Here is a 115343-nt window from a genome sequence, read left to right as displayed (position 1 = left end):
GGTATCGGAAATTGGACGTGCGGTGCGCAATGCCGTGGATGGCGCGGTGCCCTCGTATTTCCGTGATGGTCAGTACGAATACGATGTGCGGGTGCGCTTGCCACGGCACCAGGTCGCTGATGAAGAAACCTTAGGGAACCTCATTCTGGATCGTATCGACGGGGAGCCTGTATTGCTGCGTGATGTTGCAGAATTTTCCTTGGGTGAAGGCCCGGCTCACATCGAGCGGGAAAACCAAAACCGCGTGGTGCGGGTGAACGGTGATATCAATACAGCGGTTGCGGATGTCGGCCAAATCATGGCGGAAGTGGAAGCCCGTATGGCTGACTTTGAGTTACCAGATCAGTACAGTTTGATTTTCTCGGGGCAGTGGGAAACTATTCAGGAAACCAACCGCGAGTTGCGTGTTGTGGTGATTTTAGCGTTGTTCTTGGTCTTTGTGGTGATGGCCGTTCAATATGAGCGCTTAACCAACCCATTGGTGATTCTAACCGCCGCTCCATTGGCACTCTTTGGTGTGGTATCGCTCTTGGCACTCACACAAACGTCGTTGTCGGCCCCCGTGCTTATTGGTGTGGTGCTTCTAATTGGAATCGTAGTGAACAACGCGATCTTACTGGTGGAATACATCGAAATTGCGCGAAGGGATGTCAAGATGGACATGATCGATGCCATACTTGAAGCTGCGCGTGTGCGTCTCAGACCCATTTTAATGACCACCCTCACCACGGTGTTAGGCATGTTACCGTTAGCCATCGGCGTGGGCGAGGGTGCAGAGATTATGCATCCGTTAGCGCTGACGGTGGTAGGTGGCTTGCTAAGTGCGATGCTGCTAACGCTTTTCGTGGTTCCAGCCTTCTATATGATCATCAATCAAGCGGCAGAGCGGATGGTGGGGTGGATGACCGGCGGTACAGCACAAAACACAAAATAAAATGGCCAGCGTTGGGCTGGCCATTGAAATTTATGTGTGACTCAGGGAATCCCTTAGTCTACCGCTGTGACGTTCTCAGCTTGTGGGCCTTTCTGGCCTTGGGTGATGGTGAACTGTACCTTCTGACCTTCAGTCAGAGTACGGAAACCAGAACCTGTGATGGCGCTGAAATGAACAAATACATCCGGGCCGCCTTCGCGCTCTAGAAACCCAAAACCTTTTGATTCATTGAACCACTTCACGGTACCCGTAACGATATCAGACATAGTCTTTCCTAACTTTATTACAATGTGAAACAGCTAACCTTAGTTAGCGAACTAAATGTGCTTCGAATCAAGGGTGTTTTGAGGCAGGGACGAGCGCTTCCAAGGAGGGTATCGTTCAAGCAGCAAAATACACATGATACTTAAGCAAAGTCAGTATACATGGGCGATTTTATGCTTGCGAATATTTTTAATCATTCTTTGATATAGCGATTGATTATCAGCAATTGCCACTGAGATTGGGTATAGTGGCGTGAGAGCTAACTAATGGATGTTGCAGATGGATAAAACTGACTATGGTCGAGTTGCTGCACGCCAATCAGAGCTGATTGGTCGCACCGACTTGCTAAAAATTGAATCGTTATCGGCTTTAACGGGCTCCGCTATTTATGTGAAATGCGAGCACCAGAACCCCGGCGGCTCAATTAAAGATCGCGCTGCTTTGCAGCTGGTTGAAGATGCCATAGCGCGCGGTGACCTCAAGCCGGGAATGACCATTGTCGAAGGTACTGCGGGTAACACCGGCATCGGCCTGGCTATTGTGGCGAAATCTCTTGGCTTTGATTTGCTGGTGGTAATGCCGAACGATCAAACCCCAGAAAAAACCCGCATGATTGAAATGCATGGAGCACAACTAAAAGCCGTGCCCCCCGTGCCCTTCAAAGATCCAAATCATTTTTATCATACGGCCCGGCGCATCGCCGAAGAGAATCCAAATTACTGGTGGGCGAATCAGTTTGAAAACACCAGTAACCTGAAAGCCCATTATCTGCACACGGGGCCAGAAATATGGCAACAAACCCAAGGCAGGGTGGATATTTTGGTGTCGGTATCTGGTACCGGCGGGACCATTGGCGGAAACTCGCGGTATCTTAAAGAGCAAAATCCAGAGATTGAAGTGTGGTTAGCGGATCCGGATGGGTCTGGCAGTTATGAATTTTTGCGCACGGGAGAATTTGTGTCGTCGGGAAGCTCCATGACCGAAGGCATCGGCATTATGCGATTGGTGGAGAACTTCAAACAAGCCAAGATCGATTATGCGATTAACCTGCCGGATCAGGATCTGATTGCCATTTCACGCTATGTGCGTGAACAAGACGGTATTGTCTTGGGAAGTAGCTCTGCACTCAATGTCGCTGCGGCGTTTTTTGCAGCCTTGCACCGAGCACCGGGAAAAACCATTGTGACTTTTGCTTGTGATCTTGGCGAGCGCAGTGCATCGAAACTCTACAATGCAAACTATTTGCAGGAGCGAGGATTGGATCCAACGCCGGAACCGATCACCGATGTAATGGCGCGCTACCGCAAGAGCGGGGATCGCATCTTGCAGGTAACGCGTTCGTAACAGTTAGATTAACGCAAAGCGGTTTCAAGAATCTTGCGGCTCACCTCGGGGGTCACATCGCGATGTTCACCGAGTTTAACCATGCCGTGAGATTCGAGCTGCTTAATGATCACGTCAATCACATCGGCGCTGAGATCGTAATCTTCAATGCGGGTGCCAGCGCCGAGGTTTCTGAAGAATTCCTCGGTGCGGGTAATAGCTGCTTCCGCACGCTCTTCATCGCTCCCTTCGGTAATACCCCACACACGTTCTGCGTATTGCACTAACTTAGGTAGCTTATCGGCTTTGCGTACCCGCAAGTTTGCGGGCAGCACAACCGCGAGGGTTTGCGCATGATCCAACCCATACAATGCAGTGAGCTCGTGACCAATCATGTGGGTCGACCAATCCTGTGGCACTCCTGAACCAATCAAACCATTGAGGGCCATAGTGGCACACCACATCACATTGGCGCGTACTTCATAGTTTTTCGGTTGCGCGAGGGTTTCGGGCCCGAGTTCAATCAGGGTTTTTAAGATCGCTTCGGCAAGGCGATCTTGCAGGTGTGCACCCACCGGGTAGGTCAGGTACTGCTCCATTACATGAGTAAAGGGATCGATCACGCCGTTAATCACCTGACGAATCGGCAAGCTATAGGTGGTAACAGGATCCAACACAGAAAACTGTGGATATACATGGGGGCTCCCAAAGGGAAGTTTCGCTTTCATTGCAGAGCGCGTCACTACGGAGCCTGAGTTCATTTCAGAACCCGTGGCAGGGAGCGTAAGCACGCTGCCAAAAGGCACCGCGGATTGAATCACTTTGCCGCCTTTGGTGAGAATATCCCAGCGGTCACCGTTGTATTGCGCAGCGGCGGCAATAAATTTTACCCCGTCAATCACAGAGCCACCGCCAACGGCGAGAATAAAGGTGATGCGGTGTTCATTCACTGCATCAGCAGCACGACACAGGGTGTCGAATTCGGGGTTGGCTTCAATTCCGGAGAACTCACAGACAATGCGCTCGCCTAAGGCATCAATTACTTGATCGTACACGCCATTATTTTTGATACTTCCGCCCCCGTAGGCAAGCATCACCCGGGCTTCCACGGGAATCTCTTTAGCAATGCTAGCGATTTGGCCTTCGCCAAAAATAATCTTGGTGGGATTGTAGAAACTAAAATTGTTCATCGGTACTCCACAAATTGCTGATGAAATCAGGATTAGGGTAGAGGATACGGAAGGCGAACGCCAACTGATCAGTGCTTTCTAAAGATGAGGATTGAGGGTTCGCTGCAAGCGATAGCCGTCGCTGCCGTCGTCGTAGTATTCAGGCAGCAGGTCGATCACTTCAAAATCCAGCTTGCGATATAAATCAATTGCCGCTTGGTTGTCGGTTTTCACTTCTAAACGAATGAGCGCCGCCCGGTCGATCACCGCTTGGGTTTCTACTGCTTCCATCAGTGCTCTTGCCACGCCTTTACCGCGTGCTTCCGGTGCCGTAGCAAGGGAGTATAAACGCCACTTACGGCTATTTTTGCGCTTTAGAACAATGCAATAGCCAACAATGTGAACGCCATCGAAGGCGACCCACACAAAACAGCGGGCTTGTTTTAATAAATGACGAAATGAGCGCAGCCCGATTTGGTCATAGCTAAAGCAGCGCTGTTCAAGCGTTGCAAGTGTTTTGGCATCTTCAGGGCGCCCACGCCGAACCATAATTCCCATGTTAGTCATCAATGCGGCGCACAAAGTCCGCCATAATAATGCGATACAGTTCGTCGCCTAAGTATTCATCTTCGACACCGCTATCAATGGATGGATTGTCGTTGATTTCGATAATCACCGGGCCATTTTTAGTTTCTTTAATATCCACGCCATAGAGGCCATCACCCACTAATCGCGTCGCCTGTAAGGCAACTTTCACGATTTCTTTTGGAATCTGATGCACCCCGTAACAGGCATAGGAGCCGCTCTTGCCGCGACTGGTTTCACTGCTGTGGTTGTAAATCTGCCAATGGTTGCGGGCCATAAAGTATTTACAAGCATAAATGGCGCGGTTATTCAGAACACCGATGCGCCAATCGAAATCCGTGGGTAAGAACTCTTGCACAAGCAATATGGTGGACGTTTTGAATAGCTCATTGGCGACCCGTTCAAACTCTTCCGGGTTTTTTGCTTTCTCAACACCAATCGAGAAGGAGCCATCAGGGATCTTCAATACCACTGGATAACCGAAGCGCTCGCCAATCGCCGTATAATCGATGGAGTCGCCCATCACGAGAAGTTCAGTGCGGGGGCGTGGTATTTTGTTTTTCTCCAGCATTTCATTGAGAAACACTTTGTTGGCACAGCGTAAAATGGAGTCGGGGTGGTCAATCACCACTAATCCGTTCGCTTCCGCCTTTTTGGCAAAGTGATAGGTATAATGGTTGATCCGTGTAGTTTCCCGAATAAACAATGCGTCAAACTCGAGCAAGCGGTTAAAATCAGCTTTCGTGATTAGCTCCGCGTCCATATCGTTTTCACGGGCGGCGCGAATAAACTTTTGCAGTGCTTTTTTATCGCTGGTGGGAATTTTCTCATCAGGGTCATGCAAAATCGCCAGATCGTAGCTGTATTCTTTACGACTACGAGCCTTGCGCCACACTCGTTTGCTGAAATATTCCAAGGATTCGCCAAACAAGGTTTGTTCGTCGTCGTTGAGATCTGAAAGCGCTCGATTACGTATTGCATTCAAGTGCCAACGACCTTCGTGAATAAACTCAACGTCTAATATCGGACAGGGATAAGCTTCAAACAGGCGACGGGCAAGTTCTTCGAGTTCAGTATGCAAGGTGCGCCCAAAGCAGATAAGCAAGCGCACGCGTTTGCTGTCACCGGTTTGATGATGGGATACAAATCGATTTAACAGTTTACTGTGATCGTTGAGAAACAGTTGATAATGGGACAGATTCGCGAGATCGTTGATCGCTGACACCGATGGCAAGGCCCGTTGCTTTCGGGCTTCCGCGAGCAAGGATACATAGTAGCCAGTGGATAAATAGGAAAGATCGCCACATAGATTGATAATAGGCCCACGATGCTTGCTGATATTTTGAATATAATCAGCGGCACTCACGATAGCTTGGCTAGGGTGATAGGGCTGCCAATCGCTCAGATCGTCGAGGATAATAACCGGTGTGTTGTGCATAGATAGCCTTGTGGTCGATAGCCCATTGAACGGGGCCGGATGCGCCGAATTTATCGCTTAATTTATGTTAATAAGCAAGCGTTTCTACAGGAATATATAGTATGAAATATCAAGGATCTCCAAAGTTTACGCATAGTCAGGTTGCAAAAGTGGGTGTTCTTCTCACCAACTTAGGAACACCGGATGCTGCAACGCCGAAGGCATTGCGAAAATACTTAGCAGAGTTCTTATCGGATCCCCGGGTCGTCGAAGTGCCAAAAATCCTGTGGAAAGTCATTTTACATGGCGTGATTTTGCGAATTCGTCCGAGTCGCTCAGCTAAAGCCTATCAGACAGTGTGGACAGATCAAGGTTCGCCCCTGCTAATCTACACCCAGCAGCAAACCGAAGCGGTGCGCACCGAACTACAAAAAACTTGGGGCGACGACGTGGTTGTTGAGTTTGGCATGCGTTATGGCAATCCGTCCATCGCCAGTGCGCTTGAGAAGCTTATGCAGCAGGGCGTTACCAAACTCGTTGTGCTGCCTTTATATCCGCAGTATTCCGGTTCCACTACGGGGTCCACCTTTGATGCAATTGCCGCGGACTTTACTAAGCGACGTTGGCTTCCAGATCTACGCTTTAAAACGAGTTACCATGATGAGCCTGAGTTTATTCAGGCGGTGGCGAATAAAATCAAAGCCCATTGGGAGTCACATGGGCGTGCCGATAAACTCGTTTTCTCATATCACGGTGTACCCAAGCGCTATTTACTCAACGGTGACCCGTACCACTGCCAATGCTATAAAACATCACGATTGGTGGCAGAACAGCTCGGTTTATCCAGTGATGAATACATCACCACCTTTCAATCGCGATTTGGTCGCGAAGAATGGTTAAAGCCTTATACTGATGAAACCTTTAAGGCCTTTCCTGGCCAAGGCGTGAAAGCCATTCAGGTGGTGTGCCCTGGGTTTTCATCCGATTGCCTAGAAACCATTGAAGAAATCGGTGAAGAAAACCGCGAGTATTTTATGGAGGCGGGGGGAGAGCGTTACGAATATATTCCTTGCTTAAATGCCGATGCAGAACATATTCAGGTGATTGCACGCATGGTTCAGAATCAATTACATGGTTGGCAAGCAGGAAACCTTGAAAAAAGTGCGCAAACAGCAGCGCGAGCGAAGGCGCTCGGTGCTAAGCTGTAAATCATAGAATAATGTTCGGCGCACCAAAAAGGAGAGTGCAATGTTGACCATGCTCGCGCGCTTGTTAAAAGCATTGAACGCTGAATCTAGCCCATGGGCCCTCGCTTGGGCCTTTGTGTTAGGGATGTTTATGGGGTTAACCCCTTTGTTTAGCCTGCATAATATTTTTATTCTCTTTTTCGCTCTGTCGTTCCGAATTAACCTGACCGGATTTATTTTGGCATTCGCAGTGTTCTCCGGTATTGCCTATCTGCTCGACCCCATGTTTAATTTTATTGGCGAAAGCCTGCTAGCAGCCTCCTCGCTGGAAGGGTTATGGGTCACTTTGTATGAAATTCCGTTGGCTCGCTTGTTCCAATACAACCAAACCATCACCCTCGGTAGCTTTGTTTTTTGTGTGTTGTTTGCCCCCATTTGGTTGCTGCTATCTCATCGTCTTATTCTGATGTATCGGGGTCGGGTGATGGTGTGGTTTGGTAAACTGCGCCTTGTTCAGATTGTGAAGAGCACAAAATTTTTCGCTGCCTACGAGAGAGTGAGCGGATTACGGGGAGGCTACTAATGAAGAATATTATTCGTTGGCCCGGCCTCATTGCGTTTCTCGTTATTGTGGTGGGTGTTGCGGTTGTTATTCGTATGTTTGCTGGGCCCTTACTGAAGGGCGGTCTTGAGTATGGACTCACCTATGCAAATGGTGCCGAAGTAAACATTGAACAAGCGGTAGTCCGTTGGAGTCCATTTAGTTTAACTCTACAGGGGATTGAAGTAACGGATCCCGACCAACCTGAACTGAATCGGGTACAAGCCATGCGGGCCCATGCTGAATTTAATCCTTGGGATGCCTTGATCGGGCGGGTTCATATCCATGAGCTGGAACTCTCTGGTGTGGCCATGGGCGTGGAGCGGGCGAGCCCCGGCCGTGTCCGTGCGGATTATCAGCGCGAGAGCGATCCGATCGATTGGCAGCAAATCCTAGCCGACCTAAATATTGATATTCCGTCGTTGGATGAGGTGCTGGCGCGCAGTGAAATACGCACGCCAGAATTGGTCACTCGCATCGAGCAAGATTTCGAACAGCATCGCACCCAGATTGAAACTGCCCGAGAAAACCTGCCATCACGGGAGCGTATCGACGGTTACCGTGAACGCATGGCCGAAATTACCGAAACGCGCCCGCGTACGCCGCAAGAATTAGTGGCACTCCGTGAGCGACTAGACGAGTTGAAATCGGATATTCGGGCTGACCGCAATCATGTACAAACCTTCGTCAGCACCAGCGAACAAGCAGTGCAGGTGATGCGAGAAGATTTAACCGCGCTGCGAGAAGCGCCAAGCCGTGATTTGGCTCGAATTCGTCAGCTGCTGAGCTTTGACCAAGACAGTATGTCGGAATTGAGTGGCGTGCTGTTTGGCCCTCGAGTAGAGCAATGGAGCCGATATGCGTTTATGGCGTTTGACGTGATTGGCCCGATGTTGCAACGGGCTGAAGATCAGGAACAGCGCCCTAATCGCTGGCATGGTCGCTATATCGATTTTGACCGCCAGAGCCGACCTACATTTCTCGTCGATCGCGCGGGGATTAGTATTCGGATCCAAGACGTGGATGTTATGACGAGTTGGCAGAATATTACCTGGCAACATGATCGTATTGATGGCGCTCCGACTACTTTTGAAGCAAGCTCATCGGCGACGCAGTGGTGGAATGAATTACGTTTCGACGGTGAATTTGCCCTATCGGAATTGCGCGGCTTTAGTGGTCATCAAAACTGGCGCGTTCGAGGGGTCAACCTGATGGAACAGTCGCTGTTAGATCAAGAAGGGGTAAGCGCTCGCTTACTGGGTGCTGTGCTGAATTCCGAAGGTCGTTTGGGGGTTCGTGAAGGGCGCCTAGATGGTAGCGGTTTGATTCGCATGCAAGATGTGGATATGCGTTTGGATGGCGAAGCACGGTGGGCTCGTATTCTAAGTGATGTGATTTCACAGGTGAACGCCTTTGATATGAATCTGAGCGTGGATGGTCCTATGGGGCAACCGGCATTACGCTTACGTTCAGATTTAGATAACCAATTGCAGCAGTTGTTAACCAGTGCGTTGCGCCAAGAAGCGGATGCGCAATTGAGCAGCGTGCGCGCGGATTTGGAGCAACAAGTTGCGGGCATTACCAGTACTTGGGAACCACGCTTGCAGCAGTTTGTTGGTTTGCGAGATCAAGCGCGAGAGCAGAACGGGTTGTTAGAAGAGTTGCTGTCGGTTGATGGTAGTGAGCTTAGTATTGGTGAACAGCTTGAAGATCGGCTAAGGGATAGTCTCCGCCGACGCATAGGCGGCTAGCTCTCTGGCTTGTCAGAAAGCTCCGATAGCTGCGTTATAATCAGGCCTCAATCGGTCACATACCATCAAGGTATGCTCCCTCAATCGGCCTGATTATGCCTTGCTCTCGAAGTTTCTGCCTGCGCTTCTAGTTTGGTGGGGCTGGCTTGTCCGGCATCACCACTAGCTGCGCTTTCGGTTCAGCAATGACTGTACCCAACGCACCGCGTTGGCCCAGGGTCGCTAAAGGCCCAGAGGAAGAGTTGGCCCCGTGAGGGGCGCCGTGAATATGTCCCTATAGGCTTGGCTGCAGCATCCCTGCGGCAGACACCCTCACGTAGCCAATCTCTCCCCCGGGACAATCGTACCCAACGCACCGCGTTGGCCTGGGGCCGCTAAAGGTCCAGAGGAAGAGTTGGCCCCGTGAGGGACGCCGTGAATATGTCCCTATAGGCTTGGCTGCCGCATCCCTGCGGCAGACACCCTCACGTAGCCAATCTCTCCCCCGGGACAATCGTACCCAACGCACCGCGTTAGCCCGAGCCGATATCAGACAAACCCGAAGCGCAGGCAGAAACCTCTAGGGCAAGGCATAATTGAAGCGATTGAGGGAGCATACCTTAATGGTATGTGACCGATTGAGCTTTAATTATAACGCCGCCATAGAGGCTTTCTGACAAGCCAGAACTCGGTTAGCGGTGTTCTTTAAAGACGGTTAGGGACCAGTGGTAGCGGATGGCTCCGAGGCGCAATGCGAGGGTGGTGATCATCGCGGCGGCCATGCCGATGTTGGGGCTATAGGGTTGAATTATTACGAATACAATGGCACCGGCAATACACGTGGTGGCATATAGCTCACTTTTTAGCACCAAGGGGATATCGCGCGCCAATACATCCCGTAACATCCCCCCAAATACTGCGGTCATGGTGCCCATAATCACGGCGATTACTGGGCTCATGCCTGCATTTAAAGCCTTCTCCGCGCCGAGTACGGTAAAGAATGCAATGCCTAAAGCATCGGCAATCAGCAAACGATTTAATGGTATGTAGGCTTTAAAGCGCAGCCACATAATAGTGCCCATGGCGGCAATTAATATCACCAGAAAGTAAGTGGGGTCATGCAACCAAAACACCGGCACATCGAGAATTAAATCTCGGGTAGTGCCGCCGCCAATAGCCGTGACCGAGGCGAGCACAACTACACCAAATCCATCCATTTGCTTACGGAACGCGAGCAGGGTTCCGGCAATTGCGAATACAGCAACACCTGCAAGATCAGCGATATAGAACCATTGCGTCATGGGTTCACCTTGTTTCCCTTTCAATTCTGACAGTGTGGCACTTCGTTTCACAAAAAAGAAGTGTGGCTCCCTTGCATTTGTAATTTTGGGGCCGCATATCACAAGTTCTGCGATATGATTCGGCATCGATGCGATGCCCTGCTGTTGCAAGCATTTCGCTTCGCGCTCGGTTCGGTTACAATACGGCGTTTATTTCATCGAAGTGATTCAAATTTCAAGCCTGCGGGCTGATGTATTTAAAGGGGAAGTGTAATGGAATTCTTTATTGCTAATGCGTATGCACAACAAGGCGGACAGGAAGGTGGTACAGCATCTTTGATTATCATGCTGGCCCTGTTTGGTCTTATTTTCTATTTCTTGATTTACCGTCCGCAAGCCAAGCGCGTAAAAGAGCATAAAACATTGGTTTCTAGCTTGCAGAAAGGCGATGAAGTATTGGTACAAGGTGGTTTGGTAGGCCGCATCAGCAAAGTTGGTGAAGACAGCGATTTTATGGTTATCGCGCTTACCGATACTGTTGAAGTAACCGTGCAAAAAGCCGCTGTTGCAGCTGTGTTGCCGAAGGGTAGTATCAAAACTCTTTAATACTTCGCAAAGCGTTTGAAGTATTCATTTTAGCGAATAACGAAAGGACGGACTTGTGTTAAACAAATTTCCGTTATGGAAAAATTTGTTAGTGCTATTCATTGTGTTTTTTGGCGCATTGTATGCACTTCCAAATTTATATGGTGAAGACCACGCGGTTCAGATTTCTGGAACCCGCGGTGGTGAAGTCACCATGGATACCCTCTCTCAAGTAGAGCGGACACTCGGGCAAGCGGGTATAGCCACACGTGGTATGACGTACGAAAACGGCCAAGTGCTGGTACGTCTTGAGTCTGACGATGATCAACTGGCCGCTCGGGAACTCTTAGTGAGTGAATTGGGCAGCCAGTACATCGTGGCACTGAACCTCGCTCCGGCAACGCCGAACTGGTTATCATCCATTGGTGGTGAACCATTAAAGCTAGGTCTCGACTTGCGTGGCGGTGTTCACTTCCTGATGGAAGTGGATATGGAAGAAGCCCTGAGCAAGATGCGTGAAAGTATGCTCGATAGCGTACGTGATCGTTTACGCGATGCGCGAATCCGTTATACCGCTGGTGGTGTGCGAGCGGAAGGCAACAATATCGTGGTTACCTTGCGCAGCGCTGAGGACTACCAGAGTGCGATTTCTGAACTGCGTAATCAGTTCGAAGGCTACGAAACACGTACCGATTCGAGCACCAACTCGATTACCTTAGTGATGACCGACCAATTCCTGCAGGAAACCCGCGCGAATGCCATCGATCAGAACATCACTATCTTGCGTAACCGGGTCGACGAACTGGGTGTGGCTGAGCCACTGATTCAGCGTCAGGGTCAAGATCGTATCGTGGTTGAGTTACCGGGTGTTCAAGACACGGCCCGCGCCAAAGAAATTTTGGGTGCGACCGCAACCTTAGAATTCCGCTTTGTGGATACCGATAACGACTTACAAGATGCGATTGCAGGGCGTGTTCCCTTTGGCAGCCGCTTGTTTAATGTGCGTGGTGGTGGGCAACAGTTACTTGAAAACCGCGTCATCCTCACGGGTGATCACATTGTGAATGCCAACGTGGGCTACGATGAAAGTAATCGTCCGCAAGTGAATATCACCCTCGACTCTGCCGGTGGTCGCTTGATGACCCAGGCCACTCGCGGCAATGTCGGTCGCCCTATGGCGACGGTATTTATCGAATTCCTTGCCACCGGTGAAATCACAGACGAAGGGCGTATTGCCTTTGAACGGGTTGAAGAAGTGGTGAGTGTTGCCACCATTCAGGCCGTGTTAGGTAGTAACTTCCGAATTACCGGTGTGGGCTCAATTCAAGATGCTCAGAACTTAGCACTATTACTTCGGGCCGGTGCCTTGATTGCACCGATTCAGATCGTTGAAGAGCGGACCGTTGGTCCAAGCTTGGGTGCTGAGAACGTACGCGCAGGGATGACCGCCATCATGGCTGGCTTTATTCTCGTGCTGTTCTTTATGGGCATCTACTATCGCAAATTCGGCATGGTCGCGAACATTGCGTTGTTAACCAACTTGGTATTGATTGTTGGTGTGATGTCGATGATTCCAGGTGCAACGCTCACCATGCCTGGTATGGCAGGTATCCTCCTTACCGTGGGTATGGCTGTTGACGCCAACGTGATTATCTTCGAGCGAATACGGGAAGAACTGTTAGCCGGGCGAAGTCCGCAGCAGGCTATTTCCCGAGGCTACGAGAATGCGTTCTCAACCATTGCTGATGCCAACATCACCACGCTGATCACCGCACTGATATTGTTTGCGGTGGGTACAGGGTCGATTAAAGGCTTTGCGGTTACACTCGCGATCGGTATTGTCACCTCGATGTTTACAGCCATCGTGGGTACTCGAGCCATAGTAAATCTCGCTTGGGGACGTCAGAAGCGTCTCACCAAGTTGTCGATTTAAGGGGTGCATCAGAATGTTTTTAATTACTAAAGTCGATGAAAACAATCCGTTGCGCTTTATGTCCATTAACAAATGGACAACCGCACTGAGTATTATTTTGATCGTGGCGTCACTGGCAACAGTGGCAATCAACAAGCTGAATTGGGGCCTAGATTTCACCGGCGGTACTTTGGTGGAAGTAGGCTTTAGCCAACCGGCGGATCTGGCTGAACTACGGCAGGTGCTGGAAGCGAACGACTACGGCGATGCGGTGGTGCAAAACTACGGCACTCAGCGCGATGTGCTCGTTCGTGTACCGCCTCGCGGTGAAGCCAATGCAGAATCAATAGGCGATAGCTTGTTAGGCATTTTGCAAACCAACGTGGATCCGGATCTGCAGATTCGCCGTGTTGAGTTTGTAGGCCCACAAGTCGGGGAAGAACTTGCCGAAGCGGGTGGCTTAGCACTGATTGTGGCCGTGATCTGTATCTTGATCTACGTATCTTTCCGGTTTGAGTGGCGTTTAGCACTCTCAGCGGTTGCCGGTTTGGTGCAAGATGTAATCTTGATTCTCGGGATATTTGCGTTGTTTCAAATGCAGATCGACCTGACCATCTTGGCTGCATTGCTTGCTACCATAGGTTACTCCTTGAACGATAGTATCGTGGTCGCGGATAGGATCCGGGAAAACTTCAGGATTATGCGTAAGGCAACCCCGGTTGATGTCATTGATATTTCCTTGAGTCAAACCTTAAGCCGTACCATGGTCACGTCATTAACCACCTTAATGGTTCTTGTGGTTCTGATGCTTTTTGGTGGCCAAATGATCTTTGGCTTCGCGGTCGCGATGTCGATTGGTGTGGTCGTGGGTACGTACTCTTCGATCTTCACCCGCAGCACTTTGGTGCTTGCGCTTGGCATCTCACGGGAAGATTTGATGCCGCCTGAAGTAGAGAAAGAAGGCGAGGATCAAGATCCTGTGATGTAACACAAGATCCGATTGCACTAATCGAGCCCCTGTCCGCGAGGTCAGGGGCTTTTTTATAGCATCTGTGGTAGTCTTTTTAGAGTAAAACGAGGTATGTACTTGTTGAACGGTCACAAAACCGACAGATCGTGCAGAGTTGTTTTTCAATCTCCCGATAAAGCGAGGTAAAACAAACCATGTTATTTGTAGTGTCTCCAGCAAAGAATTTGGATTATGAATCTCCTGTACCCACGGATGATTTCAGTCAACCTGAATTGCTCGACGAAGCAGCATCCTTGGTAAAAGTCTGCAAACAACTCTCTCCCCAAGATTTATCGTCGCTGATGAACATTAGCGATAAACTTGCAGGCTTAAACGCCGCGCGCTTTACCGAATGGAAAACGCCGTTTACGACGGGGAACGCAAAGCAAGCTGTATTTGCCTTTAATGGCGATGTGTATACGGGGTTAGATGCCAAGAGCCTTCCTGCGAAAGATTGGAAATGGGGGCAACAACACATGCGCATACTTTCTGGTCTCTACGGTGTGTTAAAGCCTCTTGATTTGATGCAGCCATATCGCCTAGAAATGGGCACCAAGCTGAAAAACCCACGTGGTAAAGACTTGTACGAATTCTGGGGCGATGGCATTACCGAAAAACTGAATGTGGCGGCGCAAGAAAGCAAGAGCGATGTATTGATCAACTTGGCTTCGAACGAGTATTTTAAATCAGTGCGTCCACGCAAACTGAAGGTCCCGGTTATTACACCGGTGTTTAAAGACACCAAAAATGGCCAGTTAAAGGTGATAAGTTTTTACGCAAAGAAGGCACGCGGCCTCATGGCACGCTATATTATTGAAAAGAAGCCGAACTCTATTGAAGAATTGAAGTCTTTTAATGCAGAGGGTTACCAATTCTCAAGTAAGCTTTCGAGCGACAAAGAGTTGGTATTCACGCGGGCAGAACTTGGTTAGTTAATTTTAGGAGCGGCTATGGCTGATCATCCAGATCACGATCCGGCAACGGAGCAAACTAACAAAAAAGTAAACCCCTTGGTGATTGGGGGCATCGTCGTTGTGTTAATTATCGCGATTGTACTTTGGTTTACACGCGATACCACGCCAGAGCCGGAGCCGCAGCCGGTCCCTATTGAGTTGCCTGAACCCGAGCCAGAGCCGGAGCCTGAACCCGAACCGGAGCCAGAGCCCGAGCCTGAACCTGAACCCATTCCTGAGCCAGAGCCGGAGCCTGAACCTGAGCGTCCACTACCGGAGCTAGACAGCGCCAGTGCCGTATTGATCGATGAAGCCCAAGAGAAATCATTGAACACTGCGTTACTAGATGGTGAAAACCTTGTGCGTAAGCTCGTGGTGCTTACCGATAATATTGCGAACGGCGTGGTGGTGCGTGAGGCGGCTGTTATCGACGGGCCAGAATCGCGTTTCTTGGTGCAAGAAATAGACCACCAACTGTACATCGATGAGCGCAGCTATCAGCGCTACGACGATATGGTGAACTGGTTTATTAGCATGGACACGGATGCGATAGTCGCGTTGTATCAGCGTTTTGAGCCACTATTTGAACAGGCCTATGCAGAGTTTGGGGATCCTAATTTACGCTTCCGCGATCGCGTACTCAGTGCCATTCAGGTGGTCTTAGATACGCCAGAGCCTACCGGATTATTGGCCCTATCCGATGAGCAAGTGATGTATACCTTTGCGGATCCTGAGCTCGAAAGCTTGCCAGGTGCGCAGAAACAAATGCTTCGTATTGGACCAGACAACCGCGTTCTGGTAAAAACGAAATTACGTGAGATTCGTACGAGGTTACGACGTTTGTGATTCCAAATTCTAATTCGTTGCAACGGTTGCCCACTCGTGGCAACCGTTTTAGTCGTTGGGTAGGGCGTGTTGGTATGACAGCCCTCGGCGGCTGGACCATTCAAGGCTCATTACCGGATATCCCGAAAGCAATAATTCCAGTTGCGCCGCATACGTCGAACTGGGATTTTTTTGTTGGGGTCTTTGTAAAGCTAGCCCTCGGCTTACGTTTAAGTTTCTTAGGGAAGTATTCCATTTTTGTATTTCCGGTGCGCGGCATTTTGTTGTGGCTCGGCGGCATTCCGATCCGACGCGACAGTGCCCATGGCATGGTAGCGCAAATGGTGGATGAATTTCATCGCCGTGATCAACTGGTATTGTGTTTGGCCCCGGAAGGAACACGCAGCAAGGTGACAGAATGGCGCAAAGGCTTTTTACACATTGCCCGGGATGCGCATATTCCGGTGGTGCCGGTGTCGTTTTGCTTTAAAACACGTACCATTAATATTTCCGAGCCGATGACGGTTACCGACGATATCGACGGTGCACTGGATCGAATCAAAGCGTTTACAGGAAAAGCCGTAGGTAAGCACCCGGAATTGCAGTAGCCCGGCGTGTTATACTTCTCGATCTAACGGAAAATGTGCTATTCTTCGCGGCTATTATATATCGGCCGCTGGTGCCACTGAAAAGCTCTGAGGATTTTGCATGAAGGTTATCGAAGCAGGTGTTGCAGCACCGGGTAAAAAAGTTGCGATTGTGGTGTCACGCTTTAACAGCTTTATCGTTGAGAAGCTGCTTGAAGGTGCTATCGATGCTTTGGTTCGGATTGGTCAAATCAAAGACTCAGATATCACGGTAGTACGGGTGCCAGGCGCCTACGAATTACCAATTACAGCCAAAAAAGCGGCGAGCTCAGGTGATTACGATGCGGTGATCGCAATCGGAGCTGTTATCCGTGGTGGTACACCGCACTTTGATTTTGTCGCCGGCCAAGCCAATTCAGGCCTCGCGCAAGTCGCACTGGATACTGGTGTACCTGTGGCCTTTGGTGTGATTACTACCGACACCGACGAGCAAGCCATTGACCGCGCTGGTGTAAAACACGGCAATAAAGGTGCAGAAGCCGCCTTGAGCGCGCTCGAAATGATGAACGTTCTCGAGCAGTTATAAGGAGTGCTTTTGTGAAACCTGCTGCCCGCCGGAAAGCCCGTCGTCTTGCTATTCAAGCTGTGTATTCATGGCAGTTGTCGCACAATAGCGTGGCGGATATCGAAGCTGAATTTTTAACTGAAAACGACGTGTCTAAAGTGGATGTGGATTACTTCCTCGACTTAGTGCGCGGCGTAACCAGCCGCGTGTCGACGCTCGACGAAGCACTTACGCCATTTACTGACCGTCCTTTTGTTGACCTCGATCAGATCGAACGCGCCATATTGCGGGTATCCGCATATGAACTTAAGTGGCGCCTCGATGTACCCTATAAAGTGGTCATGAACGAAGCCATTGAACTGGCCAAGGCATTTGGTGCCGACGATTCACATCGCTTTGTCAATGGCGTGTTAGACAAAGCCGTTGATAGTTTGCGGGCTGCTCGCCAGTAAACTCAATGGATTCGACGCGCGGCGAATTCGCACTGATTGAGCGCTTTTTTAAAGAGCGCGGTATAAAACGTGCGGATGTGCCTATTTCGGTGGGGGACGACGCGGCAATTCTTGCGCCCCCAGCCAACTCCCATCTTGCAGTGACTACAGATACCATGGTGTCTGGGGTGCATTTTGACGCGCATACGCCGATTGATGCCCTTGGTCACAAATTGGCTGCAGTGAACCTCAGTGATCTGGCCGCCATGGGTGCGGAGCCCGCTTGGGCCTCCCTCGCACTTACTTTACCGGATTTCGACGAAACCTGGCTAGATCAATTTAGTCGCGGCCTGATTGAAACCCTCGATTATCATCACTGTAGCCTCATCGGCGGCGATATCACTCGCGGCCCACTCACGTTGACCCTGACAGTGCATGGTTTTGTGCCGAAAGACCGCTACTTGCTGCGCAGCGGCGCCCAGCCTGGGGATCGCATCTATGTAAGCGGTACCTTGGGCGATGCTGCGTTGGCCCTCGCGCTGCAGCAGGACAAGTTATCCGTAGCGTGTGATATCAGTGTGCGTGAAGCCTTGAATGAACGCTTGTTTCGGCCAACGCCCCGTGTGATGCTAGGCACGCTGATTCGTAATCAGGCCAATAGTGCCATTGACCTATCCGATGGACTAGCCGGTGATTTGAAGCATATCTTAACCGCATCCAAAGTCGGTGCGCGCATCGACTTAGGCTTATTGCCACGCTCGGATGCCTTTGCTGCAAGTGTTAGCTTAGAGCAAGGATGGCCCTATCAATTGGTAGGTGGTGATGATTACGAATTATGCTTTACCGTCCCTGAAGGCCGACGTGGTGCTTTTGAAACCATTAGCCGGCAAGCGGGTGTTGCGGTTACAGCGATTGGCGTGATCGAGAGAGAGCCGGGCTTACGCTTTATCCATGCGGGCAAAGAAATTCAGTGCGATCACCTCAGTTATAGTCATTTTTAAGCCCCTTCGAAACGGAGTTTTTATGGCCCCAGCACGCGTACCACCTCGTCAGCTCTTGAAGAATCCAGTGCATTTTTTGTCGCTTGGATTTGGTACTGGCCTCGCCCCAAAAGCGCCGGGTACCTTTGGTACTCTTCCCGCTATTTTACTGGTATGGCTGTTTGCACCATTAGACGTTGCCGCTTATTTAGGTGTGGTTGCGGTCGTCACTCTGGTGGGCATTTACCTATGCGGGCAAACCGCCAAGGCCATGGGTGAGCACGACGCACCAGCCATTGTGTGGGATGAAATCGCAGGTTATATGATTGCTATGATTGCGGTGCCGGTCAGTTGGCTCACGCTGCTGGTGGCGTTCGTGATTTTCCGATTCTTCGATATTTTGAAGCCGTGGCCAATTCGCTGGCTCGACCAAAAAGTGCACGGGGGCTTGGGAATCATGCTCGACGATGTACTGGCAGGATTTTTCACCCTGCTCCTGATGCACATCGCCCTGTCACTAGGCTGGTTATAACAGCGAGAGGCGGGCTTTGATTTTGCTGGTGATGCCAGCGGCGTCGAGGCCCAGCTCGGCACGGATCTCATCCTGACTGCCGTGCTTGATAAACTCATCAGGCAGACCAATCATCAATACCGGCGTGGCCACGTTGTGAACGTTTAATAACTCGCACACAGCACTTCCCGCGCCGCCCGCAATCGCGTTCTCTTCCACGGTAACGATCAGTTCGTGATCCTCGGCAGCGGCCAAAATCGCCTCATGATCCAGCGGCTTCACGAAGCGCATATCGATTACGCTGGCATCTAGTGTTTCAGCGGCGCTGAGTACTTCCGGCAATAAAATACCAAAATTCAAAATAGCAACGCGCTTGCCATCTCGTTTCGCTACGCTTTTGCCAATAGGAAGGGTCTCTAACGGCGTGTAGTCGACACCAATACCATTTCCGCGAGGATAGCGTACCGCCGTGGGCCCATTGTGCTGATAGCCGGTATAGAGCATTAATCGGCACTCGTTCTCATCACTCGGCGTCATCACCACCATATTAGGTACGCAACGCAGATAGGACAGGTCGTAAGCACCTTGATGCGTAGGGCCATCGGCGCCAACAATGCCGGCCCGATCAATAGCAAACAATACCGGTAAATTCTGCAGTGCCACATCATGGATCACTTGATCATACGCGCGCTGTAAGAAGGTAGAGTAAATGGCCACCACCGGCTTCATGCCAGCAATCGCCAGACCAGCCCCAAACGTCACCGCATGTTGTTCAGCAATGGCCACATCGTAATATTGTTTCGGAAAACGACGGGCGAATTCCACCATGCCCGAGCCTTCACGCATGGCTGGAGTAATCCCCACCACATTTGGGTCCGCAGCCGCCATTTCGCACAACCATTCGCCAAATACGGCGGAATACGAGGGTACGCTTGCAGGCTTAGAGGGCAACGAGTCGGTGCTCGGATCAAACTTGGGTACACCATGGTAACCAATGGGATCTTTTTCGGCAGGGGCGTAGCCTTTGCCTTTTCGGGTCACCACATGCAGGAGTTGCGGTCCTTTCATGGAGCGCATGTTTTGCAAGGTTTCCACCAAGCTATCGACATCGTGACCGTCGATGGGGCCAATATAATTAAAGCCAAGTTCTTCAAAAATAGTACCAGGGGTCACCATGCCTTTCACATGTTCTTCGGCTTTACTAACGAGCTCCCGCATGCCCGGCATCCCGCTCAGAAGCTGTTTGCCGCCTTCACGTAAGGTGGTGTAGAACTTGCCCGAAAGTAAGCGAGCAAAATGGGAATTCAGTGCGCCGACGTTCTCAGAAATCGACATATCGTTGTCGTTAAGAATCACCAGCATGTCTGGGGAAATGTCACCGGCGTGGTTCAGGGCTTCAAAAGCCATTCCTGCGGTCATGGCACCATCGCCGATCACAGCAACAACTTTACGATTCGCCGCTTCTTTTTCAGCGGCAATGGCAAGCCCTAAAGCAGCACTAATAGAAGTACTTGAGTGACCGACGGATAACACATCGTATTCACTTTCATCGCGCCACGGGAACGGATGTAAACCATCTTTTTGCCGGATAGTATGTAATTCATCACGACGGCCAGTCAGGATCTTGTGTGGATAGGCTTGGTGACCTACATCCCATACCAGGTGATCAAACGGGGTCTTGTACACATAATGCAGCGCGACGGTCAGTTCAACGGTGCCCAAACCAGACGCTAAATGGCCACTGCTTTTGCTCACAGAGGTAAGCAAATAATGACGCAATTCATCGCTCACCTGCTTCAGTGTTTGCTTGGGTAATCCACGCAAATCAGCAGGGGAGTCAATTTTTTCTAACAGCGGAAAGGCTGGGTTTGTTGCATGCGTCATGTTACTACCGGTCTCGTTTGACAAGATATTCTGTAAAGCCCTCAAGGAGAGCGGTATTGTACGGGATCAAGGCGAGCGCGTGTAGCGCTTTTTCGTGCAATTGCTCAAGCAATGCCTGTGAGCCCTCTAGCCCTAATAAAGCCGGATAGGTTGATTTATCCAACGCTTGGTCAGCGCCTTGGGTTTTCCCGAGGGTCTGTGTGTCACTGGTCACATCGAGGATATCGTCTTTCACCTGAAATGCTAAACCAATCGCATGAGCAAATTCATCAAGGGCGTTATGTATCTGGTCACTAACATCTTGTGCAGCAAGGGCACCGAGCTGAACGGAGGCACGTAACAAAGCCCCGGTTTTCAACTGATGAACTTGCTCGAGTTCTGCACTGCTTATCTTGCGCCCTGTGGCTTCGATATCCAGCATTTGGCCGCCACACATGCCGTGTAGACCTGCGCTGTCCGCCAGCACTTGTACCATCCGTAATTGTTGTTCTGGCGCGATATCAGGTAAAGGCTGTGCGAGTAAACTAAACGCAAATGATTGCAAGGCATCGCCTGCCAAAATGGCGGTCGCTTCATCAAATTGCACGTGGCAGGTAGGCTGACCACGGCGTAAGGTGTCGTCGTCCATGGCCGGCAGATCGTCGTGTATCAACGAATAAGCATGAATACACTCGACCGCTGCGGCGGGCGCATCTAGGTTTTCTGCTGGCACGGAAAATAATTCGCCGGTGGCATACACCAAGAATGGGCGTACGCGTTTCCCGCCAAGCAATGAGGAATACTGCATGGCTTGTTGCAACCGCGTCGCGTGTGCATGCTCCGATAGTACCTTTTGCAAATAGCTATCATGGCGCTCACGCAAATACGTGAATTGCTGTTGAAACAATTCGTGCTGGGCTGGCGCTGCCGGTGTAGAAGCCATCGACATATTAGGGGGTTGCTTCATCAGAGGCAGCATCAGTGAAGTCGCTTAAGGTTTCTTCTTGCTGCTGTTGCAATAGAATTTGCACGCGTTGTTCAGCGTCTTGCAGCTTTTTTTGGCTTACTCGCGTAAGGGCAACAGCGCGCTCAAATTGCTGCAGTGATTGTTCAAGGGGCAAATCACCTTGCTCAAGAGCCTGAATGATCTGCTCGAGCTCTTGGATCGCTTGTTCAAAACCGATCGCTTCTGGTTTGCTTGCTTTGTCCGACATAACAATTCCTGATCTCTGGGGTGAACCGCTCAGAATAAGTCCGTGTACGTACACAGGGTTTGTATCCCTATAAAATATCACAGGGGAGGTCATAACTGCACCGCTTTTGCGCCGCGGTCACGGCTTAATTAGCTGAACAAGGCGAAATCCTGTATAATTTGGCGCTCGCTTTTATCCTGTGTGAATGTTGCTATGCGCTTTATTGTTCGACTCCATGCTGAAATTACCATTAAAAGTCGCTCCGTTCGGCAGCGTCATGTGAAGGTCTTAACGGGCAACCTTCGCACACTCTTAAAGCCACTGCATAAGTCGGTGCGGGTGCGTAACCACTGGGATCGCATTGAAATCAGTCACGACGATGTGCCGGATTTGACCGCCACAGTGATTGCGCGGTTGCAGCAAACCCCTGGAATTTCCTATTTTGAGCAAGTATTGCAAGCTCCCCTATGCGATTTTGAAGGCATCTTCCAATGGGTGCTTGAACACAAGGGTGCGCAACTTGAGAACAAGTCCTTTGCAATTCGAGTGAAGCGCAAAGGACACCATGAATTCTCCTCCATGGATTTGGCCCGCTATCTTGGTGGTGGCATTAAACAACACGTAACTGGGTCAACGGTACGGTTAAAAGACCCAGAAGAAGACGTGGTGTTGCATATTATCGACCAACAGATGTCGCTCGTGGTGACCCGCTATCAAGCTCTCGGTGGTTTCCCGCTGCCAACACAAGAAACCGTGCTATCGCTGATGTCTGGAGGCTTTGATAGCTCAGTGGCCAGTTTTCAAATGATCCGTCGTGGTACCCGCACCCATTTTTGTTTCTTTAACCTCGGCGCCGATACGCACGAAGCCGCGGTGCGTGAGATTGCATATTTTCTTTGGGAAAAATACTCAAAAACCCACGCCGTGAAATTCATTACCGTCGATTTCAGCGAGGTAGTGAACCGAATTTTAGAACACGCAGATCAAGGCACTATGGGCGTGGTGTTGAAACGCGCCATGATGCGTGCTGCTGGTCAAATTGCCAAACGCATACGCGCTCAGGCGATCGTTACCGGCGAAGCCATCGGGCAGGTGTCGAGCCAAACCTTAAGTAACCTACAGCTGATTGACGCGGCAACGCCGGCGTTGGTGATACGGCCATTGATCGTCAGTGACAAGCAAACTATTGTTGATCAAGCGCGCGCGATTGGTGTGGAGCATCTGAGCGCTGCCGTTCCGGAATATTGCGGTGTTATCTCAAATCAACCGTCGGTGAAAGTGAAGCCTGAAGTGATCGCGGCCACGGAGCAAGCCGTAATATCAGACGGCCTGATCGATTCAGTGGTGTCGCAAGCACGGGCTATCGATATTCGTGAAGTTCGGGTAAATCCAGTTGCAGGCCCAGAGGTTTACCGAGATGATTTGCCGGATCAGGCGATTGTGCTAGATATTCGCACGGACGATGAAGTGGAACAGCAGCCGCTCGAAGTTGCCGGACACAAAGTGTTACATATTCCATTTTTCCGTCTCGCAGGGAAACAAGATACACTGGATAAAGAAAAGCAATATGTGCTGTACTGTCAGCAAGGCGTGATGAGTCGTCTGCAAGCGATTCAAATGCGCGAGCAAGGATTTCAGCATGTGGGTATTTTTGAGCGTTCGTAACTAAATCGACATCGTCTACGGCTTACCAACTCAGATAAGGATACGTGTGTTTTTGGTCTCCCGAATATTATTTGCCTGTATTATGTTGGGCGTGTCAGTACTGTTTCTGATGCAAAGCCCACCGACGCCTGGAGCCTTTCAGTTTCCACATGCAGACAAAATCGTGCACTTCGGTTTATTTTTCGTGCTGGCCGCGAGCTTTCATATTGCCTTCCGCCCACCGCTTTGGTTCGCTTGGACATCGCTGTTCGTTTACGCCGTCGCCATAGAATTGATTCAACACTACATTCCGGGCCGCGGTGCAGATCCGTGGGATGTGGTTGCGGATATGGTGGGTGTCGCCGCGTTTTACGCAGTGCGTAAAGTACTCTTGTATCTGCTCGCGACCCGCAAGAGGCGTCGCCAGTCGTCAAGCTAAAACGAGAAAGGCTAATCGCGTTGCGATTAGCCTTTTTTACTGGCGTGTGATTTGGTGGGGGCGCGTTTTCCTGCTTTCACTTTTCCGGCTTTTTTCTTCTTTTTCTTTTTCTTCGACTTCTCCGGATCTGGGAATTTAAACTGCGGACGCAACTCGGGCACGAAACGGCGTTCGAGGCGCTCGCCTAAGTAGCGTTCAATACGGCCTAAGTGTTCGGCGTCGTGAGCTTCCACTAAAGCCACAGCGGTGCCTTTTTTGCCAGCTCGGGCTGTGCGACCAATACGATGCAAGAAGGTATCGCCTTTGCGTGGTAAATCAAAGTTCACCACCAATTCCACATCAGCAATATCAAGACCGCGTGCCGCCACATCGGTGGCCACTAAGATGCGTTGGCGAATCGAGCTAAACGACTTGATGCGTTCTTGGCGTTCGGCTTGGGGCAAACCACCTTCTAACGCAGTGGCACCAAAGCCTTGCTGTGACAGGAACTCGGCTACATCATGCGCCCGCTCGCGCTTGCGTACAAACACCAAAATACGCCCAGAGAATGTGCGCACTAAGTGCATGAGCAGCGCTTTTTTATGCTCGAGGGTGTCGCTGATATGAACCCACTGATGGATTTTTCCGCGTTCCCGTTTGGGTGGTTCAGCTAACACGACTTCAGGCTTTTCAAGCACGATGCGACCAAATGCAACCAGCGTGGAATGGTCTGCGGTGGCAGAGAACAACAAGCGCTGTTTCAAATGTACCGCTTCATTCATGATTTGTTCAACCGGGGTACGGAAACCCATGTCGAGCATGCGATCGGCTTCATCGAGTACGAGTATTTCGATCTCTTCGGCGCTAAACTTGTTATCCGACAGGTAATCTAATAAGCGGCCTGGGGTTGCAATAAGAATATCGAGATTCTTACGCAGCTTTTCGAGGTGAGTACCGAAATTAATACCGCCAGTCACCGTTAAGCAGGATAAACCCGTGACCGCGCAAAGCTGCTCGGCTTGTTCGCCAATTTGCTCTGCCAGTTCGCGGGTCGGAGCGAGTACTAGGACGCGCGCGGCACCGGGATCCCGGCGCGGGTAATCAAGCAGATGCTGGATTGCGGGTAATAGGAACGCGAGTGTTTTACCCGTGCCAGTGGGCGAGGTCGCCATAATGTCGCGACCGTCCATGGCTAACGGAATCACATCTTGTTGAATGCGAGTAGGCTTGTTTAAGCCCCGCTCCAACAATGCATGAATTAACTCTGGCGCAAGATCCAGTTCTGCCCAATCTGGGGTCATGGTTTACGACTCCACCTGTGGTTGTATTTCAAGAGTTTGCTGCAACGCTTGTATCAGTTCAGCAAATTCGCCTGCCATTAATGAGAAATCGAGATCCAGTTGCTCTGCCCGCGATTCCGCGTTGCTGTCGTCCCGCTGTTCTTTCACGATGTCACCAAATTGAATGCGCTTGAGGGCGTAATCATCGGTGAGGGTAAATTGAATGCGATCTTGCCAATTCATCCCTAATTGAGTGACCTGCTTGCCATGGGATAAATGCAGGGCCACTTCATCGGTGGTGAGATCGTGGTTTTTAAAACGCACCACAGAATCGTCATCACGCTCACCCCGGAGTTCCGCGTCAAAACCAAGTTCAAAGCCGCTTGGTGCCGCTTGTTGTTTCACCCAATCGGTATACACGTGATGGCCAGGATGGTCGCCGCCCCACGGCTTCACCGGTAGCGAGCCTAAACAGCTGCGCAATACCGCGGTGAGCTCTTCCGCTTTGGTCGCACTGGATGAATCGACATACATAAGCTGGGCTTGTGTATCAAGGATAGCCCAAGTCACCGCATATTTGCTAAAGGCTTGCGGCAGCATTTGATGCATGATGTCTTCTTTCAAACTTTGTTGCTCTTTGCGCGGCATCGGCCGCGCGTTTTCTTGCTCGTAGGCTTCTTTGCGTGCTTCTAGCTCTGCTTTCACGGTGCTTGAAGGCATCACTTTTTCTTCTTTTTTCAGGCACAACAGAACAAAGGAACCGATCTCATGGGTGAGGGGGCCATCTTCGGCGCCGAGTGGCGGAATCCAACCCACGCTAGAGGGTTCTGAGCGAGCACAAGGGCTAAACCGACGTTCTTCAAGGGTGGAAACGGATTCTTCAGTCCAACTAAAGGGCTGAGTAAAACTATAGATACGTAGGTTTTTAAACCACATGCAAAAAACTCCTGAAATGTACAAGGTCGAAAGAGCGGCGTCGCATTCTACCCGAGTTCACCGCTCCTGTCAGAATTAAGAGGTGGCGTTCAGCGATTCGCTTATACGCTCAACGGGAAAGTGAAAATCGTAGCACAAACCTTGCTCTGGCTGACTACTGACCTCAACGTTTCCGCCTAAAGTTTGTGTAATTAAGGTGTAGATAATATGGGCACCAAGACCACTGCCACCGTTTTCTGCTGAGGTGGTGTAGAAAGGCTCAAACAACTGGCGTAATTGACTCGACGACATGCCCACACCATTATCGCGATAGCGAATATGAAGCTGGTTGTCGTCCACGCTCACATCAATATCAATGCGTGCATTGGCAGACTCTGGGAAAGCATGAACAATACTATTCATGATCATGTTTGTGAGCACTTGTGCAAGTGCCCCTGCGTTGCAGCGCACCTCAATATCGTCGGGGCAGTTAAGGTGCACCTGACAGGATTTTTTGCGCAGCTGCGGTTGCAGCGATTGAATGATGCGCTGCATATAATCACACACATGAATACTGCGGGTATGTTCGGCGGCCTGATCAACGGCCACTTGTTTAAAGCCACTCATGATTTCGTTGGCTCGCTGCAAGTTGGTTTCGATCAGCGTATTACTTTCCGCCACAGTCGCAATAAATGCCTGGATATCTTTTTCCGAGGCGGTCCCTGCGGCTATCTGCTGTTGAATCTTCTGTAATTGTTCCTGCAGGTAACTCGTTGCGGTAACACTCACGCCCAAGGGTGTGCTGACATCATGGGTGATACTAGCCACCATATTGCCAAGTGCCGCCATTTTCTCCGAACTCATTAGCTGCACACGCACCTGCTGCAAGAACTCCAAGCTATCTTCCAGTTCTTGATTGGATTGTTTCAAGCGTGACTCAGTGATGCGACGTTGATGTACTTCTTGCTCCAATGATTGCTGGCGCACTTCCAACTCGTGACGGCGGCGCTCTAAATCCAACATCAGATTGCTGATACCTAAAGTCTTTTCAGCGATCTCTTGTTCAAGCAGTAAATTCTGATCTTCGAGACGGCGATTCGCATGATTTAACTCTTGTTGCGCAGAGGTCAGGTCGGTTTGATGCGCACGAAGGCGCGATAGCAAGTCATTGTAGGCGTCTTCCAATAGTGAAAACTCGTTCACTTCTTGCTGCTGTAAGCGAATTTGCGAACTCTCTGGTTGCTCAGGAGAAAAATTACGCAGTTGATCGATAAGGCTTTCCAACGGTTCTCGGAGATAATGGCGAAATGCCAAAGTGAACAGCAAAATAAGAATCGAGCTTTTGAGTAAGGCGCCCACGAGTAGCAGGATTAAGCTGGGTTTGAGCCGATCAATGGTAATGTCCCGGCTCGAAAATAGCACTACATCACCAACCACTTCTGAGCCACCAGCAAATTCAAACACCAGCGGCGAGTAGTAACCAAAAACGCCACTATGTTCAGGAATGGGACCGCTATCGTCGATTAATCCAAGGCGATCCAGGCTCATGGTTGCCCCTTGATTAATGATCACACGCTCTTGATCATCACGAATAATAATACCGCTAATAGCCGGTATATTGATTAATCCGGTCGCCAGGGCGTTAGTTTGTTCTTGGTTAAATTCCCACATGGCCCGGGCTAAACTGGCGGCAAAAGTATGGTGTTGATTGCGCAGATCATGCAACAGCGATTCGCGAGTGTTGTTGTATTCAAAGGCGATCTGCCCGGTGGTAATAATCAGGGTGAGCAAGAAGTATACCGTTAATACACTCGTAAGGAGTGTGCGTGCGATACTCCGAGGAATGGGTGAGCGAGGTACGGATACTTTTTTCTGCATGAATGTTTGCGCGATGCCATGGTTAATCTTGTTATTTTATTGCTCTGACTTTAGCAGGAGTGATGGCATTTGAACACTGTAAAGCTGCACTCGGATGGGGGGCCGTGCTAAGGCTCGCGAACCTTTAAAAATGATCGTATATTCCCGCTATGTAACAAAACTGCCATAATATCTTTATATAATCGTCATACAAACAGCGTTTTAGCAGCGATCGCTTGCTACGCCCCCTTTAAACTGCGCACACGGAGGGTATTCTATGCGCATGCCACGGACTCGCTCTTGCCTTATCTCCTTATTTGCCGTCGTTACGCCTGTGCTTTTTACAGCTAGCCCTGTGGCTGCTACCGAAACGCCAACGGACTTTAAATTTTACGGTCGTCTGCATGTGTCTGCAGATTACTTGAATGATGGCAATGATGGCGGCTTGAATCTCTCCAGTAACTCCTCACGTATTGGGCTTTCCGTGATGCATGGGTTGGCAAATGATTTAATGCTGCTTGGTCAGATTGAGCGCACAGTGCAAGTGACCGACGGTGATGCCACGCTCTCTGCGCGTAATACCTTTGTCGGAATTCGGGGTGATTGGGGCACGCTGCGTGGTGGTTATATTGATACCCCCGTGAAGCGCATTTTAAACCACATTGAGTTGTTCCGCGATCGCGTAGGGGAAGGGCGGAATGTGACCCGAAGCGGTGAAATGCATTTTGACCGCCGCTTTCGCAATGGCGTGCAATACCTGAGCCCGGTCTGGAACAACCTATCTGCTGTGATTCATTTTGGCGCGGGGGAAACTACGGATGTAAGCACCACCACGCGGGATGATGAGTGGAGCACTATGGTGCAGTGGAATCAGGGCGCTTGGACGACGCAAATGGGCTACGAGGTGCAAGGCCGCGATGAACTGAGCGATTTGCGTGCACTTCGCGTTGGTAGCGTGTATCGCGCCGAAGCATGGACCACCACGCTGTTCTTTCAGAATGCCCGCGGGCTCACCACCGGTGATGTGAACGTATATGGTGTTGGCACTGTATATCAGTGGAACGACGACTATCAGCTCAAAGGGCAGGTATTTGTGCGTGATAGCCGCGACATGGAAAACGACGATGGCTATATGGTTACCCTTGGTATTGATCGCCGCTTAAGCACGCAAGCCATGGCTTATTTCGCCGTATCGGCGGCACAAAATGACGACAATGCACGTGTGAATGTATCGGCGGGTGGGCATGGTAAAACGTTAACGATTAGCCCCGGTGATGATCCTTATGCCGTTTCCGTCGGCTTAGTGTGGAACTTCTAAGCAACTGTTTTGTGACTGATTGTGCGACATTTTTAGTCAACGTCATAAAAGTGTCACACTTCCTTCGCATAATGCCAGTATTGTAACGGACAGGTGACAGCTTATGCCAAGTAGAATACTGATTGTCGAAGACGAAGCCCCAATCCGGGAAATGCTTGCATTTGTGATGGAGCAGCACGGTTATCAGCCGATTCAGGCGGCCGACTTCGATATCGCATTGGAGAAAATGGTTGAACCATACCCAGATATGATACTTCTCGATTGGATGTTGCCTGGTGGCAGCGGTATTCAGCTTGCACGGAAAGTAAAAACCACGGATCACTTACGCCATATCCCGATCATTATGCTCACCGCGCGCGGTGAAGAAGAAGATAAAGTGAAAGGATTGGAGGTCGGCGCGGATGACTATATAACCAAGCCGTTTTCACCAAAAGAACTGATCGCCCGCATGCGTGCGGTATTCCGCCGCGTTTCTCCTACCCACGTCGACGAGCCTTTGAATATTAACGGCTTGTTGTTAGATCCGGTCTCGCACCGAGTTTCCGCAAACGACGATTCCCTCGATATGGGGCCCACAGAGTTTCGCTTGCTGCATTTCTTTATGACCCATCCAGAACGGGTTTACAGCAGAGAACAATTACTGGATCATGTGTGGGGAACCAATGTTTATGTGGAGGATAGAACCGTAGATGTACATATTCGTCGATTGCGAAAAGCAATTGAACGGCATGGGCACGACAGCCTTATTCAAACGGTACGAGGCGTTGGCTACCGGTTCTCAACACGTTAAATGGAACGGCATTACACCCTAAACCGCATTTTAAAACGCTTACTCTTTTGGGTACTGCCGTTTGCACTCATCGGCTGGCTGAGCGGATACTTCTGGCCGTCGGTTAGCTTGGCGCTGGCCCTAGCGCTATTCTGGAATTACCTTTTCTTACACCGCTTAAATATGTGGCTGTGGCAAAGCCGCACCATGTTGCCGCCGCGCGCTCCTGGGATGTGGAGTGATATTTACGATGGTATCTACCGCACCCTACGCCGAGCGCAAACCAAACGACGCCAACTGGCGGTACTTTTGCAACGGTTTCGGCAAGCGGCGGAAGCCATGCCCGATGCCAGTATGGTGTTGCAGCGCAATGGTAATATTGAGTGGACCAACAAATTAGCCCAAATCTATTTTGGCCTGCGTTGGCCCGCGGATAAAGGCATTCAGGTCACCAACCTCATTCGTCAGCCGGGCTTTAAAAAGTATTTCGAAAAAGGCCAGTTCGATGAGCCGTTCACATTGAACTCACCGCAAGGCGATGAGCGCGAGCTCGAGCTTCGGATCATGACTTATTCTGAGGACGAGCTTTTATTGGTAGCTCGTGATGTAACACAATTGCGCAAACTTGAGCGGATGCGCAAAGATTTTGTCGCCAACGTTTCCCATGAGCTGAAAACACCGTTAACGGTTATGAATGGCTATTTGGAAATGATGGATTCACCGAAAACAATGCCACCAGAAATGCTTGAAAAAGCCGTGCAGGATATGACCCTGCAAACCCAGCGTATGCAAAAAATGGTGAATCAGTTGCTCATGCTGTCGCGCATGGAATCGCAAATGCAAGATACCTTCACCAAGCGGGTAGATGTGGGCACCTTGCTCCGCCAGATCCTGAACGAAATGCGCCCGCTCTTTACTGACAAAGACATCTATTTAGATGCCCACATCGATGAAAGCTTAAGTGTGTGGGGCAACGAAGAAAAGCTTCATGCAGCCTGTTCTAATTTGCTTACCAATGCCATTAAGTACACGCCGCAACATGGTCAAGTAACCGTGCGTTGGCACAAAGTAGGGCCCTTTGCTGAGTTTTCTGTGGCAGATACCGGCAGCGGTATCGCCCTTGAACATATTCCGCGGCTCACGGAGCGTTTTTATCGCGTGGACAAAGACCGCAATAGTGCCACCGGCGGCACAGGCCTTGGCCTGTCGATCGTAAAGCACGCTTTGGAGCATCACCGCTCACACTTGCAGGTCGATAGCCGTATTGGTCAAGGAAGCCGGTTTTGGTTTCGCATTTCACCTGAGCTGTTAAGCCAACCCGATTAGGCAGCTTTTGCCACTGTAAAGCAGGCTCGCGTGCGCCTTCCCATCCCCCGCTAAAATTGTCATTCAATTGTCACGAAACTGACCGATGACTGTCATTTATGTGCTCCACAATGCCCACCTGTAAACACAGCGCACTCAAAAAGTTGTTTGCGAGAGTCCGCCAAGAAGCAATCAAAATAATCGCGTCTAAGAAAAATTACCAGTTGTCATTTTAGTGTCATATTTCATCACTATGATGGCTCTGGCTTAACTTGAAATACCTGTAACAACCACAGGAATTGGAGAAAGACATGAAGAAAACTATCGTAGCAACCGTAACGGCAGCAGTGCTCGCAGTGGGCTTCACTGCATCAGCCAGTGTTGATCCGCGTTTACCTGAATATCAGCGTGCGTCTGGTGTGTCTGGCAACATGAACTCTATCGGTTCAGACACCTTGAACAACCTGATGACGTTGTGGGCAGAAGAATTCAACAAGTTCTATCCAAACGTGAACGTGCAGATTCAAGGTGCTGGTTCATCTACTGCGCCACCAGCGATTACTGAAGGAACGGCAAACTTCGCGCCAATGAGTCGTGCGATGCGCCAGTCTGAAATCGAAACCTTTGAAGCGCGTCATGGTTATGCACCATACGCTATGCCAGTTGCTATCGATATGTTGGCGGTTTATGTCAACAACGACAACCCGATTGAGTGTTTGTCATTGCAGCAAGTAGACGCCATTTTCTCGGCCACTCGACGTGGCGGTTATCCGCAAGATATCACGCGCTGGGGCCAAGTTGGTTTAGAAGGTTCTTGGGCAAACCGTGATTTCGCTTTGTATAGCCGTAACGCAGTATCAGGTACTTACGGTTACTTTAAAGACAACGCCCTGTTTGGCGGTGACTTCAAATCAAGCATCAACGAGCAGCCTGGTTCTTCTTCAGTGGTACAAGGTGTCACTGAGTCATTGAACGGTATTGGTTACTCAGGTATCGGCTACCGCACCTCTGGTGTTCGCGCTATCGCGTTGTCTGCTACTGAAGGCGGTGAGTGTTTCGAACCAACTGCAGAAAATGCCGCAACAGGTGATTACCCACTGGCGCGCTACTTGTACGTGTATGTGAATAAGCACCCAAATCGTGACCTCGACCCAATGACGCGCGAATTCGTAAAAATGCTGTACTCAAAAGTAGGCCAGGAAGTGGTTGACCGTGATGGTTATGTTCCATTGCCTGAGTCTTTAGCGTCACGTATCCGTCGCGAATTGAACGTGCAGTAAGCTGTATGTGAGTAAACAACGAAAAGGGGCACAGGATGTGCCTCTTTTTGTATTTAAGCGAACGAGAAAATATTGCAATTGCGTGACGTTTTTATGTCGTTGTCATATTGCTGTCATAAAAGTTGGCTACATTCGCCTTCATGATATTCATCTATCTGCCACTATGAGACTTTCGTATCATGACAGATTCAACTGCTAGCTCACTGCGCCACCGGCGTGAGTCCAGATTACCGAGTGCAGAGTTGCGCGCCAAGCGCCGGCGCATTCGAATGTTCAAAAATGGTTTATCACGTTGGGGGATAACCGCTGCCGGATTTGGCGTGGTGTTGTCGCTAGCGACGATATTCATTTACCTGTTCTATGAAGTAATGCCCATCTTTAAAGGGGCTGAAGTCACCCACGAAACAACCTTCGAATTACCCGGTGAAACCCCGTCATTGCATTTAACTATTGAGCGTTATCAAGAGTTGGGGCTTAACTTCGACGCGAGTGGTCAGGTGACCTTCTTTGAACTGGATTCGGGCGCGGTGCGTTATCAGGATGACGTTGCTGGTAACCCAGGCGCCACCATTAGCACTTTTGCCAAAGGCGAAGATATTGGTGGACTCGTCGGTTTTGGCTACGATGACGGCTCCGTGAATTTAGTTCGTGCCGAATACCAAGTCACCTTCCCCGACGATGTGCGTTTGATTACACCTTCCGTCGGTCGGCCTTATGGTCAAGAGCCTATTCAGCTAGACCCAGAAGGCCAAGCCATTACGCACTTGAGTGTGCAAGAAAATACCCGCGGTGCCCGTGCCGCCATTCTGGTGGGCTATACCAGCGATCATCGTTTAGTCACAGCGCGCCTTACCACCCGGGAAAATTTATTTACCGGTGAAGTAGAAACGCAAGTGAGCCGTGGCGTGTTACCAACGTTGCCTGCGCCTCCACAAACCATCCTAGTCGATAAAGATATGCGCAGCGTGTTTGTCGCCGATACTGCGGGCTACCTGCATTACATCGATATCCGCAATCCGCGCGAAGCAGCACTGGTACACAGTATTCGGGCAGCAGAAGGCGAATACATTACTGCCATGGATTTCTTGGTGGGCTCGGTGTCCATTATTGTCGGTACCGACCAAGGCACCTTGAGCCAATGGTTCTTGGTGCGGGATGATGAAAACAACCGCGTGTTGGTGCGTATTCGTGACTTCAAGCCGCACAACGCGGCGATTACGCATATTGCCCCAGAACACACCCGCAAGGGCTTTATTGTCGGTGATGCGAACGGCACCGTGGGTGTGCATTACGGCACCTCGGCGCGCACATTATTGCAGCAACAGATGCAAGATGGCCCGGTAAAAGGCTTGGCCTTGTCGCCGGTGAATCGCCGCTTAATCGTGCTCGACCAAAGCAACAATCTGCAAGTCAACGAACTGTGGAACCGTCACCCACAAATCTCTTTCTCTGCACTGTGGAACAAGGTGTGGTACGAAGGGCGCAGCGATCCTGAATATATTTGGCAGTCGTCGTCGGCCAGCGATGAGTTCGAGTCAAAATTTAGCTTGGTACCGTTGTCGATTGGTACCTTAAAAGCGGCCTTCTTTGCCATGTTGTTCGCCATGCCATTGGCTATTATGGGGGCAATCTACACAGCCTACTTTATGACGCCAAAGCTGCGCGGCATGGTCAAACCCACCATTGAAATTATGGAAGCCTTACCCACAGTTATCTTGGGCTTCTTGGCGGGCCTGTGGTTGGCCCCCTTTATGGAAAATAACCTTCCTGCTGTGTTCTCACTGCTGATCGGCATGCCGATTGTGATGTTGTTAATGGCGTTCTTGTGGCGCTTCCTGCCACTGTATCTGCGCAACCGCATTCCAGGCGGGTGGGAAGCCGCCATCTTAGTGCCTGTGGTGCTGTTGTTTGGGTGGGCCATGGTCACCTTGAGCCCTTACGTCGAAGTCTGGTTCTTCGATGGCAGCATGCGCCAGTGGTTTACCGAGAACGGCATTACTTACGATCAGCGCAACGCCATGGTGGTTGGTGTGGCCATGGGCTTCGCGGTGATTCCAACGATTTACTCGATTGCTGAAGATGCAGTGTTTAACGTGCCTCGCCATTTAACCCAAGGGTCATTGGCACTGGGTGCGACACCCTGGCAAACCGTGCTAGGCGTGGTGATTCCAACAGCGAGTCCGGGCATTTTCTCAGCCATCATGATTGGTTTCGGTCGCGCTGTGGGTGAAACCATGATCGTACTGATGGCCACGGGGAACAGCCCGATCGTGAACTTCAATATCTTTGAAGGGATGCGGACCTTGTCGGCCAATATCGCGGTGGAACTGCCAGAAACCGCCGTAGGCAGCACGCACTTTAGAATACTGTTCTTGGCGGCGTTGGTGCTCCTCACCTTCACCTTTATCTTGAACACCATCGCTGAAGTGGTACGTCAGCGCTTACGTAAACGTTACAGCAGCCTGTAATTACAAGGGGTATATAAACGATGAAACAATGGTTTAGAAGCGGTACGCCTTGGATTTGGTTAACCGGCGGTGCGGTAACGATTAGTATCGTTATGGTGGTTGGCCTCCTAAGCCTGATTGCCGTACGCGGCCTGAGCCACTTTTGGCCAGGAGACGTTGCTCAAGTAGAGATTACGAACTTCCGCACGGGCGAAGTGAGCTCAGTGATGGGTGAAATCGTGCGCAGCGAAACCATTACCGCGTCGATGGCGCGGGAAGGGGGCAACCCAGTTGCGGAAGACCAAGACTTGGTTACGCGCTACCTCTTTAAACAGGGGAACCGCGACCAGTTTGGTACTGATTTCGTGTGGCACTTTGGCAACACCATGGGTGAAGTCACGTATCCGAAAGGCGTGTTTGTTATCGAGCGCCGGGAGTGGGGTAATTTTTATGGTTTCCCGGTGGCGTTACTTACTGACGGTTTGGTGACGGTAACCGCTGATCACGAAAGCTTCCCAACGCAACTCGCAGTAGCGGTAGAGCGGGCGGTGACACGCGCCAACGAACAACGCCAAATCGAACGTCGCGAAGTGGGCCGAATTAACACGGCCATTGAGCGCATTCGATTAGAACTGCGCAGCATGGAGCTGCAAGGATTAGACGAATCCGAGCTGGCGACACGACGCGCAGAATTAGAGCGTCAGCGCGAAGCCCTCGACGCGGAATACGATGTGTTACGCCAGCAAATGGATGAGCTGCAACGGGAGCGTCGCCGCGATGCCCTGGTGATGCGCATGACTGACGGCCGTGAAGTGACCTTAAACCTGAGCACCATCATTGCTATCACCCAGCCTAATGATATGTCGCTCACGGCCAAATTTATCCAGTACTTTGCAAAAATCGGCGAGTTTCTCAGTACTGAACCGCGTGAAGCCAACACCGAAGGCGGTATCTTCCCGGCGATATTCGGCACCATTACCATGGTGTTTATTATGTCGATTATGGTCACGCCCTTCGGTATCTTAGCCGCCATTTATTTGCGCGAGTATGCCAAGCAGGGGCCGATTACCCGCATGATTCGGATCAGCGTGTATAACCTCGCGGGGGTTCCGTCGATTGTGTTCGGGGTGTTTGGTTTAGGCTTCTTTGTGTACTTCCTCGGTGGCAACATCGATCGGATCTTCTACGAAGCAGCGTTACCATCACCAACCTACGGAACACCGGGCTTGTTCTGGGCGTCGTTAACCTTGGCACTGTTAACCTTACCGGTGGTGATTGTGTCTACCGAAGAAGGCTTGGCACGTATTCCAAGTACGGTGCGTCAGGGCTCGCTGGCGCTTGGAGCGACCAAATCGGAAACCCTATGGCGCGTGGTTGTGCCTTTGGCGACCCCAGGCATGATGACAGGACTAATATTGGCGATTGCGCGTGCGGCCGGTGAAGTGGCACCGCTGATGCTCGTGGGTGTGGTGAAACTGGCACCGAACTTGCCGATCGATGGCGAGTTCCCCTTCATTCACTTGGAGCGGAAGATTATGCACCTTGGCTTCCACATTTTCGACGTTGGCTTCCAAAGCCCGAACGTAGAAGCCTCGCGGCCACTGGTGTATGCCACCGCCTTGGTTCTGGTGGTGTTGATTGTGATGTTGAACCTTACCGCAATCAGTATCCGCAACCGCTTGCGTGAGAAGTATCGCAGTGACTCGGATTAATCCGAGTCACCTCGTCGCTGCAACGAATTCAATTTGAGAGCAAAGTGAATATTATGGAAAAACAAACTGAAAAGCCGACCCTGAAAACGCATTTAGCTGCGCCAAGCGAAGTGAATATCAAGGATCTTCCTTGCAAGCTGGAAGTGAAGAACCTGCGCTTATCTTATGGCAAAGACGAAGCCTTAAAAGGCATTGATTTAGTTATTCCTGAAAAGCGGGTTACGGCCTTTATCGGTCCTTCAGGTTGCGGTAAATCAACCTTGCTCCGCTGCTTTAATCGCATGAACGACTTAGTGGATAGCTGTAGCATTACCGGCGAAATTTTATTGGATGGCGATAACATTTATAAGCCAGGTGTCGATGTGGCGGAATTACGTCGCCAAATCGGTATGGTGTTCCAGAAGCCAAACCCATTTCCAAAGTCGATTTATGAGAACGTGGCTTACGGCTTGCGCTTACAAGGCGTGAACGACCGTCGCACCCTCGATGAAGTGGTCGAGCAATCGCTGCGCGGCGCCGCTTTGTGGGATGAAGTAAAAGACCGTTTAAACGACAACGCCTTTGGTTTGTCGGGTGGTCAGCAACAGCGTTTGGTGATTGCCCGGGCGATTGCCATTGAGCCAGAAGTGTTGCTGTTGGATGAGCCCGCATCGGCGCTGGATCCCATCTCGACGCTAAAAATTGAAGAGTTAATTAACGATCTCAAGGAGCAATACACCATTGTGATCGTCACCCATAACATGCAACAAGCGGCGCGGGTATCCGATCAAACCGCTTTCTTGTACATGGGTGAACTAATTGAGTACGCCGACACCAATACCTTGTTTACCACGCCGGCGAAAAAACAAACTGAAGATTATATTACCGGACGCTACGGTTAAGCATTGAGAGAGGTGAGTTATGGAAAATAAAGGCAAACATATTTCCGAACAGTTCGATAACGAACTGGAGAGCGTCCGCAATGCGGTACTTTCCATGGGTGGCATGGTTGAAAAGCAGCTTACTGATGCGTTGTTGGCGATTGAAAGCAACGACAACGAATTGGCCGATGCAGTGCTCTCGAACGATAAGAAAATAAATTCGCTAGAAATGGATATCGATGGTGCCTGTACGCGCATTATTGCCAAGCGTCAGCCCACCGCCAGCGATCTGCGCTTAATCGTCGCAACGCTGAAAACCATCGCCGATTTAGAGCGTATTGGTGATGAAGTAAAGCGTTTGGCGCGCGTGGCGAAAGAGAGCTTCAGCAGTGATCAGAAGCACTTGTTGGTGAGCTTAGAAAACCTAGGCCAACTCGTGATTCAGATGTTACGCCAGGCGCTGGATGCGTTTGCGCGTATGGACGGTGAAGCCGCTCTGGAAGTTCACAAGTCGGATGGCAACATTGACCGCCAGTACGAAGCCATGATGCGTCAGCTCATGACCTACATGATGGAAGATCCGCGCAGCATTCCAAAGATCATGGATGTGGTGTGGTCGGCGCGTTCGCTCGAGCGTATCGGCGACCGTTGTCAGAATATTTCCGAGTACATTATCTACAATGTATACGGTAAAGACGTGCGCCATACCTCCACCGAAAGTATGGAAAATACGGTGCAGCGCAAGCGCTAAGCCGAACGCAGCTCTTACAAGCTATCGGACAGCACCCACAAAAAACGCGGCTTAGTTAGCCGCGTTTTTTATATCAACCTAAGCAGTGCTACAGAACTAATTGCGATGTTGCGCGATAGCCCGGAGAGCGGGTTCGAAACTATCATCCTGAAGCTCAAACCAGAGTTCATTGAGCTCATTGGAACACCCAAGCAGGTCAATGATTTCGAACGCTTCGTCGTCGAAAAAGTCAGCATCAAGGCCTTCCGCCTCCACCAGATCGAGGGCTTCAAGATAGCTCACGCCAGCTTTGGTACGAATGAGTTGGTCGATATCCAAAATATTATGTAGAGACAACATAGACCGGTTGCACTGGCGGCGAATACGCTCATTCAGTTCCATAAAATAAAGAACCACACCGATATTCTCAAACAGCAGATCTTCTTGCTGAGCATGGGCGGTGGTTGTTGGCATCACGCTCATGAGCGCGGCAAGGCATGTTGCGAGAATGAATTTCATCGTTGCGGATCCTTTTCCGAGTCATCCTATAGGTTTATCTGTAAAACCCGGTATCGTCAACTTAGTGAAACGCCCAAGCGGTGTGTAACTGAGTGCAACTCAATTAAAAGCCGAGGCCACGCTAAGTTTAAGGCCGAACTGGCGGTCGAATATGAGCTCGAATAAGAAGCTTAGTGCAATACACGGCAACGAATAGTGCCCGGCACTTGTTTTAATTGCTCTAATGCCTGTTCTGCTAAGTCGCTGTCGACGTCCATAACTACATAGCCCAGTTCATTATCTGTTTGCAGATACTGTCCGGAAATATTCACACCCAGCTCGGCAAATATTTGGTTGATACGGGTGAGCACCCCAGGCTGATTGCGATGAATATGCAATAAACGGCTGCTTTCAGCATGAATCGGCAAGCTTACTTCAGGGAAGTTCACCGCAGATAAGGTTGAACCGTTATCGGAATATTTAATGAGTTTGTGGGCAACTTCGATGCCTATGTTTTCTTGGGCTTCCTGGGTGCTGCCACCAATATGTGGCGTGAGAATTACATTGCTTAAGCCGCGCAGGGGAGATTCAAAAATATCGTCGTTGCTCTTTGGCTCCACTGGGAACACATCAATGGCGGCGCCATTGAGATGGCCTTCTTTGAGTCGTGTGGCGAGGGCGTCGAGATCCACCACAGTACCACGGGATGCATTAATTAAGCAGGCGCCTGGTTTCATAACCCCTAATCTACGGGCACTGATCAAATTACGTGTTTGCTCGGTTTCTGGCACGTGCAGCGACACCACATCGCTAGTTTTCAATAGCGAATCTAAGGTGAGCATCGGACAGGCGTTGCCCAAGGATAACTTGGTTTCAATGTCATAGAACAGCACCCGCATGCCCAGTTGCTCGGCAAGCACACCTAATTGGGTACCAATGTGGCCATAACCGACAATACCTAGCGTTTTGCCCCGGGCTTCATGGGAGCCTTGGGCTGATTTTAACCAGCCACCGTTATGGCAGGCGGTACTTTTTTCTGGCACCTTGCGCAGCAACATTATGATTTCCGCAAGTACCAACTCTGCAACACTGCGCGTATTGGAAAAAGGCGCGTTAAATACCGGGATACCAAATTTGCGGGCCGCTTCCACATCCACCTGATTGGTACCAATACAGAAGCAGCCAATGGCATTGAGGCGTTCTGCGTGTTGCAGCACTTTGTGAGACACTTGCGTGCCCGAGCGAATACCGAGGAAATGATAATCACCAATGCGGGCAGCTAACTCGTCTTCGTTTAGGGCGGTGCTTACTTGATCGATTTCGGTATAACCGTGTTGCTTAAAACAATTGACGGCGCTGGGATGAACCCCCTCAAGCAACAGTACTTTGATTTTCTTTTTGGCAAGTGAGTACATCGGGGGCATGACTTCGACTCCTGGCTAATCGCGGGTTCGGGTAATGACTTGCTGACCATCGCTCAACAAGGCAACGTCTGCGCCGCGAGCGGCAAACAGACCATTGGTAACAACACCTGTAATTTGATTGAGTTTGCCTTCCAGCGCTATGGGCTCATCGATATGCAGATTATAAACATCAAGAATGATGTTGCCGTTATCGGTTGTAACGCCCTCGCGGTATACCGGATCGCCGCCAAGTTTCACAATCTCTCGGGCCACATAAGAACGGGCCATAGGGATCACTTCCACAGGTAACGGGAAGGTGCCGAGCATATCCACTTCTTTGCTGGTATCGGCGATGCAGACAAAGGTTTTGGCCACAGCCGCGACGATTTTTTCACGGGTTAACGCACCACCGCCGCCCTTGATCATTTGCAGGTGACGGTTAATTTCATCCGCGCCATCTACATACACGTCGATGTCGCCGGCGCCATTTAAGTCGTATACCGGAATACCATGAGATTTTAAGCGCGCTGTAGATGCTTCAGAGCTAGAAACGGCACCTTCGATGTCTTGCTTTAGCGCGGCAAGGGCATCGATAAAGTAATTCACCGTTGAGCCGGTGCCGACTCCAACAATGGTGCCCGGTTTGACATAGGCGATGGCTGCTTCCGCAGCGAGACGCTTGGCGTTATCTTGCGTGCTCATAGGTGCTCCATGCTGACGTTAGAGGGAAGGAATATGTTGCTGTCAGGATGGACACTCATTATACGTCTCTGCGGGAGAACTGCCAGCTTTTCGAGGGAGTGATAATCATCGGTAAAGGAACGTCCCAGTGTGCATGGGGCAACGACTCTGCCTGTTGCTCATCGAATGCCACACCTACCGGAAGCAGGTGGGGAAGCTCGCCGCGTAGCCAAGGGGCGAGGGTGCGATCAAAAAAGCCGCCACCCATGCCTAAGCGATTGCCGTGTTGATCAAAGGCCACCAACGGCACGAGGAGTACGTGAATCGCGGCTAAAGGCACCACACTGGGCACCTCGCAGGCAGGTTCGGGAATGCCAAACTTGTTGGGTTGCAGGGGCGTGTTTTGATCTGTGCGCAAAAACAATAAATGGTTTTTGTGAAAGGGGTGTAACACAGGCACGGCGAAGCGCTGATGCGGCGCAAGCTGGGTCATCAAGGGGGTAAGATCGGGCTCGCCGTCGTTGGGAAAATAACCGCCAATGGTGGTGGCACCGCGATGCTGAATTAACTCAGCCACGCGCTCTAATATCTTTTGTTCTGCCTGCGCCCGTTGCGCCTCGCCGATTTGCTTACGACAACTCCGAAAATGCTTACGCAGCAGCGTCCGCGATAACTCGTCGGCGGCATTAAGCGCGTTTTTTGGGGTATCTGTCGTCACTTCAGGAGCCTCCTGGCAGGGATACTTTACTTCAATACGAGAGCTTGCCACACTGACGCAATCCGAATGAACAGTATGCGAAACTCATCTGCAGATGAGAAGCCTATTCAAAAAATAATTGGAATTACCCATGACCACACACACCAACACTCACACCAGCACACCCCTAATAGCGTCGCTCATCAGCCGCTGGCAGGGTGGACTTCTTTGCCTCCTTACCTTAGGGCTGTTGGCCGCACCAATCGTGCAAGCCGCCAGTGAAGGGCCGTTTGAACGCATTATTTTACGCGGCGGCATTGTGGTGAATGGTGAAGGCGCGCCGCCCGTGGGGCCGGTGGATATCGTGATTGAAGGCAATACCATTACGCGGGTCGACGTGGTGGGCTACCCGGGAGTGCCAATTCGCGAACAAGGTCGCCCTAAGGCCGACGAAAACACCAAAGAAATCGATATTAGCGGTCACTACGTGCTCCCTGGATTTATTGATATGCATGGGCACATCGGTGGCTCAGCGGCGAATATTCCGCCCGAGTACGTATACAAACTTTGGTTAGCCCACGGTATTACCACGATTCGTGAACCCGGCAGCTTTCGCGGCGTAGAATGGACGCTTGAAGAAGCCCGGAAAGCCGCAGCCCACGAAACGATCTCGCCGCGCATTATTCCTTATGCGGGCTTTGGGCGCGGCAGCCAAGAGCCAATTATTACCGGCGAGCAAGCTCGTGAATGGATTCGTTCAGTGCATGAGTTAGGTGCCCAAGGCATTAAGTTCTTTGGTGCAACGCCACGGGTGATTTCAGCGGCTATCGACGAAGCGAATCAGCTGGGAATGGGCACCATGATGCATCATGCCCAGCTCAATGTGGTGCGCACCAATGTATTGGATTCAGCCCGCATGGGCTTAGGCACCATGGAGCATTGGTACGGGTTGCCAGAAGCCTTGTTCACCAATCAAGTGATTCAAAACTATTCGCCAGATTACAACTACCAAAACGAGCAAGATCGCTTTGGTGAAGCGGGGCAGTTGTGGAAACAAGCTGCACGTAAGGGGTCGGATCGTTGGAATGAAGTACGCGATGAACTGATCGCCCTCGATTTCACCATCAACCCGACGCTCAATATTTACGAAGCCAGCCGCGATGCAGCAGCCCAGCGCAACGCAGAGTGGCACGACGAATATACACTGCCCACCTTATGGGAATTCTTTAAACCGAGTCGTTATGCCCATGGCTCCTATTGGTTTGATTGGACCACGGATCATGAAATCGCCTGGCGCGAGAATTATCGTCTTTGGTTTGAATTCTTAAACGACTACAAAAATCATGGCGGTCGCGTTACCGCAGGGTCTGATTCGGGCTATATCTACAAAATATATGGCTTTGGCTATATTCAAGAGCTCGAGCTGTTGCGCGAAGCGGGCTTTAATGCGCTGGAAGTGGTGCGTGCCGCGACCTTAAGCGGGGCAGAAGCCCTTGGTTTGGAAGATGAAATTGGCAGTATTGTGCCCGGTAAACGCGCGGATTTGTTTATTGTCAAAGAGAATCCACTAAGAAACTTGAAGGTTCTCTATGGAACAGGGCACTATAGGCTAAATGATCACAATGAGCCGGAACGTACCCAAGGCATTTTGTGGACCATGCGCGATGGCGTGTTGTATGACGCACAACAGCTGTTAGCCGATGTACGCGAAATTGTGCGCCTCGCCAAAGAAGAGGCTGCTGAATAACGTCAATGAGTAGCGTCAATGAGTAACATTAACGGAGTGCGTACTCCGGAGACCGTGAGATGAAACAACGAGGAAAGTTTTCGCAGGTGCTGGATTATCGAATGGCCATGGCTGTCACTATGGGTCTGGTGCTTGCGTTAGCACTAGCGGCCTGTGGCCCTATGTATGGTCCGGAGCTGCGTGGTGAATGGAAGATTAAACAAATTCATACCACGGCGTCGGCAGAACTTGCCCCGGGGCGAGCGGTAGAGTGGCTAGGGTACAGTGCTTACTTTGAAGAGCGCCGAATCCGATTTAGTAAATACGATTGCAGAAACCCAAGCATGACCACAGATTGGCAACAATGGGGGCTAGTCGCAGGTCGGATTGGTATTAATCCGGATTTATTTGGTACGCGTACCGATACGCCAGTGCAGTTGCTCTATATCGAGTGTGATGGGGAAGAGTGGTTTACGCCTGGTGCAGAGCTTATTCGTTTAGACGACGAACGCTTATTAATGGCTTACCAAGGTGTGATATTCGAGTTTCGGCAAGAGCGATAAGGTGCTGCTCTAACTGTTCGCTAGTCATTCGCCAGTCATTCGCTAGTTATCGTCGTCACCGTTAGTGATTGGCTCGACAGCTTCTCGGGCCTCTTCTTCTAAAGCTTCCGACCAAGTCGATTGATTGCTGCAGGTGTTTAGAATCACGATGGTTGCAATCACGAGTACCACGGCTGCAACAATTTCTAATTTTTTCATCGCTTTTTCCCTCATTCATGCCTAGCGAAAGGTGTTCTCCAAGGTGCCGCTGCATCGTGTCAGCCCTTGAACCCAATGGTTCAAGGCGGGTGCTGGAGAAACTACCGCAGGCTTCCCGATACAGGTCGGGCTTGCGCACTGGTAATCCAACAGGACCCTATACTAAGAGTATCGGCTCAGGGACATTCACATGCTGGCAAACACCCCAGAGAACATAACTATTGTACCATATCTCCCTTGCGGGCTGGTACCCAACGCACCGCGTTGGCCCTGAATCCTACCCAACGCATCGCGTTGGCCCTGAATCCAACCAACGCACCGCGTTGGTTACTGATCGTGTTTATTAGGATCTTCTTCTGTGAGCTCGAGCTCGCCCGCGTCGGCCATTTGTCGCTCTGCCGCACGAGGGTCACCTATGGCTTTTTCGATAGTGGCTTGTAATAAGCTCACTTTATCTTCCAAAGCTGCAATTTTTTTGCTTTCCACCGCGCGATCCTGAATCCATTCATGACACAAGTTAAGCGCTGCCATAATGGCAATCTGCTCCATATTGGTCAGTTTGGTCGAGGTGCGCGTTTCCACCATGCGTTCATCGAGTTGTTTGGCAGCTTCGCGCAACGCAGTTTCCTGACCATCCGGGCACATCACCCGATAGCTTCGGTCCAGAATCTTGATGTCTACGACATTACTACTCATGTCACGCTCCCTCAAATCAACATATAGTGGTGAGTATAGTCCGTTTCGGAATCTTCGAAAACGCAAGCTGAATTCGTTGTTCTTACATTCACAGCGGGATCGCCGCAACAGCGCTGGCGATTAGCCGCAGGATAGCGGTAGCGTTATTAACTTGCAATCTTTCAGTGAAATAGATTTGTAAGCGGTTTTCTGGCTGAGAAGGCCAACGAATGGTAGCATTAGGGATGCAACATCTATCCAAATTGGACAGTTCAATATGAGTGAAGCAAGTTCCCAGTGGTTTGAGAAACTAACCCGACTGTTAGCGCAAGAAAATGTGATCGTCAGTGCCGCTGAAATGCATGGAATGCTTACCGGTTTGGTGGCCAGCAGTGCCCCGAGTAAAGAACGTGATTGGCTCTTGGCGTTATCGGATCTCACCAACGAAGGCGAAAAGTTCAGCGCACCATTACTGAACGAGCTCGAAGCCCTGCATACCCATACCGTTACGGGGTTAGAGTGTCCTGATCTGAGTTTCCAGATGGTGCTCCCCAGTGACGACGAACCCCTCGAAGATCGCGTGGTGGCCTTAACCGAATGGACCCAATGCTTTTTAGTGGGCTTTGGTATACATCAACAGAACTTAGCCAAGGCATCCGATGATTTGAAAGAAGCCATTCAAGATATGGCGGAGATTTCTAAGTTATCCAGTGATGTGCTGAGCGGTGAAGAAGATGAACGGGCGTTTTATGAAGTAAGCGAATACGTTCGAATTACTGCCATTATGTGCTTTAACGAGCTCAGTGGCGTATCTACTCCAGTGGCTCCAGTAAATCAAACGATTCATTAATTTGTGCTGTTGAGGAAAACGAGTTATGCCGCAGGCTGCTGAATACCAACACCGGCGCCAAGCCTTTATGAAATCCATGAAACCTCAGGGAATTGCGATTTTTCCTGGGGCGTCTGAAGTGATTCGTAGCCGCGATACTCATTTTCCGTTTCGCCAGGACAGTGACTTTTTCTATCTCACCGGCATAAATGAACCCGATGCGGTACTTGTGTTGTTGCCCGATGCTGAAGTTTCGGAAATCTTATTTGTATTGCCGCGAGATCCGCACGCGGAAGTATGGCACGGGCGTCGGTTAGGCTGTGAACAGGCGCAAAGCCTCTCTGGTGTCGCACAATGCCATGCGCTGAATGAACTCGACACGCTGTTGCCTGAATATCTCGATGGCAGCGAGCATTTGTATTATGCCTTTGATCAATTCCCGGTGTTCGAAGCCAAGTTGCGCGAGCATCTACGCCAGTTACGGGCCGCGCCAAAGCGCAGTAAAACGGCGCCACCCCATTGGCACGATAGTCGCCCGCAGCTGCATCAACAGCGGCTGATCAAATCCGACCAAGAAATTGCCCTCATGCAACGCGCCGCGGATATTACCGTTGAAGCACACAAACGCGCGATGCAAAGTGTTCGTCCGGGCATGTTTGAATATCAGGTGGAAGCTTTATTGCAGCATGAGTTTCGTCATCATGGTGGGGCAGGTGCGGCCTATGGATCCATCGTTGGCGGCGGCGAAAATGCGTGTATTTTGCACTATACAAGCAATTCCGATGAGTTGTGCGATGGCGATTTATTGCTGATCGATGCTGGCTGTGAATACCAAGGCTACGCCGCCGACATTACCCGAACCTTCCCAGTGAATGGCACATTTAGCCCGGTGCAGCGCGCGCTGTACGAGGTGGTGTTAGCGTCGCAAGAAGCCGCGTTTGCCCAGATTAAACCCGGCAGCTCCTTGCCCAAAGCCCAAGAAGCGGCGATTAAAGTGCTTACCGAAGGCTTAATTAAGCTCGGGATCTTGCAAGGGGATGTGAAAACCCATATCAACGACTTGAGTTGCCGCCGCTTCTTTATTCATGGTTTGGGTCATTGGTTGGGCCTCGATGTGCATGATGTGGGCAACTACGATGCTGATGGCGCACCGATTAAATTAAAACCGGGTATGGTGTTAACCATTGAGCCGGGCTTGTATTTTGCCCCCGACGACGACACCGTGCCTGAGCAATACCGCGGCATCGGTATTCGTATTGAAGATGATCTATTGGTGACCGCGGATGGCTATCATAATTTAACCGCTGGGGTACCGAAGAGCATTGAAGGCATTGAGGCGCTGATGTCGGCAGGAATGTCTACAGGAATGTCGGCAGGAATGTCGACAGGAACCCGGGAACGCGCAACAAGCGCCTCAAAACGTGGAGAGGATGCCTAACGTGCGCCACGTTGATATTGCCATTGCTGGCGGCGGGCTCACCGGCTGTTTAGCCGCCTTGGTATTTGCCCGGCGCTTTCCTGAGCTGTCGATTGCTTTGCTGGATCATCAGCAAGGGGCAACCTATCAAGATCCCCGTGGATTAGCTCTGGCACTGCGCACGCAACAAGTGCTTGCCGAATATGGCATTTGGAACGGGGCCCTAGAGCGCAGTGCGGCGATCTCCCATATTCATGTATCGGAAACCGAAGCCCCGGGTAGCATGGAAATGCATGCAGAGCGCGAAAATCTGCCTGCGTTGGGCTATGTGGCCATGGCGGGCGTGTTGCAGCAAGCCCTTGATGAGCGCTGTGCTCAGGTAAGTAAAGAACACACCCTGTTGCGCCATGAACGCGGCGTTCAGATTCGCCAACTCGTGGCTGACGATTCCGGATACACCCTCAACATCGAGGGGATGAAAGACCCCCTGCATTGTCGTTTATTGGTGGTGGCCGAGGGGTCGAACTCAAGCACGCGGGATTTGCTAGGGATCGAGATGACGCGCTCGGCTTATGATCAAGTGGCAATCGCGGGTGTGGTGACTTACCAACAAAAACATCAAGGCTGGGCCTTTGAACGCTTTACCCCCCACGGGCCCGCGGCGCTGTTACCGCAAGGCAATCGTGAGGCGGCCTTGGTGTGGTGTATGCAACCGGAACAAGCACAGCACCTCATGACCTTGCCGGAGCAAGAACAATTACGCGCAGTTCAAAAGGTATTTGGCGCCGCCCCCGGGCGCCTCGAAAAGGTGATGTTGCAAGGGAAGTTTCCCCTGCAACTGGCCCTTGCGGATCGCTTTATTGGCCATCGCGCGGTGGTGATTGGTAATGCATGCCACACCCTGCATCCGGTGGCTGGCCAAGGTTATAATTTGGGTGTGCGGGATATACTGGAGCTGGCGCAACAGTTAGATGCCAAGGATCCCGGCGCGATTCCAGGATTGCAGGCGTATCGCACCCAGCGACAACGGGATTATGCCGAGATTATTAGCCTCACCCATGGGCTAGTGAATATATTTGCCAATCCCAATCCGGTGTTGCGGCATGCCCGTAGTAAGGCGCTGTACACACTGCGTATGTGCAATTTATTGAGTAAGCCACTGATGCGCAAAGCCATGGGCTTTCGTTCATTGTTTTCATCAGCGGGCTCATGATCAGCCTCACCTTCGGGTTCATAATTGGGCTTATCATCAAGAGACTAACCACAGGCGAGCAGGCTAGCTGAATAGTAGGGTAACTCATGGCAATTATTCGAACACAGATCATTGTAGTAGGCGGCGGCATGGTAGGGCTCGCATTTGCGACCGCCATGGCGAAGCATGGTCGTGATGTGGTGGTGATTGAAAAGCAAGCACGCAGCGGCGCGATGCCAGACGGCCCAACCCTGCGCGTGTCGGCCCTTAACCATGCGGTACGCAATTGGCTACAAGAACTCGGCGCCTGGGAGCGTATTCCTGCGCAGAAATGCGGTGATTATCAAGGCATGCATGTGTGGGAACATGATTCGTTTGGGCATATTCATTTCTCGGCGAACGACGCTGATCTCAAAGATTTAGGCACCATTATTGAAAACGCCGTAGTTGAAGCCGCCCTGTGGCAAAGCGCCGAAGCTGCGGGCGTGCGCTTACTAAGTGATGTGAGTTTTACCGCCCCGGAATACCACGACCACGATGTGAGTGTGCAATTGAGCAATAACGATGTGGTAATTGGGCAACTGTTAATTGCCGCCGATGGTGGCCAATCGAGCCTGCGCGGAATTTCTGGCACGCCAGTGCATCATCGGGATTACGAACAAGATGGGGTGGTATGTACCATTGAAAGCAGCGAACCCCATCAAGGCATTGCCCGCCAAGTATTTCTCGGTGACGGCCCCTTGGCGTTATTGCCCATGGCGGATCCGCACCAGTGTTCTATTGTGTGGAGCACTCCAAAAAGCAAAGCCCAGGATTTGTTAGCCCTGAGCGATGAGGATTTTAATCAGCAATTAACCGCAGCCGCCGACGGTCAGTTGGGCGTGCTCAAAGTGGTAAGCAAGCGCGTGAGTTTCCCGCTTACCATGCGTTATGCAGAAGATTGGATTTACGGACGGCAAGTATTGATGGGCGATGCTGCCCATACCATTCATCCATTAGCCGGGCAGGGCGCAAATTTAGGGTTTGGTGATGCCTATGTGCTCGCCGATCGCTTACGTGGGTTAGGCACCTTAAATGGTCAGTGGGATCACAACGAGCTCATGCGTGCGCTACGCGGTTACCAACGGGCTCGTAAAGCGGCGGCATTGCGTCATATTGCCGTAATGGAAGGGTTTCATCAGTTGTTTACCAAAACCAACCCACTGATTCGCTTTACCCGGGCAGCGGGACTGGCGATTACCCAAGAAATAAACCCACTCAAAGACTTTTTCTTGCACCAGGCCAACCGGTTTTAAGTTGGCCCACGGCTAAAAGCTACGGATTTAAGAAATCACTCAAGTACGAGAGCAAATGCTCTGAGGCGTCGTTCGGCGTTTGGCTGTGGCGCTCCAGATAAATCCCCACAGTACCTAATGGCGGCAGATCCGGATGGCGCAATTCCACCAAATCCGCAGGCAACGAGCTTTTTGCTAGCACTGTTGTGCCCAAATCACTTTTTAATGCGCTGCTAATCCCAGTGAGATCTGAGTTGGTATAGGTAATTCGGCAATTGCGCCCCATTTGCTTGAGCGCTTGCAAGGTACGGCGGCGATAAATACAGCCTTCGGCGGCCAACACCAAGGGCACCGGGCCCTGCCAACTAAAATCAGAGCGGCCAGCGACCCATACCAATTGGTCTTCTTTTACTTGTACTGCATTGGGAGGGCCTTGCTCCGCCACGGTGAGAATCACGTCGAATTGGCCACGGCTGGCCCCTAAACGTAAATCGCGACTGAGCGCGGAAGTTACTTCTAAAGTAATTTGCGGGTAGCTGGCGGCAAACTGCCCAAGCACCCGAGGCAGCAGAGCGGTGGCAAATTCACTGGGAATGCCCAAACGCACCTGCCCAGAAATCGGCGTTTTTTCAAAGCGGGCAAGCAGTTGATCATGGCTGCTTAATAGCTGGCGCGCTCCTTGATATAATTCCTGACCGGCGGCAGTGAGCTTGAGCTTGCCCCCTTGGCGATCAAAGAGCACCGCATCGACTTGTTCTTCGAGCTTTTTTAACTGCAAGCTGATGGCTGGCTGCGAACGTCCGAGCCGTTCACCGGCGAGCGTAAAGCTTTGCAAGTCGGTGACCATCACAAAAGAGCGAAGGCTTTCGAAAGATAAGTGTTTCATAACCACGACCTGTGCTGGTATTTGGAGCCTGAATGCCCGCAATGGCACCCACTAAGCATTTATTTTAGCAATGTTTAGCGTATCTGTATAAGAAAACTTAATGCGCGTATTAGGGTTTTTAATTTGTTGGCAACCCCGTGGCAACCTATAATGAGGGCCATCGAATCGAACAGAAAACCAACAGAAGTGAAATACGCAATGGCGCAACGCACTCCGTTATACCCGCAGCACCTGGCTGCTGGCGCAAAGATGGTCGATTTCCACGGCTGGGACATGCCGCTTAACTACGGTTCACAAATCGAAGAGCACCATGCGGTGCGTCGGGCAGTGGGCATGTTTGATGTGTCCCACATGACCATTGTTGATGTCACTGGCCCTGAAGCCAAGGCGTATTTGCGCCACTTGCTCGCCAACGACGTGGCGAAATTACAAGTTCCTGGTAAAGCCCTTTACTCGGCCATGCTGAACGAGAACGGCGGCGTGATCGACGACTTGATCGTGTATTTCTTCAGTGATGTGTCGTATCGCTTGGTGGTGAACTCTGCCACTCGCGATAAAGATTTACAGTGGCTAGAAAAACAAGCCGGTGAATTTGATGTAGCCATCACTGAGCGCACTGAGTTTGCCATGCTGGCCGTGCAAGGTCCGCAAGCCAAAGAGAAAGTAAGTGTACTCATGAGCGCCGAACAACACGCACAAGTGAGCGAACTTAAGCCATTTGTGGGCGTGCAGCTCGACGATTTATTTGTTGCCACCACCGGCTATACCGGTGAAGCAGGCTACGAGATTATTATTCCTGCAGAGCAAGTGGGCGACGCTTGGGATAAGCTTCTGAAAGCTGGCGTGCACCCATGTGGCCTCGGTGCCCGTGATACCCTGCGTTTGGAAGCGGGCATGAACCTTTACGGCCAAGACATGAACGAAGAGGTTTCTCCACTGGCGGCGAATATGGCGTGGTCGGTGGCCTTTGAGCCGGCGGATCGCAATTTCGTGGGTCGCGAAGCCCTAGAAGCACAAAAAGCCGCGGGCACAGAAAAGCTCATCGGTTTGGTAATGGAAGAAAAAGGTGTTCTTCGTGCCGGGCTGAAAGTGATTGTAGAAGGCGGCGAAGGCGTGATTACGTCAGGCACCTTCTCACCCACGCTTGGATACAGTATTGCTATGGCGCGGGTACCGCAGCCAGTAGGTGATACCGCACAAGTGGAAATGCGCAAAAAAATGGTTACAGTAAAGGTGGTGAAACCCTCCTTTGTTCGTCATGGCAAGGCGGTTGTTTCCGCGTAAACTTCAGCACACATTTTTTTCAACGGACTTAGTCTTTGGACACAAGGGTTACAACATGAGCAACGTACCAAACGAATTAAAATATGCCTCAACCCACGAATGGATTCGCGATGAAGGCGATGGCGTATACACCGTAGGCATCACCGACCACGCGCAAGAGCTTCTTGGCGACATGGTGTTCGTTGAGCTCCCAGAAGTAGGCGACAACGTTGCCGCGGGTGACGACTGTGCCGTAGCAGAGTCAGTGAAAGCGGCGTCTGATATCTATGCACCAATCGCGGGCGAAATCATTGCCGTGAACGAAGAACTGGAAGACTCTCCAGAATTGGTCAACAACGACCCATTTGGAGACGGCTGGTTATTTAAGATTAAAGCCGACGATGAAAGCGAAGTTGCTGGCCTGCTCGACGCAGAAGGTTACGCCGCTTCTATCGAAGAAGACTAATAGTTTGAACACAGCAAGGCCCCGGTTTCGCCGGGGCTTTGTTGTTCATTAATCCAAGAACAGGGCAACTTGTTCGTACACGCTGAAGCAACGCAGGTATTAGGTCAATGAGCAGTAAATCTCTAAAGCAGCTCGAACGTCACGATGAATTTGTGGCGCGTCATATTGGTCCGGATGAAAATGAACAGCAGGATATGCTGGCATACGTGGGCGCCGAATCACTGGAAGCGATGACGGCACAAACCGTTCCAGGCTCCATTTTGCGCGACCCGTTTTTGGCGATCGGCGAATCCATGACAGAGCGTGACGCTCTGGCGCGTTTGAAAACCATCGCCAAGAAAAACAAAGTATTTAAAAGCTTTATCGGGCTTGGGTACTACGACACCTTGTTGCCAAACGTCATCTTGCGCAACGTGCTGGAAAACCCAGGTTGGTATACGGCGTACACGCCTTATCAGCCAGAGATTGCCCAAGGCCGCTTGCAAGCCATTTTGAACTTCCAACAAATGACCATCGACCTGACCGGTCTTGAGTTGGCGTCTGCCTCGTTGCTCGACGAAGCCACCGCCGCCGCCGAAGCCATGGCGATGGCCCAGCGTGTGAGCAAATCTAAGTCGAACGCATTCTTTGTGGCCGACAACGTATTTCCACAAACCATCGACGTAGTAAAAGCTCGTGCCGAAATGTTTGGTTTTGAAGTGATTCAAGGCCCATGGCATGAAGCGGGCAAGCACGATGTGTTTGGCGCTCTGTTCCAAAGCCCTGCCGCCGATGGCGAACTGCTGGATCTCACCGACGTGATCGCAGAAATCCAGAGCAACAAAGGCTTGGTCGCCGTTGCCTCTGATTTAATGGCGCTAGTAGCCACCAAATCGCCAGGCGAAATGGGTGCCGACATGGTATTCGGTTCGGCCCAGCGCTTTGGTGTACCTATGGGTTACGGTGGTCCACACGCTGCTTTCTTCGCCACCCGCGAGAAGTTCAAGCGTGCGCTGCCAGGCCGTGTAATTGGTGTTTCCAAAGATTCACGAGGCCGTGTGGCCTTGCGTATGGCGATGCAAACCCGCGAGCAACATATCCGTCGTGAGAAAGCGACCTCGAACATCTGTACCGCGCAGGTGTTACTGGCCAACATCGCGTCGTTCTACGCCGTGTACCATGGCCCAGAAGGCTTAAGAACCATCGCTGATCGCATTCATCGGTTAACCGATATTTTGGCCTTAGGTTTGAGCAAAAACGGTTTCTCACCGGTACATCATCATTATTTTGATACCTTAACCATCGAAGCCAGTGGCGAACAGCGCGACGCCATTTTAGCCCGCGCCAAAGACGCCGAAGTGAACTTCCGCACCGATCGCCCAGGCCTATTGGGTATCAGCGTGGATGAAGCCAAAACCCGCCACGATATCGCTACTTTGTTTGATGTGATCTTAGGCGAAGGCCACGGCCTCGATGTAGCTGCACTGGATTCAGAAGCACAAGGGGTGGAATCGATTCCAGCAGCGCTTGCGCGTACCTCAGCAATTCTGACCCACGAAGTGTTTAACCAGTATCACTCAGAAACCGAGATGCTGCGTTATATCAAACAGCTCGAGAACAAAGATTTAGCGCTGAACCACAGCATGATTTCATTGGGCTCGTGCACCATGAAACTCAACGCCACCGCGGAAATGATTCCAGTGACTTGGCCAGAGTTTGGTGGGTTGCACCCGTTCTGCCCATTGGATCAAGCCCAAGGCTATCAAGAGTTGTTGCATACGCTGTCAACCTGGCTGGTAGATATTACCGGCTACGACGCTATGTCGATGCAACCAAACTCCGGTGCCCAAGGCGAATACGCCGGCTTGTTGGCGATTCATCGCTATCACGCCAGCCGTGGCGAAGGCCATCGCAATATCTGTTTGATTCCTGATTCTGCCCACGGCACCAATCCGGCGTCTGCACAAATGGCCGGCATGAAAGTGATCGTGGTAGCCTGTGATAAAAACGGTAACGTGGATATTGCTGATTTGCGCGCCAAAGCTGAAGAAGTGAAAGACCAACTCAGCTGCGCCATGGTGACTTACCCGTCGACCCACGGCGTGTACGAAGAGAAGATTCGCGAGATCTGCGACATCGTGCATGAGTTTGGTGGTCAGGTGTATATGGACGGCGCCAATATGAACGCGCAAGTGGGTGTAACTTCGCCGGGCTATATCGGCTCAGACGTATCCCACTTGAACCTGCACAAAACCTTCTGTATCCCGCACGGCGGCGGTGGCCCGGGTATGGGCCCTATCGGCGTGAAGAGCCACTTGGCACCGTTCTTACCGGGCCATACGCTGCTCGACGGCGAAGGCTTGGCAACCGGCAACCCGGCGGTATCCGCAGCACCATTTGGTAGCGCGAGCATTCTACCCATCTCATGGATGTATATCGTGATGATGGGCAGCGCTGGCTTACGCAAAGCTACGGAAGTAGCCATGCTCAACGCCAACTATATGGCCAAGCGCTTAAAAGAGCACTTCCCAGTGCTGTACACCGGCCGTAACGACCGCGTGGCCCACGAGTGCATTATCGACTTGCGCCCGCTAAAAGACGCCACCGGCATTGCTGAAATCGACGTGGCCAAGCGCTTGCAAGATTATGGCTTCCATTCGCCGACCATGTCGTTCCCAGTTGCGGGCACGCTGATGATCGAGCCAACGGAATCGGAATCGAAAGCAGAAATGGATCGCTTCTGTGATGCCATGATCGCGATTCGCCAAGAAATCGAGCAAGTAGCCAAAGGCGAGTGGACGTTAGAGGCGAACCCATTAGTGAATGCACCGCATACCTTAGCGGACATCACCGAAGCGTGGGACCGCCCATACAGCATCGAACAAGCCGTATTCCCGAAAGCCTGGTTACGCGACCATAAATTCTGGCCAAGCGTAAACCGCATCGACGACGTATACGGCGACCGCAACTTTATGTGCAGCTGCCCACCGTTGTCGGCTTATCAGGAGTAGGTGGTTTAGCTGTTCGGTAGCAAACAATACAGAAAGAGGCCTTCGGGCCTCTTTTTTTATACCTTTACAGTTTTTCTTGTAGCCTCTGCAACAATCTTATAAGTTAGGTAATTAACAAAAGCGCACGCCGACGGATTATGGCGAAGCGAACGCAGTGAAAAACCCACTGCCAAGAGCCCGCTCACGTAGTTTCCTCAATTAACTCAAGGAAGAGCCTTTCTTAGTCGTTTCTGGTGGTAACACTTGCTCGTTTTGTTTCTGTATATCGTGCGTGATTTTGCGTGTTTATGCTGGCGGATGTCCAAGACACAAGGGTTTTAGCTTTGCGTTGTGATGTTAATTAGCATGCATTGTTTGGTTGTTATTGTGCGTGAAGGGTGTATCTGGGATATGCGGTGTACTTAGTAATACAATGTTAGCAAGGAGGTAGGATAGTGCCAGAAAGACTCAGATTGACTAAGAATGCACAATTTTACAGAGTCAATGATCCTGTAGAAGATGAGCTAGTTAAAACTATCTTGGACACTGCCTCTGACAATATGAATCCCGATAGTGGATTTGTAATTGATGAATTTAGGCAGGAGCGGAGTTTAGACGAACAAAGTTTAAGTTATGTCTATTCAGCTAGGGTATTTCCTTCTAGTCGGCCAGTTTATTTCTTAGACGATGATTTCGAAGACAAAATTTATGCATTTATACTGATCATTGAGATTGGCGACTACCTTGCTGTTCTGAAGAAGAGCTGCGCCAACATATTTGACCTGATGGACGAAAAGTTTACGCTTGTCGGAAGCAAGGAATTTTCATCATCATTCTCTGATGATGATGTAGAGTTTCAGAGGTTGGCGCTTAGAAATATGACTGTTTCAGATCGCGCAATGAGATCTAGATCATATGAGGCGGCTGACTTAAAAGGATTACTTTCTACTCACTCAGCAGGAAGATCAATTCCCTACTACTTTAAGCTCCGGCAAGGGGCTAAAACACGATCTATATCAGGAACTGGCCGGGTTGTTGAATCATCTAGTAGAGAAACACTCGATAATGTCGCTGAATGGGTTTACGAGCAAATCAATCTAATAGAATCCCCTAGCAATACAAATTTTCTAGATGCTTTCGCAAGTAAAGTAGAGCTAAGCGAAGTCTTAACGATTTGTTCGCCTAATGCCATTCTTATAGAGAGTCATTCTTTGTTTGATCGCCTTAAGAAGGATGGAGTTTCAGTAAAATATAAAACAAAGAAAGGAAAAGTCATCCGCGTTTCCAATCGTGTCTACAAACATCTAGAGTCTGCACTGGAGAAAGTATACGAGATAGATTCAGACTTAAACATCATGGGTGTTAATGACGGCTCTCGGGTTAGAGCCAACAAGAAAAGCCTAACATTATATTCAAAATACCTTGCAAAGTTCCGTGTGTCAGAAAACGGGAAGTTAATAACTCTTCAAAAGTATATTGTTAAGCACGGGTTTTATAGTATCACTTTTGAAGACCCAAAATATATGTACTTTATGGGGTCGTGCTTCGAGGATTCTTCAGGGATTTCAGAAATCGATAACATTCTTGAGATACTTCAACCAATAGAAGAAATTCCTGCCGTCAACTCGGAAAAAGGCAGCTTTACGGAAGAAAGTGAAAATTTTACAGAAGACTCAATGTTTGATGTTATTGAGAAAATTCATGCGGAAGATGATTATATATTCTGTGATGACCTGGGTGATGAGTGGGCTGATCATATAACCTTTAATAAAGAGAACTCAAACATATGCTTTATTCACTCAAAACACGGCGATCCCAGTACATCAGCCAGCAACTTGCACGATGTTGTGGGCCAAGGAATTAAGAACCTTGGAAACATGTATTTTGATGCGAATGCTATGTTATCGAAATTAGACAAAACCTTTAAAGATTATTACAAGTCTGGGAAAGGTATACAAACAAAAATACCCAGGATACGAAAGGGAAATATCGATGATTTCGATTGGTATCTGGCGAATTTGCTTAAGGACTACAAGCTCAATCGCAGCTGCATCTTATGCTGTTCATTTCTTTCGGTCTCAGACATTACAGGCGAGTTTAATAAAATAAAAGAAGGAAAGCCTGTGAGAGGTAATATTGTCCAGCTACTATGGATTATTTCTTCCTTCGCGCATGCGGTCAAAGATATGAACGCAAGACCAATAATATATTGTATCGAGTAATATTGCTAACAATGCCATGCACGCGACAAGCGCGTGATGGCGGCGTTAAATCACATAATAAAGGACGTTTCTATGGAAAAGCTCGTATTTCAACACGCTCCCCAAGTTGAGCTTGGTACTAACAAGTTTATAAACTGTCCCACGATACTTCAGTTCGATGATACGCCTCTCATAGAGGTTGTGCGTCTTCAAGAAGCTGGCTTTTCGACTCAAATCCCGATCTACCACTCAGATGGTACTTATTTGGCGAAAGTTGTTGGTTCGCAATTGTTCGCAACACCTGAAGGTAAAAAGGCAGGTATAGAACTCGATCATCCCGACAAGATGACGGTATGTCGTTTGGGAGGTCAGACACTATTCGAGATAAGGAGAGAAGGGGCTGCGGCGCTGAAGACGGCTGCCGAACTGTACACGCCAACAGGCCACTTCGTAAGGTATGCCGGAGTAGAGCCAGCGCTTATCAATAACGATGGCCAGTCTTTACAGATAGGCGGAATGATCATGACCGGGAATACTATTACGGGCTGTCGAATTGGGGTATGGATTAAGTCCGACGGCTCTATTGGTATTGGTTGCGGCTAGATTTAGCAAAGCCAGTTAGCAGGACGCTCGCAAGCTCGCGCCTCTGCTGGCGGCGTTATGGCTCTCCAGATGGAGTAAATGAATGATTCAGGAAATGTTGATTCTTGCTGGTGGCAGCGCATTATTGATGACCGCCCTTGGCTTTCTTTCGCGTTCGATTATTCTTCATTTTCTCAACAAGGACTTTAAGCAATTTGAGCAGCGACTGATAACTGAGGCTCAAAAGAGTAACTTTATTTTTGAAAAACTCTACGTTAGGAAGCTTGAAGCAATAGCATCGCTATATGAACAATCAGTTCTTGCAGAGCAGGCCACAAAGTATGCTGTGCAAATGCAAGGCAATGTGGAACCTGAACGTATCCCAGAGCTTGAAGAGAAAGTCAGGGGGTTCAGGGAAAAGTACTTACTTGCTCGGTTGTGGCTAGATGACCAGTCATGCGAAATTATTGACGAGCTACTTAGTCAGCACTCGATGTTCTATAAGGTGATAAATGCGGCAAATATGCAGAAAAGTGGTCTTGGTAAAGACTGGATTGGAAGCGCAATGACGGAGCTTTGGGAAAAAGCAGATGAGGAGCTTCCTAAAGTCCAAAATAGTTTGCGAGAGGCGTTTAAGGTTGCAGCCAATGAAATTAAGCCATAACAAGGCCAGCCACAGCGACGGCTTTTCCGTTGCGGCTTCGCCTTCACTACAAAGCCGCGCGTGCTGCGGGCGTTAGTTAAACATCAAGGAGTAACCGGCAGTGGATTGGCTCATTAATGTTGTACCTGTACTATTGACTCTGATTGGTGGCGGCGCCGGGTGGCTCCTGAAGTCAAAGCTGGAGACTAAGCGCAGAATAGAGGAATCTCTACAAGAAGAAGCAGCTCAAATCTATCTTGGAATTTTGCTACCTTTTGCAACCTTGTTTTCGGACTTGTCCCTCAAGAGCCAAGCAGAGACGTTGAAAAAGATTAAATCTTGCGAGTATCGGGAGAAGTCATTTAAGTTGGTGCTTGTTGGATCTGATGAGGTGGTGTCTTCCTGGAACTCTATGTGGTCAACCATTTATGCAGCTGAACGTAGAGAAGGGAAAAGCACAGATATACTAGTAGCATTTGGAAATGTGTTGCTGGCAATTCGTCGTAGTCTCGGAAATAGCGCCACATCAATGTCGAACAAAGATTTGCTAAAGTGGTTGATAAAAGACATTGACATGGTGAAATCCAATGTTTAACAAAGCTTACCAGTTAGTCGCCACAAGCTCGCGCTTCTGTAGGCGGCGTTAGGCACACAAATAGTCCCTTATGTCGAGTTGAAATGGCTTTAGAGGGAAATGAGAAAGTAAGCGAGGTTTACAAGTGGCGCAAGTTTGGATCGATGCACTCACATTCAACGACGGAAACACCGTAGAGCTGGCAAAGAACGACATTGTAGTTCTAGTCGGCCCCAATAACGCTGGGAAAAGCGCAACCCTTAGAGAGTCAGCTCAGCTGTTACGTGCCAAGTCGAACAAAGGAAAGGTGATTTCGGATCTATTGATTGGCAGGGAAGGAAACGAAGAGGAGTTGATCCGCCGCCTTGAACAAATGGGAGACAAGACGTTCTCGGGGAACCCTCTGCCAAGTTACCGTGGATTCGGATTTGATGTATATGAAGGCAATGCAAAGAGTTATTGGCTCAGAATAGAGGACGACGGCCTTTCGGAACTGCTTGAAGTCTTTGTTAAAAACATTTCGACGGAAGAGCGGTTAACAGCTGCTAACCCAACGAACAATATTAGACTTTCTAAGGAGCCCCCAACCCACCCTATTCATTTCCTGCAAAAGAAAGATTCTCTTGAGGCTACTTTTAGCCATTATTTTAGGCAGGCATTCGGGACCGACTTGATTGTCCATCGAAATGCCGGCAGCGAAGTTCCTTTATACGTAGGAGAGCGCCCAATCCCAAAAGATGGGGAGGATCGCGTCTCGGAGGGATACTTGGCCGAGCTCGAAACGCGAGATTTGCTTCATAAGCAGGGGGATGGAATGAGGAGCTTCGTAGGTGTTCTCCTTAACGCCTTCGTTTCTCAGCATTCAATTCTCTTCATAGATGAGCCAGAAGCATTTCTCCACCCGCCTCAGGCCAGGTTGCTCGGCAAAATGCTTGCTCGTGATCTACCCACCGCGCGTCAATTATTCCTTGCAACCCATAGCCAGGATTTCCTGAAGGGCCTTCTTGATGCGGGGGTAAATAACCTGAAGATTATCCGTGTGCGGCGTGACGGAAGCGTGAATAGAGTTAGCATGCTTAGCAGTGCTGATATTGAGGCAATATGGAAAGACTCTCTCCTTCGACACTCGAATGTGTTGGATGGGCTTTTTCACAGCAAGGTGGTGATCTGTGAGAGCGACTCAGATTGCAGGTTTTACTCTGCTGTAATGAGCGCAATATTTGAGGATCAAGGAAGTATCGCTCCAGATATAATGTTCATCCATTGCGGAGGAAAGCATCGGATAGCTGTGGTTGTTCGCGCGCTACGGAAGTTGGGTGTTCCGATAACGGTAGTTGCGGACTTCGACGTGCTTTCAGATATTCAGCCTCTTCGCTCCATCGTTGAAGGTCTGGAGGGAGGATGGTCAGAGTTAGAATCAGATTGGCGACTTGTGAAGTCTTCTGTCGATCAGAAGAGACCAGAACTGGAGACAGATGATGTGAAGAGAGAAATCTCAGTAATTCTCTCTTCAGTGGAGCAACGTATATTCCCAAAAGAGGTTGCGAGGGAGCTCGGAAAAATATTGAAGAAGACTTCAGCTTGGTCGCAAGCGAAGACCGCCGGCAAATCCTATATTCCGAGTGGTGACCCGACGCAGGCATATGCCCGTTTGCGTGCAGCACTAAAGTCGGTAGGACTGCTCGTGGTTGACGTGGGCGAACTTGAGGGGTTTGTACGATCTATTGGGAACCATGGCCCCACATGGGTCAATGATGCGCTGAACAGGGATTTGAGAAATGACCCAGAACTTGAGGATGCTCGGCGTTTTGTTTCTGAAATGGTGTAGGCGGCGTGCATGGGTTAAGACAACTAGGACCTTTGAAAGCGCCTTGAGCTGATCATCTCCGCCTCCGGACATCAAAAGCGTGCCGCTTTTGGTCCCCTCCGCTGGCGCCCCGATGCGAGTTACCTCAGCGTTCAGTATCTGCCAGATTCGTACCTTAAGGAGTAGAGTATGTCGTTGTTGGATTTGTATCGTCGGAATGTAACGAGAAAGCGAGAAGAAATCGCCAAGCTGCAGCAGGGACAAGCAAAAGAGCAAGATAAAATTGCTAATCTTTCTAGCAAAATAAACTCAGCTGCGCATGCGATGTCTCGCACGAGTAATGCAAGTACTGCAAGATCGAAGTTACGTGAGTTCGAAAGATACCAAAAAGATCAGGCGACAGCTGAAAGGAAAGTATCTGACTTTGACAAAAAGATCGCTCGAAAGCAGAAAGAACTTGCAGTTGAGCAAAAAAAAGTGTCAACGGAAGAGGAAAAAGAGAGCAAACAACGACAGAGGGAGTCAGAACGGCAAGCTAGGGCACACCAATCCCGAATTAATCAAATAAATAGTACTCTCGATAAGCATGATGTCTTGCATCAAAGAACTATTGCTACTCTGAAGGCACTTCAAGACCTTCCAGAGAAAATTGTAGTTCTATTTCTCGCTTCGAATCCTGCTAATGTTCAACAGTTGAGACTGGATGAGGAGGCACGTGCCATTGGCGATATGATTAGAAAGGCAAAGCACAGAGATTCAGTTTTATTTGAGAGTAGATGGGCAGTTCAACCAGTGGATGTTCTGCAAGCAATAAATGAGTTAAATCCTACAATAGTTCATTTTAGTGGCCATGGTTCAGACTCTGATGAAATAGTATTTCAAGATACTGACGGCAATGCGAAATTAGTTACTAAAGAAGCCATCGTGCAAACTATGATGGCCTCATCGGGTGAAATTCGTTTAGTTTTTTTTAATACGTGCTATTCCTATAGCCAAGCTGAAGCAATAACTCATCACGTCGAAGCCGCCATTGGGATGAATACCAGTATAGGTGATGATGTGGCAAGGGTATTTTCATCAAAATTCTACTCTGCAATTGGATTTGGGCTTTCGGTCAGAAAAGCATTTGAGCAGGCTAAAGCCCTAGTGATGATGGAAGGCTTGAACGGAGAAAACACACCGGAGCTTTTTGTCCAAGAAGGACTGGATCCGAATGATTTAGTCATAGTTCGGCCAGTAGAACCGAAAGAAACATTGAAACCAGTAGGGTAAAACTGAACAAGGGCATGCACGAGACGCCAGCTCTAAAGCTCACTCGCCCGTGATGGCGGCGTCCAATCTGCATGGATAATCAATAGGCCATAGTAATAATCTCGCATTAGCAGTGACCAAGCACACTATCGCAATAAGTATGCCCGCTTTTGGTTGACCTCCTCACCCCACTCGCAGAACAACTTTCACCACACCAGATTAAATCGTAAATGAAAAATAATTTTAAATTTAACTTGATCTGCTGTTGTTGCGAGTCTATCATAATCGTAAATTAATAATGATTTGCAACGTGGAGGAAAACAAATGAGCGAGGTAACTATCAATTCAGTATGTGAAACTATTTTTACTGGTATTCCGAGCAACCTAATTCAAAAGGCAGAGCCAGCAGATGCGACACATCATATGATCACGGGTTCATCTTTGAATCATGCCGGTGAGTTAGTTGAGGAGGCTCTTCAACCTGTCCAACTTAAAGACGAAAAATCGGCATCAAAGTTTCTCCTGACGGAGGGCGATGTCGTGGTTTTAACCCGCGGTAATTCCTTTCGGGCTGCAATTGTCGACTCAAAAACCGTAAAGCTTAAACTGATACCTTCGGCTAATTTGGTGGTTTTGCGCCCTAACGCTTCGAAGGCAAAGCCAACGGCGCTGGTCACTCACTTGAACTCTGCACTTGGTCAATCCCAAATGGAGCAGCTTGCAACAGGCACCACCATCAAGAATGTACCCGCGAGCAAGCTCAAAGAACTGCAGTTTAAATTGCCAGGCTTAGAAACACAGGAACAAATTGACAGCTTGTTTTTTGCAAGTAACCAAGCCTATACCGCTGGCATTGCAATGGTTGAGCAAGAGCGTAAAGTAGCGATGGCGAAGGTGAACGAGTTAATGCAGGGAGGCGCATAACATGACTATCAATTTCACTAATCAATTATCAAAGCTTATCGACTCGGTACGAGGGGAGCTCAGAGAAGAGCAAGTACTGCCGCTCATAACGATATTGCTCTATGTTAAGGTTAAAGATGTAGAGTCTATTAATGCTCTCAAACGCATGGGACTAGCGAATCAAAAGACGGCCCTGTTAGAGTTAATTGCAGCTTACCCTGAGGTCGAGGAACACTCAGCTCTCAGTGCAATAGACTTCGCTCACAACGAAGCACTATCAATGCTAATTAGCTTTGTCGCTGACATCGATGACATTAACATTGCTGTACAAACGATTCGCACTGCTTTTGCAAACTCTCGTTTCGCAACCGAATATGGCTCAAATTCAAACGAAGTAGAGTTACTACTTGGGCTAGTAAAACCCCAAAAGAAAGACACATTTTTAGACCCGGCGGGTGGTATTGGTAATGTGCTTTCCGCACTATCAGTTCAGCAGGCTGAGCTACAAGAAATAAATTCTGACTCGGCAATTATCTGTCAGCTTTTAGCTAGCCTCGAACAAAAGGAAGTCACTGTTTTTAAGGGTAACAGCCTTGTTCAGCCTGCTTTTAAGAAAGCTAGTGCGGATTATGTGGTTATGACCCCGCCACTCGGGCTCCGGTTTGGCCGCGAACAAATCGACAAAATAAAGTCCGCTCCCTATTTACTGCCGCAAGAATCACAAACGTCCATTCCCATGACTGCTGGCGATAGCCTGTGGCTTCAGTTAGCTTTATGGGCTTTGAGCGACACCGGCAAAGGGTATGTATTCTTACCTAGAGGCTGGCTGTTCAGAGGCGGTTACGATGCCCAGGTGCGCGAGTACTTTGTCGAGAATGAGCTGGTTGAAGCCGTTGTCCAATTGCCGAGCAAGTTCTTCAGCCACACAGCTGTTGCGCCCGTGCTACTTATCCTCAATAAAGCAAAGGAAAAAGGCAGCCCTGTTCGCTTTATCGACGCTGAAGCGACACAAAATGACGCGGGCCTCGATTACCATTTAAGCTCGGATTATATTGCCGAAATTGTGAGACTCATTACGGCCACCGAAATAGATGACCCAAGAGTCGTCGAAAAATACGCACCAGACATTCGCGAGCAAGACATGATTCTCGCCGTAAACCGGTACATTACGCCGTCAACGCATATTGAAGACATCAATTTCGAAGCAGAGTCTGCGAAATTAAAACAACTAGAAAGCGCCTATGCAGAAGCCAAACGCCAATTGAGCGCCCTGCTCGACAACTAATTTAGGAGGAAATAAACATGGATCACAGTGTACACAACAAACTTATTTCATTTATTTGGGGTATCGCCGACGACTGCTTGCGAGACGTGTATGTTCGCGGAAAATACCGCGATGTTATTCTACCCATGGTAGTACTGCGCCGTTTAGATACCTTGCTCGAGCCAAATAAAGATGCTGTATTAGAAGAAGTTAGATTCCAAAAAGAGGAAATGGGCGCAACGGAGCTGGATGATGCACCATTAATAGAAGCCAGTGGCTACGTGTTTTACAATACGTCTAAATGGACGCTTAAATCGCTGTTCAATACCGCCACGAACAACCAACAAATCCTACTTGCTAACTTCGAAGAGTATTTACTTGGTTTCAGTGACAATGTTAAAGAAATCATCGAGTGCTTTAACCTGCAGTCGCAAATTCGCCATATGGCGGCAAAGCAAGTCTTACTCGATGTAGTTGAGAAATTTGTTTCGCCTTACATCAACTTAACGCCGGAAGCCGCTGAAGACCCTGACGGTAACAAAATGCCAGCCCTCACTAACCTCGGTATGGGCTATGTGTTTGAAGAGTTGATTCGTAAGTTCAACGAAGAAAACAATGAAGAGGCTGGGGAGCATTTTACCCCACGCGAAGTAATCGAGTTGATGACGCACATGGTTTTTGATCCGGTTAAAGACCAACTTCCACTTACCATGACTGTGTACGACCCCGCCTGCGGGAGTGGGGGCATGCTCACTGAGTCGCAAAACTTTATTGAAGAAAAATACCCGAACGAAAGTCGTGATATTTACCTCTATGGTAAAGAAATCAACGATGAAACCTATGCGATTTGTAAATCGGACATGATGATTAAAGGCAACGACCCCGAGAACATTCGGGTGGGTTCAACATTATCTAGCGACGAGTTCGCGTCTTCACGATTTGATTTCATGCTCTCTAACCCACCGTATGGCAAAAGCTGGGCGTCTGAACAAAAGCATATTAAAGACGGGGGCGATGTTATCGACCCACGGTTTAAAGTAACCCTCACCGATTACTGGGGTAACCGGGAGGAAGTAGACGCAACCCCGCGCTCTAGTGACGGCCAATTGCTGTTTCTGATGGAAATGGTCAGCAAAATGAAAAACCCATCGGAAAGTCCATTGGGTAGCCGCATTGCATCCGTTCACAACGGTTCTTCATTGTTTACTGGCGATGCCGGCGGTGGTGAGAGTAATATACGCCGCTTCATTATTGAGAACGATATGCTGGAAGCAATTGTTCAGTTGCCGAATAACCTGTTCTACAACACCGGTATTACCACCTATATTTGGGTGCTGAACAATAACAAACCAGAAAACCGAAAAGGTAAAGTGCAGTTGATTGATGCCAGCTTACTCTATCGTAAGCTGCGCAAGAACCTTGGTAATAAAAATTGCGAATTCGCACCAGAGCACATCACTGAAATTACAGACACCTATCTGGCCTGCAGCGCTATTGAGCGGAAGCTAAACGAGAACAACGATCCAATCGGCATTGCAAGCCAAGTATTCAGCAACCAAGACTTTGGTTACTACAAAGTAACCATTGAACGGCCAGATCGACGCAAAGCCAGATTTACTTCTGAGGCTATTGCACCGCTTCGCTTTGACAAGCAACTAAGTGAAGTAATGGCGCACCTGTATTCCGAGTATGGTGAGAGCGTTTATGAAACATCAGGATATGGCCCAGACGGTAACAAAAGTTTTTTACAGTCTATCGACAAAGAAATCTTAAACTGGTGTGAAGACAATGAAATTAGCTTAAATGCAAAAGCTAAAACGAAACTGCTCGACGTGAGACACTGGTTAAAGCTCAAAGCCTTACTAAAGTCCGCTGAGCAGCTGATGGCGAACATCGGTCAGGAAGAGTTCGATGACTTTAACCGTTTCAAAATGCTTGTCGACAAGGCGTTAAAAGCCCTAGGAATAAAGCTTTCTTCGCCGGAAAAGAGCGCTATTTTAAAGGCTGTCAGTTGGTATGACGAACACGCTCAGAAAGTCATAAAGAAAGTACAGAAACTCAGCGGCGATAAACTCGATGCGTTGCTCATGCGTTATGACTGCCGAGCCGAGGATTTGTCACACTACGGCTATTTTCCGACAGCTAAGCCAAACGAGTTCATTACCTACGAGACTAATGGTGATTTGCGTGATACCGAATCTGTACCATTGGGGCAAAGTATTTACCAATACTTCCTTGATGAAGTGAAACCTCATGTAGATGAAGCTTGGATAAACCTCGATAGCGTAAAAATTGGCTACGAAATTAGCTTCAACAAATACTTTTACCGCCACAAGCCGTTACGCGCACTCGAAGATGTTGCACAAGACATCATTACTTTAGAGCAAAAGGCTGAAGGCTTAATTGCTCAGATTTTGGGTGTAAAAGTTGAAGATGTGCAGGGAGGTGAGTGATGCAAGCTTTAGCAAACTTCCCTAAGTATGAGTCCTATAGCGATTCTGGCGAAGATTGGATTGGAGAAATTCCCTATCACTGGGAGACAGTGCGGCTCAAGCATCTTTTTCGAGAAAAAAAGCATAGACCAAACATGAGCTTAAACTGCGGAGCTATTAGTTTCGGTGAAGTCGTCACTAAGGATGACGACAAAGTACTTGAGGCGACAAAAGCCTCTTATCAAGAAGTGCTATCAGGTGAGTTTTTAATTAACCCGCTGAACTTAAATTATGACTTAATCAGTTTGCGAATTGCCTTATCTAAGGTCGATGTAGTTGTTAGTGCCGGTTATATCGTAATTAAAGAAAAAGAACCAATAATTAAAGAGTACTTTAAATATCTACTCCATCGATATGATGTGGCGTACATGAAGCTTCTTGGTTCCGGAGTGCGGCAAACTATTAGTTTTAATCACATTGCAAATAGCTTGCTGCTTAGCCCGCCGATGGAAGAGCAAACTTTAATAGCCAAGTTCCTTGACCAAAAAACCGCGCAGATCGATGAAGCGATTACTATTAAAGAGCAGCAAATCAAGCTGCTACAAGAGCGCAAGCAAATCATCATCCAGAAAGCAGTTACCCAAGGCCTTGACCCCAATGTACCGATGAAAGACTCCGGTGTGGATTGGATTGGTGAGATTCCAGCGCATTGGGAGATTTCGCTCGCTAAACATGTATTGAGGAAATTAAATCGTCCCCGATATAAAAATGGAAATACGGTCATTTGCTCAAATCACGGATGTTCAAAGCTATTAGGCGATGTTAATCAAGGCTTGGTATCTCTAACCCAACATGATTATCAGGGAGTCAATAAAGGTGATTTACTTGTGCATGGTATGGATGCCTGGCACGGAGCAATTGCAATGTCTGAACACACTGGAGATTGCACCTCCGTAGTTCATGTCTGCGACACATTTCAGAACAAAAGTTATATTGCGTATTTCCTTAAAATGCTGGCGATCATGAATGTCTACAAAGTAATTTCAAATGGCGTTAGAGGGAATACTAGTGATTTTAGAAGCTGGAGTAAGTTCGGTGATATTCAAATCATTTTACCCCCACTAATTGAGCAAAATGCCGTCGTGGAGTTGCTTGATGAACAGATGCAAAAAACGGATCGTTCAATTGAACTACTTAATCAGCAGATCGAAAAGCTCAAAGAATACAAAACCACCCTGATCAACAGCGCCGTGACAGGAAAAATAAAAATCACCCCAGAAATGTTTGAGCAATAGGATGCGATTATGTTCACGGTAAATCATCAAACCAACAGGATCAGTCCAGTTAAGACGAAGAAGTTCAGTGAGTTGGGCTTTTCCGAGCGAAAGCATCTTCAGGAATGGTTGGCACACGAGCCATCCGCACTCGGTGAAGAGTTGTTGATTATTCAAAAGGAGTTCAATGGCTTTGATGACACCCATGAACGTTTAGATTTACTGGCGTTGGATAAAGATGGCAACTTGGTCATTATTGAAAACAAGCTGGACGACAGTGGCCGCGATGTGGCGTGGCAGGCGTTTCAATGCGCCTCGTACTGTGCGTTTGATTGTTATGAACAAACAGGAGAAGCTTGGGCTGAGGCTCAAGTTATGCAGCTCCAACTTGAGATAATAAATGTTCTCAGGAAACACCAGAATCGAGGACTAAGTATATGACCTTGAACAGAAGCAGTGAATACTTGCGCTCTTTGTTAGAAGAACTCTGCTCTCTTCCGCAAGAAACCGAGTGGGTAGAGTTTAAGCAGGACAATGATGACCCCTTGATGATTGGTGAATACATCTCCGCACTAGCCAACTCCGCTGCGCTTCTAGGTAAGCAATTTGGGTACGTGGTCTGGGGCGTGGAAAACGATTCACATGATGTGACTGGAACGGCCTTTAAGCCGTCAGTGACAAAACACAAGCAACAAGAATTAGAAAGTTGGCTGCTGCAAAAAACAAAACCCCGAATTCATTTTCGATTTTTTGAATTTGAATCCATCACAGGCCGCGACGTCGTAATACTCGAGATCGAGGCAGCAAAACGCGATCCTGTTCAGTTTGATGGCACTGAATTCATTCGCGTTGGGTCGTATAAGAAAAAACTCCGTGACTTCCCTGCGAAGGAACGAGAACTGTGGCGCGCGTTTGATGCCACTCCTTTTGAGCAGCAAAGTGCCGCCGATAATCTAACTGCGGACGCCGTGTTGAAGCTATTAGATTATGCCGCATATTTCGATCTAATGAACATTCCCCTTCCAGAAAATAGGGAGGGAATTCTTAGCACACTTATGAACGACCAAATCATCGATAAAAATGAAGCCGGTCAGTGGGTAATCACTAACCTTGGCGCTATTCTTTTTGCCAAAGACTTATCTAACTTCAACCGCTTAAAGCGAAAAGCAGTTCGTATCGTGCAGTATAAGGGCGCTAACAGAGTAGAAACCACCAGAGAAATTGAGGGTGTAAAAGGTTATGCAATCGGCTTTGATGGACTGATAAACTATTTGAAAGCGTTACTCCCTGCAAATGAACAAATAAAGAATGCGCTCCGCAAAGAAGTGCCCGTATATCCCGAGCTCGCCATTCGGGAATTAGTAGCTAACGCTTTAATACATCAAGATTTTAGCATTACTGGCACAGGTCCATTAATTGAAGTTTTTGATACCCGACTAGAGATAACTAATCCGGGTGCGCCTTTGGTGGCACCGGAAAGGTTCCTCGATTCGCCACCACGAAGCCGGAATGAAGCATTGGCCTCATTAATGCGTCGAATTGGCTTCTGCGAAGAACGCGGCAGTGGGATTGATAAAGTAATCTTTGAAACCGAGTTTTACCAGCTCCCTGCTCCGATATTCGAGTCGTTCGAACAGAACACTCGGACTATGTTATTTGCATACAGAGCATTTAAAGATATGACAAAAGAAGAGCGACTTCGGGCTTGCTATTTTCATTGCGCGCTTCGTTATCTAAGCAGGCAACCTATGACCAACGCTACTCTTCGAGAGCGATTTGGTATCGAAGCGCGGAACGCATCGATGATCAGTCGATTGCTTACTCAAGCATTAGAAAATAATGTAATAAAACCGTACGATGAGACTGTTGGTAAAAAAGCAATGAGTTATGTTCCTATGTGGGCTTAACTTTCCCAGTTTGTTTGACTGGTGTTTGACTAAAAGAATCATTCGAGGTGGCTTGCGAATATAAGCAATTGTATTTTAAAGGGTATTTATTTTTTGTTTATTTGACTCAGGTTAGATGAATCTTGAAAATTCAATGCTCAAATTGTTTGACTGGCATTTGACTGAATGGGCTTTCACTTCCTAAAAGTGCTTAGACTTCAAAAGGTTAGGTAAATTCTTTTATTTGACTGTAGCATGTTGCTTACAACATATTTACTGAATAATCATGAGAAAGCGCGAAGCTAGCGCTGTTGGACGCTAAATAGAGGGATATTATGGTTAGTAAAACGAACGAACAAGCGCTAGAGGCTGCCATTGAGAAAAGCCTAACGGGCACTTGCTTAGAGGAACTGAGTGCAGGTGTGCGATTTGCTGAGCCTGACTATATCGGTGCGTTTTACAAAATTGGCCAGGCCTCTGAATTCAACAGCCAGTACGCTATTGATGAGCGCTACTTTTGGGCGTTTCTCGAAAAAACACAAGAGCCGGAGCTCGAAAAACTAAAGCGCAATAACCGAACTGACTGGCAGCGTAAGCTGCTTGAGCGTTACGATCGCCTTATTAAGAAGCATGGTGTTTTACACCTGCTCAAAAAAGGCTTAAGTGTTGACGATGCCCATTTTCATCTGCTTTACCCAGCGCCATTAGCCAGCAGCAGTGAGAAGGTAAAGCAGAACTTTGCTGAGAATATTTTCAGTTGCACTCGTCAAGTTCGCTACTCTCGAGCCAACCCCTTGCAAGAAATCGATATGGTGCTGTTCATCAACGGCATTCCGCTGGTTACGTTAGAGCTTAAAAATGCTTGGACTGGACAAACAGCGCGATACCATGGTCAAAAGCAGTATCGCAACGACCGTGATACAACCCAGCCACTTTTGAACTTTGGCCGTTGCTTAGTACACATGGCTGTGGATACAGATGAAGTTTACATGACGACCAAGTTGGCAGGGAAAAGCACCTACTTCTTACCCTTTAATAAGGGTCATAACCTTGGTCAAGGTAACCCTCCTAATCCTAAGGGACATAAGACCGCTTATTTGTGGGAGGAAGTATTCAGCAAAGAGAGTCTCGCGAATATCATTCAGCACTTTGTGCGTCTTGATGGTTCCAGTAAAGATCCGCTGGCAAAGCGTACGTTATTTTTCCCGCGCTATCACCAGCTAGATGTGGTACGAAAATTAGTACATCACGCGGCTACCCATGGAGTTGGCCAAACTTATTTGATTCAGCACTCTGCTGGTTCGGGTAAATCCAACTCCATTACGTGGGCAGCATACCAACTCATAGAAACCTACCCTGCCTCTACACAAGTAGCTGGTGGTAAAGGTCTCGACAAGCCTCTGTTTGATTCAGTAATTGTAGTGACCGACCGCCGCTTGCTTGATAAACAACTTCGCGACAATATTCGCGAATTCTCTGAAGTTAAGAACATTATTGCGCCAGCGTTCAAGTCATCCGAATTGAAGAAAGCGCTAGAGAACGGCAAAAAAATAATCATAACAACGATTCAAAAGTTTCCGTTCATTATCGACGGCATTTCCGATCTTAGTGATAAGCGTTTTGCTGTCATTATCGATGAGGCCCATAGTTCGCAATCAGGCTCTGCTCACGACAATATGAACCGCGCTATTGGTAAGGCGGACGTAGAGGAAGCAGAAGACGCGCAGGATAAAATTCTGCAAGCAATGAAATCCCGTAAAATGCGCGGAAATGCGTCGTACCTGGCATTTACAGCAACACCCAAGAACACCACTCTGGAAAAATTTGGCCAACGCCAAGAAGATGGTTCATTTAAGCCTTTCCATCTCTATTCAATGAAGCAGGCTATCGAGGAAGGGTTTATTCTCGATGTTCTGAGCAATTACACAACCTATAAGAGCTATTACGAGATTGAGAAATCGATTGCTGAGAACCCTGAGTTCGATACCAAAAAGGCACAGAAGAAGCTAAGAGCCTATGTCGAGCGGAGCCAGCAAACGATCGATACCAAAGCCGAAATTATGCTCGAGCACTTTATCCCTCAAGTCGTAAACGCAAAGAAATTACGGGGTAAAGGCAAAGGCATGGTAGTGACGCAGAATATTGAGACTGCTATTCGTTACTACCGGGCGATTAAGCGCATACTCGAAGAGCAAGGTAATCCGTTTAAAGTACTTGTTGCCTTTTCCGACACAAAAGAAGTCGACGGCATTGAATACACAGAAGCTGATATCAATGGCTTTGCAGAAACCGACACCAAAGACAAATTTGATACCGACGAATACCGGTTGCTTGTTGTCGCCAACAAGTACCTGACTGGTTTTGACCAACCAAAGCTGTGCGCGATGTACGTTGATAAAAAGCTCGCTGGTGTACTCTGCGTTCAGGCACTATCACGGCTTAACCGCAGTGCGCCAAAATTGGGTAAAAAGACAGAGGATTTGTTTGTTCTCGACTTCTTTAATTCGGTTGATGACATTCAAGCAGCGTTCGAGCCGTTCTATACGGCCACGTCATTAACGCAAGCCACAGATATTAACGTACTTCATGAGCTTAAAGACAGCATGGACGATGCAGGCGTCTACGAATGGTATGAAGTTGAGGATTTTGTTACCCGTTATTTTAATGAAGAAGACGCGCAAAGCTTAAGCCCAATTATTGACGTCGCTGCCGCTCGCTTCAATCAAGAGTTAGAGCTTGAACACGAAGACAGGGTTGATTTCAAAATCAAAGCCAAGCAATTCGTTAAAATATACGGTCAGATGGCTTCAATAATGCCCTACGAAATAGTGGCGTGGGAGAAGCTGTTCTGGTTCTTGAAATTCTTAATTCCAAAATTAAAAGTTCAAGATCCTGACGCTGATGCAATTGATGAGTTGCTTGAGTCCGTAGATTTAAGTTCTTACGGGCTACAGCGTGTGAAGCTGAATAGCTCGATTAAACTGAGTGATGATGAAGCTGAGGTAGACCCGCAGAACCCGAATCCACGCGGTGCGCACGGAGCCGAAAAGGAAACAGACCCGCTAGACGAGATCATCCGCACATTCAATGAGCGTTGGTTCCAGGGCTGGAGTGCAACACCGGAAGAACAGCGCGTAAAGTTTGTGAATATTGCTGAGAGCATTCGCCAACACCCCGATTTTGAGTCCAAGTACGCTAATAACCCTGACCCCCATAATCGCGACCTAGCATTCCAAAAAATGCTGAAAGAAATCATGTTGCAACGCCGCAAGGACGAACTAGAGCTATATAAGTTGTTTGCAAATGACTCGGCGTTTAAAGCGTCGTGGACACAGAGTATGCAGCGGATGGTTGAGAGTTGAGTTCGCCACACACTGCATAATCTAAACGAATATTTAAACCAATTTTACGTGCTCAAGGTCCATGCCCGCACAAAAAAGTCTATTTGTAGTTTTAAGAAAATGGAGATGCTCAATGGATTTTGATCTTAAATCTATATCGGTGACTGTCGTAATTGTAACATTAGCTAGTAGCGGACTTTATGGCTTCTACATGAAAAATAAAAGTAGAGCGCTCATCGACCAAACTACGGGATACAGTCATGTTGTGGAATGCTTAAACCTATTGAAAAGCCACGATTCTGAAAAAATATCTGCTTTTCTTAACGCATTACCCCATAAGCAAAAAGAATTAGAAAAGTCTGATGCAATAATGACAGCTACAGCGACTACCTTTAGTGGTGAGCTAAGAATATCGGGTATGGGACAACCCTTGTCGAAATGCGCTCATTTACTTATGGAGCACAAGGAGAGAATGAAGCGATAACATGTTTTTAGTTGGTTCGCTCATGTCCACTGTCCCAAAATCCGAGACAGTTTAATTATACAGCTGCTTATGGCCTTATACGGGCAATATAAAGTAGATTCCAGTCCCGTTTATCAATCAATTACACCTGACCGCAAGCTTGCGCTTGAATACGGGGGCTGAAAGCAAAAGTGGTTATTTCCATTTTGGAAATAACCACTGAACACGGCGCCATTACTGAAAAATTAATACGAAGCAAGTCAAGTACTTCAACCGCGATATAGTAATTTCATAATATGTAAGCGTTCGAGAAGAAGATTAAGGGAAGTGGACAGAAGCAGCTGTGATGGTTTTGCTTGTCCCGCCATCAACAATCTTATAAGTTAGATTATTAATAAAAGCGCACGCCGACGGATTATGGCGAAGCGAACGCAGTGAAAAAACCACTGCCCAAGAGCCCGCTCACGTTGTTTCCTCAATTTACTCAAGGAAGAGCCTTTCTCAGTTCGTTTCTGGTGGCTATATCTGCTCGTTCTATTCCTAGGTCGCGTGCTTGATTGTGCGTGTTTTTGCTGATGGATTCCCTTAAAGATAGGGGCTTCAAGAGCATGAAGTGATGTTAATGAGCATGCATGGTTTAGTTATTATTGTGCATGCAAGGTGTATCGGGGATATGCGGCGTGCGTAGTATTAAAATGTTAGAAGGTAATCATGGAACAAGCATTTCGACATCTGCATATGCCTCCAGAACTTGCGTGTGAGTTTCTTGCAGTTTTTTCAAGAATGGAGTACGCATTGAAAGTCACGCGATTTCAGGACGGAAATGAAGGCAGAGTTTCCGCGTCGTGGGATCGTTTTGCTAACGAAGCTGATGATGTTTTCGACGAATCATCATCTGAGGACCTGCAAGAAGCCGTTAATTATATGACCAACAAACCTCCGCGTAAGCAAGTACTTGTAGAGAGGCATCGAGTCGAATTTCGAGATTTTACTAAAGATGCGAATCAGCGCCAGTTACAACAGCTTTTGCTCATGGTAAGAATAGTTCGAAATAATCTTTTCCACGGCGGCAAACATTTACCAACTGGAGAGAACGAGCCAGGCCGGAATGAAATGCTTGTGCGGCACTCTCTATCTATTTTACGGGCATGTTCAATATTGTTGCCCGATGTGCAGGAGAGCTATGAGCACTAAAACTTCTAACAAGGCGCACCAATTTGCCACCGCTAGCGGTGGCCGGACGCTCGTAAGCTCGCGCCGTTGTGCGCGGCGTTAACTACCTGCCTCCCCCCCCCCAAAAAAAAAGCCACCCCAAGGCAGCTTCAGAAGAAATCCATCTTACTTCTTCGTGGATTTACTCGGTTTTAATGCGGGAGTATTTCCCGGGGTAGTCTTATTGTCACGTCGACGTTGATCATGTTTCCCAGTTGAATCTGCAATGGGTTTTGGGCCGGGTTTAAGACTCATAACGGTGTTCCTTGCGTAGTTGAGAGAAGATCTCTCTGCCACCAACCTACGCCTATTACTGCAGTAAGTACAATCTGGCCGTGCGCTAGCGTACACAGCGATGGCCTACACCCCCTACCGCCCCAAAAAATCCTGCAACAGATTCGGGGCTGGCTCTGGCAGCTGGTCCGTCATAAACGAGCGGCGTTTTACGCCTCGGGTGATATAGGAAGTGCGCACGCCGTTGGCGAAGGCGTAGGGCACGTATTGTTCTTCTTGCATTAGTGGTATCACTTGTCGCCAGAATTCTGGGGAGAGTGAGTTCATCGCGCTGCTTTCGGCGTTCATTAAAATTACGATGCCGATATCAAAATCTGGCGAGTAGGCGATTTCCGCCCGAAAGCCTTGCACCCAGCCGCCGTGATACACGATGTCGTGATTCATAAACTCATAAATGCGCCAGCCCAGGCCGTAATGGGCGTTGTTTAAATACGGCTGCCAAGCGCGGCGGCGTAAATCTCGCGAGGTATGAATGCGTTTCTCACGCACTTGAGCGAGCACTTCCGGCGGCATGATGTCGGCGTTGTAGCCCATTTGTGCGATCAGCCATTGGGATAAATCTTTGGCGCTGGCGTTCACCCCAGCGGCGGATGAAAAGCGATAGTAGTGAGGGCCCACTTGCCGGGTAATCCAGCCATTGCGACCACGAATATGGGGCAGGGCTTTATCTTCGGTATTCACAAAGCCTTCGTAGCCCATGGAGGCGGTCGACATCGCCAACGGGGTAAATATATGGGTAGCCACCCAATCTGCGTAGCTCTGGCCGGTGGTTTCTTCCACCACGTCTTCGATAAAACTAAAGAGTACGTTTTGGTATCCATAGCAGCGCCCCGGCGTACACATGGGGTTAATGCGGTTAAAGTGCGGAATGATTTGTTGGCGCTCTAAATTAGCCTCAATCAGATTATCGTAGGCGTTGGGAATCACCCCAGAGCTGTGCGCCAGTATGTGCTCCACTTGCAGCTGCAGCGAATAGTCGGTGTTTTTAAAGTCCAAGGTGGGTACGTATTGCTTTACGGAGTCACTGAGGGTGAAGTAGCCGCGGTTTTCCAACATGGAGGCCATGTTGCCAGCAAAGGTTTTCGATACCGACGCGATACGAAATACGGTATCTGGGGTTACGGGCTCGGGATTACCTCGCGAGCGCACGCCAAAGGTGTGCATTTCAACAATGCGATCCCGATGCACTATGGCATAAACGCCGCCAGGCACATTATCGTTGGCCAGTTGCTGGGTAAAGAAATCCGCGTAGCCGGGCAGTAAGGTAACGGGTTCTGGTGGCGTAAGTGCAGAAAGGGGCTTGGGCAATACCCCAGGCCCCGGAGAGGCCGCGGTAACGCCGCTAGCAACACTCAAACCAAACGCCGCAGCAAACACTAGCCCGGTGCTGTAACTGCCGAGTAGGGCGCTGCTGGCGCGTTTTAATGTTGTTCTCGTGCGCGTCGCTACGTTCATAGGTCCCATCAATGGGTGGCGATCTTTTCTTGTAGCACTTGATCGATCAGCTTAATAAAGCTTAACGCCGCCTCAGAGGTGATGCGATAGAACTCGACGTCGACTTTATCGGCGGTGTCCCGGGGCGAATGATAATCCGGATGATCGGCCACGCCAAAGTAGATAAAAGGAATCCCGACCCGATGAAATGCGCCGTGATCCGAGCTCATGGTCCAATCTTCCGTATGGCCGGCTTTCCATTTCGGGCGGTCGTGAGCCATCACAATGCGCGCTTCGTTTTCTTGCTGCACGCGACGCACCAAAGGCACTAGCCATGGATGATGATAGGTACCCACGGCAAAGAGGAGCTGGTCGGTATCCCGGCTAAGCATATCCACGTTTACGTTAAAGGCGATATCGCTGGGCGTAAGATGTCCGGTGTTGAATAACGCATGGGCGCCGAGTAAACCGTGTTCTTCGCTATCAAGAGCGGCAAATAACAAGGTGTGATTCGGTTGGTTCTCGGTAAAGTAACGGGCGTACTCGAGCAGGGCGGCGGTGCCCGACGCATTATCGTCGGCGCCATGATAAATATCGCCATTTTTCACGCCTAAGTGATCATAATGGGCACTAATCACAATGGTGCGCAGGCTTGGATCGCGGCCAGGCAACATGCCCAGCACGTTGGCGGCGTTATCCACGCCTTCGTGGGTAAACGGATGCAAAAAGCCCTCGCTGCCCGCGGGCAACAAGCCTAATTCGGTAAATTGGGTTTCGATAAACTCGCGGGCGGCGAGTCCGCCTTCGGAACCTGGGAAACGTCCCATACGCTCAGGTGCAGCCAACCAGGTGAGATCGTCCATCATGCGCTCGATATCTAAGCGCTCAGGGGTCGATTCAGCACCTTGATCCGGAGTGATGGCTGCGATCCGGGCGGCTTCACGTTCGGTAAGTACATCCAAGTACATGGCACGACCGGGCCACCAAAGAATAACTGCGACGATGATGACGACCCATAAAGGCCAATAACGACGAATCCACGATGGAGTATTCATGTGCTTCACGATCCTGTAAAACCGAATTGAAGCCGTATCTTACCTCAGCCTTTCCTTGCTGCAAAATGCCGTGAGATGCCGTACCATAGTTTTTTACAGTATGTTTGCAGCGGAGCAGTTATGAGCGCGAGGCCTGAGGGGCAAAAACAGCCCGGTTTGTTGCCTAATTTAATGTTTAATATTTTGCTGCCGGTTGTGATTTTAATGCAACTGAGCAGTGAAGAGCGGTTAGGCCCGGTATGGGCGTTGATCATTGGTTTGGCGTTTCCTATCGGTTATGGGCTTTGGGATTTAAATCGCCGCAAGAAAATTAATGGCTTCTCGGTTCTCGGGATTATCAGTGTTTTGCTCACCGGTGGAATTGGCCTATTGCAACTGGATCCCAAATACATCGCGATTAAAGAAGCGGCGGTGCCGGCAATCTTTGGTTTGGTGGTGTGGGGCAGTCGCTTTACTAAGTTTCCCATTGTCGAAAAACTGCTCTTAAATCGACAAATGCTCGATGTGGATGCGCTTTATCGCAAGCTTGCCGAGAAAGGCAATCAGGCCCGTTTTAAGCGGGTGATGAATATGGCGGGGAATGGCGTGGCTGCGGCTTTCGCGCTCTCGGCGGTACTTAATTATATCTTGGCGAGCGCTATTGTGGTGAGCCCGGCGGGCACCGAAGCCTTTAACAATGAAATTGGTCGTATGACGGCTCTGAGTTTCCCGGTGATTGTTTTACCGACTATGCTTGTGATGTTTGGTGCAATTTTTTATCTTTTCCATCAAATTAACGCACTTACGGGTGACTCCATCGAAGCCTATATGCATGATAAGAAAAGCGCAGCGGCATCATCTTCTGATCACAAGGACACCTAACAAACGTGGTTACGATTGATAGTAACGATTCCTTTAGTTTACGTGTAGTACGCGATCTCGGCGATTATCCGGAACATAAGCTGGATATTTGCCTGTTCGTGCCCGGTGAGCTGGGGTTAACGTCGGATATTGTTACGGAACGTGCGTTTTACCATCAGGTGTTTCATGTGAGCCGTACCTATCACAGCCAGATCCAACTTGAGCCGTTGGTACGCAGCCGCTTAATTCAGCGCATTGCCCGCCAACAAGAGCGGCAAAGCCCTGAGTACCGCTTGAGCTTGAGTTTGTACGCCTACCAGTATGTCACCGCGATGGAGCAGGAAATATCCGGCTTTTTGCGTGAGCGCCCAGAAAACCTGCGTGAAGATCTCGCTGAGTTGCTGGAACTCAGTGCCACCATATTGCGTCGGCTGCGGCGTACGGCGCCCAAAGACGAAGGGCTGCGGCGTTATTACACCAATATTGATAACTATTTGAGCTGGTTTTCTGAGCAGCAGTTTTTGCGCTTGGCGGCGGAAATGGAATTTAAAGACGACGAGCAAGATATGCGCGAACTCATGTTGCGCATTGCCCGGCGTGAATCCAAGTATCGTGATGAGCTGCGTTATAACTCCGAGCGCGTGAATCAAGACAGCACCCGGATGTCGAACAAAATGCGCTTGTTGCGGCGCTTAATTGAGTACCCGGTAACATTGCGTCGTATCGGTCAGGAGCTGGGAAAAGTAGAAGAGCGTTTGGTCAAAGCGGGCGTTGCCGCTGTATTGATGACTGCCGTATCCTTGATGATTCTCAGTGCCCGCGATGTGCTTTTTGATGTCACTGCCGTATTTATTTTGTTGGTGGCGCTGCTGTACGCCGCCCGGGAAGTGTTTCGTGATGAAGTACGCCAAAAGCTATGGCTCTGGCTGCGGCGCGGGCGCGCGAAATGGCGCCATCAATTTGTTGATCCCAACACCGAGCAAACCGTGGGTAAATCTCAGGAGTGGATCGACTATAAACGTATTCCCGACTTGCCCGAAGAAATTCAAAAAGCCCGTAAGGCTGGCGCGCCCCAGCGCGGCGAAATCGTATTGCACTATAGCAGCTGGTCGAAAATGCTTACTTCACGCTTTCTTAGCGGCTATGCCACTACCCGCGAAACCATTGTTTTGGATCTCGAAGTGTTAGCGCCCTTACTGGAGCAAACCTCGTATTTGATTTATCGCCAAGAGGGCAACGAGGTCACAAAAGAAACCGTGGAAAAACGCTCGGTGTTAAATATTGTGATTCGTGAACGCTGGGGTGATCGTGAAGATATTCAGCGTTGGAAAGTTGTGCTCAACCGAAATGGCATCGTGGAAACGGAAGCCGATACCTAATTTATCTGGACCTTTGCGAACAAGGATCTTGTCTGATGACTGAGCAGGCGAAGCAAACACAACGGGGCCTGGAGAAAAATGCTCCGAAGCGCGAAATTTTCGGCTGGGCCATGTACGACATTGCCAACCAAGCCTACACCACCATTGTTATTTCCTTTGTTTATTCTGCGTTTTTTGTTGCTTATATCGTTCCCCAAGATAGCGCTTGGCGAGATGCCTATTGGTCAATTGCCATTATCGGCTCAACTTTGATGGCCATGGTGTTGTCGCCCATTGTCGGGCAATGGATCGACCAAGGGGTATCGAAAAAGAAGCTGCTCGGTTGGTCGACGGCGATTTGTGCCAGCTTTACCTGCTTGCTCTATTGGGTAAACCCCGGCGATATCTGGTGGGGGATTGCCATTATCTTAGTCACCAACACCGCGTGGATGTTGGGCGAAGCCATTATGTCGGCGTTTCTGCCTGAGCTCGCGACGCGCAAGAACATGGGTTTTGTGTCTGGCCTGGGTTGGGGCTTGGGCTACCTTGGCGGCTTTGTGAGTATGGTGATGGTATCGGTGATTATTATTCGCGCTGATCCTGACACCCAAACTGAGGCTTATATTAGTCAGCATCAATGGGCGATGGTGGCGATTTCGATTTACTTTGTACTGGTCGCTATCCCGACGTTTCTGTTATTGAAAAATCGCCCGCGGCGCTTAAAGCCCGTAGCGCGAGAGCCTTGGTATGTGAGCTTGAACTTCATTAAGCAGCGCAATACACAACCTATGCTGTTTAAATTCTTTTGGGCCTTTCTCTTTTATATGGCCGGTGTGCAAACGGTAATTAAATTTATCGGGATCTATACGACCGGTGAGTTAGGGATGACCCAACAAGATCTCGTCGCGGTGTTTTTAGCCACCCAATTTAGTGCGCTCTTTGGCGCTATTGGTTTCGGTATTTTGGAGCGCTTTGTGGGAGCGCGCAAAGTGCTGTTCGCGGTGATTGGCATTTGGCTCTTGGCCATTTTTGGTATGTATACCATTCACGATCTGGCGGCCTGGAGCGGCTGGGGCACGCGGGATATCTTCTTAATTATTGCTTTGTTGGCAGGCTGCGGTATTGGCTCTATTCAGGCATCGAGCCGTTCCTTGGTGGGCTTGCTCGCCTCACCGGAGCGCGACGGCAGTGCCTTTGGCTTGTGGGGCGTGTTTAACCGTTTGGCCATGTTGCTTGCTGCGACATTTGGTGTCGCAGCGGATTTGTTTTCTCGCCAAGATGCGTTATTACTGGTGATTGGATTCTTTGTGATTGGCGCCTTGTTGTTGGCGCGGGTGCGCGATTTATCGAAGGCGAGCCGAAGCTAAAGCGCGTTTTGACATACTAACAATAATAGGAACCTAGGCATGATAGGTCATATTGGTCTTATTCTCGGGCTTGCGCTATTGATTGTGCTGGCCCTGCGTGGCGTTAATATCCTACTCGCCGTGCTGTTGTCGGTGTTGGTGATTGGTTTAACCAACGGTATGGCGTTTCAGGAAATCTTCCTCGATTACTTCCCCTTTGGTGCCTCGGGTGCCTTCACCTTTGCCGGTAACTTCTTGTTGCTGTTCTTATGCGGCGCGTTATTTGGGCGCATTATGGCGGCGAGCCATGCGGCCCAAGGGGTGGCTATGGGGATTACCCGTCGGCTCGGGGCGAAACGGGCGCTGTTGATTGCCATGCTGGTGTGCGCTTTGCTCACCTACGGTGGTGTGGTGGTATTTGTAGTGATTTTCACCATGTATCCGATTGGCGTTACCTTAATGCGCGAAGCCAATATTCCCCGTCGTTTATATGCTGCGGCCATTGCCTTGGGCGCGGGCACTTTTACCATGACGGCGCTACCCGGAACCCCCTCTATTCATAACGTCATCGCCGCCCGTTCTTTGGGCACCGATTTATTTGCCGGCGGTTGGCTCGGGCTTGTGGCGGGTGTGTTGATGGCGGTGTTAGGTATGTGGTATCTGGAGCGCCAATGGCGCTTAGCAACTGCCCAAGGAGAAGGCTACGAGGCCACGCCGAAAGACGAACAAATGGCGGCGCTGGCGCCTAGCTCGGATCAATCGTTACCGTCGCTACGCAAATCTATTCTGCCGATTGTATTGGTGCTCGGCATGATCGCTATTCCGCGCTTGTTGTTGATGAGCGGTGTGCAAGCGGAGTGGATTCAGTTTGCCTTAACCCAACCGGTACTCTGGGCAAGTTTTGCCCTGCTTAGCGGTACGATTTTTTGTTATCTGTTGTTCCCACCGGTACGCAAAAACTTTGTGCGCAGTGCTGGGCAAGGGGCCGACGATGCACTCTTGCCGCTCATTAATACCGCGGCAGTGATTGGTTTTGGTGGGGTGGTGATTCAAACCGCCGGCTTCCATGGTTTTGCCGCTTGGTTGCTTGAACTTCCGTTACCGCCGCTGGTGTCGGTGTTCTTATCCGCTAACCTGATTTCTGGGATTACTGCGTCCGCTTCCGGCGGGTTGCAAATTTTTATGTCGAGTTTAGCCCCGGCTTATCTCGAGGCGGGTGTGGCCCCTGAATTACTCCACCGGATCGCGAACCTTGCGGCAGGTGGCCTTGATTCGTTGCCGCATTCTGGCGCCGTGATTGCCTTGTTTACGCTTATGGGCTTAACCCACAAAGAAGCCTACCGGGATATCTTCGTGGTTACCGTATTGGTGCCCTTGATGGCCGCTCTGGTGGTTGTTGCGCTGGCGATGCTGTTCTTCGGCTAGCCCATCGCGCCCTAGATTTTCTGGGGCTTGGATAAAACGGCGGTGTCGTGCTTTATCGCAGCACGACACAGGTTTGCCGCTTCAACCTAGACATTCATCCACCTGTGGTTTACAACCGAGAGGATTGAAATAAAAGGAAAACCCATGCACACACTTACACACACACTAAAACGATGGTTGCCCGCCGCAGGTTTGGCGGCAGCACTTTGTTTCTCGACCACCGCGACAGCGAATGATAAGTGGTCGGTAAATGAGCCGATGGGCGAGTTTAAAACCGTTCAAGTGAATACTGATCAAGGTACTTGGATGTCGGTGAATATCAGCCCCGATGGTCAGTACATTATTTTTGATATGCTCGGCGACATTTATCGCATGCCCGCGAGCGGCGGCGACGCCGAATTGCTCCGTGGCGGCATTGCCTGGCACATGCAACCCACCTATAGCCCTGATGGCAAGTACATTGCCTTTACCTCAGACGAGGGTGGCGGTGACAATATTTGGGTGATGTCTGCCGATGGCTCTGAAGCCTGGCAAGTTACCGATGAAAGCTTCCGTTTGCTCAACAGCCCAGCGTGGTCGCCAGATGGTAACTATCTGGTTGCCCGTAAGCATTTTACTGCACGCCGTTCACTGGGTGCCGGTGAAGTATGGATGTACCACAAGCGTGGTGGCCAAGGGGTGATGCTCACGGCGCGTCCTAACGATCAAAAAGACTTAGGCGAGCCTGCGTTCTCTCCAGATGGTCGCTATGTGTATTTCTCTCAAGACGATACCCCTGGAAACACCTTTCATTACAACAAAGATTCGGTGTCGGGTATCTACACCATCAAGCGCTACGATCTAGAAACTGGCGAGATTGATAACATTATCGGTGGTATGGGTGGTGCGATTCGTCCAACCCCTTCACCGGATGGTAAGCGCCTTGCGTTTGTGAGCCGTGATGATTTCCAAAGCAAGCTCTACGTATACGATTTAGAAACCGGTGTGCGTACCGAAGTGTACGGCGATCTCACCCGAGATATGCAAGAAACTTGGGCCATTCATGGGGTGTATCCACACATGAACTGGACCGCAGACAGCCGCGATATCGTGTTTTATGCGAAAGGTAAAATCCATCGTGTAAACACGGAAACCAAGCAAGCGTCGACCATTCCGTTCCAAGTCAACGTGGAAAAAGAAGTACAGCAAGCGGTGCGTTTCCGTCAGCATATCGAAGAAGATTCCTTTGATGTGCGTATGCTGCGCAGCGCTGTTGTGTCGCCTTCCGGTGACCGCGTGATCTATGAAGCACTTGGTCATCTGTATACCCGCGGCCTACCAAACGGCACCCCGGAGCGTCTTACTTCGCGCACAGATCGTTTCGAGCTATTCCCAAGCTTCTCACGCAATGGTCAGCACTTGGTGTACACCACCTGGAACGACCAAACCCAAGGCCAAGTGATTGTACGCAACTTGCGTTCAGGCCAAGAGCGCGTGTTGCCGACAGGCCCAGGTAAGTTTGTGGAGCCGGTATTCTCGCCAGACGGCGATGCTGTGGTGTACCGCAAAATTAGCGGTGGCTACTTAAGCGATCCCAAGCATGGGTTGAACACAGGTATTTATTACCTTGCTCTGGATAGCGACGAGCCCAAGCATATTTCACGCAATGGCAGTGAGCCGCAGTTTGGTTCGCGCAGCGATCGCGTGTATGTGAATGGTTTTGGTGCCAGTGGCCCAGAACTGCGCAGTATTGATGTGGACACTGGCGAATCACGCACCCTGTACACGTCGCAACATGCCACTGAGTTCCGCGTATCACCGGATGGTCAGTATTTGGCCTTTGCTGAGCGTTTCCGTGTGTTCGTTACGCCTTTTGTGGAGCGTGGCCAGCCAATTGCCATTGGCCCGAATGATCGTCAGTTCCCGATTGAGCAACTGTCCCAGCGTGCCGGTGATAACCTATCTTGGACCGCGGACAGTGCCAGCCTGTACTGGACCTTAGGCCCAGAGCTGTATTCGGCGAACCTTAACGGTATGTTTGATATCAGCGGTAAGCCTGATTTCACTAAGGTGGAAGACGGTACCAATATCAGCTTTAGCCGTGAGCAGTATGTTCCGGATCAAACCATCGCCTTTGTGGGTGGCACCGTTGTGACCATGAACGGCGACGAAGTGATCGAGAACGCCATTGTGGTGGTGGAAGGCAATCGGATTACTGCCATTGGTCAGGAGCCGCAAGTTCGGGTTCCACGGGGCGCTGAAGTGATCGATTTCACCGGCAAAACCATGATTCCGGGACTGATCGATACCCATGCCCATGGTGCTCAGGGTGAAAACCAAATCATTCCTCAGCAAAACTGGATCTTGTATGCGGGCCTAACCTTTGGTGTAACCACCATTCATGATCCGTCCAACAATACCCGTCAGATCTTCACGGCGAGCGAGTTGCAAAAGGCGGGTAAAATCGTCGGTCCGCGGATCTTCTCTACCGGTACTATTTTGTACGGTGCCAACGGCCCTGGCTTTACTGCCCATGTGGATAGCCTCGACGACGCCCGTTTCCACTTAGAACGGATGAAAAAAGTCGGTGCCTTCTCGGTGAAAAGTTACAACCAACCGCGTCGGGATCAGCGTCAGCAGATCATTCAAGCGGCCCGTGAGTTGGAAATGTTGGTGATGCCAGAAGGTGGTTCATTGTTCCAGCATAACTTGAGCATGGTGGCGGATGGTCACTCGGTGATCGAGCACTCGATTCCTACCGAAGTGATGTATAACGACGTGCTGCAATTCTGGAGCCAAACCGAAACCGCGTATACACCAACACTGGGTGTTGCTTACGGCGGGATCTGGGGTGAGAACTATTGGTATGCCCATACCGATGTATGGAATCATCCACGCTTAAGCCAGTATGTGCCAGAGCGGGTATTGCGCCCACGTTCTATGCGCCGTGAAATTGCGCCGTCGCATCATTACAACCATTTCAATATCGCCGCTGGCGCAAATGATTTGCAAGAGCAAGGCGTGATGGTTACTGCCGGTGCCCATGGTCAGCGCGAAGGTTTAGCGCAACACTGGGAGATCTGGATGATGGAGCAGGGTGGTATGACGCCATTGCAAGCACTACGCACAGCAACTTACGATGCCGCGAAGAGCTTGGGCATGGAACATGCCATTGGCTCTATTGAAGTGGGTAAGCTTGCGGATATCGCCATTATCGATGGCAATCCGTTAGAGAACTTGCGACAGAGTGACCGGGTGATTTACACCATGGTAAACGGTCGCTTATTCGACGCAGAAACCATGAATGAACTGGGTCGAAACGCACGGGAACGTCGTCCGTTCTACTTCGAATAGTAAATTTTCTGAGGGTTTTCCCTCCTTTACAAAAGCCCTGAGCATTGCTCGGGGCTTTTTTATGGCTGCTTTTTGGCGCGCTATAAACGCCGCGCAATTACTCTGCCCCTCTTGCTTTACTCTTCCCCCTGAGGGATTCCCCCTATGCTTATTTCGTTACAAAAAATAACATTTTATTAACACTCTATGAAGAGCTACGGGTGTTTACTTTCATTTTTTGTTTCTGGACTCTGAGTATGGAAAGTGTGCAACTTTTGCGCGCACTTTCGTTGTTTTTGATGTACTCATGGGTGCTGCATCAGCCGGCATCCCCAATAAAATCAAAAAATAGAAAGTGATTATGAAACAAAATAAAAACAATCGTTTAACCGTAACAACAGCGGCGGTAATTGCCGCACTCGGGTTGGCTGTACCTTTCGCTCTACAAGCGGATAACTCGCCAACACCTTCAGAAAATCCTCTTATTCAAACGGATGTGGCCAAACCTGCACCTCCGGGCCAAGCACGCCAGATTCGCGAGTTGCCAGCGCAAGCGCAAGGCAATCGTGGCCAACAGGCTGGTTTGGTGACTGGGTTTATCGTGCAGTTCTCTCCAGAGCGAGACCCAGAAGTTGAATCGAAAGTGCGCGGAAACCCAAGTGAGCGTGGCGCATTGATGCAAGAGCGGGCCGCAGAGCTATCGGCAAAAGCCGGACAAAGCATGCGTTTTCAACGGGCGATGGGCTTGCCTCATCACTATGTATTTCAACTGGATAAGCAATTAAGCCCAGGCGAAGTGCGGGAAACCCTACAAAAATTGCGCGGTCTTGATGGTGTTGAAACCGTTGAAGAAAACCGTTTGCATACGATTACTGCAGCGCCCAACGATCCGGGCTATTCAAGCCAATGGCACTATTATGAGCCGGTGGGCGGAATGAATGCGGAAGGCGCGTGGAGTCAAGGCATTACCGGACAAGGCGCCGTGGTTGCGGTACTGGATACCGGCTATCGCCCACACGTTGACCTTGCTGCGAATATCCTGCAGGGCTACGACATGATTAGCGACCCCTTTATTGCTAACGATGGCGATGGCCGCGACCCCGACGCTCGCGATCCCGGGGATTGGGTATCTGCGGGTCAATGCGGATTTAATAGTCCTGCCCAAGATCAACCCTCGAGCTGGCATGGCACTCATGTCGCCGGTACGGTAGCCGCCGTGACTAATAACGGCACTGGCGTTGCTGGTGTTGCTTACGACGCCAAAGTAGTGCCTGTTCGGGTACTGGGCCGCTGTGGCGGTACCACAGCAGATATCGCCGATGGCATTCTGTGGGCCGCTGGTTTAAGTGTTCCTGGAGCGCCTGCCAATGCCAATCCAGCCGACGTGATTAACCTGAGTTTAGGTGGCGGCGGTAGCTGTCAGTCCGTAACCCAATCAGCCATTAATAGTGCCCGTAATGCGGGTTCTGTGATTGTGGTAGCGGCGGGTAACAGCAACACCAATGCAGCAAACTTTACCCCTGCAAGCTGTAACAACGTAGTAACCGTGGCTGCAACCAATCGTGATGGTGGCCGTGCCTACTACTCTAACTACGGCTCTGTGGTTGATCTTGCCGCGCCAGGTGGCGCTATGAGCTATGCCGGGGATCCGGAAGGCGTGTTGTCGACCTATAACACCGGTAGCACAACGCCAGCATCGGATAACTACTCGTTTAGCCAAGGCACCTCAATGGCAGCCCCTCATGTGGCTGGCGTCGTGGCCTTGATTCGTCAAGCGAATCCGTCGGCGACCCCTGCGGAAATCGAGCAAATCATGGTGGATACCGTACGTAGCTTCCCAGCAAGCTGCAGCGGTTGTGGTGCGGGGATTATCGATGCCGATGCTGCGGTTAGCTTAGCCCTAGGTTCAGGTGGCGGCCAGAGTGGTGGCGGTGCAGTGGATAACCTATCGGCGGCAACGGGCGACTGGAATCGTTTCTATATGGAAGTTCCTGCCGGCATGACGCAACTTGAAGTGCGGATTTCTGGTGGTACCGGCGATGCCGATTTGTATGTGCGTTTTGGCTCGCAGCCTACCTTAAACGATTGGGACTGCCGTCCGTATCGTTGGGGGAACGACGAAGTCTGTACCTTCCAGAACCCTTCTGCGGGTAACTGGTATTTCGGCGTGCATGCCTATGAAGCCTACAGTGGCGTGCGTTTAGAAGCCACCTACTCGAACTAATCGTATTGGTGTACGTATGGGCCAGCGGGAGCTGGCCCTTTTTTGTGGGTGTTTGATGCTCGCGGTTGAGAGTTACTTAGCAGCCACATCCGCAATCAGCTGACGGAACCATTTGTGCCCTTCGTCGTGTTGCAACAACGGGCTCCAAATCATCTGCAAATCAATTTTGGGAATCGGGAACGGTGGTTCACGTAGCACCAGATCCGGGCTGCTCTCATAGAGCTTTCCGGCACGCGTGGGAAGGGTGGCGATGAGTCCCTCGCGGGCCAAGTGCATGGCCACATGGTAGTTCCGGGTAAATACTTTTATGCGCCGCTGATGCCCGATTTTTGCCAAGGCTTCATCGACCCAGCCAAGTTTTTGTACCGCATCAGGTGTCATGCCAATCCCTACGCCGAAACCGGTTTTACTCACCCAACAATGGCGAGCCTCTAAGTACTTCTCCAGCGTGTAATCTTTTAGAATCGGATGCTCATGATGAATCAAGCAACTGAAATCATCGTCCCAGAGTTTTTTCTGGTGAAAGCTTTGCGGCAGATCGTCGAAGCGGTTAATGGCGATATCCACTTTGCCGTTTTCCACATCGTGAAAGCTCACATCACTTGGGGTCATCAAATCGATGGTGATATTCGGTGCTTGCTCCCGTAATGCCTGCAACAGGGGGGCCATTAAGGTAGACGCCGCGTAATCCGACACCATAATGCGGAACACCCGATCGCTGCTCGCGGTTTCAAAGGTGCGTGAGGGCTGAATCACTTCTTCTACCGAGTAGAGAATTTCGCGCACTTGCGATTGCATGGCTAGCGCGCGTTCAGTGGGCATCATGCCTTCCGAGGTGCGTACTAAAATAGGATCGTTTAATAAGTTGCGCAGGCGTTTTAGGCCATTACTCATGGCGGGCTGGGTAATATTGAGCTGCTCTGCGGCGCGGGTGACGTTGCGCTCTCGCAGCAATGCGTCTAAATAAATCAGCAAGTTCAGATCGACATGACGAAAATGATTCATGGAGTGAATTGTCTCTGCGCTAAAGAATAAGTACCATGAATTATAAAGAGGGTGTGAGGTTCTGCAATGCTTTCCCAAAATTTCCCGTCATATTCACTGGGTGGTATTGTGAAATTCAGTGCCTAATAACAAGAAAAAAGCGGTGGTTGCAGTACCTATGGTGCATGGAAAACAAATAGCACGACTTATTTTGCAAGGCTTTCACGCCCACTATCGTGGCTTTCAAGGGATCACCGAAGAAGCGCGAGACCGCTTTGTTGAGCGGGATTGGGTGGCGATTCAGTATGCTGCCCGTGCCCGCATTTCGTTTTACGACGCACGCGTAAACGAGTGCGTAGAAACATTGCGTGAGCAACTACAAACCGATATTCCCGATAGTGCCTTGTGGCAACATGTGCGCACTTTTTATGAAGCCCTGCTGCAATTTCATCCGCAAGCGGAGCTCGCAGAAACCTTTTTTAATTCGGTGTTCTGCAAACTCTTCCATCGCCGCTACTTTCATAATCGCTTTATTTTTGTGGAATCGACCCTCGCTCGGCGCATTCCACTCTCGGTGGAAACTGAATACCAAAGTTACTTTCCCGTGGCCGACGGCGTAAAAGCCACCTTGCGCAACATTCTCGAGGATATGAACCTCGGCGCGCCTTTTGCGGATTTAGAACGGGATGTGCATGCATTGATGCGGGCGTTTGCCAAGCAAGCCCAAGTGCGAGCGCTTTCGGCCCACCAAATGCGGGTAGATGTGTTGCGCAGCCCGTTCTATCGCAACAAAGCCGCCTATATCGTGGGCCGAATTGTAACCGAACAGCACCAATATCCGTTTATTGTTCCGGTGCTGATTAACCGGCAAGGCCAGCTGTATTTGGATGCCTTGATCACCGATGTAGACCAAATGGTGATTATCTTTAGCTTCGCCCGTGCTTACTTTATGGTGAAAACTCGGGCGCCATCGGCACTGGTGCGTTTTCTCAAGGGCCTGATGCCGCGGAAAACTCTGGCCGAGTTGTATTCTGCAATAGGCTTTCACAAACAGGGCAAAACCGAGTTTTATCGAGAATTGCTCGGACATTTAGCCAGCTCCGACGACAAACTCGTGGCCGCGCCAGGGATTCGCGGGCTGGTGATGATGGTATTTACCCTGCCGTCGTTTCCCTATGTGTTTAAAATAATCCGAGATCAGTTTCCTGAGAGCAAGCCCTTTGGACGCGATACGGTATTGGCCCGTTACCAGTTGGTAAAACGCCATGACCGGGTAGGGCGCATGGCCGATACCATCGAGTATTCCGACGTGGCTTTGCCGCGGGAGCGTTTCTCCGAAGAGCTGTTAGAAGAATTGCAAAGCACCGCGTCCCTTTCGATCAAAGTGGAAGATGATTTGGTGATTTTGCGTCATTGTTATATCGAAAAACGGATGATTCCGCTTAACCTCTATATGGAATACGCCAGTGCCGACGAGACTCGAGAGATCATCGCCGACTATGGCTTGGCCCTCAAAGAAATGATTGCGGCGAATATTTTCCCCGGCGATATGTTGCTGAAAAACTTTGGGGTAACCCGGGGCAAACGCGTGGTGTTTTATGACTACGACGAAGTGCAATATTTGCACGAAGTGAATTTTCGCGAACTGCCCAAGCCGGAAACCTACGAAGACAGCTTAGCCGCAGATACCTCCCATTCGGTGGCGCCTAACGATGTATTTCCTGAGCAAGTGGCCACTTTTGTGTTTCCCAATAAAGCCCTGCGCGAGTTGTTTATTGAGTTACACCCTGAGCTTATCGAAGCCTCGTATTGGTCGCAGCAACAGCAGGCGGTAGCCGAGGGCGTGATTGCCGATGTATTCCCTTATCCGCAGCACATTCGTTTTCACTACGAAAAAAAGCCCGATACCAAGTGATATCGGGCAAAGGAGCGAGGAAGTCGCTACCGAGAAATCGGTTTAAGCGGCAGGTGCGCTAAATTGCTCTTCTTCCGTAGAGCCTTTCAGTGCGGTCACCGACGACACGCCGCCTTGAATCACATTGGTGACATCGTCGAAGTAGCCGGTTCCCACTTCTTGTTGATGAGCCACGAAGGTGTAGCCGCGATCCGCTGAAGAGAACTCTTCTTCTTGTAGCTTCACGTAGGCCGACATATCGTTGCGGGCATAGTCGTAGGCGAGATTAAACATGTGGTACCACATGTTATGAACCCCTGCGAGGGTGATGAACTGGAACTTATAGCCCATGGCTGCCAATTCGCGCTGGAACTTGGCGATGGTGGCATCGTCGAGGTTACGCTTCCAGTTGAACGACGGCGAGCAATTATACGCGAGCAATTTGCCCGGATATTTGGCGTGAATCGCTTCAGCGAATTTGCGTGCTTCTTCGAGATCCGGCTTGGCGGTTTCACACCAAACCAGATCCGCATAGGGGGCGTAGGCGAGTCCCCGTGAAATCGCTTGATCAATGCCTGCTTTCACGCGGTAAAAACCTTCAGCAGTGCGCTCACCCGTGATAAACGGCATGTCATTCGGGTCGACGTCGTTGGTGAGCAAATCCGCTGCGTTGGCATCGGTGCGGGCAACGATTAAGGTGTCCACGCCAGATACATCCGCAGCCAAACGCGCAGCAATCAATTTTTGCACCGCTTCTTGGGTAGGTACGAGTACCTTTCCGCCCATATGGCCGCACTTCTTCACCGAGGCCAGTTGGTCTTCAAAATGCACGCCCGCAGCACCGGCTTTGATCATACCGAGCATCAGTTCGTAGGCGTTTAACACCCCGCCAAAGCCCGCTTCTGCATCCGCTACAATCGGCGCGAAGTAATCAATATAGTTTGGGTCATCCGGGCCAATGCCTTTAGACCACTGAATTTGGTCGGCCCGGGCAAACGAATTGTTAATCCGTTCAATCACCTTTGGCACGGAATCCACCGGATACAGCGACTGATCCGGGTACATGCTGGCGGCGGAGTTATTATCCGCAGCCACCTGCCAACCGGATAAATAAATCGCCTGTAGGCCGGCTTTAACTTGTTGCACCGCCTGGCCACCGGTGAGGGCCCCAAGGGCGTTCACGTAGTCTTTGCCAAACTTCTCTTGGGCGGAGCCATTGAGCAAGCGCCATAGTTTGCTTGCCCCTTGTTGGGCGTGCGTATAGTGCACTTGCCTTGAACCGCGTAAGCGAACCACGTCGTCGGCGCTATAGGTACGTTCCACCCCCTTCCAACGCGGCGATTTTTCCCACGCGTCTTTCAGTTCTTGGGCGGCTTGTTGAAAATGAGTCGAGTTAGCCATGGTGATATTCCTTGTGTGTATGCGTTAATTAATTAAAGAAATTCGTACCCAGGAAGGGTTAAGAAATCAGTGAGTTCATCGGCGGTGGTAATCGCATCGAGCAATTCAATGGCCTTGGCGAACGGCTCTTGTTCCCAGCGTTCCGCCCCCACTTCTTCTGCGACCACCTGACTTTCTTCTGCCAACATCTGGCGAAATAATTCTTTGCTGACTATGCGGCCATCGTGGAGTGTTTTTTCGTGTTGAATCCATTGCCAAATCGAGGTGCGCGATATCTCCGCAGTGGCCGCATCTTCCATCAGGCCATAAATGGGTACGCAGCCTTTGCCATCGAGCCACGCGGCAATATATTGCAAGGCAACGCGAATATTGGTGCGCATACCCGCTTCGGTGCGCTCGCCCTGAGACGGCTCAAGCAAGTCGGCTTGGGTAATAGGCGCATCGCTATCGCGCAGCACATGGAGTTGATTGGGATAGTCGCCAATGTACTTAGCCACTACATCACGTACCGTCGGCGCAAGGCCCGGATGGGCAATCCAGGTGCCGTCGTGACCATTGCGAAACTCGAGTTCTTTGTCGGCGCGCACTTTGGCTAGAATTTTGTCGTTCTCCTGAGCATCTTTCGACGGAATCAGGGCCGCCATACCGCCCATGGCAAGGGCCCCACGACGGTGACAGGTTTGAATCAATAACCGCGAGTAGGCACTTAAGAACGGCTGCTCCATGGTGACCACTTGGCGATCGGGCAACACACGATCCGGGTGGGATTTAAGGGTTTTGATATAGCTAAAAATATAATCCCAACGGCCGCAATTTAATCCAACAATATGCTCTTTTAGTGCATGCAGGATTTCGTGCATTTGGAACACGGCAGGGAGTGTTTCGATTAACACGGTGCAGCGAATCGTGCCCGTGGGCACCTTAAAATACTGTTCGGTAAAGTGGAATACATCGCTCCACCAGCGGGCTTCTTCATGGTGCTGTAATTTCGGGATGTAGTAGTACACGCCGCTGTTGTTTTGTTGGCGCACACGGAGGTTATGAAAGAAGTAGAGGGCGAAATCAAACAGCGCCCCAGGAATGGGTGTGCCTTTGAAGAGCACATGCTTTTCCGGCAGATGCAGCCCACGCACGCGAGCAATAAGAAGTGCGGGATTCGGCTTTAGGGCGTACTGCTTGCCCGACACCGGATCCGTATGGGAAATCGTGCCTAAGTTGGCATCGCGCAGGTTAATTTGTCCTTGAATCATACCTTCCCAAGTGGGGGATTGAGCATCTTCAAAGTCGGCCATAAACACATCGACATCGGCATTCAGCGCATTAATGATCATCTTGCGATCCACCGGGCCGGTGATTTCCAAGTGACGTTTTTGCAAGTCTTTTGGAATTGCGGCCACTGTCCAATCAGATTCCCTAATCGATTGGGTACGCTCTGAGAAGTTTGGCAGGTCGCCCTCATCATAGCGGGCTTGCTCGGCAAGACGGGCTCGGAGCAGGCTATCGCGGCGCGGGGTAAATTCTTCTACCAAAGCCTTGAGGAAATCCAAGGCTTCGGGCGTAAGAATGGCCTGTTGCGCCGATGTCAGCGATTGCGTGAATTGAAATGTATGAAGTTGCATTGCAGTAGTCATTATTTGATCCGTGTTGTTACGTGCAAGTTGTTACAAGACTGTTAATCACGGAATCAGTATGGGACGGGAATTTTTATTCATCCAATGAATGGCGGGAATCATCATCATTCACTAGATTTATGAATAAGCGGCATAATCAGCGTGAATAGGATAAACACGCAGGAGTTTATGTACCCAACGCATCGCGTTGGGAAAGATGCAAAGGGGCTCAACGCATCGCGTTGGCGGGAGGCCGTTTAAGGCCCAGAGGAAGATTTGGCCCCGTGAGGGACGCCGTAGATATGTCCCTATAGGCTTGGCTGCCGCATCCCTGCGGCAGACACCCTCACGAAGCCAATATCTCCCCCCGGACCTTCGCAGCCAACGCGGTGCGTTGGCTACCGTAAACTATCCGTAGACAGTAAAGGAGTGGGTGTTTAAGTAGAGATGGGTCAAGATACTGGCGATGTAGCCAAGGAATATCACCGGTGCCCATTTTAGATGGCTCATAAAGGTGTAGTAACCCCGTGCTTGCCCCATCAAGGCTACACCTGCTGCGGAGCCCACGGATAGCAAGCTACCTCCGGTTCCGGCGGTGAGTGTGATCAGGAGCCAATGGCCATGGGACATCTCCGGTTGCATGGTGAGTACCGCAAACATCACGGGGATGTTATCAATGACGGCAGATGCCATACCAAGCACGATATTGGCATAGGTCGGATTCCATTGGGTATAGAGGAAATCGGACATCAGCCCTAAGTACCCTAAGAAGCCTAAACCGCCGACGCACATGACAACCCCGTAGAAGAATAGCAGTGTATCCCACTCGGCCCGGGCCACCCGGCTAAATACATCGAAAGGCACCACACCACCAAGGCGCTTTAAGCGTTCTTGATCGCCGGCGCGTTCGGCCATGGCACGTTTGCGGGCAAGCGAACCGGGTAGCGTCATGCGCAGGAAATATCCGAAGAACTGCAGGTAGCCCAATCCCATCATCATGCCTAGTACTGGCGGCAAGTGCAGGAGTGTGTGACACATGACTGCGGTGGCAATGGTAAGCATAAAGAGCATGGTGATGCGAATCGCACCGCGCTTAAGTTCGACCACTTCGTCGGATGCTTCAGGCTTTTTGTTTTCAACAAAGAAGCTCATGATGATGGCAGGAATCGCGTAATTCACTACAGCAGGAATAAACAACACCAAGAACTCATGGATATGCACTAAGCCCGCTTGCCATACCATCAGGGTTGTAATATCACCGAAGGGGCTGAACGCGCCCCCGGCGTTGGCAGCAACCACGATGTTCACACAGCTTAAAGCGATAAATTTCTTGTCGCCTTCGGCCACTTTCATCACCACTGCGCACATCAATAGGGCGGTGGTTAAGTTATCGGCAATTGGGGAGATAAAGAACGAGAGAATCCCGGTAATCCAGAACAGTGACCGATAGCTAAATCCTTTGCGTATTAACCACGATCGCAAAGCATCAAATAAGCGACGTTCTTCAAGGGCGTTGATATAGGTCATCGCCACAAGCAAAAACAGCATGAGTTCAGCAAACTCGAGCAAGGTGGTTCGGAATGCGCTTTGTGCAGCGTCTTGCATACCATGTTGGGTGTACACCCAGCCGATGATAATCCAGATAATCCCTGCCGCTACGAGTACCGGTTTGGATTTGCGCATATGTAGCTTTTCCTCGCCCATCACCAAGATGTAAGCGAGAGAGAAGATAATCAGAGCAAAGATACCTAAACCAGTACCGGTGAGATCCATTTCAGGGACTGCGGCAGCAGCGGTGGGGCTCGCAACTAGGGCGAGAAGGGCAAGGAGCACAATTCCAAACTTCATGACTAAACCTGCATCAGGTGCATAACGAATGTAAGGCCCGGCCATGCGAGGAACGCACGGATCACGAGCAAGGCGAGTATGTTTTGCAGGAGTATTATCGGCAGGAATCCGAGGTAGTTTATTATTCTTTGCTTTCGAGTAACGTTCGAACCCCGATCCCCCTGCAAAAGCGGCGAAAGATTACCACATAAGGATAAAAATACACGTAAAATTTAACCATTGCTTAACTTTTTTGGAGGTATCCCAAATAGGGAACAGAGGCGGTCGAAATCGTCGGGGCTGCTAAAGGCCCAGAGGCGGACAAAATCGCCGGGAGCGATTTTGAACAGCGCGCAGCGCTGGCCCCGAAGGGGTGGAGTGCAGGGATGCACTCCATAATCGAAGATGACGCCGGGGCACAGATACAAAAAAGCCTGTCCATGAGGACAGGCTTCCTTAAATAATGGTGCCCAGAGGCGGAATCGAACCACCGACACGGGGATTTTCAATCCCCTGCTCTACCGACTGAGCTATCTGGGCATCCGGGTTGTGCCGAAGCGACAACGGGTGCAATTAAACGTGTTTGGCGGATTGAAGTCAACCGCTTTTTGCCTGTTCAGGTTTAATTGCTCAGGAAATGCACATTTTTCTACATGACCTGTTTGTGTTGTCTATTTCCCCTACGAGTTCCGGAATTAATTCAGGCATTCATACGGGGATTTATACCCGCGCTATTTCTCGTGGCGCAGATAGGTTGTACCTGCTAAACAGCGCTCATAAAAATCAGTCCAACGTACACCTTCACGGGGCGCTAAGTTGCCCTTGCGAATTTGCTTGTCGACGGATTTTTTCACCATTTTCGCCATGTAATCCGTATTGTATTGCATGGTTTCGAGTACTTTCTCGGCGCTGTGGCCAGGCACGATTTCTTCGATATAGAACGCGCCTGGTTCGTCGTCGTGGCTAAAGATATGCACTTCGGCAAGACGGCCAAACAAGTTATGCATATCGCCCATCACGTCTTGGTATGCGCCGGTGAGGAACATGCCAATCGGGTAAGACTCGCCTTTGTTTAACTTGTGCATCGGAATGTTATCACTGATGTGATTGCTCTCAATGTACTTGCCAATCTTGCCATCGCTATCACAGGTAATATCCGCAATAGATACGCGCACCGATGGTTTTTCGTTGAGGCGCGTGAGTGGCACGATAGGAAGTAACTGACCAATGGCCCAGGTATCTGCCGCCGACTGGAAAATCGACATATTCGCCAGATATTGACTCGCAAGCGTGTCTTCCAACTCACCGAGCTCTTGGATGTGGCTGGTTTCTTCGTCGAGCGACTGGTGAATGTCTTTTAACGTCATCCAGTACATGGTGTCGATTTTTGCCATCTCACGAATGGTGAGAATGCCCAGTTTGAAAGCTTCATAGGCGCTTTGCTTATAGGCTGCTGCATCGTTAAAGCGCTCTTGCGGGTGCAAATCGTTAGCGCCGATCAGTTCACGCATGTTGCTGACTAATACGTGTTCGCCTTTTTCCGGTTCAACATCAAAGTCGGTGGAGCTGGGGTTTACTTCACCCACCACGTTGGTGACCACCAAGCTATGGTGCGCGGTAATCGCACGACCACTTTCGCTCACGAGATTTGGATGGGCGACCTTCTCAAGGTCACAGATCTGTTTCACCCCATAGACCACGTCGGCCACATACTCTTCGGTGGAGTAGTTGCGCGATGAGTCTGTGGTGGTACTGCTGCCGTCGTAATCAATCCCTAAACCGCCGCCGATATCGAGATATTCAAGTGGAACGCCCATTTGTACTAATTTGGCATACAAACGCGCGCCTTCAGTGACGGCTTCTTTGACTTTACGAATATCGGAAATCTGCGAGCCAATATGGAAATGCAGTAATTTGGCGCAGTGCAGCATCTCATTCTCTTTGAGATACTCAATGGCATTGACGATTTCGGCAATGCTTAATCCAAACTTGGCACGATCACCGGAAGAACTCGACCATTTCCCGGTGCTGCGCACCATCATTTTGGAGCGTAAGCCGATGAGCGGGTCGATCTTGAATTTCTTGGCCAAGCGCACCAGCATTTCAAGTTCAGAGAACTTCTCCACCACCACAATCATGCGACGCCCTAAATGGCGGCCCAAGAGCGCGAGAGTCAGGTAGTCTTCGTCTTTATAGCCGTTAAGAATAGTTAAGGCTTCTGGGTTGTCGTTGTACGCCATGACGGCCATCAACTCAGGCTTTGAACCGGCCTCTAAGCCATAATTGTAGGGTTCGCCCGCATCCAGAATTTCTTCAACCACTTCGCGCATCTGATTCACTTTAATCGGATACACGCCCACATAATGCCCTTCGTATTCGGCACTGGTAATGGTTTCGCGGAAGGTTTCGTTTATGATTTCCACCTGCGAACGCAAAATATCGTGAAAGCGAATTACCGCAGGAAACTCAATACCTTCGGCTTTCATTTCATCAAGGACTTCCTGCATGTCGATCGACACTTCAGGTTTGCGATGGTTGGGTGAAATTTGAATGTTCCCATGGTCGCCAATAGAGAAATATCCAGCACCCCAGCGCTTTACGCCATATAACTCTTCTGCATCTTCAATTGACCACTGGCTCATTTACGGCCTTCCTCCATGGTTAACAACAACTCACGGACGATTTTGGCCGCGAATACATCTGAATTTCCGGTTGGATCGATCTGAGGTGATAACTCCACCACATCACATCCCACAAAATTGCGCTCACGTAGTAACTTGATCAAGCTCACGAAGGAATGAAAATCTTCGCCACCGGGTTCTGGGGTGCCTGTTCCAGGTAAGAACGAGGGATCGAAGTAATCTAAATCCAGTGTGAGATAAATCGGACGGTCTGCCGGTATGGCGGCGACACTTTCTAGGAAATCCTTGCGTGAGGTGCGCACCGTACCATGCTCACGCATGTACTGATATTCCTCACGGGTTCCAGAACGAATCCCGTATTGAATTAACTGGTGTCCCGGACCGAAATGGTCGAGCGCACGGCGAATAATAGACGCATGGGAATAGTGATATCCGGTAAATCCATCACGTAAATCCGCATGGGCATCCAAGTGCAATAACACTAAATCAGGGTATTGCTTAAGATACTTCACAATCGGGGCATAAGAGATGGAATGCTCGCCACCCAACGTTAACACTTTCACCTGCTCTGCAGACAAATCAACAGGATCGAAAATACGATTGAAGTCGTCATTGGCATATTGCCATTGGGTTTCCACATCAGTGCTCTCACCGAGCTGTAGATTTCCCAAATCAAAAAACTCGTGATCTTCGAGATCCGCATCTAAATACGGGGAGTAGGATTCGATATCTTCTGAAATCGAGCGTAAGCCATTTGGTCCATAGCGTGTCCCTTTACGGAAACACGCGGTGCCATCGAAGCCGAACCCGATGATGTAGGTTTTATTCGACTGAATTTCCGTTGCTAAATCCGCGCCAAAATAAGCGCGTACCGGTTCATCCAATGTTACCGGAACAGGGAATGTATTAGCCAATTTCCAATCACCTTCTCTCGTTGATCTGTGTATTGCACGCGTGGTCAAAAAAGGGCCGACATTATGCGGTCTTCGTTCCTTTTTTTGAAGCGAAATTTACGCCCTGAAGCCCTAATTGTAGCTGAACTAAACGCGGGTCGAGGGGTTTATCTCTTTCAAAGGTTAAATGCAGGGGTACTTCCACGACATGCTCCTGCTCAAGACCAATCATTATACGGGACTTTCCGTCCAATACGGCATGAACCGCTGCATGGCCCAATTGCATGGCAAGAATTCTGTCTTGCGCATTCGGGCGACCGCCCCGTTGAATGTGTCCGAGTGGGCAAGGATGACAGGTAACGCCCGTTGCCTTCGATAAGCTGGTCGACAATCCTGCGACGCCGCCAGGCCACAAGTTTTCTGATACCACAACGACATAACTGCTATCAGGAAAGGAGGCGCGTGCTTGCAAAATAGCGTCAGCGATTTCTGCAAGTTTGGGCTGAGGTTCCAATTCTGGCAGGAGCATGGCTTCGGCTGAGCTTGCGATAGCCGCGTGTAACCCAATAAAGCCGGCATGGCGACCCATCACTTCAATGAGAAATACCCGCGCCATGGCTTCGGCGGTTTCGCGCACCCGATCAATCGCTTCCATGGCGGTGTCTACAGCGGTAGAAAAGCCAATGGTGGTGTCGGTGCCTGCCAAATCGTTATCGATAGTGCCAGGAATGCCGATGACCTGACCTTGCCAGTACTTGGCTAAGTGGTCGGCCCCTTGAAACGAACCATCACCGCCGATTACTAATAGCGCGCTGATATTGTGCTTATCGAGAATCTTTGCTGCCGCCTTGGCACGGGCTACTTCACGGAACTCGGGATAGCGCGAGCTCTTTAAAAAGGTGCCCCCCCGCTGACTGACTAAACGCATGTCGTCTGGGTGCAATGGTTGGTTTAGGTCATCCACAATGCCGCGGAAACCATGACGAAAACCGATCACTTCAACATCGTGTTGCCAGGCCGTGATAACAATGGCCCGAATGCATGCATTCATGCCGGGCGCATCACCGCCGCTGGTGATCACAGCGATTTTTTTCATTGAATCTTCCTTACATCCATGGGCGGATATACCGCAACTTAATTCTTCTTCATGGTATACAGCTTAACGGCTAATGAAACGCTGACCAAGTTAGATTTTCCAGTTACACTGACGTTTTGCAGAAAAATAGAGGTTTTTTGTATGGTTCGCGTGCAATTAGCAGAACTTTTGCAGTTCACTGAAGCCTGTTTAACCCAAGCAGGGGCGTCGGCTGAGGTTGCTAAAGCCATGGCGCATTCGCTCGTGCAAGGGGACCTTTTAGGGTTTCGCACCCATGGGGTGCGCCGCTTACCGTATAACGTAAAACAACTTCAGGCGGGGCGGATGAAAGGATCAGGCGAACCGCAAATCCTTCGCCGCCGAGCTGCCATTGAAACTTGGGATGCGGAATCATTATCGGGTCTTTATGTGGCCCCTTTAGCCGTGCAACGCGCCATGAGCATGGCTCGCACCGCAGGTACGGGTACCGTGGTAGTCAAGCGTTGCGAACATGTTGCCAGCCTTGCGGCGTATTTACAGCAAGCCACCGATCAAGGGTTGTTGATTACGATGATGGCTGCCACACCGGCTCAAGCCAGTGTCGCGCCCCATGGGGCCCGCTCGCCGGTGTTCTCACCCAATCCTTATGGTATGGGGGTGCCCACCCGTGGCGCGCCTATTCTTTTGGATATGAGCTTTTCTATGACCGCCGCCGGTAAAGTACGCCAAGCCTATGATCGCAACGAGCGCTTGCCGTGGCCGGCGATTGTATCGGGCAGCGGGGAAATTACTGACAATCCCGCAGATTACATTGACGGTAATGGCGCGATACTTCCGCTCGGGGGTGCTGATTTAGGCTATAAGGGCTACGGTTTATGCTTGATGAGTGAGATCTTTACGCTGGGGCTATCAAATTATGGACGCTTACAGGGCGCTCACGATGGGGAAATGAATACTTTGTATGTGCAAGTAACCGATCCTGAAGCCTTTGGCACTCGGGACGACTTTCTTGCGGTCACAGACGATTTGCTTAATCGCTGTCGTAAGGCCGCGGCCATCGACCCGAGCGAACCTGTTCGAATTCCTGGAGAACGGGCGCTGGCGCTTGCAGAGGAACAGCAGCGCACGGGTGTGCTTCTCGATGAACTCACCTGGCCACGATTACAGCACTTAGCCAAAAAATTGGGTATGGAAATACCCACTGTGTAAGTGCTCACTTGCGTGGCCCGTAATTGCTTATCAGCGTCTGTGTCGATTAAGGCTGCAAACGCTCGCACTTCCACTGATCGTCGATACGGGTATAGCGGAAGCGATCATGCAGGCGAGCGGAACGCCCTTGCCAGAATTCAAATTCCTTGGGCACGATGCGAAAGCCACCCCAAAACGGGGGAAGGGGGAGTGGGTCTTGGCCTGCGAACTTTTCTTCGATTTCGCGATAGCGGGCATCGAGGGCATCTCGGCCAACAATAGATTCGCTTTGCTTTGAGGCCCAAGCCGCAATTTGGCTATTGCGCGGACGCGACTGAAAGTAACTTTCATTTTCGGCGTCGGTTAATTTATGGGCTTGGCCAACAATGGTAATTTGACGTTCAAGTGGCAGCCATGCGAAGTGCATACTGCAATTTGGATTTGCCTGTAATTGGCGACCTTTCTGACTCTCGTAATTGGTATAGAAAATAAAACCATCGGGGCTAGCGTCTTTGAGCAATACGACGCGCTGGGTGGGTAAATTATCTGCGCAAGTGGCCAATACCATAGCGGTAGGATCCAAGCTCCATTCACTTTGCACGGTTTCATCAAACCATTGCTGAAACTGAGTAAATGGGTCTGGATTGAGATCGTTATAGTTGAGCTCCCGTCGGCTATAGTCACGACGAATATTCTTCAGACTCATACAAAACCCTTAATTAACGTTGCTGGCTAATCAACTCTGCATGTTCAAACGCAATTGCCGTATTGTTCATGAAGAGTGTGAGCAAATTCTTGTCGTTGTCCGATAACTCGCTGATACCTTGGATATACAGCAAATAAAAATGCTTAGCACTAGTACGGTACAACCCATAATAAGTTTCATTATGGATTTCGTAAGCAACGTGTTCTTTGCGTTGGCGCAAAGATTGAATGATTTTCTGATCGTTTTTTTGCTGAAGAATATGGCCCACTTGAGCTTGATACTTACCGGTGGCGGCAATGATCGAGAATGGTTCATCGTCTTGGCCTGATGCGGTATAGCCTTCAAGATTTAGTTTGCAGTAGGCCGCCGCATCGGAGCGGGTGAGCAAGGCGACCAGTTGTTCGAGAATCCCTTGGCTTAATTGATTCACTGATTTGGCACAGAAAATCTCGGCGGAGGCTTTAATAATGCGCTCCAACCCCGATTTATAGCGTTCGATCGATTGCAAATCACGAAATGCCCGCAAACTGGAATACATGAGGGTGACGAGCTTTCGGTAGGTCAATTCGGTTTTTTCTTTGTAGTCGTCGATGTCGTATTTGGCGATGACTTCTTCTTCGGGCGCTTGCCCCGGTTGACCGGTGCGCAACACGATGCGCACCAAATGGTTCTTTAACACTTCCCGCGTCCAACGCGCGATCTCAAGCCCAGCGTGATCAGATTCCATCACAACGTCGAGCAGCATTAACGCGAAATCATCACGTTCCTGCAACATGCGTTTGGCTTCTTCTCCCGAATAGGCCGAGTGGAATTGCAATGGGCGTTTATCCAGTTTGAAATCGGATAACGCCATGCGCGTAATGACATGAATTTCTTCATCGTCGTCGACCACAAGAATATGGAACGGCTCTTTCGCTTCGCTGTGAGTCGAAGATGCAGGCTCATCAGCAAACAGAAATTGATCTGTCATCGAATTTTCCTTGCCTAGTGCGTGCGCTGATAATGGCGTTTGCCAGCCACAAAGGTTTGTTCAACGCGAATCCGCCACAGGTACTCAGGTTTAATCTTGAATGGGTCATGGCTCAAAATAAGGAAATCCGCCCATTTACCCGGCTCTAAGCTACCAGTGCGACTTTCGAGGTGCCCTGCATAAGCGGCATCAATCGTAAAGCTGCGGATTGCTTCGGCAACGGTCATGCGCTGATCCGGGAACCATCCTTCAACCGGTTGGTTATCGCGATCTTGGCGGGTTACGGCAGCGTGAATTCCGTAAAATGGATTGGCTAATTCCACTGGGAAATCGGAACCGGCAGCGATAAGCGACCCTTGATCGAGAAACTTACGCCAAGCATAGGCACCGGCAATTCGCTCAGCACCGACGCGATCTTCTGCCATGTTCATATCACTGGTGGCATGGGTAGGCTGCATTGAAGGAATCACGCCGAGCTCAAAAAAGCGCGGAATATCTTCAACACGTACCACTTGGGCATGCTCTATACGATGGCGTGGATCGGTTTGCCAAGCTTCCTCGAGCTCTGCTTCTGCGGCTAGGAGTTCCTCGAAGGTGTCTAGTGCCAGCTTGTTGCTGTAATCACCAATAGCATGGTAGTTAATTTGGAATCCTGCTTGATGGATCATGCCAAATAGACGTTTCACGTCCTCCTCTGGAGTAATGACGAGACCTGTGTTGCCTTCAACATCGGAGTAGGGCTCGATGAGAGCAGCACCGCGGCTTCCTAGAGCACCATCACCATAGAGTTTGACGCTATTGATTTGTAGCCGATCGTATTCGTCACGGAACGGACCTGCAGCGAGATAGTCTTCAAGCTTGGGGTCGCGTCCTGAAATCATGGCATTGACCCGCAGCGGTAGTGCTTTGTCCTCACTCAGTTCTTTAAAGAGTTTGAGGCCGCGATTGTCAACGCCAGCATCATGGACTTGGGTGATCCCGAGCGCCAAAAGATGATCAAATGCAAGAGATACCGCGTTGCGCAACTGTGCATCAGAAATAGACGGCATCACGTTTTGCACCATGTACATGGCGGTATCGACAAGTACGCCCGTTGGATTACCATCGGCATCGCGAATAATCTGGCCACCGGGTGGATCTAAGGTGTCGCGGGTAATTCCGGCAAGCTCGAGCGCTTTGCTATTGGCCCAGCCCGCGTGAGCATCGACACGCACTAACCAAATTGGACGATCAGAGACCACTTCATCGAGATCTTTTCGGCTTGGGAAACGACGGTCGGGCCAAAGCTCTTGGTTCCAGCCGCGACCCACTAACCACTCCTGATCCTGATGGTCATGCGCATAGTTGGCTACTTTGGCGACGGCTGCTGTGCGACTCGTGATCCCGCGTAAATCGATTTGCAGCAGGTTTTCGCCGAGGCTCTGAATATGACCATGAGCGTCAATAATGCCTGGAATCATGGTTTGGCCGCGCACGTCGATCTTCTGGGCGCCTTGATATTCTTCAAGAAGGCTCGCATCACCAACGGCGACAATTTTTCCTTTCTTGATCACAAGAACACTGAATTGCTCCAGTTCTGCATGATCACCAACTCCTTGATTAAAGCTATACCCATTTGCATTGTGGAATACACGATAATTGGCGTAGCTCTTTTCTTTCTCCGCGTCTGCAGATGAATCGTCTGCGCTGATTGGCGCGGGGCTAAAAATGAACGCTAAAGTTGCCAATATGGCGAATGTGCTGCGCATGACTTGCCTCGATTACGTCGTTTTAAAACGAATTGTGGGAAAATTAATTGTCCCCAAACTGTTGTTAATCTTTGGTTATCTTTACTTAAACACTATACAAACTTTTTTGCATCTTTACATTCATTCTATATTAAGCGAATGCACGGGTATTTGACTGCCGTCCGATCCAAATCTTTACATAGATGCGTACTGAAACCTAGATGTAATTAGTGGTATGGGCTAACACTCCACTAATATATTTGTTAAAGTATTGGCAATTCCTTGTTACAGATTTCAAGGTACTCAACACTCTGGTGCAAGATCACATATGAAAATTCTTATCATTGATCCACATTTTATCACCCGCTCCGGGTTGATCCATGTGATCACGACCTATCCGGGCGAAATCTCGATTTATGAGGCAACTACCTTCGCGGTGGCTCAAGATTATCTCGCTTCTGGCGAACGATTTGATCTGATTTTTACAGAGCTGGACTTGCCAGATGCGGATTATCGTCACGTGGTGTCACGCTTACGCGAGCTGTCGCCGAGCGCGCACATTGTTTTGTTTACATGGCGTAGCCAGTCGAATGATATACAAGGCGCAGTAAGCCAAGGTGCACGGAGCTATTTACGTAAAGATGCGCTTGCGGAAGATGTGAAAATGGCCATTCATGGGCTGTTACAGGGGCGTACCTATATGCCCACTGAAAGCTTGCGCTATCGCGAGCAATCCGAGGCAGAGCGCAAGCTGTCGCCACGGCAGCGCGAAATTATGCAATTGCTTGCACAAGGCTTATCCAACAAAGAAATTGCCAATATACTCGGGATAACCGAAGGCACCATTCGCGTGCATTTATCTGCTATTTTTAAAGCCATCAAAGTCTCGAATAGAACCGAAGCCACCTTGTGGTATTTGTTGCGCCAGAACTAACCCGTTCACGGGGGAGCTATGGATTTATCGGCACTTGCTAAACAACTCGAACATCATAAGGGTGCCCCTGTCGATCAGTGGGACCCGCCTTTCTGTGGCGACATTGCGCTATGTATCCGCGCTTCTGGGCGCTGGGAATATCAAAACTCCCCCATAGGCCGCAAGGCTCTCGTTAAGTTATTCGCGAGCGTGATTAAGTATGAAGATGACCGCTATTATTTAGTAACCCCAGTTGAAAAAGTAGGGATCGAAGTCGAAGACTTACCGTTCTTGGTGGTCGGTTGGGAGTTAGTGACCCATGAAGGCCAGCCGGTGATTCAAGTCACCACCAATGTCGATGAAACCTATATGCTCAGTGCAGCGCATCCCTTAATTGTCGACCGCGGTTTACCGGCGGTAATTGTGCGCAATGGGCTACTCGCACGGGTTCACCGCAATGTGTATTATCAATGGGCTGATATTGCCACGTCTGCAAAGGCTGGAGAGGCCGACGGGTATTATATTGAAAGTGCAGGGGAGCGCTTTTTATTGGCTGCTGAGAGTGTCGGTTGATTGCCGATACCGTGCCCTTGCTATATGATCTCGCGCCTAATCTTTCACGATGAGTAAATCTATGTCCAGCACCTTAAAGATCAGTCTTGCTCAGTTGAATTTCACTGTTGGGGCCATTGGCGAGAACAAAGATAAAATCCTGAATGCGATTCAAGCCCACGCAGATACTGATCTTCTGATTTTTCCGGAACTGGCGCTTACCGGCTATCCGCCGGAGGATTTATTGTATCGTCCGGATTTGTATCAGGCAGTGGCAAGTGCCCTCGACGAGATTGCGGCGGCCACGGATTCGGTAGCGGTTGCGGTGGGTTATCCGCAGACCGACGGGCACAAAGTTTGGAATACACTGGGTGTGTTTCACCAAGGCCGGCAAATCGCGACCTACCAAAAGCAAACACTTCCGAATTACGGCGTGTTCGATGAGAAACGCTACTTTACTCCTGGCGAAAGCTCCACGGTATTCAACCTTGGCGAGCACCGAATTGGCATGTTGATCTGTGAAGATCTATGGGATGAGATGCCTGCGAAACGGGCACGTGAAGCTGGGGCGCAGATCTTAATTTCGGTGAATGCCTCTCCGTTTGAAGAATATAAATATCCGCAACGCCTGCAAGTGCTGCGTGCACGCTGCCAAGAGAATCACTTGCCTCTGGTGTATGTGAACCTTGTGGGCGGACAAGATGAAGTGATCTTCGACGGCAACTCTGTTGTGCTCAACGAAGAAGGCGACGTGGCTCTGCATTTGCCCCATTGTGAAGAAGCGGTGATGACGGCGCACTTCGACGGTAAGCATGTGCGCATGCAACCACTGCCTGCTAATCCTGATAATGAAGCGAGTCTCTATCAAGCCCTTGTATTGGCGTTGCGTGATTATGTCGAGAAAAACGGTTTTCCATCGGTATTGCTGGGGTTATCGGGTGGCATTGATTCGGCGCTCACATTAGCGCTCGCAGTGGACGCACTCGGCCCAGAGCGTGTGCGTGCAGTCATGATGCCCTATCGCTATACCGCAGATATCAGTATTGAAGACGCGCGCCAACAAAGTGAATGGCTTGGAAACCAATTTGATGTGGTTGCCATTGAACCCATGGTGGAAAGTTTTCTAGAAACCTTGGCGCCCTTGTTTGTTGATACGCAGCGAGATACCACGGAAGAGAACTTGCAAGCGCGCTGTCGCGGTACTTTGTTAATGGCGCTCTCCAATAAGTATGGCTCGCTCGTGCTCACCACAGGCAATAAGAGTGAGCTGGCAGTGGGTTACTGTACGTTATATGGCGATATGTGTGGCGGCTTTGCTCCGATCAAAGATCTGCCTAAGTCGTTGGTTTACCGTCTCTCCTCGTACCGGAATACCCTCGGGCCTGCGATTCCAGAACGTGTTATTACACGCCCGCCCTCTGCAGAGTTAGCACCGGATCAAAAAGATCAGGATTCGTTACCCCCGTATGAAATTCTTGATGAAATCATTGATGGGTACGCGGAACGAGATTTATCGGTGAGTGACTTGGTTGCTGCAGGTTATGACGAAACCGTGGTACGGGATGTGATACGCTTAATTGACCGAAATGAATACAAACGTCGGCAAGGTGCGGTGGGCCCGAAAGTAACTCGACGCAACTTTAATAAAGATCGTCGTTACCCTATTACCAATCGATTTACGCGCCATTTATTAGAATCCTAAGTGCAAGGGATAGATACATGAAAAAGATCGAAGCCATTATTAAACCATTCAAGCTCGATGATGTGCGTGCTGCGCTCTCTGAGGTGGGTGTCGCTGGGATGACTGTGTCTGAAGTGAAAGGTTTTGGCCGTCAGCGCGGACACACGGAGCTGTATCGCGGTGCCGAATATATGGTGGATTTTCTACCTAAAGTAAAACTTGAGATTGTTGTGGCTGACGATGACGTGGAACGCTGTATCGAAGCCATCATTGAAACTGCACAAACGGGCAAAATCGGAGACGGTAAGATCTTTGTAACTGCTATTGAGCGGGTGATTCGGATTCGTACCGGAGAAGAAAACGAGGACGCTATTTAGCGTCCTCGTAAGTTATTCTTGGGTGTTCACAGACCCTGTTAGAAGTTAGCTTGCAGTACCGCTCTCGCGTCGTTTGCTTGCTCTTCTAAACCAAGGCGGCTGTAGGCCGTGACCATAATTTCAAGGGCTCGTTTCACTTCTTCTACGCCCTGGAACTGATCGACCACATATAATCCCCGATTTGCGGCAGCCATATAAGCTTCCCGGCGCAGATAGTATTCGGCCACAAATAATTCATGCTGTGCAAGACGCGATTTAATGGCAATCATGCGTTGCCGTGCATCGGCCGCGTAAGGGCTATCTGGGTGACGTTCTACCAACTCACGGAAATCATTAAATGCGCGCTCTGCATACACCGGGTTACGGTCGCTGCGGTTTATCCGAAATACGTCTTGGAAAAAGCTTTGCTCCGCTTGCAAGTGGACTAATCCACGCATGTATCGCACATAGTCGTTATCCGGGTGATTTGGATTTAACGATAAAAAGCGGTCGATAGCAGTAAGCGCGCGATCTTGTTGCCCAATTTTATATTCGGTAAAAATGATATCCAGTTGCACCTGTTGTGCGTACGGACCGAACGGGAAACGATTATTAATTTGACGAAGCAGCGCAGACGCATCGGCGTAACGGCCGCCACGAATGTAGGCTTGCGACATCTCATACATTTGTTCGACATCTGAACGAGTTTGCTCTTGCGGGCGTGACGAACAGCCATTTAGCAAGAGGACGGCAAGGACAACAATTGGTAACACTGCTTTCATTGGATACGTGATCTCTTATTTTACGTTGAATTCCCTGTGATGTTTCTCATCATCTGAAGTACACTAGGCACCAAGCTCGGATTGTAGCGCACTGACAAGAGGATGCACAGCGCAAGTTCTTTATGACTGATTATGTGAAGCAAACAGCAGTAGTTCCTGAGCATTTGCTCGGAGCACGATTGGACCAAGCATTAGCGGAAATGTTCCCAGACTTTTCTCGTTCGCGTTTGAAAAACTGGATTCAGGCCGGAAGCGTTCGCGTGGACGGTACTGTTGTAACTAAACCACGAGAAAAAGTTCTTGTAGGACAAGAGCTCCATCTTGAAGCCGAATTAGAGCCAGAGGTATTTTCTGAGCCACAGGCGATTGCGTTAAATATTGTATACGAAGACGATGATCTGTTGGTGATTAACAAGCCCGCAGGACTGGTGGTGCATCCAGGGGCGGGTACGCCAGATGGCACGCTACTTAATGCATTGTTGCATCATTGTTCTACGCTCGAGCAACTCCCACGAGCAGGCATTGTGCATCGATTAGATAAAGAAACCACGGGGTTAATGGTGATTGCCAAAACACTGGCCGCTTATACCGCGTTGGTTGCTGCGCTGCAGGCACGGAATATTACCCGTGAATACGAAGCCATTGTGACTGGCGTTATGACCGCTGGTGGTAGCATTGATGCGCCCATAGGTCGACATCAAACCAAGCGCACACTAATGGCGGTGAACCCGAACGGTAAGCCAGCATTAACCCATTATCGTGTCGCGGAACGTTTTCGTGCCCATACTCGTTTACGGTTGCGCTTGGCCAGTGGCCGAACGCACCAAATTCGCGTACACATGGCGCACTTGACCTATCCATTGGTAGGCGACCCGCAATATGGCGGGCGTCCGCGACCACCTAAGCAAGCGAGCCAGTCTTTTATGGACACCTTTCGTGGGTTTCAACGACAAGCCTTGCATGCAATACGGCTGTCTTTGATACATCCGCGTACTGGCGAAGAAATGACTTGGGAAGCGCCATTGCCAGACGATATGCAAAAACTGTTGAAAGCGCTTCGCGATGACAACCGGGAATTTGGAACACCGCAGTAATTAGAAAGGACATGAAGGGGGGAGGCATGCAGACACTAACAGCACAGTGGAAGGTGCCTTCCTTTGTTCAGGCACATACTAGCTACCGCGCCGGTGGTGTGAGTGTTGCACCTTACAAATCGTTAAACCTCGGTAGTCATGTCGGCGATCTCCCCGCGTCGGTACAGCGCAATCGTGAACGGATTCAGCATGCGCTTGAGTTTCCTTCTTCGCCAAATTGGCTTGCTCAAATTCATAGCGACCGCGTGGTACGAATTGGTGCCGACGGCTTATCCGACATTCCAGAAGCTGATGGGGCCTATACGGATCAAGCGGGTGTTGTATTGGCAGTTCTTACCGCCGATTGCTTACCTGTTTTTCTAGCTTCAGCGGATGGCCAAGAATTGGCATTGGTGCATTGTGGTTGGCGTGGGTTAGCCCAAGGAATTCTCACCAATGCCTTGGCTCACTTCAAAGCCAAGCCTGCAGATATTTTTGCCTGGCTTGGGCCCTGTATTGGGCCCAAAGCATTTGAAGTGGGTGCCGATGTATTTGAAGCCATGACATCCCTTAACCCCAAACATGCCACTTCGTTTATCGCTGCTGGTGGGAAATATCTCGCCAATCTGTCGGATATTGCAAAAACAGAGTTGGAACATCTCGGCGTTACCGAGATATCTGCGAGCAATGCCTGTACCTTTACTGACGCTGAACACTATTACTCATATCGTCGCGATGGAACCACTGGTCGTATGGGATCATTTCTTTGGCGCTCAGCGTAGCGCAAACCCGCTGTAAAAATATCTTTCCAATGACTTGAAACTGCCTAAAAAAGACCCACATTAATGTAAGTCGTAATTGCATAGTGAGGTTTGTCATGCGCATGGATCGTTTTACCAGTAAGTTTCAAGCAGCGATCGCTGAGGCTCAGTCGTTAGCCTTAGGGCGAGACCATGCTTACATTGAACCTGCCCACATCATGTTGGCACTCCTTAACCAAGATGGCGGTACGGTTCGCTCCTTGTTGCAAACGGTGGGTGTGAATATCGCCACTTTCCGAATTCAACTTGGCAAGCTGCTCGATGCACTGCCGCAAGTTTCAGGTACCGGTGGCGATATCCAGATTTCTCGCGATACTGCCCAGTTACTGAATTTAACCGACAAATATGCGCAAAAACGCAAAGATGACTACATCTCGAGCGAGCTGTTTGTACTGGCCGCTTTAGACGATAAAGGCAAGCTGGGAGCCCTGTTAAAAGAACAACAGGTGAATGCCCAAGCAGTTGAGAAAGCGATTGAAGATCTACGCAAAGGACAACAAGTGAACGATCCAAATGCCGAAGAACAGCGGCAAGCATTAAAGAAATACACCATTGACCTCACCGAGCGGGCCGAGCAAGGCAAGCTTGATCCGGTGATTGGTCGCGACGAGGAAATTCGTCGTGCAATACAAGTACTGCAGCGCCGCACCAAGAACAACCCGGTGCTGATTGGTGAACCAGGTGTGGGTAAAACCGCGATTGTGGAAGGACTTGCCCAACGCATTATTAATGGTGAAGTGCCGGAAGGTTTAAAAAACAAACGTGTACTCTCACTGGATTTGGGTTCTTTGTTAGCTGGTGCCAAATACCGAGGTGAATTTGAAGAGCGCTTAAAAGCGGTGCTCAATGAATTGCAGCAAGAAGAAGGCCAAGTGATTCTCTTTATTGATGAGCTGCATACTATGGTGGGAGCGGGTAAAGCCGATGGCGCCATGGATGCGGGAAATATGCTGAAACCAGCTTTGGCCCGCGGTGAATTGCATTGTGTCGGGGCCACCACCTTAGATGAGTACCGTCAGTACATCGAAAAAGACGCTGCCCTTGAGCGACGTTTCCAAAAGGTATTGGTGCAAGAGCCTTCGGTGGAAGACACTATTGCCATCTTGCGCGGCCTAAAAGAGAAGTACGAACTGCATCACTCTGTGGAAATTACGGATCCGGCAATTGTAGCCGCAGCTTCGTTGTCCCATCGCTATATTAGTGATCGGCAGTTGCCGGATAAAGCGATCGACTTGATCGATGAAGCGGCCTCGTCGATTCGGATGCAGATGGATTCAAAACCGGAAGAACTCGACCGCTTAGAGCGTCGTATTATTCAGTTGAAGCTTGAACGGCAAACGCTGGCCAAAGAGAAAGATGATGCCAGTAAAAAGCGTCTTGAGGTGCTAGATGCAGAGCTAGGTGACTTAGAAAGTAAGTACCAAGCTCTTGAAGATGTCTGGAATACGGAGAAATCTGCGGTACAAGGACACCAGCACGTTAAAGAACAGCTCGATCAGGCCCGCAATGAACTTGAAATTGCCAATCGCGCCCGCGATCTAAATCGCATGGCAGAGCTGCAATATGGTCGTATCCCCGAGTTGGAACGCCAATTGGAAGCCGCATTAAAAGCAGAAATGCAAGATATGACGCTGCTGCGGAATCGTGTTACCGATGAGGAAATTGCCGAAGTGCTGTCTCGTTGGACAGGAATTCCGGTATCGCGAATGCTGGAAGGGGAGCGCGAGAAGCTATTGCGCATGGAAGAAGATCTGCACGAGCGAGTAGTCGGTCAGCATGAAGCGGTTGTGGCGGTTTCGAATGCGATTCGTCGTTCGCGGGCTGGGTTAAGCGACCCGGATCGTCCGATTGGCTCGTTCTTATTTTTAGGGCCTACCGGTGTTGGTAAAACGGAACTGTGTAAGGCGCTCGCGAACTTTATGTTCGATACCGATAACGCCATGGTGCGTATCGATATGTCGGAGTTCATGGAGAAACACTCGGTTGCACGGCTCGTGGGTGCACCTCCAGGCTATGTAGGTTACGAAGAAGGTGGCTATTTGACTGAAGCGGTGCGCCGTCGGCCTTACTCGGTGATTCTACTTGATGAAGTAGAAAAAGCGCATCCGGATGTGTTCAATATTCTGTTGCAGGTATTAGACGATGGACGCCTCACCGATGGCCAAGGACGCACGGTGGATTTCCGTAACACAGTGATCATTATGACGTCGAACTTGGGATCGCACTTGATTCAAGAGCATGCCGGTGAAGTGGATTATGACGAAATGAAAGCTATGTTACAGGACGTGCTAGCGTCGTCGTTCCGTCCGGAGTTCTTAAACCGGGTCGACGAAACCGTGATATTCCATCCGTTGCATAACGACCACATTAAACGGATTGCGCGTATCCAAATGCTGCGCTTGTTTAAACGGTTAGAAGAGCGCGGATTTGAACTGCAAGTATCCGATGATGCCTTTGACCAGTTGGCGAAGATTGGATTTGATCCTGTGTTTGGTGCGCGGCCGTTAAAGCGGGCCATTCAAACAGAATTAGAGAATCCATTGGCGCAAAAATTATTGAGCGGCGAACTGGTACCAGGTAAACCGATCTTGGTTGACGCGGGTGAACGCGGTCTCGAATTGTCTCAATAAAGCTACATTAACTAAGCAAACAAGGGGCCCATAATAGGGCCCCTTTTTGATTTTCTTGTCAGGCATATAGGGCTCTATGATATGCTTGCTTTACAAATGTCGACACAAATACAGCTGTTGTTAAGGATATCTATGCCAGATCAGAATAAACGTCGGGGCATCTATTTGCTGCCAAACTTGCTCACTACAGCAGGTTTATTTTCAGGCTTCTACGCCATAGTCGCTTCAATGAATGGCGACTTTCAGCTTGCAGCAATCGCGATTTTCGTGGCCATGGTTTTCGATGGCCTGGATGGTCGTGTCGCTCGACTCACCAACACCCAAAGTGACTTTGGTGCGGAATACGACTCCATGGCCGATATTGTGTCTTTTGGTATCGCGCCTGCATTAGTGGCCTATAACTGGGCACTGCACGATGTGGGCAAACTAGGTTGGTTAGCCGCATTTATCTTTGTTGCCGGTGGCGCTTTGCGCTTAGCGCGTTTTAATACTGCGATAGCTACCGCGGATAAACGCTATTTCCAAGGCCTTGCCATTCCGAGTGCCGCTGCTATCGTTGCTGGTCTTGTTTGGGTGGGTGCCAAGTACGAAATCGATCCGAGCAATGTGAGCCTGATCGTTGTGTTCTTCACAATCGCCTGTGGTCTGCTCATGGTATCGAACTTTAAGTATCACTCGTTCAAAGATGTGGATTGGCGCGATAATGTAAACTTCCTCGTGTTGCTGAGTGTGGTGTTGGGCTTCGTAATTGTTGCCACTGCGCCCGCGGTTGTACTCTTTGTGTTGTTTACCGCTTATGCGATTTCAGGTCCGTTTCTTACGATTAAGAATGTAAGTAAGCTGAAACTTGAGCATGTGTTGGGTGATCCAAGCGAAGAATGTAAAGAAGCGGATGCAGAGACTAAGCCGGAAAAAAAGGCGAAAGACGCGGCTTCAACCGACGATAAAGAGAAAACTGAATAATCTCTCGAATTAATCCTTCTTTAGTAAAAGGCCTGGTTTCCAGTGGAGCTAGGCCTTTTTTGTGTTTTTCGGCTTAGTTTCTGAGCGTTCTGTTTATAAAACAAGCGGTCGATATTATTTTACGAAAAAGGCCTTGATCAGTGTTCGGAGATCTATATAATTCGCCGCCGTTGCCACAAGATGGTAACGGCGAGAAAGAAACACCGAAGAATCAAAAATTTTGAATTCAAGGTCTTGACTTCCTCGCCCGGGAGCGTAAAATTCGCATCCCTGCTTCGGAAAGAAGCAACGTTCTTTAACAATTTATCAAGCCAAGCAATCTGTGTGGGCACTTGCGATGAAAAGCATCAACCAACGC

Annotated in this window: 95 protein-coding genes, 1 tRNA gene, 1 other RNA gene and 1 pseudogene (1 of these 98 running past the window's edge); 65 read left to right on the top strand and 33 right to left on the bottom strand. The window is 49.8% G+C overall.

Annotation, left to right across the window (positions count from 1 at the left end; translation table 11 throughout):
* A protein-coding gene (locus FM042_RS10715) for an efflux RND transporter permease subunit (protein ID WP_143236442.1) crosses the window boundary here: on the top strand, positions 1–934 show its final stretch. Its footprint begins 2222 nt before the window's first position; only the last 934 of its 3156 coding nucleotides appear in the window; its start codon lies off the left edge, out of view; it ends in the stop codon at positions 932–934.
* A gap of 53 nt (positions 935–987) precedes the next feature.
* On the opposite strand, the gene FM042_RS10710 is transcribed toward FM042_RS10715, so the two are convergent.
* Positions 988–1200 (bottom strand): cold-shock protein, encoded by a 213-nt coding sequence (locus FM042_RS10710; protein WP_143236441.1) that lies wholly within the window; start codon positions 1198–1200, stop codon positions 988–990.
* A 277-nt stretch (positions 1201–1477) separates the two neighbouring features.
* Here FM042_RS10710 and FM042_RS10705 point away from each other — a divergent pair, with 277 nt between their 5' ends.
* Complete coding sequence (locus FM042_RS10705; protein ID WP_143236440.1) at positions 1478–2542, top strand: cysteine synthase A; 1065 nt, start codon at positions 1478–1480, stop codon at positions 2540–2542.
* 8 nt (positions 2543–2550) lie between these two features.
* Here the strand turns inward: FM042_RS10705 and FM042_RS10700 are convergent, their stop codons facing one another.
* The 3 genes from FM042_RS10700 to FM042_RS10690 form a co-directional block, all read right to left on the bottom strand.
* On the bottom strand, positions 2551–3711 hold the full coding sequence (locus tag FM042_RS10700; RefSeq protein WP_143236439.1) for an iron-containing alcohol dehydrogenase: 1161 nt from the start codon (positions 3709–3711) through the stop codon (positions 2551–2553).
* Positions 3712–3789: 78 nt separating this feature from the next.
* Positions 3790–4248: a GNAT family N-acetyltransferase gene (locus FM042_RS10695; protein ID WP_185960779.1), complete on the bottom strand. Its 459-nt coding sequence runs from the start codon at positions 4246–4248 to the stop codon at positions 3790–3792.
* A 1-nt stretch (position 4249) separates the two neighbouring features.
* On the bottom strand, positions 4250–5713 hold the full coding sequence (locus FM042_RS10690; RefSeq protein WP_143236437.1) for a RimK family protein: 1464 nt from the start codon (positions 5711–5713) through the stop codon (positions 4250–4252).
* A 101-nt stretch (positions 5714–5814) separates the two neighbouring features.
* Here FM042_RS10690 and hemH point away from each other — a divergent pair, with 101 nt between their 5' ends.
* From hemH to FM042_RS10675, 3 genes are read left to right on the top strand one after another with little or no spacing between them, the layout of a single operon-like run.
* On the top strand, positions 5815–6900 hold the full coding sequence (gene hemH, locus FM042_RS10685; protein ID WP_143236436.1) for a ferrochelatase: 1086 nt from the start codon (positions 5815–5817) through the stop codon (positions 6898–6900).
* A gap of 40 nt (positions 6901–6940) precedes the next feature.
* Positions 6941–7462 carry a TIGR03546 family protein gene (locus FM042_RS10680; RefSeq protein ID WP_143236435.1) on the top strand — a complete coding sequence of 174 codons (522 nt, stop codon included), beginning with the start codon at positions 6941–6943 and terminating at the stop codon, positions 7460–7462.
* Entirely contained in the window at positions 7462–9231 is a 1770-nt protein-coding gene (locus FM042_RS10675) for a TIGR03545 family protein (RefSeq protein WP_143236434.1), read from the top strand. The genes FM042_RS10680 and FM042_RS10675 overlap by 1 nt, the downstream gene beginning before the upstream one ends.
* A gap of 671 nt (positions 9232–9902) precedes the next feature.
* Here the strand turns inward: FM042_RS10675 and FM042_RS10670 are convergent.
* A complete protein-coding gene (locus FM042_RS10670; RefSeq protein WP_143236433.1) occupies positions 9903–10511 on the bottom strand; it encodes a trimeric intracellular cation channel family protein in 609 nt (202 codons plus the stop codon).
* A gap of 252 nt (positions 10512–10763) precedes the next feature.
* Between FM042_RS10670 and yajC the strand changes: the two genes are divergently transcribed.
* The 10 genes from yajC (at position 10764) to FM042_RS10620 (ending at position 18869) form a co-directional block, all read left to right on the top strand.
* Positions 10764–11096 (top strand): preprotein translocase subunit YajC, encoded by a 333-nt coding sequence (yajC, locus tag FM042_RS10665; RefSeq protein WP_143236432.1) that lies wholly within the window; start codon positions 10764–10766, stop codon positions 11094–11096.
* 55 nt (positions 11097–11151) lie between these two features.
* Positions 11152–13008: a protein translocase subunit SecD gene (gene secD, locus FM042_RS10660; protein WP_143236431.1), complete on the top strand. Its 1857-nt coding sequence runs from the start codon at positions 11152–11154 to the stop codon at positions 13006–13008.
* Positions 13009–13021: 13 nt separating this feature from the next.
* The gene (gene secF, locus FM042_RS10655; protein WP_143236430.1) at positions 13022–13975 is read left to right on the top strand and encodes a protein translocase subunit SecF; all 954 of its coding nucleotides are present in this window, start codon (positions 13022–13024) and stop codon (positions 13973–13975) included.
* Between the two features lie 176 nt (positions 13976–14151).
* Entirely contained in the window at positions 14152–14928 is a 777-nt protein-coding gene (yaaA, locus tag FM042_RS10650) for a peroxide stress protein YaaA (protein ID WP_143236429.1), read from the top strand.
* A gap of 18 nt (positions 14929–14946) precedes the next feature.
* The gene (locus FM042_RS10645; RefSeq protein WP_143236428.1) at positions 14947–15795 is read left to right on the top strand and encodes a DUF3014 domain-containing protein; all 849 of its coding nucleotides are present in this window, start codon (positions 14947–14949) and stop codon (positions 15793–15795) included.
* Positions 15792–16382 carry a 1-acyl-sn-glycerol-3-phosphate acyltransferase gene (locus FM042_RS10640; RefSeq protein ID WP_232366428.1) on the top strand — a complete coding sequence of 197 codons (591 nt, stop codon included), beginning with the start codon at positions 15792–15794 and terminating at the stop codon, positions 16380–16382. The genes FM042_RS10645 and FM042_RS10640 overlap by 4 nt, the downstream gene beginning before the upstream one ends.
* 100 nt (positions 16383–16482) lie before the next feature.
* Positions 16483–16947: a 6,7-dimethyl-8-ribityllumazine synthase gene (ribH, locus tag FM042_RS10635; RefSeq protein WP_143236427.1), complete on the top strand. Its 465-nt coding sequence runs from the start codon at positions 16483–16485 to the stop codon at positions 16945–16947.
* 11 nt (positions 16948–16958) lie between these two features.
* A complete protein-coding gene (nusB, locus tag FM042_RS10630) occupies positions 16959–17378 on the top strand; it encodes a transcription antitermination factor NusB (protein WP_143236426.1) in 420 nt (139 codons plus the stop codon).
* A gap of 5 nt (positions 17379–17383) precedes the next feature.
* Positions 17384–18358: a thiamine-phosphate kinase gene (thiL, locus tag FM042_RS10625; protein WP_143236425.1), complete on the top strand. Its 975-nt coding sequence runs from the start codon at positions 17384–17386 to the stop codon at positions 18356–18358.
* Between the two features lie 22 nt (positions 18359–18380).
* Complete coding sequence (locus FM042_RS10620) at positions 18381–18869, top strand: phosphatidylglycerophosphatase A family protein (RefSeq protein WP_143236424.1); 489 nt, start codon at positions 18381–18383, stop codon at positions 18867–18869.
* Here the strand turns inward: FM042_RS10620 and dxs are convergent.
* Genes dxs through xseB form a run of 3 tightly spaced genes read right to left on the bottom strand, consistent with a single transcriptional unit; the run spans position 18864 to position 21925 of the window.
* On the bottom strand, positions 18864–20732 hold the full coding sequence (dxs, locus tag FM042_RS10615; protein ID WP_143236423.1) for a 1-deoxy-D-xylulose-5-phosphate synthase: 1869 nt from the start codon (positions 20730–20732) through the stop codon (positions 18864–18866). The genes FM042_RS10620 and dxs overlap by 6 nt on opposite strands.
* A 4-nt stretch (positions 20733–20736) precedes the next feature.
* Positions 20737–21654 carry a (2E,6E)-farnesyl diphosphate synthase gene (gene ispA, locus FM042_RS10610; RefSeq protein ID WP_143236514.1) on the bottom strand — a complete coding sequence of 306 codons (918 nt, stop codon included), beginning with the start codon at positions 21652–21654 and terminating at the stop codon, positions 20737–20739.
* 7 nt (positions 21655–21661) lie between these two features.
* Entirely contained in the window at positions 21662–21925 is a 264-nt protein-coding gene (gene xseB, locus FM042_RS10605) for an exodeoxyribonuclease VII small subunit (protein WP_143236422.1), read from the bottom strand.
* Positions 21926–22117: 192 nt separating this feature from the next.
* On the opposite strand from xseB, the gene thiI reads away from it, so the two are divergent.
* Together thiI and FM042_RS10595 are read left to right on the top strand one after the other, a co-directional pair.
* Positions 22118–23569: a tRNA uracil 4-sulfurtransferase ThiI gene (gene thiI, locus FM042_RS10600; protein ID WP_143236421.1), complete on the top strand. Its 1452-nt coding sequence runs from the start codon at positions 22118–22120 to the stop codon at positions 23567–23569.
* Between the two features lie 52 nt (positions 23570–23621).
* On the top strand, positions 23622–23987 hold the full coding sequence (locus FM042_RS10595; protein WP_143236420.1) for a VanZ family protein: 366 nt from the start codon (positions 23622–23624) through the stop codon (positions 23985–23987).
* Between the two features lie 26 nt (positions 23988–24013).
* On the opposite strand, the gene srmB is transcribed toward FM042_RS10595, so the two are convergent.
* The 3 genes from srmB to FM042_RS10580 all read right to left on the bottom strand — a co-directional run bounded on the left by srmB (position 24014) and on the right by FM042_RS10580 (position 28039).
* Positions 24014–25267: an ATP-dependent RNA helicase SrmB gene (gene srmB, locus FM042_RS10590; protein ID WP_143236419.1), complete on the bottom strand. Its 1254-nt coding sequence runs from the start codon at positions 25265–25267 to the stop codon at positions 24014–24016.
* A gap of 3 nt (positions 25268–25270) precedes the next feature.
* Complete coding sequence (rdgC, locus tag FM042_RS10585; RefSeq protein WP_143236418.1) at positions 25271–26182, bottom strand: recombination-associated protein RdgC; 912 nt, start codon at positions 26180–26182, stop codon at positions 25271–25273.
* A gap of 75 nt (positions 26183–26257) precedes the next feature.
* Positions 26258–28039 carry a sensor histidine kinase gene (locus FM042_RS10580; protein WP_143236417.1) on the bottom strand — a complete coding sequence of 594 codons (1782 nt, stop codon included), beginning with the start codon at positions 28037–28039 and terminating at the stop codon, positions 26258–26260.
* A 256-nt stretch (positions 28040–28295) separates the two neighbouring features.
* Between FM042_RS10580 and FM042_RS10575 the strand changes: the two genes are divergently transcribed.
* The 8 genes and pseudogenes from FM042_RS10575 (at position 28296) to phoU (ending at position 38460) form a co-directional block, all read left to right on the top strand.
* Positions 28296–29336 carry a porin gene (locus tag FM042_RS10575; RefSeq protein ID WP_143236416.1) on the top strand — a complete coding sequence of 347 codons (1041 nt, stop codon included), beginning with the start codon at positions 28296–28298 and terminating at the stop codon, positions 29334–29336.
* Between the two features lie 103 nt (positions 29337–29439).
* Positions 29440–30126: a phosphate regulon transcriptional regulator PhoB gene (phoB, locus tag FM042_RS10570; RefSeq protein ID WP_143236415.1), complete on the top strand. Its 687-nt coding sequence runs from the start codon at positions 29440–29442 to the stop codon at positions 30124–30126.
* Entirely contained in the window at positions 30127–31431 is a 1305-nt protein-coding gene (phoR, locus tag FM042_RS10565; protein WP_143236414.1) for a phosphate regulon sensor histidine kinase PhoR, read from the top strand.
* A gap of 290 nt (positions 31432–31721) precedes the next feature.
* Positions 31722–32690 carry a PstS family phosphate ABC transporter substrate-binding protein gene (locus tag FM042_RS10560; protein WP_143236413.1) on the top strand — a complete coding sequence of 323 codons (969 nt, stop codon included), beginning with the start codon at positions 31722–31724 and terminating at the stop codon, positions 32688–32690.
* A 179-nt stretch (positions 32691–32869) separates the two neighbouring features.
* Positions 32870–35158: an ABC transporter permease subunit gene (locus tag FM042_RS10555; protein WP_143236412.1), complete on the top strand. Its 2289-nt coding sequence runs from the start codon at positions 32870–32872 to the stop codon at positions 35156–35158.
* 20 nt (positions 35159–35178) lie between these two features.
* Positions 35179–36849 (top strand): phosphate ABC transporter permease PstA, encoded by a 1671-nt coding sequence (pstA, locus tag FM042_RS10550; RefSeq protein WP_143236411.1) that lies wholly within the window; start codon positions 35179–35181, stop codon positions 36847–36849.
* Between the two features lie 137 nt (positions 36850–36986).
* Positions 36987–37730, top strand: a pseudogene (pstB, locus tag FM042_RS10545) (phosphate ABC transporter ATP-binding protein PstB); the annotation flags it as partial.
* Between the two features lie 19 nt (positions 37731–37749).
* Positions 37750–38460 (top strand): phosphate signaling complex protein PhoU, encoded by a 711-nt coding sequence (gene phoU, locus FM042_RS10540; RefSeq protein WP_143236409.1) that lies wholly within the window; start codon positions 37750–37752, stop codon positions 38458–38460.
* A 96-nt stretch (positions 38461–38556) separates the two neighbouring features.
* Here phoU and FM042_RS10535 read toward each other — a convergent pair whose 3' ends face one another.
* From FM042_RS10535 to FM042_RS10520, 4 genes are all read right to left on the bottom strand, one after another.
* Entirely contained in the window at positions 38557–38958 is a 402-nt protein-coding gene (locus tag FM042_RS10535) for a hypothetical protein (protein WP_143236408.1), read from the bottom strand.
* A gap of 170 nt (positions 38959–39128) precedes the next feature.
* Positions 39129–40361 (bottom strand): phosphoglycerate dehydrogenase, encoded by a 1233-nt coding sequence (gene serA / locus FM042_RS10530; protein ID WP_143236407.1) that lies wholly within the window; start codon positions 40359–40361, stop codon positions 39129–39131.
* 15 nt (positions 40362–40376) lie between these two features.
* Positions 40377–41042 carry a ribose-5-phosphate isomerase RpiA gene (gene rpiA, locus FM042_RS10525; RefSeq protein ID WP_143236406.1) on the bottom strand — a complete coding sequence of 222 codons (666 nt, stop codon included), beginning with the start codon at positions 41040–41042 and terminating at the stop codon, positions 40377–40379.
* 58 nt (positions 41043–41100) lie between these two features.
* Positions 41101–41739: a 5-formyltetrahydrofolate cyclo-ligase gene (locus tag FM042_RS10520; RefSeq protein WP_185960778.1), complete on the bottom strand. Its 639-nt coding sequence runs from the start codon at positions 41737–41739 to the stop codon at positions 41101–41103.
* 130 nt (positions 41740–41869) lie between these two features.
* Between FM042_RS10520 and FM042_RS10515 the strand changes: the two genes are divergently transcribed.
* Both FM042_RS10515 and FM042_RS10510 read left to right on the top strand, forming a co-directional pair.
* Positions 41870–43465, top strand: a complete 1596-nt coding sequence (locus FM042_RS10515) for an amidohydrolase family protein (protein WP_143236404.1) — start codon at positions 41870–41872, stop codon at positions 43463–43465.
* Between the two features lie 59 nt (positions 43466–43524).
* Positions 43525–44007, top strand: coding sequence for a hypothetical protein (locus FM042_RS10510; RefSeq protein WP_143236403.1), 483 nt, complete (start codon positions 43525–43527; stop codon positions 44005–44007).
* Between the two features lie 42 nt (positions 44008–44049).
* Here FM042_RS10510 and FM042_RS11850 read toward each other — a convergent pair whose 3' ends face one another.
* From FM042_RS11850 to FM042_RS10500, 3 genes are all read right to left on the bottom strand, one after another.
* Positions 44050–44205, bottom strand: a complete 156-nt coding sequence (locus FM042_RS11850; RefSeq protein WP_185960777.1) for a hypothetical protein — start codon at positions 44203–44205, stop codon at positions 44050–44052.
* A gap of 31 nt (positions 44206–44236) precedes the next feature.
* A non-coding RNA gene (gene ssrS, locus FM042_RS10505) (6S RNA) lies at positions 44237–44420 on the bottom strand.
* Between the two features lie 112 nt (positions 44421–44532).
* Positions 44533–44901, bottom strand: a complete 369-nt coding sequence (locus FM042_RS10500; RefSeq protein ID WP_143236402.1) for a cell division protein ZapA — start codon at positions 44899–44901, stop codon at positions 44533–44535.
* Positions 44902–45157: 256 nt separating this feature from the next.
* Between FM042_RS10500 and FM042_RS10495 the strand changes: the two genes are divergently transcribed.
* From FM042_RS10495 to FM042_RS10480, 4 genes are all read left to right on the top strand, one after another.
* Positions 45158–45730, top strand: coding sequence for a UPF0149 family protein (locus FM042_RS10495; protein WP_143236401.1), 573 nt, complete (start codon positions 45158–45160; stop codon positions 45728–45730).
* Positions 45731–45755: 25 nt separating this feature from the next.
* Positions 45756–47147 carry a Xaa-Pro aminopeptidase gene (pepP, locus tag FM042_RS10490; RefSeq protein ID WP_143236400.1) on the top strand — a complete coding sequence of 464 codons (1392 nt, stop codon included), beginning with the start codon at positions 45756–45758 and terminating at the stop codon, positions 47145–47147.
* A 1-nt stretch (position 47148) separates the two neighbouring features.
* Entirely contained in the window at positions 47149–48339 is a 1191-nt protein-coding gene (locus FM042_RS10485; RefSeq protein WP_185960776.1) for an FAD-dependent monooxygenase, read from the top strand.
* 86 nt (positions 48340–48425) lie between these two features.
* Positions 48426–49613: a UbiH/UbiF/VisC/COQ6 family ubiquinone biosynthesis hydroxylase gene (locus FM042_RS10480; protein WP_143236398.1), complete on the top strand. Its 1188-nt coding sequence runs from the start codon at positions 48426–48428 to the stop codon at positions 49611–49613.
* Between the two features lie 19 nt (positions 49614–49632).
* Here FM042_RS10480 and FM042_RS10475 read toward each other — a convergent pair whose 3' ends face one another.
* Positions 49633–50478, bottom strand: a complete 846-nt coding sequence (locus FM042_RS10475; protein ID WP_143236397.1) for a LysR family transcriptional regulator — start codon at positions 50476–50478, stop codon at positions 49633–49635.
* Between the two features lie 198 nt (positions 50479–50676).
* On the opposite strand from FM042_RS10475, the gene gcvT reads away from it, so the two are divergent.
* The 18 genes from gcvT (at position 50677) to FM042_RS10385 (ending at position 74991) form a co-directional block, all read left to right on the top strand.
* Entirely contained in the window at positions 50677–51762 is a 1086-nt protein-coding gene (gene gcvT / locus FM042_RS10470; RefSeq protein ID WP_143236396.1) for a glycine cleavage system aminomethyltransferase GcvT, read from the top strand.
* A 55-nt stretch (positions 51763–51817) separates the two neighbouring features.
* Positions 51818–52207: a glycine cleavage system protein GcvH gene (gene gcvH, locus FM042_RS10465; protein WP_143236395.1), complete on the top strand. Its 390-nt coding sequence runs from the start codon at positions 51818–51820 to the stop codon at positions 52205–52207.
* A gap of 107 nt (positions 52208–52314) precedes the next feature.
* Complete coding sequence (gene gcvP, locus FM042_RS10460; protein ID WP_143236394.1) at positions 52315–55197, top strand: aminomethyl-transferring glycine dehydrogenase; 2883 nt, start codon at positions 52315–52317, stop codon at positions 55195–55197.
* 434 nt (positions 55198–55631) lie between these two features.
* On the top strand, positions 55632–57398 hold the full coding sequence (locus FM042_RS10455; RefSeq protein ID WP_143236393.1) for a hypothetical protein: 1767 nt from the start codon (positions 55632–55634) through the stop codon (positions 57396–57398).
* 72 nt (positions 57399–57470) lie between these two features.
* Positions 57471–57980, top strand: coding sequence for a hypothetical protein (locus tag FM042_RS10450; RefSeq protein WP_143236392.1), 510 nt, complete (start codon positions 57471–57473; stop codon positions 57978–57980).
* 82 nt (positions 57981–58062) lie between these two features.
* Positions 58063–58623, top strand: coding sequence for a hypothetical protein (locus tag FM042_RS11845; protein ID WP_185960775.1), 561 nt, complete (start codon positions 58063–58065; stop codon positions 58621–58623).
* A 100-nt stretch (positions 58624–58723) separates the two neighbouring features.
* Positions 58724–59197 (top strand): hypothetical protein, encoded by a 474-nt coding sequence (locus FM042_RS10440; protein WP_143236391.1) that lies wholly within the window; start codon positions 58724–58726, stop codon positions 59195–59197.
* Positions 59198–59321: 124 nt separating this feature from the next.
* Positions 59322–61004, top strand: a complete 1683-nt coding sequence (locus FM042_RS10435) for an ATP-dependent nuclease (RefSeq protein WP_143236390.1) — start codon at positions 59322–59324, stop codon at positions 61002–61004.
* Between the two features lie 168 nt (positions 61005–61172).
* Complete coding sequence (locus FM042_RS11950; RefSeq protein ID WP_143236389.1) at positions 61173–62255, top strand: hypothetical protein; 1083 nt, start codon at positions 61173–61175, stop codon at positions 62253–62255.
* A gap of 303 nt (positions 62256–62558) precedes the next feature.
* Positions 62559–63158 carry a restriction endonuclease subunit S gene (locus FM042_RS10425; RefSeq protein WP_143236388.1) on the top strand — a complete coding sequence of 200 codons (600 nt, stop codon included), beginning with the start codon at positions 62559–62561 and terminating at the stop codon, positions 63156–63158.
* Between the two features lies 1 nt (position 63159).
* The gene (locus FM042_RS10420; protein WP_143236387.1) at positions 63160–64422 is read left to right on the top strand and encodes an HsdM family class I SAM-dependent methyltransferase; all 1263 of its coding nucleotides are present in this window, start codon (positions 63160–63162) and stop codon (positions 64420–64422) included.
* 17 nt (positions 64423–64439) lie between these two features.
* Positions 64440–66854 (top strand): type I restriction-modification system subunit M, encoded by a 2415-nt coding sequence (locus FM042_RS10415; RefSeq protein ID WP_143236386.1) that lies wholly within the window; start codon positions 64440–64442, stop codon positions 66852–66854.
* On the top strand, positions 66854–68128 hold the full coding sequence (locus FM042_RS10410) for a restriction endonuclease subunit S (protein ID WP_143236385.1): 1275 nt from the start codon (positions 66854–66856) through the stop codon (positions 68126–68128). The genes FM042_RS10415 and FM042_RS10410 overlap by 1 nt, the downstream gene beginning before the upstream one ends.
* Before the next feature lie 9 nt (positions 68129–68137).
* Positions 68138–68548: a PDDEXK family nuclease gene (locus FM042_RS10405; RefSeq protein ID WP_232366425.1), complete on the top strand. Its 411-nt coding sequence runs from the start codon at positions 68138–68140 to the stop codon at positions 68546–68548.
* The gene (locus tag FM042_RS10400; protein WP_143236384.1) at positions 68545–70014 is read left to right on the top strand and encodes an ATP-binding protein; all 1470 of its coding nucleotides are present in this window, start codon (positions 68545–68547) and stop codon (positions 70012–70014) included. The genes FM042_RS10405 and FM042_RS10400 overlap by 4 nt, the downstream gene beginning before the upstream one ends.
* A 314-nt stretch (positions 70015–70328) precedes the next feature.
* Positions 70329–73355 carry a type I restriction endonuclease subunit R gene (locus FM042_RS10395; RefSeq protein WP_143236383.1) on the top strand — a complete coding sequence of 1009 codons (3027 nt, stop codon included), beginning with the start codon at positions 70329–70331 and terminating at the stop codon, positions 73353–73355.
* 112 nt (positions 73356–73467) lie between these two features.
* The gene (locus FM042_RS10390; protein ID WP_143236382.1) at positions 73468–73818 is read left to right on the top strand and encodes a hypothetical protein; all 351 of its coding nucleotides are present in this window, start codon (positions 73468–73470) and stop codon (positions 73816–73818) included.
* Between the two features lie 690 nt (positions 73819–74508).
* Positions 74509–74991, top strand: a complete 483-nt coding sequence (locus FM042_RS10385; protein WP_143236381.1) for a hypothetical protein — start codon at positions 74509–74511, stop codon at positions 74989–74991.
* Between the two features lie 387 nt (positions 74992–75378).
* Here FM042_RS10385 and FM042_RS10380 read toward each other — a convergent pair whose 3' ends face one another.
* Positions 75379–76758 (bottom strand): serine hydrolase domain-containing protein, encoded by a 1380-nt coding sequence (locus FM042_RS10380; RefSeq protein WP_143236380.1) that lies wholly within the window; start codon positions 76756–76758, stop codon positions 75379–75381.
* An 8-nt stretch (positions 76759–76766) separates the two neighbouring features.
* Positions 76767–77792 (bottom strand): M28 family peptidase, encoded by a 1026-nt coding sequence (locus FM042_RS10375; protein WP_143236379.1) that lies wholly within the window; start codon positions 77790–77792, stop codon positions 76767–76769.
* Between the two features lie 120 nt (positions 77793–77912).
* Here FM042_RS10375 and FM042_RS10370 point away from each other — a divergent pair, with 120 nt between their 5' ends.
* The 6 genes from FM042_RS10370 (at position 77913) to FM042_RS10345 (ending at position 88297) form a co-directional block, all read left to right on the top strand.
* A complete protein-coding gene (locus FM042_RS10370) occupies positions 77913–78653 on the top strand; it encodes a VC0807 family protein (protein ID WP_143236378.1) in 741 nt (246 codons plus the stop codon).
* 5 nt (positions 78654–78658) lie between these two features.
* Positions 78659–80011 (top strand): hypothetical protein, encoded by a 1353-nt coding sequence (locus FM042_RS10365; protein WP_143236377.1) that lies wholly within the window; start codon positions 78659–78661, stop codon positions 80009–80011.
* 35 nt (positions 80012–80046) lie between these two features.
* Positions 80047–81357, top strand: coding sequence for an MFS transporter (locus FM042_RS10360; protein ID WP_143236376.1), 1311 nt, complete (start codon positions 80047–80049; stop codon positions 81355–81357).
* 39 nt (positions 81358–81396) lie between these two features.
* The gene (locus tag FM042_RS10355) at positions 81397–82761 is read left to right on the top strand and encodes a GntP family permease (RefSeq protein ID WP_143236375.1); all 1365 of its coding nucleotides are present in this window, start codon (positions 81397–81399) and stop codon (positions 82759–82761) included.
* 144 nt (positions 82762–82905) lie between these two features.
* On the top strand, positions 82906–86094 hold the full coding sequence (locus FM042_RS10350; RefSeq protein WP_143236374.1) for an amidohydrolase family protein: 3189 nt from the start codon (positions 82906–82908) through the stop codon (positions 86092–86094).
* Positions 86095–86434: 340 nt separating this feature from the next.
* Positions 86435–88297 carry a S8 family serine peptidase gene (locus FM042_RS10345; RefSeq protein ID WP_143236373.1) on the top strand — a complete coding sequence of 621 codons (1863 nt, stop codon included), beginning with the start codon at positions 86435–86437 and terminating at the stop codon, positions 88295–88297.
* Positions 88298–88369: 72 nt separating this feature from the next.
* Here the strand turns inward: FM042_RS10345 and FM042_RS10340 are convergent, their stop codons facing one another.
* Positions 88370–89302, bottom strand: coding sequence for a LysR family transcriptional regulator (locus FM042_RS10340; RefSeq protein WP_143236372.1), 933 nt, complete (start codon positions 89300–89302; stop codon positions 88370–88372).
* A gap of 157 nt (positions 89303–89459) precedes the next feature.
* Here FM042_RS10340 and aceK point away from each other — a divergent pair, with 157 nt between their 5' ends.
* On the top strand, positions 89460–91196 hold the full coding sequence (gene aceK / locus FM042_RS10335) for a bifunctional isocitrate dehydrogenase kinase/phosphatase (RefSeq protein ID WP_408608862.1): 1737 nt from the start codon (positions 89460–89462) through the stop codon (positions 91194–91196).
* 42 nt (positions 91197–91238) lie between these two features.
* Here aceK and aceA read toward each other — a convergent pair whose 3' ends face one another.
* From aceA to FM042_RS10300, 7 genes are all read right to left on the bottom strand, one after another.
* Positions 91239–92576: an isocitrate lyase gene (aceA, locus tag FM042_RS10330; RefSeq protein WP_143236371.1), complete on the bottom strand. Its 1338-nt coding sequence runs from the start codon at positions 92574–92576 to the stop codon at positions 91239–91241.
* A 32-nt stretch (positions 92577–92608) separates the two neighbouring features.
* Complete coding sequence (aceB, locus tag FM042_RS10325) at positions 92609–94207, bottom strand: malate synthase A (protein WP_143236370.1); 1599 nt, start codon at positions 94205–94207, stop codon at positions 92609–92611.
* A 387-nt stretch (positions 94208–94594) separates the two neighbouring features.
* Positions 94595–96034: a sodium:proton antiporter NhaD gene (nhaD, locus tag FM042_RS10320; protein ID WP_143236369.1), complete on the bottom strand. Its 1440-nt coding sequence runs from the start codon at positions 96032–96034 to the stop codon at positions 94595–94597.
* Positions 96035–96477: 443 nt separating this feature from the next.
* Positions 96478–96553 (bottom strand) — tRNA-Phe (locus FM042_RS10315).
* Between the two features lie 191 nt (positions 96554–96744).
* Complete coding sequence (speA, locus tag FM042_RS10310) at positions 96745–98655, bottom strand: biosynthetic arginine decarboxylase (RefSeq protein WP_143236368.1); 1911 nt, start codon at positions 98653–98655, stop codon at positions 96745–96747.
* A complete protein-coding gene (gene speB, locus FM042_RS10305) occupies positions 98652–99569 on the bottom strand; it encodes an agmatinase (RefSeq protein WP_143236367.1) in 918 nt (305 codons plus the stop codon). The genes speA and speB overlap by 4 nt, the downstream gene beginning before the upstream one ends.
* Positions 99570–99630: 61 nt before the next feature.
* Positions 99631–100644 carry a 6-phosphofructokinase gene (locus FM042_RS10300; RefSeq protein ID WP_143236366.1) on the bottom strand — a complete coding sequence of 338 codons (1014 nt, stop codon included), beginning with the start codon at positions 100642–100644 and terminating at the stop codon, positions 99631–99633.
* 141 nt (positions 100645–100785) lie between these two features.
* Here FM042_RS10300 and FM042_RS10295 point away from each other — a divergent pair, with 141 nt between their 5' ends.
* Entirely contained in the window at positions 100786–101832 is a 1047-nt protein-coding gene (locus FM042_RS10295; protein WP_185960774.1) for an Ldh family oxidoreductase, read from the top strand.
* Between the two features lie 46 nt (positions 101833–101878).
* On the opposite strand, the gene pdxH is transcribed toward FM042_RS10295, so the two are convergent.
* From pdxH to FM042_RS10280, 3 genes are read right to left on the bottom strand one after another with little or no spacing between them, the layout of a single operon-like run.
* Positions 101879–102517, bottom strand: a complete 639-nt coding sequence (pdxH, locus tag FM042_RS10290; RefSeq protein ID WP_143236364.1) for a pyridoxamine 5'-phosphate oxidase — start codon at positions 102515–102517, stop codon at positions 101879–101881.
* A 13-nt stretch (positions 102518–102530) separates the two neighbouring features.
* Positions 102531–103487 (bottom strand): DUF3369 domain-containing protein, encoded by a 957-nt coding sequence (locus FM042_RS10285; protein WP_143236363.1) that lies wholly within the window; start codon positions 103485–103487, stop codon positions 102531–102533.
* Positions 103488–103501: 14 nt separating this feature from the next.
* Positions 103502–105235: an amidohydrolase gene (locus FM042_RS10280; protein WP_143236362.1), complete on the bottom strand. Its 1734-nt coding sequence runs from the start codon at positions 105233–105235 to the stop codon at positions 103502–103504.
* Between the two features lie 307 nt (positions 105236–105542).
* Between FM042_RS10280 and FM042_RS10275 the strand changes: the two genes are divergently transcribed.
* The 4 genes from FM042_RS10275 to glnB all read left to right on the top strand — a co-directional run bounded on the left by FM042_RS10275 (position 105543) and on the right by glnB (position 108737).
* Entirely contained in the window at positions 105543–106148 is a 606-nt protein-coding gene (locus FM042_RS10275; protein ID WP_143236361.1) for a LuxR C-terminal-related transcriptional regulator, read from the top strand.
* Between the two features lie 18 nt (positions 106149–106166).
* Positions 106167–106700, top strand: coding sequence for a DUF1285 domain-containing protein (locus tag FM042_RS10270; protein ID WP_143236360.1), 534 nt, complete (start codon positions 106167–106169; stop codon positions 106698–106700).
* A gap of 61 nt (positions 106701–106761) precedes the next feature.
* Positions 106762–108381: an NAD+ synthase gene (locus FM042_RS10265; protein ID WP_143236359.1), complete on the top strand. Its 1620-nt coding sequence runs from the start codon at positions 106762–106764 to the stop codon at positions 108379–108381.
* A gap of 17 nt (positions 108382–108398) precedes the next feature.
* On the top strand, positions 108399–108737 hold the full coding sequence (gene glnB, locus FM042_RS10260; protein ID WP_143236358.1) for a nitrogen regulatory protein P-II: 339 nt from the start codon (positions 108399–108401) through the stop codon (positions 108735–108737).
* A gap of 38 nt (positions 108738–108775) precedes the next feature.
* Here glnB and FM042_RS10255 read toward each other — a convergent pair whose 3' ends face one another.
* Entirely contained in the window at positions 108776–109498 is a 723-nt protein-coding gene (locus tag FM042_RS10255; protein ID WP_143236357.1) for an outer membrane protein assembly factor BamD, read from the bottom strand.
* Between the two features lie 122 nt (positions 109499–109620).
* Here FM042_RS10255 and rluD point away from each other — a divergent pair, with 122 nt between their 5' ends.
* From rluD to pssA, 4 genes are all read left to right on the top strand, one after another.
* Positions 109621–110592: a 23S rRNA pseudouridine(1911/1915/1917) synthase RluD gene (gene rluD, locus FM042_RS10250; RefSeq protein ID WP_143236356.1), complete on the top strand. Its 972-nt coding sequence runs from the start codon at positions 109621–109623 to the stop codon at positions 110590–110592.
* Between the two features lie 26 nt (positions 110593–110618).
* Entirely contained in the window at positions 110619–111353 is a 735-nt protein-coding gene (pgeF, locus tag FM042_RS10245) for a peptidoglycan editing factor PgeF (protein ID WP_143236355.1), read from the top strand.
* 95 nt (positions 111354–111448) lie between these two features.
* Positions 111449–114022 carry an ATP-dependent chaperone ClpB gene (clpB, locus tag FM042_RS10240; RefSeq protein ID WP_143236354.1) on the top strand — a complete coding sequence of 858 codons (2574 nt, stop codon included), beginning with the start codon at positions 111449–111451 and terminating at the stop codon, positions 114020–114022.
* 132 nt (positions 114023–114154) lie between these two features.
* Positions 114155–114985 carry a CDP-diacylglycerol--serine O-phosphatidyltransferase gene (gene pssA / locus FM042_RS10235; protein ID WP_143236353.1) on the top strand — a complete coding sequence of 277 codons (831 nt, stop codon included), beginning with the start codon at positions 114155–114157 and terminating at the stop codon, positions 114983–114985.
* Positions 114986–115343: the final 358 nt, after the last annotated feature.

It is taken from the genome of Aliidiomarina halalkaliphila, assembly GCF_007096385.1.
In the GTDB taxonomy this organism is placed as follows: domain Bacteria; phylum Pseudomonadota; class Gammaproteobacteria; order Enterobacterales; family Alteromonadaceae; genus Aliidiomarina; species Aliidiomarina halalkaliphila.
This window is presented reverse-complemented; position numbering and strand designations above follow the sequence as displayed.

Excerpts from the sequence above, each read along its gene's own strand:
- FM042_RS10710 (WP_143236441.1), bottom strand. The coding sequence starts at position 1,200 with ATGTCTGATATCGTTACGGGTACCGTGAAGTGGTTCAATGAATCAAAA.
- FM042_RS10705 (WP_143236440.1), top strand. The coding sequence starts at position 1,478 with ATGGATAAAACTGACTATGGTCGAGTTGCTGCACGCCAATCAGAGCTG.
- FM042_RS10700 (WP_143236439.1), bottom strand. The coding sequence starts at position 3,711 with ATGAACAATTTTAGTTTCTACAATCCCACCAAGATTATTTTTGGCGAA.
- FM042_RS10695 (WP_185960779.1), bottom strand. The coding sequence starts at position 4,248 with ATGGGAATTATGGTTCGGCGTGGGCGCCCTGAAGATGCCAAAACACTT.
- FM042_RS10690 (WP_143236437.1), bottom strand. The coding sequence starts at position 5,713 with ATGCACAACACACCGGTTATTATCCTCGACGATCTGAGCGATTGGCAG.
- hemH (WP_143236436.1), top strand. The coding sequence starts at position 5,815 with ATGAAATATCAAGGATCTCCAAAGTTTACGCATAGTCAGGTTGCAAAA.
- FM042_RS10680 (WP_143236435.1), top strand. The coding sequence starts at position 6,941 with ATGTTGACCATGCTCGCGCGCTTGTTAAAAGCATTGAACGCTGAATCT.
- FM042_RS10675 (WP_143236434.1), top strand. The coding sequence starts at position 7,462 with ATGAAGAATATTATTCGTTGGCCCGGCCTCATTGCGTTTCTCGTTATT.
- FM042_RS10670 (WP_143236433.1), bottom strand. The coding sequence starts at position 10,511 with ATGACGCAATGGTTCTATATCGCTGATCTTGCAGGTGTTGCTGTATTC.
- yajC (WP_143236432.1), top strand. The coding sequence starts at position 10,764 with ATGGAATTCTTTATTGCTAATGCGTATGCACAACAAGGCGGACAGGAA.
- secF (WP_143236430.1), top strand. The coding sequence starts at position 13,022 with ATGTTTTTAATTACTAAAGTCGATGAAAACAATCCGTTGCGCTTTATG.
- yaaA (WP_143236429.1), top strand. The coding sequence starts at position 14,152 with ATGTTATTTGTAGTGTCTCCAGCAAAGAATTTGGATTATGAATCTCCT.
- FM042_RS10645 (WP_143236428.1), top strand. The coding sequence starts at position 14,947 with ATGGCTGATCATCCAGATCACGATCCGGCAACGGAGCAAACTAACAAA.
- ribH (WP_143236427.1), top strand. The coding sequence starts at position 16,483 with ATGAAGGTTATCGAAGCAGGTGTTGCAGCACCGGGTAAAAAAGTTGCG.
- thiL (WP_143236425.1), top strand. The coding sequence starts at position 17,384 with ATGGATTCGACGCGCGGCGAATTCGCACTGATTGAGCGCTTTTTTAAA.
- FM042_RS10620 (WP_143236424.1), top strand. The coding sequence starts at position 18,381 with ATGGCCCCAGCACGCGTACCACCTCGTCAGCTCTTGAAGAATCCAGTG.
- dxs (WP_143236423.1), bottom strand. The coding sequence starts at position 20,732 with ATGACGCATGCAACAAACCCAGCCTTTCCGCTGTTAGAAAAAATTGAC.
- ispA (WP_143236514.1), bottom strand. The coding sequence starts at position 21,654 with ATGGCTTCTACACCGGCAGCGCCAGCCCAGCACGAATTGTTTCAACAG.
- xseB (WP_143236422.1), bottom strand. The coding sequence starts at position 21,925 with ATGTCGGACAAAGCAAGCAAACCAGAAGCGATCGGTTTTGAACAAGCG.
- thiI (WP_143236421.1), top strand. The coding sequence starts at position 22,118 with ATGCGCTTTATTGTTCGACTCCATGCTGAAATTACCATTAAAAGTCGC.
- srmB (WP_143236419.1), bottom strand. The coding sequence starts at position 25,267 with ATGACCCCAGATTGGGCAGAACTGGATCTTGCGCCAGAGTTAATTCAT.
- rdgC (WP_143236418.1), bottom strand. The coding sequence starts at position 26,182 with ATGTGGTTTAAAAACCTACGTATCTATAGTTTTACTCAGCCCTTTAGT.
- FM042_RS10580 (WP_143236417.1), bottom strand. The coding sequence starts at position 28,039 with ATGCAGAAAAAAGTATCCGTACCTCGCTCACCCATTCCTCGGAGTATC.
- FM042_RS10575 (WP_143236416.1), top strand. The coding sequence starts at position 28,296 with ATGCGCATGCCACGGACTCGCTCTTGCCTTATCTCCTTATTTGCCGTC.
- phoB (WP_143236415.1), top strand. The coding sequence starts at position 29,440 with ATGCCAAGTAGAATACTGATTGTCGAAGACGAAGCCCCAATCCGGGAA.
- phoR (WP_143236414.1), top strand. The coding sequence starts at position 30,127 with ATGGAACGGCATTACACCCTAAACCGCATTTTAAAACGCTTACTCTTT.
- FM042_RS10560 (WP_143236413.1), top strand. The coding sequence starts at position 31,722 with ATGAAGAAAACTATCGTAGCAACCGTAACGGCAGCAGTGCTCGCAGTG.
- FM042_RS10555 (WP_143236412.1), top strand. The coding sequence starts at position 32,870 with ATGACAGATTCAACTGCTAGCTCACTGCGCCACCGGCGTGAGTCCAGA.
- pstA (WP_143236411.1), top strand. The coding sequence starts at position 35,179 with ATGAAACAATGGTTTAGAAGCGGTACGCCTTGGATTTGGTTAACCGGC.
- phoU (WP_143236409.1), top strand. The coding sequence starts at position 37,750 with ATGGAAAATAAAGGCAAACATATTTCCGAACAGTTCGATAACGAACTG.
- FM042_RS10535 (WP_143236408.1), bottom strand. The coding sequence starts at position 38,958 with ATGAAATTCATTCTCGCAACATGCCTTGCCGCGCTCATGAGCGTGATG.
- serA (WP_143236407.1), bottom strand. The coding sequence starts at position 40,361 with ATGCCCCCGATGTACTCACTTGCCAAAAAGAAAATCAAAGTACTGTTG.
- rpiA (WP_143236406.1), bottom strand. The coding sequence starts at position 41,042 with ATGAGCACGCAAGATAACGCCAAGCGTCTCGCTGCGGAAGCAGCCATC.
- FM042_RS10515 (WP_143236404.1), top strand. The coding sequence starts at position 41,870 with ATGACCACACACACCAACACTCACACCAGCACACCCCTAATAGCGTCG.
- FM042_RS10510 (WP_143236403.1), top strand. The coding sequence starts at position 43,525 with ATGAAACAACGAGGAAAGTTTTCGCAGGTGCTGGATTATCGAATGGCC.
- FM042_RS11850 (WP_185960777.1), bottom strand. The coding sequence starts at position 44,205 with ATGAAAAAATTAGAAATTGTTGCAGCCGTGGTACTCGTGATTGCAACC.
- FM042_RS10500 (WP_143236402.1), bottom strand. The coding sequence starts at position 44,901 with ATGAGTAGTAATGTCGTAGACATCAAGATTCTGGACCGAAGCTATCGG.
- FM042_RS10495 (WP_143236401.1), top strand. The coding sequence starts at position 45,158 with ATGAGTGAAGCAAGTTCCCAGTGGTTTGAGAAACTAACCCGACTGTTA.
- pepP (WP_143236400.1), top strand. The coding sequence starts at position 45,756 with ATGCCGCAGGCTGCTGAATACCAACACCGGCGCCAAGCCTTTATGAAA.
- FM042_RS10480 (WP_143236398.1), top strand. The coding sequence starts at position 48,426 with ATGGCAATTATTCGAACACAGATCATTGTAGTAGGCGGCGGCATGGTA.
- FM042_RS10475 (WP_143236397.1), bottom strand. The coding sequence starts at position 50,478 with ATGAAACACTTATCTTTCGAAAGCCTTCGCTCTTTTGTGATGGTCACC.
- gcvT (WP_143236396.1), top strand. The coding sequence starts at position 50,677 with ATGGCGCAACGCACTCCGTTATACCCGCAGCACCTGGCTGCTGGCGCA.
- gcvH (WP_143236395.1), top strand. The coding sequence starts at position 51,818 with ATGAGCAACGTACCAAACGAATTAAAATATGCCTCAACCCACGAATGG.
- gcvP (WP_143236394.1), top strand. The coding sequence starts at position 52,315 with ATGAGCAGTAAATCTCTAAAGCAGCTCGAACGTCACGATGAATTTGTG.
- FM042_RS10450 (WP_143236392.1), top strand. The coding sequence starts at position 57,471 with ATGGAAAAGCTCGTATTTCAACACGCTCCCCAAGTTGAGCTTGGTACT.
- FM042_RS11845 (WP_185960775.1), top strand. The coding sequence starts at position 58,063 with ATGATTCAGGAAATGTTGATTCTTGCTGGTGGCAGCGCATTATTGATG.
- FM042_RS11950 (WP_143236389.1), top strand. The coding sequence starts at position 61,173 with ATGTCGTTGTTGGATTTGTATCGTCGGAATGTAACGAGAAAGCGAGAA.
- FM042_RS10425 (WP_143236388.1), top strand. The coding sequence starts at position 62,559 with ATGAGCGAGGTAACTATCAATTCAGTATGTGAAACTATTTTTACTGGT.
- FM042_RS10420 (WP_143236387.1), top strand. The coding sequence starts at position 63,160 with ATGACTATCAATTTCACTAATCAATTATCAAAGCTTATCGACTCGGTA.
- FM042_RS10415 (WP_143236386.1), top strand. The coding sequence starts at position 64,440 with ATGGATCACAGTGTACACAACAAACTTATTTCATTTATTTGGGGTATC.
- FM042_RS10410 (WP_143236385.1), top strand. The coding sequence starts at position 66,854 with ATGCAAGCTTTAGCAAACTTCCCTAAGTATGAGTCCTATAGCGATTCT.
- FM042_RS10405 (WP_232366425.1), top strand. The coding sequence starts at position 68,138 with ATGTTCACGGTAAATCATCAAACCAACAGGATCAGTCCAGTTAAGACG.
- FM042_RS10400 (WP_143236384.1), top strand. The coding sequence starts at position 68,545 with ATGACCTTGAACAGAAGCAGTGAATACTTGCGCTCTTTGTTAGAAGAA.
- FM042_RS10395 (WP_143236383.1), top strand. The coding sequence starts at position 70,329 with ATGGTTAGTAAAACGAACGAACAAGCGCTAGAGGCTGCCATTGAGAAA.
- FM042_RS10390 (WP_143236382.1), top strand. The coding sequence starts at position 73,468 with ATGGATTTTGATCTTAAATCTATATCGGTGACTGTCGTAATTGTAACA.
- FM042_RS10385 (WP_143236381.1), top strand. The coding sequence starts at position 74,509 with ATGGAACAAGCATTTCGACATCTGCATATGCCTCCAGAACTTGCGTGT.
- FM042_RS10380 (WP_143236380.1), bottom strand. The coding sequence starts at position 76,758 with ATGAACGTAGCGACGCGCACGAGAACAACATTAAAACGCGCCAGCAGC.
- FM042_RS10375 (WP_143236379.1), bottom strand. The coding sequence starts at position 77,792 with ATGAATACTCCATCGTGGATTCGTCGTTATTGGCCTTTATGGGTCGTC.
- FM042_RS10370 (WP_143236378.1), top strand. The coding sequence starts at position 77,913 with ATGAGCGCGAGGCCTGAGGGGCAAAAACAGCCCGGTTTGTTGCCTAAT.
- FM042_RS10360 (WP_143236376.1), top strand. The coding sequence starts at position 80,047 with ATGACTGAGCAGGCGAAGCAAACACAACGGGGCCTGGAGAAAAATGCT.
- FM042_RS10355 (WP_143236375.1), top strand. The coding sequence starts at position 81,397 with ATGATAGGTCATATTGGTCTTATTCTCGGGCTTGCGCTATTGATTGTG.
- FM042_RS10350 (WP_143236374.1), top strand. The coding sequence starts at position 82,906 with ATGCACACACTTACACACACACTAAAACGATGGTTGCCCGCCGCAGGT.
- FM042_RS10345 (WP_143236373.1), top strand. The coding sequence starts at position 86,435 with ATGAAACAAAATAAAAACAATCGTTTAACCGTAACAACAGCGGCGGTA.
- FM042_RS10340 (WP_143236372.1), bottom strand. The coding sequence starts at position 89,302 with ATGAATCATTTTCGTCATGTCGATCTGAACTTGCTGATTTATTTAGAC.
- aceK (WP_408608862.1), top strand. The coding sequence starts at position 89,460 with ATGGTGCATGGAAAACAAATAGCACGACTTATTTTGCAAGGCTTTCAC.
- aceA (WP_143236371.1), bottom strand. The coding sequence starts at position 92,576 with ATGGCTAACTCGACTCATTTTCAACAAGCCGCCCAAGAACTGAAAGAC.
- aceB (WP_143236370.1), bottom strand. The coding sequence starts at position 94,207 with ATGACTACTGCAATGCAACTTCATACATTTCAATTCACGCAATCGCTG.
- nhaD (WP_143236369.1), bottom strand. The coding sequence starts at position 96,034 with ATGAAGTTTGGAATTGTGCTCCTTGCCCTTCTCGCCCTAGTTGCGAGC.
- speA (WP_143236368.1), bottom strand. The coding sequence starts at position 98,655 with ATGAGCCAGTGGTCAATTGAAGATGCAGAAGAGTTATATGGCGTAAAG.
- FM042_RS10300 (WP_143236366.1), bottom strand. The coding sequence starts at position 100,644 with ATGAAAAAAATCGCTGTGATCACCAGCGGCGGTGATGCGCCCGGCATG.
- FM042_RS10295 (WP_185960774.1), top strand. The coding sequence starts at position 100,786 with ATGGTTCGCGTGCAATTAGCAGAACTTTTGCAGTTCACTGAAGCCTGT.
- pdxH (WP_143236364.1), bottom strand. The coding sequence starts at position 102,517 with ATGAGTCTGAAGAATATTCGTCGTGACTATAGCCGACGGGAGCTCAAC.
- FM042_RS10285 (WP_143236363.1), bottom strand. The coding sequence starts at position 103,487 with ATGACAGATCAATTTCTGTTTGCTGATGAGCCTGCATCTTCGACTCAC.
- FM042_RS10280 (WP_143236362.1), bottom strand. The coding sequence starts at position 105,235 with ATGCGCAGCACATTCGCCATATTGGCAACTTTAGCGTTCATTTTTAGC.
- FM042_RS10275 (WP_143236361.1), top strand. The coding sequence starts at position 105,543 with ATGAAAATTCTTATCATTGATCCACATTTTATCACCCGCTCCGGGTTG.
- FM042_RS10270 (WP_143236360.1), top strand. The coding sequence starts at position 106,167 with ATGGATTTATCGGCACTTGCTAAACAACTCGAACATCATAAGGGTGCC.
- FM042_RS10265 (WP_143236359.1), top strand. The coding sequence starts at position 106,762 with ATGTCCAGCACCTTAAAGATCAGTCTTGCTCAGTTGAATTTCACTGTT.
- glnB (WP_143236358.1), top strand. The coding sequence starts at position 108,399 with ATGAAAAAGATCGAAGCCATTATTAAACCATTCAAGCTCGATGATGTG.
- FM042_RS10255 (WP_143236357.1), bottom strand. The coding sequence starts at position 109,498 with ATGAAAGCAGTGTTACCAATTGTTGTCCTTGCCGTCCTCTTGCTAAAT.
- rluD (WP_143236356.1), top strand. The coding sequence starts at position 109,621 with ATGACTGATTATGTGAAGCAAACAGCAGTAGTTCCTGAGCATTTGCTC.
- pgeF (WP_143236355.1), top strand. The coding sequence starts at position 110,619 with ATGCAGACACTAACAGCACAGTGGAAGGTGCCTTCCTTTGTTCAGGCA.
- clpB (WP_143236354.1), top strand. The coding sequence starts at position 111,449 with ATGCGCATGGATCGTTTTACCAGTAAGTTTCAAGCAGCGATCGCTGAG.
- pssA (WP_143236353.1), top strand. The coding sequence starts at position 114,155 with ATGCCAGATCAGAATAAACGTCGGGGCATCTATTTGCTGCCAAACTTG.